Here is a 113066-nt window from a genome sequence, read left to right as displayed (position 1 = left end):
AGATCCGCCGGGTGAAAGGCTGTTTGGAGGGGGAACGACCGATGACCGAGCGCACTCTCGGGGCGCTGGCCAGCTCGCCGATCGGGTTCGGGGCGATGGTGCTCTCGCCCGGCATGTACGGCGAGATCGACGAGCAGCGCGGGCAGGACGCGCTGCGGGCCGCCATCGACGCCGGGGCCCGGCTGATCGACACCGCGGACGGCTACGGCGCCGACGGGCACAACGAGCAACTGGTCGGCCGCGCGGTCCACGGCCGGCGCGAGGACGTGGTGCTGGCCACCAAGTTCGGCTTCCGGATCCCGGACGGCGCCGAGCCGCACCGCTTCCCGGTGCACTTCGCCTTCGGCGAGCTGGCGGTGAACTGCGAGCCCAAGTACGTGCGCGGCTACGCGGAGCAGTCGCTGCGCAACCTCGGCGTCGAGGCGATCGACCTGTACTACCCGCACTTCCCGGACCCGCAGGTGCCCTTCGAGGAGACCGTCGGGGCGGTCGCCGAGCTGATCGCCGACGGCCTGGTGCGGCACCTCGGCGTCTCCAACGTGACCGCCGCGCAGCTGCGTGCCGCGCACGCGGTGCACCCGGTCGCCGCGGTGCAGACCCAGTGGTCGATGTGGCAGCCGGCCGACCCGGAGCTGCTGGCCGCCGCCCGCGAGCTGGGCGTCGGCGTGGTGGCCTGGAGCCCGCTCGGCGGCGGCTTCCTCACCGGCACCGTGCAGCAGGTCGGCGAGGGCGACTTCCGGCAGCAGCAGGCCCGGTTCAGCGCCGAGAACCTCGCCGCGAACAACGACCGGTACGCCCCGCTGCGCGCGATCGCCGCCGAACTCGACGTCAAGCCCGGCCAGTTGGCGCTGGCCTGGCTGCTGCACCAGGACCCGCACGTGGTGCCGATCCCGGGCAGCCGCACCCCCGCGCACATCGCGGAGAACCTGGCCGCCGCCGAACTGGCGCTGGACGGGGCGGTGCTGGCCCGGATCGAGGCCGCGCTGGCGGAGTTCGCGCCGCTGGGCGAGGGAGCGGTGCTCAAGGGCTGAGCGTCCGTACCCGGGCCCGGGGCGGCCGCCTATGCTCGGGGCCATGACTGAGCTCACCGAACTGGACCCCGAGGACAAGAAGATCATCACGCTGGCGCGGTCGGCCCGCGCCCGCAACGGCGTGGCCGAGGGTGCGGCGGTCCGCGACGAGACCGGCCGCACCTACGTGGCCGGCACCGTCGCGCTGGAGTCGCTCCGGCTGAGCGCGCTGCAGACCGCGGTGGCGATGGCGGTGGCCAGCGGGGCGAAGAGCCTGGAGGCGGCCGCGGTGGTCTCCGCCGCCGAGGCTCCGGCCGAGGCGGACCTGGCGGCCGTCCGGGACCTGGGCGGGGCCGGTACGCCGGTGCTGCTGGCCGGTCCGGACGGGGTGCTGAAGCTGGCCGCCGAGGCCCGCTGAACCCTCCGCGCAGGGGTGGGGTGTCCGGAAACGGCGCCCCACCCCTGCGCTGTCCGGGTGCGATAATCGCATCGGCTGGGGGGCTCCCCGGCGGGGGCAACCCGGGGAGGGGACATGGGAGTTGCGGCGTTCTTCTGCGGGCTGCTGCTCAGCGTGATGGGCTTCGGCCGCTGGCACGAGACCGGCTCGCCGTGGTGGCTGGCCGGCACGCTCGTCCTGCTGGCGTTCGTGCTGGTCGGCGGCATCACCGGGAGCGGGAAGAAGAAGACCGGCTGACCGGCGTGGGCACCACGGGCACCGCCTGAGCGGAGGCGGTCCGCCGATCGGCGACAATGGGTGCCATGAATGCCCCTTCCTCCCCGTACCGCTCCGGGTTCGCGTGCTTCGTCGGCCGTCCCAACGCGGGAAAGTCGACCCTGACCAACGCGCTGGTCGGGACGAAGGTCGCGATTACCTCCGACCGTCCGCAGACCACCCGGCACACCGTCCGCGGCATCGTGCACCGCCCCGACGCCCAGCTGGTGCTGGTCGACACCCCCGGGCTGCACAAGCCCCGCACGCTGCTCGGCGAGCGGCTCAACGACCTGGTCCGCACCACCTGGGCCGAGGTCGACGTGATCGGCTTCTGCGTGCCCGCCGACCAGAAGCTCGGCCCCGGCGACAAGTTCATCGCCAAGGAGCTCGCCGAGCTCAAGAAGACCCCCAAGGTGGCGATCGTCACCAAGACCGACCTGGTGGACTCCAAGCGCCTGGCCGAGCAGCTGATCGCGGTCCACCAGCTCGGGCTCGAGCTCGGCTTCGAATGGGCCGAGATCATCCCGGTGTCGGCCGTGGGCGACCAGCAGGTGACGCTGGTCGCCGACCTGCTCACCAAGCTGCTGCCGGAGGGCGTGCCGCTGTACCCGGACGGCGACCTGACCGACGAGCCGGAGCAGATCATGGTGGCCGAGCTGATCCGCGAGGCCGCGCTGGAGGGCGTCCGGGACGAGCTGCCGCACTCGCTGGCGGTGGTGGTCGAGGAGATGCTGCCGCGCGAGGGCCGTCCCGCGGACCGGCCGCTGCTGGACATCCACGCCAACGTGTACATCGAGCGGCAGAGCCAGAAGGCGATCGTGATCGGCGCCAAGGGCGCCCGGCTGAAGCACGTCGGCACCACCGCCCGCAAGCACATCGAGGCGCTGCTCGGCACCCCGGTCTACCTGGACCTGCACGTCAAGGTCGCCAAGGACTGGCAGCGCGACCCCAAGCAGCTGCGCAAGCTCGGCTTCTGACGGCGCGTCACCGGGCCGTCGGCGGTTCCGGTGGGGCCGGGGAGGTTCCGGTAGGGTCCGGGCGTGAAGCTGCACACCCGCGAATGGGGCACCGGCGACCGGATCGCCCTGCTGATCCACGGCATCCAGGCCGACCACCGCACCTGGCGGCTGGTCGGCCCGGCGCTGGCCGAGCGCGGCTACCGGGTGATCGCCGCCGACCTGCGCGGCCACGGCGCCTCCCCGCGCGGGGCGGGCGCCGGCCCCGCCGAGCGCTACCACCCGGCGCGGTACGCCGACGACCTGGTGGAGACGCTGCCCGCGGGCGTCGCACTCGCCCTCGGCCACTCGATGGGCGGTCTCGCCCTGCGAGACGCCGTGGAACGGCTGAAACCCGCCCGTGCGGTGTACAGCGACCCGGCTTTCGTCTACGACCGGCCGGGGGCCGGACCCGAACCCTTCGTCGGGTTCAAGCGGTTCGGCACCCGGGCCTTCATCACCGCGATGCACCCCGGCTGGGCCGCCGAGGACGTGGACGTGGAGCTCGCCACCCTGGCCGTCTGGGACCCGGACACCGCCGTCGGCCTGTGGGCCCATCCCGGGCACTCCGGGCTGCCGGCCGCCGCGGCCGTCCCCTCCCTGGTCCAGCTCGCCGATCCGAGCACCCTGGTGACCCCCGTCGAGGCCGAGCGGCTGCGGACCCGCGGTTTCGAGGTCCGGACCGTCCCCGGCACCGGCCACTGCATCCACCGGGACGATCCGGCGGCGTTCCTCGACTCCCTCGACGGCTGGATCTGATGGGACGCCAGACGGTTCCCGTGACAGGGTAAAACTTCGGCGATGCTCCGGTGTCGGGTGGTGGACTGTCCCGGCCGTCCTTGGCATGTCCCGATTCTTCGTCAACGGACCGGTGTCCGAAGGTATCTGACGGGTCATCAGAATCGAATGGCCGGTGCACGAGATGTGGAGGTCTAGCGCACCCCTCGTTCACTTCGCCCGTGTCCGGCGTTCATGCCTCTGGTTCCACGAATCCCCCCGGAACCGAGACGGTCTGTTCCGGCCACTGAACGCTCCGGAAGGCGAAGACCGGCATGGGACAGCCGAGATTCCTCATCGTCAGCAGACCCCCGCAGCCTGAACTGGCCGGCGGGGGCGTGGTCTGGCGGCTCCTCGGAGCGAACAACCGGCACCTCGGGCAGGGCGAGCGGGTCTTCGCCGAGCTCGCGGACTGCCTGGCGGCGATCGGCAGGCTGCAACTCGGACTCGACCACGCCCGCTCGGTGGTCGCCGGCGTGGAGCACGGCCAACTCTGGCGCTGGCGACTGGAGATCGAGGGGGAGCCGGTGGCAAGTTCTACGCGCGCATACCGTCGGCAGCGCGAATGCCAGTACAGCCTCGGCCTGTTCCTGGCCGGAGCCCGCACCGCCGACCCCGGACCGCGCCCGCTGGTCGCGCTGCCCCGGCAGGGCGCCGCCCCGGTCCGTCCGACGGCCGGTCCGGCCCTGCGCAGGAGCGGCGTATGAGCGACACCCAGGTCCGGCTCGCCAAGGACGACACCGAACGGCGGATCACCCCGTCCTCGCGGCCCGACCTCGCGGACGTGCTGTTCCTCACCTGTGCCCGGGCCAGCGGCGCGTTCGTGCTCTGCGTGATGCTCGGCGTCGGCGGCTACCTGGCGGTCCGGGCGACCGACGCGCTGCGCACCGCCGGCTGGTCGTTCCTCACCGTCGAGAACTGGAACCCGGACGGCGGCCACGGCCAGTTCGGCATCGCCGCGGTGCTCACCGGCACCGTGCTGATCGGCGGCATCGCGGTCGCCCTGGCGATGCCGCTGGCGCTCGGCAGCGCGCTGTACATCAGCGAGTACGCGCCGCGGAAGTTCAAGCGGACCCTGATCGGCATGGTCGACCTGATGGCCGCGGTGCCCAGCGTGGTCTACGGCGTGTGGGGCTTCGTCCTGCTGCAGTACAAGCTCACCGGCATCGCCCGCTGGCTGGCCACCTACTTCGGCTGGTTCCCGCTCTTCACGGTCAGCGGCGACGTCAAGGTCGACGACCCGGTCACTCCGCCGCTGATCTACACCGCCTCCAGCCTGATGGCCGGCACCGTGGTCGCCTTCATGATCACGCCGATCATGTGCTCCATCATGCGCGAGGTCTTCGACCAGGCCCCGGCCGGCGAACGCGAGGGCGCCTACGCGCTCGGCTCCACCCGCTGGGGCATGATCCGCACCGTCGTCCTGCCGTTCGGCCGCGGCGGCATCATCGGCGGCACCATGCTCGGCCTCGGCCGGGCGCTCGGCGAGACGATCAGCGTCTACCTGATCCTCTCCATGCACTTCGAGATCCAGCCGCACATCCTGCAGACCGGCGGCAGCGCCGTCGCGCCGCTGATCGCGCTGCGCTACGGCGACTCCAGCAACTTCTCGGTCTCCGCGCTGATGGCCGCCGGACTCACGCTCTTCCTGCTCACCCTGGTGGTCAACTTCGCGGCGGCCGCCGTGGTGGCCCGCAGCCGATCGGGGGCCAGCTCGTGACCACCCTCACCCCGCCCACCACCCGCCGCACCACGGTGGTCGACAAGCCCGCGCCGGGCGCCGTCGCCGAAGGTCCGCGCCGCCGCACCGGCGGCAAGCGCGGCACCGACCACTGGGCGCTGCTCGGCAGCCTGGCCGGCGCCGTCGCGCTCTCCGCGCTGCTGTTCCAGCGGATCGCCCCGTTCAGCGGCGCCATCGGCTTCGTGGTCTGCACCTGGCTGGGCTTCCTCGGCCTCTACGCGCTGGTGCTGCGCGACGAGGGCAAGCTCTCGGTCCGCGACCGGCTGGCCTCCGCGGTGGTGCACTCGATCGCCGCGCTGCTGCTCGGCATCCTGCTGTGGACCGTCGGCTACGTCTTCTGGCACGGCTTCACCGCACTGCGGCACCTGAACTTCTACACCCAGGACCTCTCGCTGGCCGGCCCCGCCGACCCGCTGGACCAGGGCGGCGCGCTGCACGCCATCGTCGGCACGCTCAGCCAGATCGCCATCTCCCTGGCCATCACCATCCCGCTCGGCCTGTCCTGCGCGGTCTTCCTCAGCGAGGTGCCCGGCCGGTTCGCCCGGCTGGTGCGCACCCTGGTCGAGGCGATGACCGCGCTGCCCTCGATCCTGGCCGGCCTGTTCATCTACGCCGTGCTGGTCATCACCCTGGGCTTCTCCCGCTCCGGCTTCGCCGCCAGCGTCGCGCTGTCCGTGATGATGCTGCCGATCCTGATCCGCGCCTCCGACGTGGTGCTGAGGCTGGTGCCCGGCTCGCTGAAGGAGGCCTCCTACGCGCTCGGCGCCGGCCGCTGGCGCACCGTGTGGACGGTCACCCTGCCCAGCGCCCGCTCCGGCCTGGCCACCGCGATCATCCTGGCCGCCGCCCGCGGCATCGGCGAGACCTCGCCGGTGCTGCTGTGCTCCGGCTACACGAAGAACCTCAACCTCGACCCGACCGACGGCGCGCAGGCCTCGCTGCCGCTGATGGCGTTCACCCTCATCAAGCTGCCGTCCGACCTGCACAAGGCGCGCGCCTTCGGCGCCGCCGCGGTGCTGATGGGGCTGGTCCTGCTGCTCTTCCTGGTCGCCCGCTTCCTCGGCGGCCGCGGCCCGGGCGAGCTGACCGCCCGTCAGCAGCGCCGCCGTCAGCTGCGCTCGTACCAGGACCTGCTGCGGATGGTCCCGCAGCCGGCCCAGCCGCAGCCCGCCGCCCCGCCGTGGCCCGCACCGCCCGCGGCCCCCGCCTCGAACCGAACCGCCCGAAAGGCCCCCGTGTCCAGGAGCGCGATCTCCCGCACCCTCACCTTCTTCGCCGTGCTCGCCCTGTCCGCCGCCTCGGTGATGTTCGGCGCGGTCCCGCGCGCCGCGGCCGAGGACTACCGGCGGATCTCCGGTGCCGGTTCGACCTGGAGCTCCAACGCGATGGACTCCTGGGTCAGCAACGTCCGGCAGTACGGCATGACCATCGACTTCGACGCCCAGGGCTCCAGCTACGGCCGCAACCAGTTCAAGAACGGCGCCACCGACTTCGCGGTCACCGAGATCCCGTACGGCCTCAACGACGGCGGCCAGTTCGACGCGCCGCCGCCGTGGCCCTCGGCGTACCTGCCGATCGTGGCCGGCGGCACCTCGTTCATGTACAACCTGAAGATCGGCGGCGCCCGGGTCACCAACCTGCGGCTGTCCGGCGAGTCCATCGCCAAGATCTTCACCGGTGTGATCACCCGCTGGAACGACCCGGCGATCCAGGCCGACAATCCCGGGCTGAAGATGCCGGACATCGCGGTCCGCCCGGTGGTCCGCTCCGACGGCTCCGGCACCACCGCGCAGCTCACCACCTGGATGAGCAAGAAGCAGACCGGGATCTGGGACGACTACTGCCGGCGCACCCCGCGCAAGCAGCCGTGCGGCATGACCTCCTTCTACCCGCTGCTGTCCGGCTCCACCTGGCAGGCCCTCGGCACCTCCGTGGCGGTCGCCAACGCGGTCGCCAACGACGCCAACGTCGGCGCGATCACCTACGTCGAGTACTCGTACGCGCTCAACAGCCGCTTCCCGGTGGCCAAGATGCTCAACAGCGCGGGCTACTACGCCGAGCCGAACGGCAAGAACGTCTCGGTCGCGCTGAAGCAGGTCCGGATCAACCCCGACCTGACCCAGCAGCTCGACAGCGTGTACGACGCCCCCGACAGCCGGGCCTACCCGCTCTCCTCGTACAGCTACATGGTGGTGCACACCAGCGAGGTCGGGACGTTCAGCAGGGACAAGGGCAAGACGCTCGGCGCGTTCGGCTACTACTTCCTCTGCGAGGGCCAGAAACAGGCCGACGGGCTCGGCTACTCGCCGCTGACCCCCAACCTGGTGCAGTCCGGCTTCGAACAGCTCGCCAAGATCCCGGGCAGCGAGGGCCGCGCCTTCGACGCCGGCAAGTGCTCCAACCCGACCTTCGGCCCGAACGGCAGCAACCCGTACGCCGACAGCGCGGACAAGCCGCAGGACTGCGACCGCAAGGACTCCGGCAAGCAGTGCGCCACCGGCACCGGCGGCAACAAGTCCACCACCCCGGTCACCAACAACGGCGGCGGCAGCGCCGGCGGTGCGGCCGGTGGCGCGGCGGGCGGCTCCGGCACCGGCGGCGCGGGCGGCACCGGCGGGACGGGCGGCACCGGGGGCACGGCCGGTGGCGCGGCGGGCGGCGCGGCGGGCGGCTCCGCCAGTGGCGGCGGCTCCGGCGGCGACCCGGCGCTCACCGGCGGCGGCAGCGGCACCTCCGGCGGCTCCGGCCAGCAGTACAGCGCCGACTCGGTGCCGCTGGCCGCGGGAGCCGGGTCCGGGCTCCGCTACACCCTGATGGCGATGGCCGGCGGTCTGCTGGTCGCGCTGATCGTGCTGCCGCCGCTGATCGCCGGGCGCACCGCGCGCACCGCGGACGGCTTCGTGGCCGTCGCCCCGCCTGCCCTGATGCCCGGTCAGGCCCCGTACGGGCCGGCGCCCTTCGCGCCGCAGCCGTTCCCGCAGCCGCCGTTCGGCCCGCCGTGGGGCGGCGGACAGCCGCCGGTCCCGGCGCAGGGCGCGCCCGTGATGTGGGGCGGCATGGTGCCCGCGCCGCAGCCCGGCGCCCCCGCGGCCCTGCCGCCCGCCGAGCCCGCCGCGGCCGAGTCGGCACCCGCCCAGGCCCCGTCGGCCGACGCGCCGGTGAGCGCCGACGCCCCGTCAGCGGGCGGGGCGGGCGCGCCGAAGGGTGACGCACCGTCGGCCGGCGTGCCGAGCGGCGACGCCCCGAAGGGCGACGCCCCGACCGCCGAGCTGCCCAAGGTCGACGAGGGGGAGACCCGATGAGCGGCAGACGCAGTGCGGTGCAGCGGGCGGCGCGGACCGTCGGCGTGCTGGCGCTGGTGATGGCGGCGGCCGGCGGTGCGGCGCTCTCCGCCGACCCGGGCGGCCCGCCCGCGCGGGTCGCGGACGCCCACGACGCCACCACCGAGATCCCGGTCGACCCGCTGACCGGCGCCCCGACCGGCATCGACCCGACGCACAGCGCCACCAAGCGCGCCCCGCAGGGCACCGGCAGCGCCGCCGCGGCGAAGCCGCAGGCCGCCGGGGCCACCGGCGACGCGGTCACCGTCACCGGCAGTGGCGAGTTCGCCAACCTGAAGGTGACCGTCTCGCAGACCACCCACCTGGTGAACCAGGTGGTCACGGTCGGCTGGACCGGCGGCAAGCCGACCGTCCCCAGCCCGATGGTGTTCGGCCAGGACTACCTGACGCTCATGCAGTGCTGGGGCGACGGCGCCGGTCCGGACCGCAGCCAGTGCCAGTACGGCGCCACCAAGGGCGACAGCCGCGGCGGCGCGTACGTGCCCAGCCGGCAGCTCAACTACGGCATCCTGAAGGACGGCCGGGAGAACCTGCCGGACCGCACCGACAACCAGAACACCTACGTCCCGTTCCGCTCGGTCACCGGTGACCCGGAGGAGACGCAGGGCAGCAGCCAGTTCTACGACGTGCAGTCCACCAACGAGGTGCCGTTCGCGCCGACCCGGGCGGACGGCACCGGCCAGGTGTTCTTCGAGGTGCAGACCGGCATGGAGGCGCCGGGCCTGGGCTGCGGGCAGACGCCCAAGGGCCAGCCGGGGCCGTTCACCGAGGGCCGGCAGTGCTGGCTGGTGGTCGTGCCGCGCGGCGAGCTCGAGGTCGACGACAAGCCGCCGGTCGGCTCGTCCGGGCAGCTGCAGTCCTCGCCGCTGTCCCGCACCAACTGGGACAAGCGCCTGGTGGTCCCGCTGCACTTCGAACCGGTCGGCCTGTCCTGCCCGATCGGCTCGACCGAGCGGCCCACCGCCGGCACCGAGGTCGCCGCCGAGGCCGTCTGGCGCTGGCAGCCGGTGCTGTGCCAGCAGGCCGGCGGCATCTTCAGCTACACCCAGATCACCGACGACCTGGCCCGCAGCCGGCTCACCCGCGGCGACCCCGGCCTGATCTTCGTCGGCAGCCCGCTGCCCAAGGCCGAGCAGGTCGAGGGCCGCACCCCGGTGTACGCCCCGCTCGCGGTGTCCGGCCTGGCGATCTCGTTCAACATCGAGAGCCAGTCCTACTCGCGGACACCCCCGGAGATCCGGCAGAAGGACGGCCAGCGGATCACCGACCTCAAGCTCACCCCGCGGCTGGTGGCCAAGCTGCTCAGCCAGAGCTACCGCTACTCGGTGAACCCCGGAGACCCCGACATCCCGCCGGGCAACCCGCTGGACCTCACCTCCGACCCCGAGTTCATCGAGCTCAACCCGCAGTTCTCCACGCTGTACTTCCCCTCCCGGATCGCCGACGTGCTGCTCCCGTCCGGCGAGGGAGACGCGGCCCGCCTGCTGTGGCTCTGGGTGCTCGCCGACGCCGACGCCCGCGCGTTCCTGAACGGCCAGCCCGACGCCAAGTGGCACCACCAGGTGAACCCGCACTTCACCCTCGCCCAGGTCGAGATGCCGCGCTCCAACTACCCCAAGCCGGACGGCTACTGCCAGGCGTTCCCGGACGACCCGTTCAACCGCCCCGAGTGGTGCAACCTGGACGGCCACCCCTACGCCAGCAACATGCGCGAAGGCTCCCGCGCCACCGCCCGCGGCGACACGCTCGCCAAGTCGGTGTGGGACGCCACCGCGCTGCCGCCGTCGCTGAAGAAGGCCGCGCCGCAGGCCCAGGGCCTGCGCGGGATCCTCGCCGTCACCACCACCGCCCAGGCCGCCCGCTACGGGCTGAACACCGCCCAACTGCGCAACGCCAACGGCGAGTTCGTCGCGCCGACCGACCAGGCACTGCTCACCGAGGCGGCCGCCGCGCCGGCCGGCGAGAAGGTCGGCGCACCGGTGGTCGACCCGGCGGCGAAGGTCGCCGGCGGCTACCCGCTCACCACCATCACCTACGCGGCCACCGTGCCCAGCGCGCTCGACAAGGAGAGCGGCAAGTCCTACGCCGCGCTGCTGCGCTACGCGATGGGCGGCGGCCAGGTGCCCGGCGTCGCCGCCGGACAGCTCGCCGCGGGCTACGCCCAGCTGCCGCAGACGCTGCGCACCCAGACCCTCGCCGTCGCCGACGCGATCGAGGCCCGGGCCGGCGTGCCCGAGCCCACCGCGAGCGCCACGCCCACCGCCGCCGCCTCCAGTCCCGCCACCCGCAGCACCACCGGTACGACCACGGGCAGCGGCAGCAGTGGCAGCGCCGGCGGCACCGGTTCGACCGGTGCGGGCCACGCCGACAACGGCGGCGGAGCCGGCGGCGCCCAGGACCCGGGCACACCGCCCGGCCCGTCGCCGACGCCCTCGCACGAGCCGAGCATGCTGTCGCCCGCGCCCTCGGCCGCCCCGGTCGCCAAGACCGCCGGCACCGACGTCGGCGCGCTGCGCTACCTGCTCGGCGGGGCACTGCTGGTCGGCCTGCTGGCCGCCGCCGCCGGGGTCTTCGGACCGCGGCTGCTCCGGGCGCTGCGCCGCTGACCGGCCCCGGCCGGCGCCGCTGACGCCCCCTCAGACCACCTGTCCTCCTTCCGACCCTTCGCACGCACCACGGCGCCACCAAGCCGGAGCCTCGGCTCCGTGCTGCCCGGAACCAGTCCGATAAGCACCGATTCGTACCGAACAAGGGGACTCACGCCCATGAACCTGCACACCAAGCGCAAGGTGGCCAAGGCCGTCACCGTGGCCACCGGCCTCGGTCTGATGATCGCCGGCACCGGCACCGCCCAGGCCGACCCGACCGGTGCCCCGCAGTACCGCCTGCTGGCGGGTGTCGGTTCCGACACCACCCAGGGCGTGATGAACGCGATCGCCAACGCCGTGACCCTGAACGGCCAGAAGATCATCGGTTCGTACGACGCGGTCGGCACCCCGACCATCAACACCAAGTCCACCGCCGCCTGCCAGGGCCTGAACCGCCCGAACGGCTCCGGCGCCGGCCGCACCGCCCTGGTCAACGAGCTCAACAAGGGCAACGGCTGCCTGGACTTCTCCCGCTCCTCCAGCCTGAACCTGGCCGCCGTCACCCCGGGCCTGACCTACGTCCCGTTCGCCGTCGACGGCGTCACCTACGCGGTCTCGGCCGGCTCCGCGCTGCCGCTGGACCTGTCCACCGCGGACCTGCACGCCATCTACAGCTGCGACCCCGGCTACGTCGGCACCGGCCCGAACTACGACATCCACCCGCTGCTGCCGCAGGCCGGTTCCGGCACCCGCAGCTTCTGGGAGTCCGTGGTCGGCATCACCGAGGCCGACGTGACCTCCGGCAAGTACCCCTGCGTCTCGGACACCAAGGGCGGCAAGAAGATCGAGGAGCACGACGGCCGCGTGCTCGACACCAACTCGCTGGTGCCGTTCTCGATCGCCCAGTACATCGCCCAGTCCTCGGCGACCATCGCCGACCTGCGCGGCACCGCCCAGCTCGGCAACATCAACGGCGTCCCGTCGGTGCTGCTGAACACCAACGCCGCCGCGACCCGCGACGTCTACAACGTCATCCCCACCGCCAAGGTCGGCGTCAGCCCCTGGAGCGACGCGTTCGTCGGCTCCGGCGCGCTCGTCTGCCAGCAGACCGCGGTCATCAAGCAGTACGGCTTCGGCGTCAACGCCAACTGCGGTGACACCTCTCGCACCACCGGCTGACCCTCCCTCATCTTCCGTTAGCGAAAGGCATCACAGTCGTGAGCATCCGCATCACCCGCACCGTCGCGCTCGGCGCGGCGACCCTGCTGGCGGCCGGCAGCGCCACCATCCTCGGCTCGGCCTCCGCGTTCGCCGCGGACAGCCCGACCATCGGCACCGTCGCCGTCAACCCGGCGACCGGCTCGGACACCGAGCTGATCAACCTGGTCACCTCGGGCAGCTGCCCCGGCGGCACCAACCTGCAGGCGCTGGTCTTCGGCCAGGGCTTCCCGGCCAACGGCTACGGCGTCACCCCGAACGCCGCGCAGTCCATCTACCCGCCGGACGCCCAGGGCCGCCTCTCGGTGCCGCTGTCCGACACCATGGCCTCCTTCGCGCAGAAGAACGGCTTCAGCACCCTCAGCGGCAAGTACGAGTTCCACGTCCGCTGCCAGGCGAAGATCGGCCAGACCTACTTCGGCGACTTCGTGGGCGCGATCTGGTTCACCGCCCCGAACAGCTACACCAGCACCGACCCGAACCCGCCGGTCGTCGTGGCGACCACCACCACGCTGACCGCCACCCCCAACGGCTCGGCCACCGAGGGCAGCGAGGTCACCCTGACCGCCGCCGTCTCCCCGGCCGCCGCGGGCAACGTGCAGTTCACCGACAACGGCGCCCCGCTGGGCACCCCGGTGGCCGTCTCCGGCGGCCAGGCCGTGCTGAAGACCAGCACCCTGGCCAAGGGCGCGCACACGCTCGGCGCGGTGTTCACCTCCACCGACGGCGGCTTCGGCGGCTCCACCGCGCAGACGGTGGCCTACACCGTCAGCCCGAAGGCCGCGACCGCGACCCACACCGCCCTCGCGGTCAACCCGTCCGGCTCGGCCCAGCACGGCACCGCCGTCCAGGTCACCGCCACCATCGACCAGCCGGCCGACGGCACCGTCCAGTTCCTGGACAACGGCGCCCCGCTGGGCACCCCGGTGGCCGTCTCCGCCGCCACCGCCTCCGTCACCCTGTCCGACCTGGCCGAGGGCGACCACTCGCTGACCGCCTCCTTCACCCCGGCGGACGCCAACCTGTACGCGGCGTCGGTCTCCCCGGCCGTGGCGTTCACCGTCACCCCGGCGGGTGGCGGTGGCGGCGGCACCACCCCGCCGCCGGCCCCGGTCTCCGAGACCATCACCACCACGGTCGCCCCCGGCGCCCTGGTGATCAGCGTGGCCGGGACCAACGTCTCGCTGCCCCCGCTGACCCTGAACAACGACTCCACCCGGTTCGGCACCGCCGGCCCGATCCAGACCGTCACCGTCACCGACACCCGTGCCGGCGCCCCCGGCTGGTCGGTCAGCGGCCAGGTCGCGCAGTTCACCTCCGGCGCGAACCTGATCAACCCGCAGAACCTCGGCTGGGCCCCGAACCTGGTCTCCAAGGGCGACGGCCTCAAGGTCACCCTCGGCGGCACGGTCAACCCGGCCGACGCGGTCGGGGTCAACGACAACGGCGTGCTCGGCCTGAAGTCCTCCCGGACCCTGGCCACCGCCACCGGCCTCGGCACCGCCAAGCTCGGCGCCGACCTGACCCTGCTGGCCCCGACCTCCACCCTGCCGGGCACCTACCAGGGCGTGCTCACCCTGACCGCGATCTGACGCCCAGCCTTCACCTGAGGGCTGTCAGTCCGTCACCCGGCGGCCGGGCCGCCCTGGCGAAATCGGCACACCACGAGCACAACGCCCGTACACCGTACGCGCATTCGTGGCCGAACCAGCGCCAGGGCGGCCCGGCCGCCACTCTCCCCGCACCGCCCCCGCACCCCGAGGAACCCGCCGATGCGCCGATGGCTCCTGGCACTTCTCCCCGCCCTGCTGCTCCTGCTCGGCGGCCAGCCCGCCCACGCCGCACCGCGGACCGCGCCCGCTGACGCCCCGCAGGCGCAGACCTTCGGCATCCAGCCCGCCACCGCCACCGACCCCGACGGCCGCGGCAACTTCGGCTACTCCGCCACCCCGGGCGCCGTGGTCAAGGACCACGTGGCGGTGTGGAACTACGGCGACCAGCCGCTGACCCTGCGGCTCTACCCCGCCGACGCCTTCAACACCGACAGCGGCGGCTACGACGTGCTGCCCGAGGGCAAGCCCTCCACCCAGGCCGGCGCCTGGCTGCGCACCGCCGTCAGCTCCCTCGAACTCCCCGCCCGCAGCCGGCAGATCGTCCCGTTCACGCTGGCCGTCCCGCGCGACGCCACCCCCGGCGACCACGCCGCGGGCATCGTGGTGGCGCTCCGTCAGGAGAGCAAGGACGCCAACGGCAACGCGGTCTCCGTCGACCAGCGGGTCGGCACCCGGGTCAACATCCGGGTCTCCGGCGACCTGCGCGCCGAGCTCAGCGTCCAGGACGCCCGCGCGGTCTACCACCCGAGCCTCAACCCCTTCGCGGAGGGCCGCACCACCCTCACCTACACGGTTCGCAACACCGGCAACGTCCGGCTCGGCGGCAAGCAGACCGTCCGGGTCACCAACGCCTTCGGCAGCATCGCCAACGGCGCCGCCCCCGCCGACCTGCAGGAGCTGCTGCCCGGCAGCGGCGTCACCTACCGGGTCCAGGTGAGCGGCGCCTACCCGACGCTGTGGAGCACGGCCGGCATCACCATCGACCCGATGGCCGTCAACGGCGACCGCGACCCCAAGCTCTCCAGCACCGTGTACAAGCACCGCTACGCCACCATCCCGTGGACCGTGCTGGTCCTGCTGGTGCTCGTCGTCGGCCTGGGCCTCGCGATCCGGCAGGCCCGCCGCCGCAACCGCCGGCTCGCCGCGCTGCGCCCGCCGGTCCACCCGGTCGTGGTCACCGTCGGCCTGGCCCTCCTGGTGACCCTCGGTCAGTTCACCGGCGCCCACCGCGCCGCCGCCGAACCCGTGCTGCCGGGCACGCTGTCCTTCGACTACGCCACCGGCCACGACGACGACGCCATCGACCTGCTCACCGACGGCAAGTGCCCCGACCCCGTTGCCGACTACCTGGGCGTCAAGCTCACCGGGCCCGGCTTCCCCGCCGAGGGCGTCCCGCTGATCGGCACCACCGCGGTCACCGCCTACCGGCCCGCCGCCAACGGCGGCTTCGTGATCCCGCTCTCCAACACCCTGCGGGTGATCGCCAACCGCAGCGGCGTCAGCCAGCTGACCGGCGACTACACCATCACCGCCAGCTGCCGCGCCAAGGTCAACCCCAAGTCGCTGCGCGACTTCACCGGCACCCTCACCTTCACCGGACCGACCACGTGGAAGGCCGGCGCGGTCGCCGCCGACGGCGTCATCCACGCCGCCGCGGCCGACCCCACCAACCCGCCGCCCGCGACCAAGCCCGCGGCCGGTTCCGGGTCCGGCTCGGGCTCGGGCTCCGCCTCCGGCGACAGCGCCACCTCGATCGGCTCCTGGCTGGCGGTGGTCGGCGGGCTGCTGCTGCTCGGCTGGATCGCGGTGCCGCAGATCCGCAAGGCGCGGCAGCGCCGCAAGGAGGGGGAGGGCGACGCTCCCGCGGGAGACGCCGGCCCGCGTGGTGGTGACGCCCCGTCCGGTGATGCTCCTGATGCCGTTGATGCCACTGATGTCGCCTCGGACGGCTCCGGGGCGTCGGAGGGTGTCGCGACGGCCGAGCGCATCGAGGCGTCGGAGATCTTCGGTGCCACGGACAGTCAGTCCGCGACGGGCGCCGAGGCGGGTGTGAAGTGACCGTGACCGAGCTGCCGTCGCCCGCCGACCCGTCCGCCACGCCGTCCGCTGCGCTCGCCGCGGCGTTCGCCCCGCCGCCGCCCTCGAAGCCCCAGGTGCGGCCGATCGTGGCCCCCGCCGCCGCGACGGGCACCAGGCCGCGGATCCTCCCGGACGGCCCGCAGCTGGTCGGCGCGGCGCTGACCATCGTCGCCGCGCTGCTGATCGGACTCGTGCTGGAGCTCGGCCCGCTGGGCAGCCTCAAGCACCTGCGCGACCACCAGACCGGGTACGCCGCGCTGCGGGAGAGCCTCGCCAAGGGCACGGTGCCGATCGGGCAGCTGGACCAGACCGGCGCGCCGGTCCAACTCGGGACGCCGGTGGCGCTGCTGGAGATCCCGGAGCTCGGGCTGACGGAGGTGGTCCGGGAGGGCACCACCGGGGGAGTGCTGGAACTCGGCCCCGGCCACCGGCGCGACTCGCCGATGCCCGGCCAGGCCGGCACCGCCGTGCTGCTCGGCCGGCAGGCCGGCTACGGCGGGCCGTTCGGCAACCTCGGCAGCCTGACCGTCGGCGAGACCTTCAAGGTGACCACCGGTCAGGGCGTCAGCAAGTTCCGGGTGCTGAAGGTGCGCCGGGCCGGCGACCCGCTGCCCCCGGACATCACCCCCGGGGCCGGCCGGCTGATCCTGGTCACCGGCTCCGGACCGGAGTTCGGGCCCAACGGCACCCTGGTCGTCGACGCCGACCTGACCAGCGACGTCCTCCCCAACAACCCGCGGCCGATGTCCGCCGACGCGCTGCCCAGGAGCGAGACCGCGATGGGCACCGACGACGGCGCGTGGATCCCGCTGGTGCTCTGGGGCGAACTGCTGCTGCTCGCCGCCGTCGGCCTCGCCCTGGGCTGGGCCCGCTGGGGCCGCCGGCCGACCTGGATCATCGGCGTCCCGGTGCTCGGGGCGGTCTCCCTCGCGGTGGCCGACGAGGTCGCCCGGCTGCTGCCCAACCTGATCTGACGAACCCTCGGCCGCGCCACCCCGCGCGGCCCGGCCCGACCCGCAAGGAGCGCTGGATGACCAGCACCGAACCGCTCACCGTCCCCGGCCCCGCCGCGCCCCTCCTGCCGTCCGGCGCGCCCAGCCCCGCCGGCACGCTGGACGCCCGCGCGATCTCCGCGTGGTTCGGGGAGCGCAAGGTGCTGGAGCAGGTCTCCCTGGAGATGCCGGCCGGCCGGGTCACCGCGCTGATCGGCCCCTCCGGCTGCGGCAAGTCGACCTTCCTGCGGATCCTCAACCGGATGCACGAGCTGATCCCGAGCGCCACCCTGGCCGGCGAGGTGCTGCTGGACGGCGCCGACATCTACGCCCCCGACCGGCGGCTCACCGAGGCCCGCCGCGACATCGGCATGGTGTTCCAGAAGCCCAACCCGTTCCCCGCGATGTCCATCTACGACAACGTGGTGGCCGGCCTGAAGCTCACCGGCATCCGCGCCTCGCGCGCCCAGAAGGACCAGCTGGTCGAGGAGTGCCTCACCAAGGCCGGCCTGTGGAAGGAGGTCGCCGACCGGCTGCGCCAGCCCGGCGGCGCGCTCTCCGGCGGACAGCAGCAGCGCCTGTGCATCGCCCGCTCGCTGGCGGTGCGCCCCAAGGTGCTGTTGATGGACGAACCGTGCTCGGCCCTCGACCCCACCTCCACCCGCCGGATCGAGCAGACCATCCGGGAACTGGTCGAGGAGGTCACCATCGTGATCGTCACCCACAACATGCAGCAGGCCCAGCGCGTCTCCGACCAGTGCGCGTTCTTCCTGGCCGAACAGGGCACCCCCGGCGGCATCGTCGAACACGGCCCGACCGAGGCGATGTTCACCGACCCGACCGACCCCCGCACCGCCGACTACGTCAACGGCCGCTTCGGCTGACAGCCGCCTCAGCGGGCGCCACCGAAGGCACCCGACGGGCCGTCAGGCGCCCTCGCGCAGCACCAGACTGACCAACTCGCGCTGGGAGTCGGTGAGTTTGGGGTCCGCGCAGTAGACCGTGCGGCCGTCGACGGTGATCTCGTAGTGGAAGCCGTCCGGTACGCCGTACGCGGGCCCGCGCAGCCCGCCGGCCACCGCCTCCCGGGCCAGGGCGTGCACGTGCGGGGCGTCCTGGCGATCGGCGGTGTCCAGTTCGGCATACCGGAGCAGGCCGGCGAAGCCGCCGGTACGTGTGACCTGGATACGCATGGTTGTCAGTGTGCTACGCAGTGAAGGGGTTTGCCGAGGCTTTTCACCAACTCCACGCACCGGGTCGTCGTCTCACTGGGTGGAATCGTGGCGGCGCTCACTGCGTCCGGCCGTTCGCTCGGGTTACAGTTGGCGACATCATGCGTATCCGGCTGCTTCTTCTTAGCTGCCGCGGCGAGGGCCTGTAGTCCAGTCAAGGCCGGCTCCCTCGCCGCGGGGAGTCGTGTTGCGCCCAGCGTGATCGTGAAGCGGCGCACGTCCGTCGGCCGAGTCGGGTGTCCTGTATCCCCGACCACACACCGCCTTCGACCCAGGGAAGCCGAGACTCTCACCCATGACCGAGCAGCCGTCCGTCGCCCGCGCGTTCGTCGACCGTCCCACCCCGATCACCGCCGCCTCGGTGCAGCAGAAGCCGTCGGGGATGCCGTTCCACCGCTACGTACCCTTCGGCACCGTCGACCTGCCCGACCGCACCTGGCCGAGCAAGGTGATCACCCAGGCCCCGCGGTGGCTGTCCACCGACCTGCGGGACGGCAACCAGGCGCTGATCGACCCGATGTCGCCGGCCCGCAAGCGCAAGATGTTCGACCTGCTGGTGAAGCTGGGCTACAAGGAGATCGAGGTCGGCTTCCCGTCCTCCGGCGCCACCGACTTCAACTTCGTGCGCTCCCTGATCGAGGAGAACGCGATCCCGGAGGACGTCACCATCTCGGTGCTGACCCAGGCCCGCGAGGACCTGATCGAGCGCACCGTGGAGTCGCTGAAGGGCGCGGCGCGGGCCACCGTCCACCTGTACAACGCCACCTCGCCGCTGTTCCGCCGGGTGGTCTTCAAGGGCAGCAAGGACGACATCAAGGCGATCGCCGTCGACGGCACCCGCCTGGTGATGGAGTACGCCGAGAAGATCCTGGGCGACGAGACCGTCCTGGGCTACGAGTACTCGCCGGAGATCTTCATCGACACCGAGCTGGACTTCGCACTGGAGGTCTGCGAGGCGGTGATGGACGTCTGGCAGCCGGGCGAGGGCCGCGAGATCATCCTGAACCTGCCGACCACGGTCGAGCGCTCCACCCCGAACGTCTACGCCGACAAGATCGAGTGGATGTCGCGGAACCTGTCCCGCCGCGAGTTCGTCTGCCTGTCCACCCACCCGCACAACGACCGCGGCACCGGCGTCGCCTCGGCGGAGCTGGCCGTCATGGCCGGCGCCGACCGCGTCGAGGGCTGCCTGTTCGGCCAGGGTGAGCGCACCGGCAACCTGGACCTGGTCAACGTCGGGATGAACCTGTTCTCGCAGGGCGTCGACCCGATGATCGACTTCTCCGACATCGACGAGATCCGCCGCACCGCCGAGTACTGCAACCAGATGCCGGTGCCGGAGCGCCACCCCTACGCCGGCGACCTGGTGTACACCTCCTTCTCCGGCTCGCACCAGGACGCGATCAAGAAGGGCTTCGACGCCCTGGAGGCGGACGCCGCCGCAGCGGGCGTCCCCGTCTCCGAGTACACCTGGGGCGTGCCCTACCTGCCGATCGACCCCAAGGACGTCGGCCGCAGCTACGAGGCGGTCATCCGGGTCAACAGCCAGTCCGGCAAGGGCGGCATCGCCTACGTGCTGAAGAACGACCACAAGCTGGACCTGCCGCGCCGGATGCAGATCGAGTTCTCGAAGATCATCCAGGCGAAGACCGACGCCGAGGGCGGCGAGGTCACCCCCGGCGCGATCTGGGACGTCTTCCAGGACGAGTACCTGCCGACCCCGGCCAACCCGTGGGGCCGGATCTCGCTGAGCGGCTCGCGCAGCCTGACCACCGAGGACGGCCGCGACGCGCTGACCACCGAGGCCGTCGTCAACGGCGACCCGGTCACCCTGACCGGCACCGGCAACGGCCCGGTCTCCGCCTTCGTCAACGCGCTGGGCTCGATCGGCGTGGACGTCCGGGTGCTGGACTACGCCGAGCACGCGCTGAGCGAAGGCGGCGACGCCCAGGCCGCCGCGTACGTCGAGTGCGCGGTCGACGGCAAGGTGCTGTGGGGCGTGGGCATCGACGGCAACACCGTGCTGGCCTCGCTGAAGGCCCTGGTCAGCGCGGTCAACCGGGCGCAGCGCGACTGACGCCCCGGATCCACCGCCAGGGGGCCCGCACCGCGGGCCCCCTTCGCGTTCCGCCGTGCTGCTCCGCTTCGCGTCTCGCTGCGCCGTTCTTCCTTCCTTCCTTGCTGCGACGCTTGTTTGACGGGCCGTCGGGTCGCGTGGAGCGGGCGCTCCGGATGACGCGGAGGGGGCGCTCCGGGCGGGGCCGATGGGGTGCGCGGGCGTTCGAGCAGCGTGTTGAGAACGGTGTGGCCCCCGTCACAAATTTTCGCCTTGGCACCCGTTCAGGGTGCTGACACGGGCCGGTAACCGTGGCAACATCGACGGACCGGAACCGGGGTCGGTGGGACGGCCTCCGGCGTTCGGTCGCGTGACCTGCCCATTGATGTGCAGGCCGCCTGCCATGTCTGGGGAGTGGCGCCGTGACAGGGTTGTGGGGTGTTCGCCCTCGCTGGCGGACGGATGTCCTCGGTGAATTCTTCTGCCCGGGCTGCGGCGGCGACCGCAACTACCGTCGGCAGCACGGCCGGCGGTGGCTGCGGTTGTTCGGCACCCCGGTCCTGCCGCTCGCCGGCGTGGCCCGCAGCGTGCAGTGCACCTCCTGCCGCGGCCGCTACGGCACCGACGCCCTGGAGCAACTGACCTCGGTCCGACTCGGCGCGATGCTTCGGGACGCGCAGTACACCATCGCGCTGGCCGCCCTCGCGGCCGGCGGCACCGGCAGCCGGGCCGGCCGGGAGGCCGCCTGCGCGGTGATCAAGGAAGCGGGCTTCGACGACTGCGGCGAGGCCCAGGTGCTGGCGGCGCTCGCCGCGCTCTCCGGCCACGGCGGCGGCGAACCGCTGGACGTGGACGTCGAGGGCGGTGGCCTCGCCGTCGAACTGCACGCCGCGCTCGAACCCCTCGCCCCGCACCTGGCCCTGCAGGGTCGGGAGCGGCTGCTCACCCAGGGCGCCTGGGTGGCGCTCGCCGACGGGCGCTACCTCCCGCAGGAGCGGGCCGCGCTCGGCGTGGTCGGCCGCTGCCTCAAGCTCTCCGCCGCGCAGGTCGACCAGTTGCTGGAAGCCGCGACCCGCGCCCCGCACTGACCCGCTCCACCTTCTCGTTCTCCACGTCGTCCTCCCCACCCCACGAGCCGGGCCCGAACATCCCCCCTCCCGGGCCCGCCGTGTCCCGCACCGCACGGGTTAACCCCCCACAACCCCGGTGCGGGTTCACGGCTGCGGTCGTACCGGCCGGGCGGCCGGGCGCTCGACCGGGTGCCCCCGGACTGTCGGTGGGGTGCGGGAGAATGGCTTCACCATGAGTCTCTTCCGCGACGACGGCATCGTGCTGCGCACCCAGAAGCTCGGCGAGGCCGACCGGATCATCACCTTCCTCACCCGCCAGCACGGCAAGGTGCGGGCGGTGGCGCGCGGTGTGCGCCGGACCAAGTCGAAGTTCGGCGCGCGCCTCGAACCGTTCTCGCACGTCGACATCCAGTTCTTCAGCCGCGGCAGCGACCTGGTCGGCCGCACCCTGCCGCTGTGCACCCAGGTGGAGACCATCGCCCCCTACGGCGCCCGGATCGTCGACGACTACAGCCGCTACACCGCCGGCACCGCGATGCTGGAGACCGCCGAGCGCTTCGCCGAGAACGAGGGCCAACCCGCCGTCCAGCAGTACCTGTTGCTGGTCGGCGGCCTGCGCACGCTGGCGGCCGGCACCCACCAGTCGCACCTGGTGCTGGACGCCTTCCTGCTGCGCTCGCTCGCCGTCAACGGCTACGGCGCCAGCTTCACCGACTGCGCCCGCTGCGGGCTGCCCGGCCCCAACCGCTTCTTCTCCCTCCAGGCCGGCGGCGTGCTGTGCGGCGACTGCCGGGTCCCCGGAAGTGCCGTACCCTCCCCTGAGACACTGGTACTGCTCGGTGCGCTGCTGTCGGGAGACTGGCGGACCGCCGACGACTGCGAGCCGAGGTACTGGCGCGAGGGCAGCGGGCTGGTCGCCGCCTACCTGCAGTGGCACCTGGAGCGGGGCATCCGCTCGATGAGATACGTGGAGAAGTGAGCATGGTCGCGCGACGGCTGTTCGGCAGCAAGCAGCGGGCGTACGAGCCCCCGGCCCCGCACGCGAGCGGTGCCCGGCCGCCGAAGATCCCCGGCGAGCTGGTCCCGAACCACGTGGCCGTCGTGATGGACGGCAACGGCCGCTGGGCCAAGGAGCGCGGTCTGCCCCGCACCGAGGGCCACCGGGTCGGCGAGGGCGTCGTCCTCGACGTGCTGCGCGGCTGCCTGGAGATCGGGGTCAAGAACCTCTCGCTGTACGCCTTCTCCACCGAGAACTGGAAGCGTTCCCCGGACGAGGTGAAGTTCCTGATGAACTTCAACCGGGACGTGATCCGCCGCCGCCGCGACGAGATGGACGCCATGGGCATCCGGATCCGCTGGGTCGGCCGGATGCCGAAGATGTGGAAGAGCGTCGTCCAGGAGCTCCAGATCGCCCAGGAGCAGACCAAGAACAACGACGCCATGACGCTGTACTTCTGCGTCAACTACGGCGGCCGGGCCGAGATCGCCGACGCCGCCCTGGCCATCGCCCGGGACGTCGCGGCCGGGAAGCTCAACCCGGAGAAGGTCAACGAGAAGCTGTTCGCCAAGTACCTCTACTACCCGGACATGCCGGACGTCGACCTGTTCCTGCGCCCCAGCGGCGAGCAGCGCACCTCCAACTTCCTCGCCTGGCAGTCCGCGTACGCCGAGTTCGTGTTCCAGGACGTGCTCTGGCCGGACTTCGACCGCCGCGACCTGTGGCGGGCCGTCGAGCAGTACGCGATGCGCGACCGCCGCTTCGGCGGGGCCATCCCCAACGAGGTCGCCCCCGGCGCCGACGTGCCGCCGCAGCGCTGACACCTCGTCAGCCCCTTGATCGACCGGAGGGCCCGGATCGGACATCCGATCCGGGCCCTCTGTGTGTCTCCGCGTGTCTCTCTGCGGCTGTCGTTGCCGCCGTGGCGGATGCTGCAGTCGTCGCTGTCGCTGCCGCCGCCGTTGCTGCGTTACTGGGACTGGTGCTTGGCGGCGCAGTCGCCGCAGGTGCCGAAGATCTCCAGGGTGTGCGCGATGTCGCTGAAGCCGTGCTCGGCGGCGACCGCGTTGGCCCAGCGCTCGACGGCCGGCCCCTCGACCTCGACCGTCGCCCCGCAGTGCCGGCAGACCAGGTGGTGGTGGTGCCCGCTGCTGCACCGGCGGTACACCGCCTCGCCCTCGGCGGTGCGCAGCACGTCCACCTCGCCGGCGTCGGCCAGCGACTGCAGCGTCCGGTACACGGTGGTGAGACCGACCGAGTCGCCCCGGTGCTTCAGCATGTCGTGCAGCTCCTGCGCACTGCGGAAGTCCTCGACCTCGTCCAGCACCGCCGAGACGGCGGTGCGCTGCCGAGTCGAACGAGCGCGGGGCGACGGGCCTGCGGTGGTCACCGTGGGTCCTCCTGCTGGTCGAGTGGTTTCGCACATCATTGTGCCAGCCCCCGACTTGGCAGCGGTTCCCCTGACGACGGTGCTTCCGCCACCACCTGTCCGGCGGTCACGACCCGCTGCCCGGCCGACTCACCGTCCCGTCGCCCGGCGAGTTCCCCGACCGCTGCGGTGGCCACGTCCGCATCCGTTCCCTGTGCGGGACCTGCGGGACGTGCGGGCAGCGCCACGTCGCAGACCGCCGGGCCGTGGTCGGTGGCGGCCCGGTGCCGCCGCCGGGCCAGCGGCGCGGCCACCGCGCTGAACAGGGCGAAGACCGCGATCGCCTGCAGCACGATGGTGGGGCCGGACGGCAGGTCCGCCTGGTAGGAGACCCCGACGCCGGACAGCGCCGTCACCACGCCGATGCCCACCGCGGCCGCCTGGGTCGCCGCGAAGGACCGGGTCAGCTGCTGCGCCGCTGCGACCGGGACCACCATCAGCGCGCTCACCAGCAGCAGGCCGACCACGCGCATGGCGACCGTGACGGTGACCGCCGCCATCACCGCCAGCAGCAGGTTCAGCACCCGCACCGGCAGACCGGTCACCCGGGCGAACTCCTCGTCCTGGCAGACCGCGAAGAGCTGACGCCGCAGCCCGAGGGTGACCGCGACGACCACCGCCGCCAGGCCCCCGATCACGGCCAGGTCCTCGGGAGCGACGGTGAGGATGGAGCCCCACAGGTAGCTCTCCAGGCTTCCGCTGCCGGCCTGGCTGCTCATCGAGACCAGCAGCTTGCCGCCGGCCATGCCGCCGTAGAACAGCATCGCCAACGCGATGTCGCCGCGCTGGTTGCCGCGCGAGCGGACCAGCTCCATCACGACGGAGCCGAGCACGCAGACCAGCACCGCCATCCAGATCGGGTTGGCCTGGAACAGGAAACCGAGACCGACGCCGGTCAGCGCGACGTGCCCGATGCCGTCGCCCATCAGCGCCTGGCGGCGCTGCACCAGGTAGATGCCGACCGCGGGTGCGGTGATGCCGACCAGTACCGCGGCGACGAACGCCCGCTGCATGAAGTCGGGTTGGAACATCTCGATCATGCCAGCAGTCCCTGGGTGGTGCGGTGGTGGTCATCGGCGTGCGGGTGGACGTGGTCGTGGCCGGGCAACGCGTGCTGCCCGACGCCCCGCGGCGGCGGTCCGTCGTGGGCCACACAGCCGTCGCGCAGCACCACCGCCCGGTCGATCAGCGGCTCCAGCGGCCCGAGTTCGTGCAGCACCAGAAGCACCGCGCAGCCGCGCTCGACCTCCCGGCGGAGGATGTCGGCGAGCACCTGCTGGCTGTCCACGTCCACGCCGGCCATCGGCTCGTCCATGATCAACAGGTCCGGTCGGCCGACCAGGGCGCGGGCGATCAGCACCCGCTGGTGCTGTCCGCCGGACAGGGCGGCCACCCCGTCGCGGGCCCGCTCCAGCATCCCGACCGCGGCCAGCGCCCGGTCGACAGCCTCCCGGTCCTTGCGGCGGAACGGCAGCAGCCCGTGCTGGGGCAGCCGCCCGGTGGAGACCACCTCGCGCACGGTGGCCGGGACCCCGCTGGCCGCGGTGGTCCGCTGCGGCACGTACCCGATCCGGTGCCACTCCCGGAACCGGCGCTGCGGCCGGCCGAACAGCTCCAGGCTGCCGCTCTCCAGCGGCACCGATCCGATCACGCTCTTGACCGTGGTGGACTTGCCGGACCCGTTGGCGCCCAGCAGGGCCACCACCTCGCCCGGCCGGACGGTGAGATCGACGCCGCGCAGCACCGGCCGTCCCCCGACGGTGGCCACGGCGCCCTGAAGACTGACGACCGCGGGCGCGGCCTCCTCGGTGGAGGAGTGCCACGCCTGGTCGGAGTCTGCCGTTGATGTGACAGCACTCATGGTGGTTTCGCTTTCCCGTTAGCTGGTGGGGTGTCGAAGTCGCTGGGGCCGGTGGCTGGTCGGTTCCGGCTGGTCGGTTCCGGCCGGTCGGTGGTGGCCGGTCGGTTACGGCCGGTCGTTACGGCCGGTCGGTGGTGGTGAGGTCGGTGGCTGGTCAGCTCGCGCCGAGCGCGGACCGCAGGTTGGCGAGGTTCTGCCGCATGACCGAGAAGTAGTCGTTCTTGTCCTGCTCCTTGACCCCTTCCAGGGGGTCGAGCACGGCGGTCTTCAGCCCGAGGTCGCCGGCGACGGTCTGGGCCAGCTTGGGGCTGACCAGGGCTTCGAAGAAGACGGTGGTGACGCCGTTCTGCTTGGCGGCCTGCTGGATCGCGGCCAGCCGGGACGGGGTGGGCTCGGCCTCCGGGTCGACGCCGTTGATGGCGACCTGGTTCAGCCCGTAGTGGTCGGCGAGGTAGCCGAAGGCGGCGTGGCTGGTGACGAACGTCTTGGTCTTGAGGTTCTGCAGGCCATCCCGGTACTCCTGGTCCAGGGTGGCCAGTTGGGCGACCAGCGCGTCGGTGTTGTGCTGGTAGTCGGCGGCGTGCGACGGGTCGGCCTTGGCGAGCTCGGCGCCCACCGCCTGGGCCACTGCCGCGTAGCGGGTGGGGTCCAGCCAGATGTGCGGGTCGCCGGCGGCGTCGGTGTGCTCGTGGCCCTCCGCCTCGGTGGTGCCCTCGTCCAGGTGGTGGTCGACCAGCGGGGAGGCGGCGGTGGCGTCCACCACGTGTTTGGCGTGCGACTGGGCCACGGCCTTGTCGACCGTCGGCTGCAGGCCCTTGAGGTAGACCACCGTGTCGGCCTTCTGCACTGCGGCGACCTGCTTGGCAGTCAGTTCCAGGTCGTGCGGCTCGACTCCGGCGGCGGTCAGGTCGGTGACCTTCACGTGGTCCCCGCCGATCTGTCGGGCGAGGAACTCCATCGGGTAGAACGACGCCACCACGCTCAGCCTGCCGCCGCTGTCGCTGCTGGCAGCGCTGCTGGATCCGCCGCAGGCGGAGAGCACGAGAGAGCTGACAACGGCCGTGGCGGCCAAGGCTATCGAGGTGGGCAGGCGGCGAATCTTCATGACAACCATTCTCATCTTATCTGGAAATGATTGTCAACTTGCGTTTCGAAGGGCCGCCGTCACACTGTCCGGGCACCGCCTCTTCACCGCACCATCCCCCAACACGCCGGGGAACGCACGGGTGTTCACTCCCGGTACAGCCCAGCCGCGACCCCTCCGTGCCACTATCGAGTTGAATCCCGCCCCCGCATCCCCGGTACCCTGAGTTATTCGGGCGCGTGCAACCAGCCGCGTCCTGACCGTGCCGTCGTACTGAAGAGAGCACTGTGGCCGCCGACAAGATCGACACGATCGTCAGCCTGAGCAAGCGCCGTGGCTTCGTCTACCCCTGCAGCGAGATCTACGGCGGTACTCGTGCCGCCTGGGACTACGGTCCGCTGGGAGTCGAGCTCAAGGAGAACATCAAGCGTCAGTGGTGGCGCGCGATGGTCACCGCTCGGGAGGACGTCGTCGGTCTCGACTCCTCGGTGATCCTCGCCCGCGAGGTGTGGGAGGCCTCGGGTCACGTCGCCACCTTCAACGACCCGCTGACCGAGTGCCTCTCCTGCCACAAGCGCTTCCGGGCCGACCACCTGGAAGAGGCGTACGAGGCCAAGCACGGCAAGCTGCCCGCCAACGGCCTGGCCGACATCAACTGCCCGCACTGTGGCAACAAGGGCGCCTTCACGGAGCCCAAGGAGTTCTCGGGCATGCTGAAGACGCACCTCGGTGTCACCGAGGACGCGTCCGGCCTGGCCTTCCTCCGCCCGGAGACCGCCCAGGGCATCTTCACCAACTTCCGCGCCGTCCAGACCACTTCGCGCAAGAAGCCGCCGTTCGGCATCGCCCAGGTCGGCAAGAGCTTCCGCAACGAGATCACGCCCGGCAACTTCATCTTCCGCACCCGCGAGTTCGAGCAGATGGAGATGGAGTTCTTCGTCAAGCCGGACGAGGACGAGAAGTGGCACGAGTACTGGCTCGAGCAGCGCTGGAACTGGTACGTCGACCTCGGCCTGCGGACCGAGAACATGCGCTTCTTCGAGCACCCCAAGGAGAAGTTGTCCCACTACGCCAAGCGCACGGTGGACATCGAGTACCGCTTCAACTTCGGCGGCAGCGAGTTCTCCGAGCTCGAGGGCATCGCCAACCGCACCGACTACGACCTGACGGTGCACAGCGAGCACTCCGGCCAGGACCTGAAGTACTTCGACCAGGAATCCGGCGAGCGGTACTTCCCGTACGTCATCGAGCCCGCCGCCGGCCTCAACCGGGCGATGCTCGCCTTCCTGCTCGACGCCTACTTCGAGGACGAGGCGCCGAACGCCAAGGGCGTCATGGAGAAGCGCGTCGGCATGCGGCTCGACCCGCGCCTGGCCCCGGTCAAGGTCGCGGTGCTGCCGCTGTCCCGCAACGCCGACCTCTCCCCGAAGGCCCGCGGCCTGGCCGCCGACCTGCGGACCGCCTGGAACGTCGAGTTCGACGACGCCGGCGCGATCGGCAAGCGCTACCGCCGCCAGGACGAGATCGGCACCCCGTTCTGCGTCACCGTCGACTTCGACACCCTCGAGGACAACGCGGTGACCGTACGCGAGCGTGACACGATGGCGCAGGAGCGCGTGTCCCTCGACCAGGTGAAGTCCTACCTGGGCGCCCGACTGATCGGCTGCTGACACCGTCTCGATCAGCGCCTCAATCAGCACCAGCCTCCCGGCCGGTGGGCCCGCGATCGCGTATCGCAGGCCCACCGGCCGGTGGCGTCTCGGGCCTCTGTTGTCGGCCTTCTGGTTCCCAGTCGGCTGGCTCTCCGGTTCGCTGGTTGGTCCGTGGCCGGTCCCGTGGCCCACTTCGGGGGAGGGGCTGGCAGCCCGCTGGGCCTGTCGACCAGGCCGCAGCGGGCTCGTGTTCTCAGCGGCGCAGGCGGGACCGGGAGCGCGGACGCGGTGCCGGTTCGGTGGGCAGCCCGGCCGAGCGCAGGGCGGCGAAGGCGCTGCGGGCCCGGCTCTCCTCCAGGGCGTCGGCTGCGAACAGCAGGGCGTCGTACAGCTCCACGGCGTCGTTGATCGCTGCGCCGAACTGGCCGAGGTCGGTGGCGGAGCGCAGCCGCACCACCTCGCCGATCAACTCGACCGCCAACTCCCCGCCCAGCGCGGTCGCGATCGATGCCACCTCCTTGACCGGCCGACCCGCCGCCTGCCGCAGCAGGTTCCGCACATCCTCAGACCGTCCGGCGGTGCGCAAGTGGTCGGCCAGTTCCGCGAGTTCAGCGGGCGGTGCCGAGGCGCGCTCCCACAGCAGGGTCTGCCCGTCCGCGGACTGCCCGGACTCCTCCAGAGCGGCCAGCAGCCCGGGCAGGGCCTCCGAGCCCACCGACCACAGGGTGTGGAACAGGTCGGCAGCCTCCTCGACCAGTCCCTCGCGTCGCAGCTCCGCGAGGGCGTCCGCAGCCTGCCCGGGTGTACCCAGCGCCACCGACCGTGCCAGGTAGGTCGACGAACCGGCCGGTCCCCCCTCCCGCAGCATGCCCGCAAGTCGCGCCAGGTCTACCGGGGTGACCATCACGGAGACCTGCGCGACGATCGCCGCGGACTCGTGCGCCGCGCCCTGTCGGTGCAGCTCGGTGATCCGCTGGACCAGCCCGGTCAGTTCCGCGGCTGTCCGGGAGCGCACCGCACCGGATGCCCGAGTGGTGTCCACGGCTGCCTCCGCTGTCTCGCGGTGGTCCGGCCCGGGGCGGCTCACGCCGGGTTGGACCGAACCTGTCTGGAATGCGACTGTCTGGAATGAGTCACGCGTCGCCGGGTGGCCGCCGGCCGGTGCACCCCAGCGGTCATCGGGGGCAGGGCCTGCGGCTTGTCCCGGTTGTCTGCCGGGAGTGCTGACGCCCGGTCGAGACGCGGGATTGCCGTTGTGTCCAACGAGCGTTGAAGCCTGCCCGCGCGGTGTCCGGGCCCAGCCCGGAGTCTCCCGCCTGCGGGGCTCGGCGAACGCCGCGCTGGTGTCCCGCTGCTCGGCCTGGAATCGGGCGGCATCCGGGCCCGGCCGCTGAGCGGCGACCTGCCCGCCGCTGACGGCACCCGAGGCATAGTCCTGGACGGACAGCGCGCGGTCGCTGAGGCGATCCGCGTGTAACCGTCCCTCCGCCGCCTGTAGACGGTCACTCAGTTCGACGCACCGCGCCCCGAGGCCCTCGCGGAGGGTTTGGGCCTGGGCCAGTTGCCGCAGCAGATCAGGGTCGGGCTGTCGTGGAGGCCGACCGTAGGCCGGCGCGTGATCGGGCTCGTGCCCGGTTCGGACTGCCTCGGCGAGTCGTCGTTCGCGCTGTGCGGCGAATTTTCGTGCTCTGAGTAGTTCGTCCAACTCCGCTCGGAGTGTTTGGACATCGGCCGAATCCGGCCCTTGATCGCGTACGGTCATCGCGCCCCGCCCTGACCCCTCCATCGGGGGCCACCCGACTGGTCCCCGAAACAACGATTGGTGGCCATCCTGGCGCTGCCGTACGGCGGCCACGTTACGGGAGCAAGTCTGGACCTTTTCCAGATGGGAATGCGAGTGGCTGGAGTAGTGCAGAAGTTCGGCTGATTTGGTGGACGCCGGGCCGGTGGCGACGGACTTCGTGAACCAGCAGGTCAGGCAGGTTTCCGCGATGTGACGATTAGTCAGGAGTCGATCTGGTCCCGGTCATGAATCGGCGCTCCGGTCATGAATCGGCGCTCCGGTCATGGCTCGGCGCCTCAGTCATGGCTCGGTGCCTCGGTCTTGACTCGGCACCTCAGTCGTGGTTTGGTGCCCCGGCCCGGATTCGGTCCCGGGCTTCCATCAGGGCGAAGCCCAGCAGGTTGAGCCCCCGCCATGTGGTGGGATCGGTGGCCCTGTCGTCGTCGGCGGCGAGGCCGATTCCCCAGACCCGGTCGACTGGGCTGGCCTCGACCAGCACCCGACCTGCGGTGCCGTACAGGTAGTCGAGCAGCCGCTCGTCCTGGCTGAACTTGGCCACGCTGCCCGCCACCACGAGCTCGAACCGGTGCGCGGCCCACCGCTGCTCGTCGAATCCCGTGACGAGCCGGCCCAACTTCTTGGCCTCGGCGGGGGTTCGGGCTTGGAGGATCCGCGGGACGATCTCCTCATCACCGAACAGCCGCGCCTTGCCGGCCATCATCCAGTGCTCGGCGGTGGCGTACTCGACCCCGTCGACCGTGAACGGAGACGGCCACCACTGGCTGAGTGACCCGGCGCCGATCCGACCGTCCCGCTGCGGCCGGTGGCCCCAGAAGAGCAGGTACTTGGCCCGGGCGCCGGACGCGAGCGCGGCCTCCAGTTGCTCGCGGCTTCGCGCCTCGGTGGGAAGGACGGGCTGGTCAGTGGTCATGTCGTCATCCTGTCATCGGCTCGCAGCATCGGTCTCGCCATTTCCGGGCAGGCCCGCCCGGCGCAGTCCGGCGTCACCCGGCTGCGGTGACGTCGGACTGCCGATGCCATCGGACCGGCCTCGCCGCAGGCCCCTCGGGTATCGGTCCGCGGGGCGTCATCCGACCGAGCGCGGAAGCCGGATGCTCAGCCACCCGATCAGCAGGGAACCGAGCGCCTGGATGGCCAGCACCAGAGCCAGGGCGTTCGCCATTCCCAACGCGGGGACGAGACTGATGAAGAGCGTGCCGAGCGTCGCCACTCCCAGTGCCAGGCTGGACTGCTGAGTGGTCGCCAGCACCCCGCTGCCGACCCCCGCCCGCTCGGCGGGAACCCGGGAGAGGACCACCCGGAACAGGGGCATGCCCACCAGGCCTTGCCCGATGCCTGCGAGGGCCACGCCGGGGAGCATCCGCAGCGGCGAGAAGTGCGACCAGTCGCCCAGGGCGGTGCCGATCAAGGTCACCAGCCCGAGCCCCTGGACAACTGCGCCGACCGTGATGACCCGGCTGCCGAACCGGCTGACCAGCCGCGGTCCGGCCAGTGAGGCGCTGAAGTAGCCGACTGCCATGGGCACCAGCGCCCACCCGGCCGCCACGGGGCCTTCGTGCAGTCCGTTCTGCAGCGTCAGCGCGATCACGAACATGAAGCCGCCGAACCCGGTGAAGTAGGGCACCGCCACGCCGAGGCCGCGCCGCATCTCCGGGATTTCGAGGAGCGAGAGCGGGACGAGTGGGACTCGCCCTTCACGCTCGGCCTTCCGCTCCACCCGCAGGAAGGCGGCCGCGAACACCGGGAACGACGCCAGTGAGACCCAGGTCCACACCGGCCAGTCGACTGCCCGGCCCTCCATCAGCGGGACGAAGAGGGCCAGCAGCGCAGCGGTGAGCAGGGCGGTGCCGGGTAGGTCCACCCCGGCCGCCTGCTGAGCCCGGCTCTCCGGGACGAAGCGCGCCGCCAGGACCGCGGTGAGCAGCGCGAACGGGACGTTCAGCAGGAACACGGAGCGCCATCCGCTGCCGAAGAGGTCCGCCGATACCAGGAGCCCGCCGAGGACCTGGCCGATCACCACCGAAATGCCGCCCACCGCACCGTAGATGCCGAGGGCACGGGCGCGCTGCTGACCGCTGGTGGTGGCGGTGATGGTGGCGAGGACTTGCGGGAGCAGGAGCGCGGCGGAGGCTCCCTGTGCGACCCGGGCGGCGACCAGGGTCCAGGCGGTGGGGGCGACACCGCAGGCGAGCGAGGTGAGGGCGAAGAGGACCGCTCCGGCGATGAACAGCCGACGACGTCCGTAGGTGTCGCCCAGCCGCCCGCCCAGTACGAGCAGGACGGCGAAGGCGATGCCGTAGCCCGCCGCGACGAGTTCGAGCACGGCGGGGCCGGCGACCAGATCGTGGTCGATGGTCGGCAGCGCGACGTTCACTATGAAGAAGTCAAGCATCGGGAGGAACGCGCCGAGAAGGACGGTGACCAGGCCTGCGGTACCCAGCACGGGCACCGCGGGCCGGACCGGCGACGGGATATGTGGAAGCACTGTCTGCTGAGTCACGAGTACTACGATGGGGCTCCTCTCAACCTGGTACCAGAGAGTAGTTATCCGGGTATAACGACTACCTGGCAACAGGATCAGTGATGGGTCATCCTGGTGGCATGGCTACTGCTGTGGACCTTCAGACGCCCTCCGCGGAGCGGCGGCGCGAGCTCGCCACGTTCTTGCGCAGCCGGCGGGAACGCATTTCACCGGAGCAGGTCGGCCTCCCGGTGGTGGGCCGCCGCCGCACGCCCGGGTTGCGCCGCGAGGAGGTCGCCAGCCTCGCCGCGGTGGGCGTCACCTGGTACACCTGGCTCGAGCAGGGCCGCGACATCCAGGTGTCGGTCCAGGTCCTCGATGCGGTGGCCAGGGCTCTGCTGCTCGACCGCAACGAGCGCTCGCACCTGTTCACTCTCGCGGGCAGCGAGGACCCCGTGCCGGTGAAGGAGTGCGCCACCGTCTCGCCGGCCGTGCGCTCGATGGTGGAACAGCTGGACCCGTTCCCCGCGGTGGTGATCAGCAGCCGGTTCGACATCCTGGCGTACAACCGCGCGTACACCTGGCTCACCGGGGACTTGGACGTGATCCCCGAAGAGGACCGCAACATCATGTGGATGCTCTTCACTGACACTCCGTTCGCTCGGAATCTGGCGGACTGCGCGGCGGCCCGGGCCGGCGTGGTGGCCCGGTTCCGCACCGCGATGGCCGACCACGCGGCGGAACCGTCGTGGAAGTCACTGGTCGGCCGACTGCTCAAGGTCTCCCCGGACTTCCGGGAAGCATGGGAACTGCACGAGGTCTCCGGGCTGGTCAACGGCCTCAAGCAGTTCGTACTGCCGGAGGTCGGCCCGCTGCGCTTCGAGTACACCAACCTGTGGCTCGGCCCTCGGACCGGAACCCGGTTGATCGGGTACGTGCCCCAGGACGCCGAGACCCGGGCCCGGCTCCAGCAACTCGCCGCCGGAGCCTGACTGCTGACCCACCAGTCGGCAGCCCTGCCGGCAACGGCTGTCGGACCGGACGGTTCGAAGGCCACCGACCAGCACAGCAAGGCGAGCGGGCACTCCGCTCCGACCGCCATCAGCAGGGCGGCCGCTATCCCGGATCCACCGACGGCGGTGGCGAGATCGCACCCCGCGTCAGCCGTCAGCAGCACCGCGGCCAGCGCGGCTGGCCACCGGACGTCGCGGCCCCGTCGCAACATCACGGCTGTGGACAACAGCGCGGCCGCCTCCACCAGGTCGAGCACGGCCCACGGCAGCCCACCCGGCACCGCGGCCAAGCAGGCAACCCAGGGCAGCAGCAGCAAGCCGCTGGCCAGGAACGGCACTTCCAGCCGCGGCGCAGCCTCTCGTCCAGGCGCGGATATCGCCCCACCCGGCCGTTGCGCCGTACCGGAGCCGAGACGGCGGAAAGCCGGGACGGTGGCCACGCTCATGCCCATGGTCATGCCGCCCTCCCCAACTCGACGTGCTCGGCGCAGCAGGCCGCCGGTTGGGCTCGTACCCAGCGGAACCGTCCCGTTGCCGAGGCGAACCAGAACGGTCCGGAGCTCCGCACTTCGGCGGTCGTCTCAGCCCGCCGCCGCAGGCCGCCGCCGAGGAAGCCCACCGTCGGCGCCGCCCCGCACGAGGGCAGCCTGCCCCAGGCACAGGCGGTCGGCTCGGGCCCGCCGCCCCTACTTCGCCGCGCCCCGCGCAGAAGGGCACGACTCAGTCCGGACTCGACCACCACATCGAGCAACTCGCCGTGCTCGTACACCTCCATGGCGGCTCGTCGGCCAGTACGCAGTCGCACCGACCACGGGCCCACGAGGGAGAGCTGTCCGGGCAGGTCGTCGCCGAGGACCGGGTCGGCGGGGCCGGTGACCAGACCGCGGGAGTGGAACAGGGGACCGCGGCCGCAACGCATCAGGTTCGTGTTCGTCATGCCGTCAAGAATCGCGAGACGCAAAGATCTTGTCGGTAGCGCCCACGTCCGTCTTTGGGGTGTAGCTAGGTACACCCCAAAGACGGACGTGGGCACCATGGAAGCCTTGATCAACCCGCCTCTACGCTGTGCCGCATGTTCCAGTCGCACCTGCGCCAACCCGCCCGCCGCAGCTCGGCGCTGGCCCGTTGGTCCGTGGCGGCCCGACGGGACTCGCTGTTCTTGGCAGCCGGGTTCCCGCTCGGCCTGCCCTGTCTACTCGTCGTCAGCCTGCCTGTGAGCGGGATGCTGTTCGGGCTGCTCCTGCTGGCCGCCTGCCTCGACCTGCTGACCACGCTCCAACGCAGCCGGGTCCGTACGCTGCGAGGGGTCGAGATCCCGGGTCGACTGCCGCCCGGCGCGGGCTGGCTGGCCAGGATCACTGCGGGCCTGACATGGCGTCAGGCTGTCTACCACCTGGTAGTGGCCCCGCTGCAGATGCTCTGCGCCATGGTCGTGCTCGGCCTGTGGGGAGCCGGGGCCGTTCTGGTCTCGTTCTTCGGCTGGGTGTGGCTGATGCCGGCCGACAATCCGCTCCACACGCGGTCGGGCTGGGTTGGCTACGGCATGCTGGCCACGCTGGCCGGTCTGCTGTTGCTCGCCGCCGCGCCCTGGCTCGCGGCCGGCCCGGCCCTGCTCGATCTGTGGACGGTCCGCGTCCTGCTCGGCCCCAACCGCACCGAGGTACTGGAGCAGCGGGTCGAGGAACTGGCGGAGAGCCGAGCCGGCGTGGTCGATGCGGCGGACGCCGAGCGCCGCCGAATCGAACGCGACCTGCACGACGGCGCCCAGCAACGCCTGGTGTCGCTGGCCATGAACCTGGGCCTCGCCCGCCGCACGCTGCGGGACGTCCCACCTGACGCGATGGCGGTGATCGTCGCCGCGCACGAGGAGTCCCAAGCCGCCATCGAGGAGTTGCGCGACCTGATCCGCGGACTGCACCCGGTGGTCCTGGAGGACCGAGGACTCGACGCCGCGCTCTCCGGCATCGCCGCCCGCAGCCCCGTCCCGGTCCGCCTCACCGTCGAGCTGACCGGCCGGATAGCCCCCACCGTCGAGGCGGTCGCCTACTTCACCGTTTCCGAGGCGCTGGCCAACGCGGCCAAGCACGCCAAGGCGTCCCGAGTGGACCTCACCCTGCGCAGACGCGACGACCGACTCCTCATCACGGTCACCGACGACGGCATCGGCGGCGCCGACTCCGATCGCGGCACCGGCCTGACCGGTCTGCGCAAGCGCGCCGCGTCGGTGGACGGTTCGTTCGCCATCACCAGCCCCCGCGGGGGCCCCACCACCCTCACCATGGAGCTGCCATGCGAGCTGTGATCGCCGAGGACTCGGTCCTCCTCCGGGTCGGCATCGTCAAGGTCCTCGAGTCCGAGGGCTACGAGGTCGCAGCTGCGGTCGCCGACGCCGAGGCGCTGCTCACCGCGGTGGAGGAGCACCGCCCGCAGATCGTGGTGGCGGACGTCCGGATGCCACCTGGCTTCACTGACGAGGGCGTCCGTGCCGCCCTGGTCATTCGCCGTCAGTGGCCGGAGATCGCGGTACTGCTGCTCTCGCAGTATGTGGAGGAGCGCTACGCGGCAGACCTGCTGTCCACCAACACCAGCGGCGTGGGTTACCTGCTGAAGCAGCGGGTGGCCAATGTGGACGAGTTCGTCGAGGCACTCCAACGTGTCGCCGAGGGCGGCACCGCCCTCGACCCCGAGGTGGTCGCCCAACTGTTGCTCCGCCGCGACCGCGATCCGCTGCACCGGCTGACACCCCGTGAGAAGGACGTGCTGGCGCTGATGGCAGAAGGCCGCTCCAACACCGCGATCGCCGAATCCCTCGTGGTCAGCGACAGCGCAGTGGCCAAGCACATCAACTCGATCTTCACCAAGCTCGACCTTGCCCCGGCCGACGACACCCACCGGAGAGTGCTGGCCGTGCTTCGCTTCCTGGAGGTCGGCCAGTGACCGACCAGCGGGTGTCGGCTGACAGGCGACCGGGGTCCGGCAGGCGGTCGGGCGCACCCGGTCGACTTCCCGCCTGGTGGCCGGCCACGCCACTCGCTCCGGCGAAACGGCCCAGCGAAGGAGAGCGCCGTACCTGGCGGATCGTCAGCGTGCTGGTGCTCGTCGGCCTACTGCTGTCAGGCGGTGCCACCGCTTGGGCCATGCTGGCCGAGCAGGAGACCGTCGCCGAGCAGAGTTACTTCGAGTCGATCAGTCGGCTGGACATCGACTCAGGACCGGCCCGGGTCACCATCCGCGCCGGCGGCAGCGACCGCATCGTCGTCGAGGAACGGGTCGGGTGGGCGTTGGGCAGACCGGCCGTGCGCAAGGAGGTCAAGGACGGCGCCCTTGCCGTCACCGTAGGCTGCCCACGCGGCCACCAGGTGCTCGGCTGCGCGGTCGCGCTCGACATAGAGGTGCCTGCCGCGACGGTGGTGCACGCGCGAAACGGCTCCGGCCGAACGGAGGTGCACGGCATCTCGGGCGAGACCTCGGTGGAGACCGGCTCGGGCCAAGTGGAGCTGATCGCGGTCAGCGGACCGATCTGGGCCAAGGGTGGCTCCGGCCAGATCCTCGGCTCCAAGTTGAGCGCCCCCACCACCAGGGTGTTCTCCTCCTCCGCCGAGGTGGTGCTGCGCTATGACCGCGCACCCCAGTCGGTGACCGCCCGGCTCTCCTCGGGAGGGCTGACGCTCACCGTCCCCGACGACCACAACCACTACCGGGTCGATCTCTCGACGGCCAGTGGCCATCAGGACGTCGACCCGTCCATCCAGGACTCCTCGGCACCCCGCTCGCTCGACGTCACGGCCGCCTCCGGCTCCGTCACGCTCAGCCGCGGCGGCCCGCAATAGGCGGCTCGTCGAAGTGGCGCCGTCCGGCCCGGCCGACGGGTGGATGGCCGGGCTGGGCCACTCACCCGGTGAGGGACAATGAAGAGTCCCGATTCCCGCCGTAGGGGCCCGACCCGTTGAGGATCTGCCGCGCATGACCACCACGCCCGACTCCGCCCAGGCGACCCCGACGGCCTCCGCCGCCCCGGAGTTCGCTCCGCTGAACATCGGGCCGCTGCAGGTCTGGCCGCCGGTGGTGCTGGCCCCGATGGCAGGCATCACCAACGCCCCGTTCCGCACCCTGTGCCGAGAGCAGAGCGGCGGCAAGGGCCTGTACGTCTCGGAAATGATCACCACCCGGGCGCTGGTCGAGCGGAACGCCAAGACCATGCAGCTGATCAAGTTCGACCCGAGCGAGAAGCCCCGCTCGATCCAGCTGTACGGGGTGGACCCGGAGACGGTTGGCAAGGCTGCCCGGATGATCTCCTCCGAGGGCCTCGCCGACCACATCGACCTCAACTTCGGCTGCCCGGTCCCCAAGGTGACCCGCAAGGGCGGCGGCTCCGCGCTGCCGTACAAGCGCAACCTGCTGCGCGAGATCCTCCGTGAGGCGGTCTCCAACGCCGGCGAGCTCCCGGTCACCATGAAGATGCGCAAGGGCATCGACGACGACCACCTCACCTTCCTGGACGCGGGTCGGATCGGTGCCGAGGAGGGCGTCGCGGCGATCGCCCTGCACGGCCGCACCGCCGCGCAGCACTACGGCGGTACCGCGGACTGGTCCGCCATCGCCAGGCTGCGCGAGTCCGTCCCGGCCGAGATCCCGGTGCTCGGCAACGGCGATATCTGGTCCGCCGATGACGCGCTGCGGATGATGCGCGAAACGGGATGCGACGGCGTCGTGGTCGGCCGCGGCTGCCTGGGCCGCCCCTGGCTGTTCAAGGACCTGGTCGCGATCTTCGAGGGCGACGTCGACTACGCCCGCCCCACGTTCGGCTACGTCGCGCGTGCCATGGTGCGCCACGCCCAGCTCCTGGGGGAGTGGCTCGGCGACGAGGCTCGCGGCGTCATCGACTTCCGCAAGCACGTCGCCTGGTACACCAAGGGCTTCTCGGTCGGCTCCGAGCTGCGGGTGAAGCTCGCCAGCGCCAGCTCGCTGACCGAACTCACCGAGACGCTCGCCCTGGTCGACCAGGACCAGGACTGGCCGCTCGGCGCCGACGGCCCGCGTGGCCGGACCAGCGGCAACAACCGGGTGGTCCTGCCCGACGGCTGGTTGGACGATCCGTACGAGTGTGCCCGGCTCGGCGAAGACGCCGAATCGGACACCTCTGGTGGATGATCTGTCCATAGTGGCAATTTGCTGCCTCGATCGAGGCTGGCCGAAGCGTCCCAGGGGAGTTGTCCATGATGGACAAGCGGGCTCCTTCAAGGCGAAATCCAGCGACGTAACGCAATGGATCATCAACGGAACGCGACATCTTGCGTAGGCGGCCTCGCTTCGACGGCTGAGATGCGTCCGTGACGCTGGCCACATATCGTGGCGAGTGACGGTCAGTCAGCGGAGTTCGCCAAGGTGTACAAGTCCGGATCGCTTCCCGAACGGGCCCCTCGGTGGATCGGCGCAGCTGGCTGCAGGAAATCAAGCCGGGGAAACGCGGCGAGGCGAGAGCCGTAACTCTCTGTCCGGTTCGTGTGAGCTTCAGGTTTCGATGCCTTCACTTCTTGAACGATAACTAGCGTCATCCGGACGATTTCGAGAAGACAGGCAAACGCCTACTCGGGCATTCGATCTGCTGGTCAATCGGCTGCTCGGCAGCTCGTACGAGCTATTCGCTCCCCTACACGGCCTTCGAAATGGGTATGTTCTCCGGCGTCAGGGCAACCGTGTGCGAGGAGAGCGACCCGTGGCGGCGAAGCAGAAGTTTGTTTACTCCTTCACCGAAGGAAACAAGGACCTGAAGGATCTTCTCGGCGGGAAGGGTGCGAACCTCGCCGAGATGACCAACCTGGGCCTTCCCGTCCCTCCGGGGTTCACCATCACCACCGAGGCCTGCAAGGTCTTCCTGGAGACCGGCCGTGAGCCGGCCTCGCTGAACGAGGAGATCTCCGGCCATCTGGTCGCCCTCGAGCAGGGGATGGGCAAGCAGCTCGGCCAGGCCGACAACCCGCTGCTGGTCTCGGTCCGCTCGGGCGCCAAGTTCTCCATGCCCGGCATGATGGACACCGTCCTGAACATCGGTCTCTCCGACGCCTCGGTGACCGGGCTCGCCGCCCAGTCCGGCAACGAGCGCTTCGCCTGGGACTCCTACCGTCGTCTGGTCCAGATGTTCGGCAAGACCGTCCTGGGTGTCGACGGCGAGCTGTTCGAAGAGGCGCTGGACGAGGCCAAGCACGCCAAGGGCACCGCCAACGACCTGGACCTGACCGGCGAGGACCTGAAGGCGCTGGTCGAGACCTTCAAGGCGATCGTGCTCCGGGAGACCGGCCGGGCGTTCCCGCAGGACCCGCGCGAGCAGCTGGACCTGGCGATCCACGCCGTCTTCCACTCCTGGAACGGCGACCGCGCCCGCCTGTACCGCCGTCAGGAGCGCATCCCGAACGATCTGGGCACTGCCGTCAACGTCTGCACCATGGTCTTCGGCAACCTCGGCGAGGACTCGGGCACCGGTGTCGCCTTCACCCGCGACCCCTCCACCGGCACCCAGGGCGTCTACGGCGACTACCTGCAGAACGCCCAAGGCGAGGACGTGGTGGCGGGCATCCGCAACACCCTCCAGCTGGCCGACCTGGAGCAGCTCGACAAGAAGTCGTACGACGAGCTGATGACCATCATGCAGACCCTGGAGAACCACTACCGGGACCTGTGCGACATCGAGTTCACCATCGAGCGCGGCAAGCTCTGGATGCTGCAGACCCGCGTCGGCAAGCGCACCGCCGCCGCCGCGTTCCGGATCGCGGTCCAGCTGGTCGACCAGGGCCTGATCGACCTCGACGAGGCGCTGCACCGCGTCACCGGCGGCCAGCTCGCCCAGCTGATGTTCCCGCGCTTCGCCCCCACCTCGGAGACCAAGCCGGTCGCGTACGGCATCGCTGCCTCGCCCGGCGCGGCGGTCGGCAAGGTGGTCTTCGACTCCTACACCGCGGTGAAGTGGTCGCGTTCCGGCGAGCAGGTCATCCTGGTCCGCCGCGAGACCAACCCCGACGACCTCGAGGGCATGATCGCGGCCGAGGGCATCCTCACCTCCCGCGGTGGCAAGACCTCGCACGCGGCCGTGGTCGCCCGCGGCATGGGCAAGACCTGTGTCTGTGGCGCCGAGGAACTCGAGGTCGACACCAAGAACCGCAAGTTCACCACGGCCGACGGCCATGTCGTCCACGAAGGCGACGTGGTGTCCATCGACGGCGCCAACGGCAAGGTGTACCTGGGCGAGGTCCCGGTCCTGCCGTCCCCGGTGGTCGAGTACTTCGAGGGCACCCTGCACGCCGGCGCCGACGTCCAGGGCGGACTGGTCCAGGCCGTGCACCGCCTGATGTCGCACGCCGACGGCCGTCGCCGCCTCGCGGTACGCGCCAACGCCGACAACGCCGAGGACGCGAACCGCGCCCGCCGGTACGGTGCCCAGGGCATCGGCCTGTGCCGCACCGAGCACATGTTCCTCGGCGAGGAGCGGCGCAAGGAGGTCGAGCACCTGATCCTGGCGGACAACGACAAGGACCGCGAGACCGCGCTGTCCAGCCTGCTGCCGCTGCAGAAGGGCGACTTCCTGGAGCTGTTCCAGTCGATGGACGGGCTCCCGGTGACGGTCCGTCTGCTCGACCCGCCGCTTCACGAGTTCCTTCCCGACATCACCGAGCTGTCGGTGCGCGTCGCCCTCGCCGAGGCCCGCAAGGACCCGAACGAGAACGACCTGCGCCTGCTCCAGGCCGTGCACCGCCTGCACGAGGCCAACCCGATGCTGGGTCTGCGCGGCGTTCGCCTCGGCCTGGTCATCCCCGGCCTGTTCGGCATGCAGGTCCGGGCCATCGCCGAGGCCGCGGCCGAGCGGAAGCTGGCGGGCGGCGACCCGCGCCCCGAGGTGATGATCCCGCTGGTCGGCACCGTCCAGGAGCTGGAGCTGGTCCGCGACGAGTGCGAGCGGGTGCTCGCCGAGGTCGCCGCCTCCACCCGCGTCAACCTGGACATCAAGCTCGGCACCATGATCGAGCTGCCGCGTGCCGCCGTGACGGCCGGTCAGATCGCCGAGGCCGCCGACTTCTTCTCCTTCGGCACCAACGACCTGACCCAGACCGTCTGGGGCTTTTCCCGCGACGACGTCGAGGCCTCGTTCTTCACGGCCTACCTGGAGAAGGGCATCTTCGGCGTCAGTCCGTTCGAGACCATCGACCGCGACGGCGTCGGCGCCCTGGTCAAGAACGCCGCCCAGGCCGGTCGGGCCACCCGCCCCGACCTCAAGCTCGGCGTCTGCGGCGAGCACGGCGGTGACCCCGACTCGGTCCACTTCTTCCACGAGGTGGGGCTGGACTACGTATCCTGCTCTCCCTTCCGGATTCCGGTGGCGCGCCTGGAAGCGGGCCGCGCCGCCATCGAGACGGCGGGAAGCGACTCGCGCTGACACGAAACAGCGCGATTCACTGACCGCAACCCCTCCGTCGGGGAGGGGCGTACGGCGGAGCTCGGCGCAGGAGAGCCGCCGTACGTAGCAGCCGGGGCGGGAACGGACAATGGCGTCCGCTCCCGCCCCGGTTTCGTTGTGCCCCGGCTGCGGAGCTGCCCGTCCGTGTGAACCCGATACGGCAAGCTGGGCCCATGAGCAGCCGAAACCGCCTGATCACCCTCGCATTCCTGGTCGTCCTCGGCATCGGGGCCGCGGTGGCCGCCCTCCTGGGAGGCAGTGGCTCAGGCAGTCCGACCGCCGCGAAGTCCCCGTCCGCCCGAGCCTCGTGGGTCCCCACCAGTCAGGCGCTCGCCGACGTCTGCCGCAGCCGACTGCCGGCGCAGGCCCAGGACACCCTCGGCCTGATCACCAAGGGCGGTCCCTACCCCTACCGCTCCGACGGCATCGTCTTCGAGAACCGCGAGAGCCGGCTGCCCCGCCAGAACAAGGGCTACTACCACGAGTTCACCGTGGTCACCCCGGGCTCGGACGACCGTGGCACCCGACGGATCGTCACCGGCAGTGCGGGCGAGCAGTACTGGACGGCCGACCACTACGCCACCTTTCAGGAGATCGACGCCCGCTGCTGACGCACCCTCATCCGGCACCGCGAGAGTTCCCTCGGAAAATAACTTTCCACTCCGGAAAGTATGTGACAGAGTGCCAGTACTTGATTCGGCGACGGGCCGGATCTGACGGGACGTCCACTCGGGGGAGTCGATGGCTGACGACAAGTACCTCACCCACCAGGAGACCGCGGCGCTCTCGCCCGCCGAAGCGCTCGCCCTCGCCGGCCGCGCCCGAGCGGCAGCCCGGCGGCCCGCGCCGTTGCCCTGGTGGTACGGGCCGGGCATCGGAGCGTCCTTCGCCGCCTACGGGGCGGCGCTCGGGCAGAGCTTCCGCCACCAGTGGCAGTGGCTGATACCGCTGTGCGCGCTCGGCCTGGTCGTGGTGCTCGCGGTGATAGTGCGAGTGGCGGCCCGCGCCAGCGGAGTCGCCAGGCTCGCCGAGCGCGGCCTTCCGCCGCACACGTTCCCTGCACTCGGCGCGGTCGTCCTCGTCGCAGCCGTGGCAGGGCTCGCCACCTGGCTGGTCAGCGGCGACCAACGATGGGCGATAACCGCCGCAGGCGCCGCCGGAGGGCTGGCGCTCTGGGGCGTCATCAGCCTGATCAACCGTCAAGTCAAGGAGCAGACCATGAGCAGCGAGCAGTGAACGGACTGGACCCCATACTCCACCAGCCCACCAAGCTCACCGTCCTGGCGTTCCTCAGCGGATGCCTGGAGGCCGAGTTCTCGGTGGTCCGGGACTACTGCCAGGTCTCGGACTCGGTGCTCAGCAAGACCGCGTCCAGCCTGGAGGCGTCCGGCTATCTCCGAGCCCGCAAGGGATACGTGGGCAAGCGGCCCCGCACGTGGCTCTCGGCCACCGAGCGCGGCCGAGCCGTCCTCGCGGCCCACCTCGCTGCACTCCAGCAGCTCGCCGCCGCCGCCGAGGCGGCCGGGGCCGAGGCCGGCCCGGAGGAGGGATGATCCAGCAGCCGACGTGCGCCGCGCAGCCGGCGGAGTGTCAGATCGATCACATCGAAGGAGCGGAGGTGAGGCGAACCCCCATGGTTGCCCGGCTCCTTGACAACTCGACAGAGTGTCCAAGCCGCACAGCCCCGTGCATGCCACCGGGGTGATCAGGCGGAGCGGGTTCGCCGCACCGTCCGATCACCCCGGTGGGGTCCGGCTCACCGCACCCGCGGGAGCCGGAAGGGCCGTCTCAGGCGGCCGGGATCAGGGAGCCGCCGATCATCGACTCGCCGACCAGGGAGCCGCCGTGTCTAAGGCACTCCTGGTTGAGCGGCGCCGGGTCGGGCGCGCTGGGCGAGGTCGCGGCGGCGATCCGCAGCTCGATGATGTCGCGGACGGCCGGCCACTCCTCGTCCAGGATCGAGTAGAACGCGGTGGACCGAACCACCCCGTCAAGGCCGCGCGAGTGCGCTCGGCGCACCCCTTCGGGGGTGGCTCCGAGGCGCTCGATCGCGATCCGCGAGCGGGTGTTGCGGGCATCCGCCCGCAGGGAGATCCGCCGAACGCTCCACTGCTCGAAGGCGTACCGCAGCATCAGCAGCTTGGCCTCGGTGTTGATGCCGGTGCCCTGCGCCCGCGGCGAAAGCCAGGTATTCCCGATCTCTGCCGCGTCCGGAACCGCTTCCTGCGGATCTCCGTAGGGCACCCCCGGCATCGGCGGCCACACCAGCGGACCCTGCCAGTAGTCCAGTTCCAGGAACCGGGTCGAGCCGACCACCCGGTTCTCGGCGACGCTCACCGTCGCGAAGGGCAGGGACCGGCCCGCCGCCTGATCAGCGAGGGCGCGCGCGATGTAATCCCGGGCGGCTTCGAGGCCGTGCGGGACAGGGGTGAAGGCGTAGGTCGTACGGTCCTCAGCGCCTGCCTCGGCCAGGGCCGGGGCGTGGTACTCGGCGAGGGGCTCCAGCCGCACGGTGCGGCCGTAGAGGGTGACGGGTACGGGCACGGATCCTTCGGTCCTTCGGCGGTCGTCGGGGCCCGCGTGCCGGGTTCGCGGCTCGAGGGCAGTGGTCGTTCGCCCCGGCCCCGGAGGCGGCCGACCGGGCTCGCCACGCCAGAGGCTCGGGCGTGCGGCGGGTCGGCGGCCCGGAGGCGGGCAGCGCGGTGCCGGTACGGACACGGGTCTACGGACCGATCCGGCGGGATGAGCGACGGGACAGTGTGCGTCCGCGAGATGGCCGAGAGAGAAACGAGATCACGAAGCGAAGCAGGCGGCCAGGTGAAGGCAAGGTGCGCAGAGAGTGGCTGGCCGCGCAAACGGACCGGGGCGTGGCCCACGACGTGACAGACGGCGTGGCGCGACGACGCGACGATGCGAGGCAGCGAGAGGACGATACCCGCCAGAAGGCGGTGCGTCACTTCGCGGCGCGCCAACGAGCGCGCGCGGATCCTTTCGGCACGCCGTGACGCCCTGCCATAGTACCCTCCGGCTGCCACGCCACGCCCACGACCAGCGGCTTTATCGGAAGGTGAGAGGATTTGAGAGACGGCGTGAAGACTCGGGCTGGGGCGGGAATGTCAGCGAGCCGCCGCACGCTGGACAGAGCAGATCAGAAAGCATTCCGCGACGACGATACGGAACGGGGTTGGGTGCACCGTGCGTGATCCCAAGGAGCTGTACGAGCTGGAACCACAGGGGGTGACGGCCCTCGCGGCGGCACGCGCCGCGGCCGAGGCGGGCACCGGTCTTGTGCTGCTGTACCACTTCGAGGGCTTCATGGACGCGGGCGAGGCCGGCGACCAGGTGGTGACCCACCTGCTGGAGCACGGATCGCCGCAGGTGGTGGCCCGTTTCGACCACGACCGGCTGGTGGACTACCGAGCCCGCCGCCCCGTGATGACCTTCGACCGTGAGAGCTGGACGGACTACGACCCGCCGGAGATCCTGCTCCAGTTGGTGCGTGACTCGGTGGGAGCGCCGTTCCTGGTGCTCACTGGCCCCGAGCCGGACACCGAGTGGGAGCTGTTCACCGCAGCCGTCCGGGACCTGGTCGAGCGCTTCGAGGTCCGGCTCTCCGTCGCCTTCCACGGCATCCCGATGGGCGTGCCGCACACCCGCCCGGTCGGCCTCACCCCGCACGGCAACCGGCTCGACCTGTCCACCGGCCACCCCAAGTGGTTCGACCAGGCGCAGGTGCCGGGGAGCGCCCAGGCGCTGGTGGAGTACCGGCTCTCCGAGTCCGGGCACGACGTCCTCGGCTTCTCCGCCCACGTGCCGCACTACATCGCGCGCTCGGCCTACCCGGCGGCCGCGGTGGCGATCCTGGAGGCGGTCCAGTCCGCCACCGGGCTGGTCCTGCCCGGCAGTGAACTGCGCGGCCGGGTCGACGAGGTCAACGCCGAGATCGACAGCCAACTCGCTGAGGGCGACGGCGATCTGCGCTCCGCGATCCAGGGCATGGAAGGCCAGTACGACGCGGTTTCCGGCGCGGTCGGCAGGGAGAGCCTGCTCGCCGAGGCGGCCGACCTCCCCTCCGCCGACGAGCTGGGCCGGCGGTTCGAGGAGTTCCTGGCTGAGCACGAGCGCGGCGCCGAGTAGGTGCGCCGGGGGATCCTGGTCGTCGCCGCGGCGGCCCTGATAGGCGTGGCCGGTTGCAGCGGCGGGGGTAACCCGAAGCCCGGCCCTGACAAGGCGTCCCCGACTGCATCGGCGACCCGGATCACCGGGCCGTACGTGGCGCTCGGGGACTCCTACACCTCGGGGCTGCGCATCCCGCCACAAGGCGGCACCCCGGAAGGCTGCGGGCGCTCCGGGGTCAACTACCCGTCGTTGGTGGCGCGGCAGCTCGATCTGAGTGCCTTCACGGACGTGAGCTGCAGTGGAGCGCGGACGGGGGACCTGACGGCGGCTCAACAGACCAGTGGCGGGGCCAACCCGCCGCAGCTGGACGCGCTGACCTCGGCCACCCGGCTGGTGACGCTGGGGATCGGCGGCAACGACGCCGGGTTCCTGGACGTGATCGGCCGCTGCGCGATGGAGAACGTGAAGCACGTTCTGCTCGGTGGGGGCTCCGACGCCCCGTGCCGGGCGTACTACACCACCGGCGGCGGGCGGAACGAAGTCCAGCAGAAGGTGGATGCCACCGGGGAGTGGCTCACCGCCGCCCTGGGTGAGATCAAGCGCCGGGCACCTGACGCCAAGGTGCTCCTCGTCGGCTATCCGGCTCTGCTCCCGCAGGATCCGGCGACCTGCTCCGCCACGTTGGGCGACGACATCGCGGCCGGCGATGTGAGATTCGTCGCGGCGCAGGAACAGCAGCTGAACGCGATGCTTAGGCAACGGGCCGAGGCGGCCGGGGTGGCCTTCATCGACACCTACACGGCCTCGTCAGGACACGACATGTGCGCCGCGCCCGGCACCCGTTGGATCGAGCCCCCGGAGCCCACCCAGGGCCTGGCTCCGATCCACCCGAACGCCCAGGGCCAGCAAGGGATGGCGGCTGCCGTGCTCGGCGCGCTGAGGTAGTGGCGCTGACCCCGTCGTCCGATCCCGCCGCCCGGAGCGGGCGGCGGGATCGGGGCGGAGCTGATCGGGGGCCGGTGGGGCCTTGGTCAGGCCGTGCGGACCGAGTGGACGGCGATCCGGACGGTGTCGTCGTCCAGGCACTCTCCGGTGAGCAGGTCGAATCGCTGCTTCAGCAGCGGCGACGCGACGTAGACCCGGCCGTCCGCGGTGGAGCCGAGCAGGCCGCGCGAGAGCACGTACGCCCCGGTGAACGGATCCCGGTTGTCGGTGGCGTAGAGCCGGTCGTTGCCGTCCCGGAAGACCGCGGCCTGACGGCCGTCCGGCAGCAGCACGGCCACACCCCGGCCGGGCACGAGCAGCTCCGGGTCGCAGACCGGTGCCCAGCCGGCGCCGGCGAGCAGTTCGATCCGTAGGGCGGAGGCGGTGGTGGTCATCGGGCTTCCTCCAGGAGACGGGTGGCGGAGAGCGGTGCGTTGTCGGGGTCGAGGGCGGCGAGCAGCTGCTCCTCGGTGGCCAGCAGCACCAGGTCGGGCTTGATCTGGTCCCGCTCGGGGGTGAAGCGGATGCTCGGGTCGGGAACCCCGGGGGCGTTGACGAAGGAGACGAAGCGGCGCATCCGCTCCGGGTCGGCCAGGGTGGCCGCCCACTCGTCCTGGTAGTCCTCGATGTGATGCGCCATCAGCGCCTGCAGCTCGTCGGCGATTCCGAGCGAGTCCTCGACCACCACCTCGCGGACGTGGTCCAGCCCGCCGTCGATCCGCTCCAGCCAGGTGGAGGTGCGCTCCAGCCGGTCCGCGGTGCGGATGTAGAACATCAGGAAGCGGTCGATCAGCCGGATCAACTGCTCATCGTCCAGGTCCTGGGCCAACAGGTCGGCGTGCCGGGGAGTGGCGCCGCCGTTGCCGCCGACGTAGAGGTTCCAGCCGTTGGTGGTGGCGATGACGCCGAAGTCCTTGCCGCGGGCCTCGGCGCACTCCCGGGCGCAGCCGGAGACGGCGGACTTCAGCTTGTGCGGGGACCGCAGGCCCCGGTAGCGCAGTTCGAGCTGGATCGCCATGGCGACCGAGTCCTGCACGCCGTAGCGGCACCACGTCGAGCCGACGCAGGACTTCACCGTGCGCAGCGACTTCCCGTAGGCGTGGCCGGACTCGAACCCGGCCGCCACCAGGCGGCTCCAGATCCGCGGCAACTGGTCGACGCTGGCACCGAACAGGTCGATCCGCTGACCACCGGTGATCTTGGTGTAGAGGCCGAACTCCTGGGCCACCTCGCCGATCACGATCAGCTTGTCCGGAGTGATCTCACCGCCGGGGATCCGCGGCACCACCGAGTAGGACCCGTTCTTCTGCAGGTTGGCCAGGAAGTGGTCGTTGGTGTCCTGCAGAGCGCTCTGCTCGCCGTCGAGGATGTGACCGGAGGCCTCCAGCTCGGGTGCCAGCGAGGCGATGATCGAGGCCACCGTCGGCTTGCAGATCTCGCAGCCCTCGGCGCCCTCCGGGGCGCGGCCGTGCTCGGCGAGCAGCTGACGGTGCGTCGCGATCCGCCGCACCAGGACGATCTCGTACAGCTCGGCGCGGGTGTGCGCGAAGCACGGGCACAGGCCCTTGTCGACCTCGACTCCGCTCGCCTCCAGCTCGTCGGCGATGATCGTGCCGAGCAGCTTCACGCAGGAGCCGCAGTTGGTGCCGGCCCGGGTGCACTTCTTCACCTCGGGGACGGTGGTGCAGTCGTGGTCGGTGACGGCGGCCCGGATCGTGCCCTTGGTGACGTTGTTGCAGCTGCAGATCACCGCGTCGTCTGGCAGGGCGGAACTGCCCAGCGACACCGCGGAGTCCACCCCGGCGGGGAGGACGAGCGACTCGGCGGGGACGGGCAGCGGCTTGCCGGTGCCGGCCAGCGGTCGGAGCGTCGCGTAGGCGGAGGCGTCGCCGACCAGGATGCCGCCGAGCAGTGCACCCTCGCCGGTGACCACCAGCTTCTTGTAGACGCCGCTGCGGGAGTCGGAGTACACCACGTCGAGTGCGCCGGGGGTGGTGCCGAAGGCGTCGCCGAAGCTGGCGACGTCCACCCCGAGGAGCTTCAGCTTGGTGGAGAGGTCCGCGCCGGTGAACGGCTGGGCGGCCTGTTCAGCGAGCTGCTGGGCCACCGAGACGGCCATCTCGTACCCGGGGGCGACCAGGCCGTACACCCGGCCGTCGACCGCGAGGGCGCACTCGCCGATCGCGTAGACGTGCTCGTCGGAGGTGCGGCAGTGTGCGTCCACCGCGATGCCGCCGCGCTCACCGACTGTCAGGCCGGCCTCCCGGGCCAGCTGGTCGCGGGGGCGGACACCGGCGGAGAACACCACCAGTTCGGTCGCCAGCTCCGAGTCGTCGGTGAAGGACATGCCGACCGCGCGGCCCTCGGAGACGGTGATCGACTTGGTGCCGATCCCGGTGTGGACCACCACGCCCAACGACTCGATGGTCCGTCGCAGCGCTGCGCCGCCGGCCTCGTCGACCTGCACGGGCATCAGACGCGGTGCGAACTCCACCACGTGGGTCTCCAGCCCGAGGCCCTTGAGCGCACCGGCCGCCTCCAGCCCGAGCAGGCCGCCGCCGACCACCGCGCCCACCGTGGCCCGGGCGGCGTACGACTCGATCGCCTGGAGGTCCTCGATGGTGCGGTAGACGAAGCACCCCTCGGCGTCCCGGCCGTCGACCGGGGGCACGAAGGGGTAGGAACCGGTGGCCAGCACCAGCGTGTCGTAAGCGATGGTGTGCCCGGCGGCCGTGGTGACGGTCCGGGCCGCCGGGTCGAGTGAGACGGCGGGGGAGGAGAGGTGCACCTCGTACCCGTGCCGATCGGTGAAGCCTTCTTCGGCGAGCAGCAGGTCCTCGGCGCTCTTGCCGGAGAAGTAGGAGGTCAGTCCGACCCGGTCGTAGGCCGGGCGGGGTTCCTCGGCGAGGACGACGACCCGGTAGCGGTCGGCGGCTCCGGTGTCGGCCAGGGCTTCCAGGAAGCGGTGGCCGACCATGCCGTAGCCGACCAGGAGCAGTGTGGGCTTGGCAGTGGTCATCGGGAAGTCCCTCCGAGGTCGTGCTCCGGGTGGCGAGCAGCTGGAGCTGGCGGGCTGACGGGGCGTCGACCGACCGGGTGGGCGATGATCCGGCGGTAGAGGACACCGGCGCCTCCGGTCCGTCGGAGGCTGCCGCCCGGGTGTGTCCTAGGCCGTGAGGAGCCCGGTCGCTGTCATGGCTCAGAGCATGGTCGGAGGGTGTTACCCGACCGGTGCCACCCTGTTTCGCCACCGGAACTTCGACCTCATCATCTCCCCGGGCCAGTTGTGAGAGCACCACCGACGGGGCGCTCTGGTGCCGGACTCGCGACTCCGTTCGACAGTTCGGAGCTCGCTCGTGCGTTCAGTGGAGCTGAGTGATGATCAGGCCCCTTTAGCAGGTGGGAGATGGGTGAGGAGGGGCAACCAGCGATCCTGAACGGGATTCGCGGAGAAGTCGGTACGGTCCGGGGTCCGAGTGCGTACTCTGCAGTACAGGGGAGCGGATTCGGACATCCGGTCCGAGTCAAGCCGGGGGCTGGCATGGCGGCAGACACGGGTGTGAGCGGCCGGACTGCCCACTCCGTTGTGCTGACACCACCACCACGGCGATCACGACCGGCAAGGCCCCGTCACCCGGCCCCGTCACCCCGCCTTGCGCAGCATCGCGGGTGGGAGCGGCACGGCTTTCTTACGCAGGCGGCTCGCAGGATCGGTCGAGTAGGACGGACAAGCGGCGTCCAACGGGGTGGTGGAGGCGCTGATGGAAGCAGTTGAGCGACTCGGACAGCCCGGGCAGGGCGACCTGACGATCTCCTGGTTCGAGCGGGCCGTGCAGGAGTGCCGTCCGGAGGCGATGGCCGAGTACGCCCGCAGCTGCGCGGCCGACGGTCGGACCGAACAGGCGGTCGCCTGGTGGGAACGTGCCTGGCAACACGGTTGCACCGCAGTCCCGTACGAGGCGGCCCGACTGCTCGAGTCGGTCGGGCGGATCGACGAAGCGGCGGCCTGGTACGAGCGCGCCGCCGAAGCGGGTGACGAGGACGCCTGGTACGAGGCGGCGGCGATGTTCGCCCGGCACGGCCAGTACGACAACCTGCCCTGGTATGCGCACATCGGCGACCACCAGGCCCTGCGTGAACGAGCCGAGCGGTGCGAGCGCGAAGGGGCCCTGACGGAGGCGTTGACCTGGTACGGGAAGGCGGCCGACGCCGGCAGTGAGGCCGCGCTGTTCCAGGCCGCCGACATGCTGGAGCGCCAGGGCGACACCGGGGAGGCGGTCACCTGGTACGAGCGTGCCGCCGATCGTGGTGATGCCTACGCGATGCGTGAACTCGGCCGCCTGCTCGCCGACCTGGGCCGCCTGGGGGAGTCCGCCAAGTGGTATCGGGCAGCGGTCGCGGCCGGTGATCGTCATGCCCTGCCCGGGGGCATCGACGCATCGGTCCTGTCCGGTGCCATCAACGCGTCGGTCCTGTCCGGCGCGCCCGGCGTACCGCACCTTCCCGGCCGCGCGGCGCAGTTCGGTCCGCCTCGTCGTGCGGCTGCGCGAACGGAAGAGGTCCCGGCCGCCGCTGGTTCCGCCGAGTCGGAGGTCGACGCCAGTGCGGAGGCCCGGTTGCTGCGAGAGGCGATCGGGCTGCTGCAGGAAGCGGGCCGGTACTTCGAGGCGGACCTGCTGGCACGCAGCGAGGATCGCCCGGAGGCCGACCGGTTGCGGGAGGCGGCGCGGATGCTGTCCGGCTCCGGCGTGCTTGACCAGGCCATCCACTGGCTGCAGCGGCTTGCCGAAGCCGGGGACAACCAGGCGGCCCGGGAAGCGGCCGAGATACTGGAGACGCGCGGCCGGATCGACGAGGCACTGGAGTGGTACCAGCGCGCAGCCGAAGCCGGCGACCGGGACGCCCTGCTCGCAGCCGCCCGCATGCTCGCCGAACGCCGCCAGCCGGAGCGCGCGTTGGAGTGGTACCGCCGCGCCGCGGAGGCAGGCGACCTGGTGGCCCACACCGAGGCGTTGACGCTTCGGGAGGACTTGGCCGGAACGCACGAGGCGCCGACCGACCTGCGGCGTTCCGGTGGTGCGGCCGCGTCGGGGCCTGCCGCGCGGGGCTCGGCGAAGCCACTCACCGCGCCTGTCCCGCGCATTGGCTTACAGTCAGCCGAGGCGGTGTCGACTGTCCGGACGGCCGTCGTCGCAGTCAGCCGTCCCGCGCCCACGGTTGCCGTTCCGACGTCGGAGCGCCGAATCCGCGTCCCCCGTCAGCCCGGGTCCCGGGCCGGTGCCAGCCGCTGACCCGTCCCGCATCGGTCAGCCGTCCGGTCGCAGGGCTGTCGGGCTGTCCAGAACGGCCGGATGCACGGGTCGGCTGCTCACCACAGGTCGCCCGGTGGGTGAGAGCGGAGAAATCACCCGTGACCGGCGGGCAACCGGGGTGAAACAGGGGTTCGGCAGGCTGGCATCATGACCACCACCTCACTTCCCGGCCGCGTCGCCCCGTTGCGGGTGCTGCACACGGCCCGCCGGCCGGCCCTGGTGCTGGTGGCGCACGGTTCGCACGACCCCGCCGCAGCAGCCGAGATAGCCCGGCTGCACGCCCGCCTGCAATCCGTCCGGCCCGAGTTGGACATCAGGCTCGGCCACCTCGGGCTGAACGCCCCGCTGCTGCCCGAGGTGCTGGACGAGCTGACCGGCCGGGTGGTGCTGGTGCCACTGCTGCTCGGTCGCGGCTACCACAGCAAGATTGACATCCCGCGGCTGCTCGCCGCCGCCGACCACCTGGACGGCGAGTGTGCCCCGCCGCTCGGCCCGGACCCGCTGTTGGTGGAGGCGCTGGCCGACCGGTTGGCGTCGGCCGGCTGGAGTGGTGAACCCGTGGTGCTGGCCGCCTCCGGCTCCCGCGATCCGGACGCCGCCCGTGACACCGAGGCACAGGCCGCACTGCTCGCCGCCCGACTCGGTGTCACCGTCCGCCCGGGCTACGTGACAGCCGCCGGGCCGAGCGTCGCCGCCGCGGTCGCCGAGCTCTCCGACGATGGCCGCCACCGCGTCGCGGTCGCCTCGTACTTCACCGCCCCAGGTGACTTCGCCCGCCTCGCCGCCGCGGCCGGGGCCGCCCTGACGTCCGCCCCGCTCGGTGACCACCCGCTGCTCGCCCGCCTCGTGCTGGACCGCTACCAGTCGTTCCTCTCCCGAACGGCACGGCGCGTCGGCTGACCTGCGGTACCAGGCCAGGTCTGACCAGCTGAGCCGCCGACACCCAGCACGGAACTCTCGCTGTCAACGCTGCCGCCCAGCCGGCCGCGTGGCGAGCCCCCGGGGGGTGCTGTCGATCAGTCCTGACGCCAGGTCAGTCCCGGTACTCGGCCGCTGTCGCGGACGCCGTCACGGCCGGCTGTCGTGCGGTCACCGGGCCGAGGGAGGTCGCCCGTTCGGTGGGCAGGTCCCGCACGCTTCGCATCGGCGAGCACCAGAGCACCAGGGCGGCCAGCGGAACCCCGGCAGTCATCAGCCACATCGCGGGCCGGACGCCGAGTTCGGTGCCGAGGACGCCCGCCAGCACCGCGCCGACCGGGATCGCGCCGAAGTTGAGCACCGCGCCGCTGGCGGAGAGTCGGCCGAGCAACTCCGGCGGGCAGTAGCGCTGCTGGAAGGTGGCCTTGATGACGTTGCCCGCGACCACACCGGCGGACGCCCCGAAGCCGCCGAGCAGGTACCAGACCAGTCCGGCGCCGCGGCTGGTCAGCGGGATGAGGACGGTCAGTGCGGGCAGGGCGAGTTCGAGCACCAGCATGCCGCGCGAGGAGCCGAGCCGGGCCGCGACCCGGCGGGCGATGGCCGCTCCGACGATGCCGCCCGTGGAGGCGAGCGCGACCAGCAGACCCACGGTGCCCTCGCCGAGGCCGACCTCGCGGATCAGGAAGACCACCAGCAGCGACTGATAACCCGTCAGCACCAGGTTGGACGTGGCGCCGAACAGGGTGAAGGTGCGGAACCAGACGTCGGAGCCGAGCAGCCGCAGTCCCTCGCCGATCTCCTTGCGCAGCGCCCGGCGGGGGCGGTCGGCGCGGCTGGTCTCCCGGTGGCCGATCCGCGCGGTGCACCAGAGTGACAGCAGGAAGGTGGCCGTGTTGGCGAGCAAGCCGTTGACCGGCCCGGCCAGTTGGGCGATCAGGCCGCCGCTGCCGAGCCCGGCGATACCGGCGGCGGAGGCGCTGCCGTGCAGCTTGGCGTTGCCCTCGGCCTGGTCGACGGGGTCGAGCACCTGCGGAAGGTAGGCGGTGTACGCGGTCTGGAAGAACACGCCGGCCGCACCGGCCAGAAGCGCGACGACCAGCAGTTGGGCCAGCGTCAGCACCCCGGCGAGCGCCGCCAGCGGGACGGTGGCGAACAGCAGCAGCGCCGCGGCGGAGGAGGCGAGCATGATCGGCCGGCTCGGCAACCGGTCCACCCAGACCCCGACCGGGAGCCCGATCAGCAGCCACGGCAGCCAGCCGGCGGCGCTGAGCAGCCCGACCTCGAAGGTGTCGGCGTGCAGCGTGGTGACGGCGATCAGGGGCAGCGCCAGGCCGGTGACGGCGGAGCCGTACTTGTTGGCGGTCTCGCCCGTCCACAGCAGGCGGAAGTCGCGGTGCCGGCGGAGCAGGCCCACCCGTCGGACGGTCGGGGCGGCGGGCAGGGCGGCGGGCTCGGTCACGGCTGGTCGGGATCCTTTCGGGGCATGGCCTGGATCTGGACGATGACGGGTCGGGCGTCCGGGTCGGGGGTGGCGTCCGGATCGGGCGTGTGGCGGGTGACCACGGCGAACAGCTCCTCGTTGAGCGCCTTGAGCTGAGCGGGCGTCAGCCTGAGGTTGGTCCAGTCGCTCATGGAGCCGGCGCCGCGCCACTCGCCCTCCCAGTCGGCGGCCAGCGAGTCGGCGACCCGCTGGTACTGGCGGCGGAGGTTCTCGGACAGGAAGAACGAGAGCGCGTCCTGAGCGCCGGAGTCCTGGTCGAAGTCGGTGGTGGCGAGCACGTTCTGGCTGCGGACGGCCCGCCACCAGCGCTCCCGCTTGGTACCGCGGCCGGTCTCCTCCTCGATGAAGCCGTGCTCGGCGAGGTGCCGCAGGTGCCAGCTGGTGGTGCCGGTGGACTCGCCGGTCCGCTGGGCCAGCAGGGCGGAGGTGGCGGGCCCGTGAAGCCGCAGCTCCTCCAGCAGCCGCATGCGCAGCGGGTGGGCCAGCCCGCGGAGGCTGCCGGCGTCGATCCGGCGGCGCGGCTGCTGCCGGTCCTGCGACTGCGCGTCCTGCGGCGGCTGCGGAGTGGGGCGGTCTTCGGGGCGGTGCTCGTTCATGGAGGCAACACTAGAGTGCAGAGGATTCTCTGCATAGACCTCTTTGCAGAGAATCCTCTGCAACATTCTCGGCGACATTCTCGGCGACGTGCTCGGCGGCGTTCGCTGCAGCATGGGATCGGGTGCCAGAGGGTGCACGAGCCGCACCCCCCTCTCCAACTCCCGTGCCACCGTGGGAGAGTCGGCGCGTGACCCGACTGGCCGACCCGCTGCGCTTCCTCACCGAACTGATCGCCTGGATCGCCGTCCCGTGGGCGCTCGCCCCGCACTCGGTGGCCCTGGCGGTCCTCGCCGACGCGGTGTTGATCGGCCTGCCCACACTGTTCGCCACCCCGGGCGACAAGAAGCAGGTACTGATCGCCGTCCCCGGCTGGGTCACCATCGGGCTGGTGCTGATGCAACTGGCGACCGCGGTGCTCGGCGCCTGGTACGCCTGGCCGCGCTGGGCGGCCCTGCTCACCGTCGGGCTGGCCGCCGCGTGCCTGGTGACCGAGCAGCCGCGGTGGCGCCGCCTGCTCGCCGCCTCCCGTTAGCGCGGCGCACCGCGCAATGTCCGCCACCAGGCGTACGGTGAGGGCCATATGAAGAACACGGCGCCGTATGATCCGCAGTCCGAGGCACGCTGGGTGCCCGAGCCCGACAAGCGGCCCGGCCGCACCGCGTTCGAGCGGGACCGCGCCCGGGTCCTGCACTCCGCCGCGCTGCGCCGCCTGGCCGGCACGACCCAGGTGGTCGCCCCGATGCGCAGCGACTTCCCGCGGACCCGCCTCACCCACTCCCTGGAGTGCGCACAGGTCGGCCGGGAGCTCGGCGCGGCGCTGGGCTGCGATCCGGACCTGGTGGAGACCGGCTGCCTGGCCCACGACATCGGCCACCCGCCGTTCGGCCACACCGGCGAGGAGGCGCTCGACCAGGCCGCGCAGGCATGCGGCGGTTTCGAGGGCAACGCCCAGTCGCTGCGCATCCTGACCCGGCTGGAGCCCAAGCGCTTCGCCCCGCTCGACGAGGACCCGGCCCGGCTCGCCCCGTGGCCGGGCCGCAGCGTCGGCCTCAACCTCACCCGGGCCGCGCTCGACGCCGCCACCAAGTACCCGTGGGCACGCGGCGAGCACCCCACCGACCCCGGCTCCGGCAAGTACGGGGTGTACGGCGACGACCTGCCGGTCTTCCGCTGGCTGCGCACCGGCGCGCCGGACGGCCGCAAGTGCTTCGAGGCCACGGTGATGGACTGGTCCGACGACGTCGCCTACTCCACCCACGACGTGGAGGACGGCCTGCAGGCCGGCCACATCGACCCGGCGGCGCTGCGTTCCCCGCAGGAGCGCGCCGAACTGTTCAAGGTCGCCGAGCGGTACGCCGCGGACGCCTACCCGGAGGAGTTCGCCGAGGCACTGGACCGCCTGCAGGCCGAGGACTGGTGGCCGGCCTCGTACGACGGCACCGCCCGGAGCCGGGCCGGTCTCAAGGACCTGACCAGCCAGCTGATCGGCCGCTTCTGCCTGACCGCCGAGCAGGCCACCCGCGCCCGCTACGGCCCCGGCCCGCTCACCCGGTACGCGGCCGAGCTGGTCGTCCCGCGCGGCGTGCGGCTGGAGTGCGCCGTCCTCAAGGCGGTCGCCGTCCGGTACGTGATGCAGCGCGACGAGCAGGCCCAACTCCGCTCCCGCCAGCGGATCGTGATCGCCGAACTCGCCGACGCCCTGCTGCGTGACGCCCCGCACGGCCTGGACCCGGTCTTCGCCGCCCAGTACCAGGAGGCCGAGGACGACCGCGCCGCGCTGCGCACCGTGATCGACCAGATCGCCACCCTCACCGACGCCTCGGCCCTCGCGCTGCACGCGAAGCTGGTGTCCTGATCCCGGCCGCCGAAAGCGACCCCGGTATCACCGGCCCGCTCCCGTAGACTTTCCCGGTGGCCGGTCGGATCAGGGACGAAGATGTGCAGGCGGTGCGTGCCGCTCTGCCGATCGACGCCGTGGTCGGCGACTACGTGCAGCTCGCGAACGGCGGCGGTGCGCAGCTGAAGGGCGTCTGCCCGTTCCACGATGAGAAGTCCGCCTCCTTCTACGTGCACCCCGGCAAGGGCGTCTTCCACTGCTTCGGCTGCGGTGAGAGTGGCGACACGATCACCTTCCTGATGAAGATCGAGCACTGCTCGTTCGCGGAGGCGGTCGAGCGGATGGCCGCCCAGGCGAACGTCACCCTGCGCTACGAGGAGGGCGGCTACTCCCCGCGCCACCAGCAGGGCGAGCGGACCCGGCTGGTCGAGGCGCACAAGGTCGCCGCCGCCTGGTTCCAGGAGCAACTGGCGAGCCCGGAGGCGGAGATCGGCCGCCGCTTCCTCGCCGAGCGCGGCTTCGACGAGGAGGCCGCCAAGCACTTCGGCGTCGGCTACGCCCCGGCGGGCTGGGAGCACCTGGTCCGCTTCCTGCGCGGCCGCGGCTTCAGCGACAAGGAGCTCTCGGTCGGCGGCCTGGCCTCGCAGGGCCAGCGCGGCGGCCTGATCGACCGCTTCCGCGGCCGGCTGGTCTGGCCGATCCGGGACAGCTCGGGCGACGTGGTCGGCTTCGGTGCCCGGCGGCTGCGCGAGGACGACAACGGTCCGAAGTACCTGAACACCCCCGAGACGCCGATCTACAAGAAGTCCAACGTCCTCTACGGCATCGACCTGGCCCGCAAGGAGATCGCCAAGACCGGCCGCGCGGTGGTGGTCGAGGGCTACACCGACGTGATGGCCTGTCACCTGGCCGGTGTCACCACGGCGGTGGCCACCTGCGGCACCGCCTTCGGCGAGGACCACATCAAGATCATTCGCCGGCTGCTGATGGACACCTCCACCTACCGCGGCGAGACGGTCTTCACCTTCGACGGCGACACCGCCGGGCAGAAGGCCGCGCTGCGGGCCTTCGAGGACGACCAGAAGTTCGCCGCCCGCACCTCGATCGCCATCACCCCCGGCGGCATGGACCCGTGCGACCTGCGTCTCGCCAAGGGCGACGACGCCGTCCGCGAACTGGTCGAGAACCCCGTCCCGCTGTTCGAGTTCGCCCTCCGCTCGGCGGTCGCCCGGCACCGGGTGGACACCGCCGAGGGCCGCGCCGCCGCCCTGGAGGAGGCGGCCGGGATCATCGTGAAGATCAAGGACCGCTCGATCCAGCACGAGTACGCCGTCCAGCTGGCCGGGATGGTCGGCATCCTCGACGAGCAGTTCGTGGTCCGCCGGATCTCCCAACTCGCGCGCTGGCAGCGGGAGAACCAGCAGAGCGGCCAGCGCCCCCTGCGTCGCGCCGAGCCGGCGCCCGCTCCCCGGCCCGAGCGCCCCGCGTTCCGGCTCAACCCGCGCGACCCGGCCCAGTTCGTCGAGCGCGAGCTGCTCAAGCTCGCCCTCCAGTACCCCGAGATGGTCAGCCCCGCCTTCGACCAGTACGGCGACGACGAGTTCCCCACCCCGCCGTACCAGGCCGTCCGCCGCGCCATCGGCCAGGCCGGCGGCACCGCGTACGGCGCGAGCCTGCCCGACTTCACCGCCACCGTCCGCGAGGCCAGCCCGGACGACCAGGTCCGCGGCCTGGTCACCGAACTGACCGTGGAACCGATCCGCACCCGCCGCAAGGTCGACGAGCTGTACGCGGGGGAGTTCCTGGTCAAGCTCCGTCTGCAGGCCGTGGATCGCCGGGTCGAGGAGGTCCGCGCCCACCTGCGCCGCCTCGGCGACCGCGCCACCGCCGAGGAACTGCACCCGGTGCAGAGTGAACTCTGGGCCCTGCAGCAGTACGGCCAGCAGCTCCGCTCCCGCGGCTCCGCCGCGCTCTGAAACCGCCGCGCTCTGACACCGCGCGCTCTGACACCCCCGCGCCGCACGGAGCTCCGCCGCGCGAGGGCGCTGCGCTGAAGTTCGCACCGCGGATTGCCACCGGCCCGGCTCCGAGCGCCGCCTGAGTGACCGTCACCGCCCGTCTCGCGGCACCCGTTTGCCCGCCGGGTGCCATCTGGACACCTCAATGCCTCCCGAAGGTGCTCCGGCGCGCCGCGCTGGGTATCCCACCACCGTGTGGCGCGGCAACCCCCAGGCCGCGCGCGGCCCCTGGAGGGATTGCCCATGGAGCTGTCCGTTGCCCGCCCGCCCCAGACCACCCCCGCGCGGGACGCCGCGATCCCGGCCCAGCCAGGCCCGCCCGACAACGAGGCACTCGCCTCCGACGATCTCACCGCCGAGGCCGACCTCACTGACGCAGCCGAGCCCACCACCCCCGACGGGCTCCCCACGACCGACGAGCTCCCCGCCCCGGAGGAGGGCGCCCCGCCGGAGGAGCTCGCCGACGAACCCCCGGAAGCCGCCCTGGACGAGGGCACCGGCCCGGCCGCCGACCTGCTGCGCCAGTACCTGCGTGAGATAGGCCGGGTCCGCCTGCTCACCGCCGTCGAAGAGGTGGAGCTCGCCCGCCAGATCGAGGCCGGCCTGTTCGCGGAGGAGGCGCTCGACCGGATCCCCGACGCGGACAACCGGCTCACCGACGACCTCGACCACCTGGTCGTCCTCGGCCGGATCGCCAAGCGCCGCCTGATCGAGGCCAACCTGCGCCTGGTGGTCTCGGTGGCCAAGCGCTACGTCGGCCGCGGCCTGACCCTGCTCGACCTGGTCCAGGAGGGCAACCTCGGGCTGATCCGGGCGGTGGAGAAGTTCGACTACGCCCGCGGCTACAAGTTCTCCACCTACGCCACCTGGTGGATCCGCCAGGCGATGAGCCGCGCCCTGGCCGACCAGGCCCGCACCATCCGGGTCCCGGTGCACGTGGTCGAGCTGATCAACCGGGTGCTGCGGGTGCAGCGCGCCCTGCTCCAGGAACGCGGTGCCGAGCCGACCGCCGCCGACATCGGCGCGGCGCTGGAACTCTCGCCGGAGCGGATCCGGGAGATCCTCCGCCTCGCCCAGGAGCCGGTCTCGCTGCACACCCCGATCGGCGAGGAGGAGGACGTCGCCCTCGGCGACCTGATCGAGGACGCCGACGCCGCGTCCCCGGCGGAGAGCGCAGCCTTCCTGCTGCTACGCGAGCACCTGGACGCGGTGCTGGCCACCCTCGGCGAACGTGAACGTCAGGTGGTCCAGCTCCGCTACGGCCTGGACGACGGCCGCCCCCGCACCCTGGAGGAGATCGGCCAGCTGTTCGGCGTCACCCGGGAGCGGATCCGTCAGATCGAGGCCAAGACGCTCGGCAAGCTCCGCGACCACGCCTTCGCCGAGCAACTGCGCGGCTACCTCGACTGACGGCCCGTCACCCTAGTGGTGGAACCCGCTCTTGGCCGGAACCCCTAGCTGGCTGAGCGGCGCGGGCTGGCTCTCCAGCTCGGGCAGCAGCCGCCGGAGGTCGCCCAGCAGCATGTCCGCCAGGTCCCGGGTGAACCCGTTGCGGCACACCACCCGCAGGACCGCCAGATCGGTCCGCCCCTCCGGGAAGGTGTACGCGGGCACCTGCCAGCCGCGCTCGCGCAGCCGCCGGGAGACGTCGAAGACGTCGAAGACGGTGCCCTCCGCGGTGGTGAAGGCGAACACCGGCAGCTGGTCGCCCTTGGTGATCAGCCGGAACGGTCCGAGCCCGGCGATCTGCCCGGCGAGGTACACGGCGACGTCCCGGGAGGCCTGCTGCACGGCGTTGTACCCGGCGTGCCCGAGCCGCAGGAAGCTGTAGTACTGGGCGACCACCTCCGCGCCCGGCCGGGAGAAGTTGAGCGCGAAGGTCGGCATCTCGCCGCCCAGGTAGTTGACCCGGAACACCAGCTCGTCGGGCAGCGCCTCGGCGTCCCGCCAGAGCGCCCAGCCGACGCCGGGGTAGACCAGGCCGTACTTGTGACCGCTGGTGTTGATCGACGCCACCCGGGGCAGCCGGAAGTCCCAGACCAGCTTCGGGTCCAGGAACGGAGCGACCATGCCGCCGGAGGCGCCGTCCACGTGCACCGGGATGTCCAGGCCGGTGCGCCGCTGGTAGTCGTCCAGGGCCGCGCAGATCTCCGCGATCGGCTCGTACGAGCCGTCGAAGGTGGAGCCGAGGATGCCGACCACGCCGATGGTGTTCTCGTCGCAGTGCGCCACCGCCTCCTCGGCGGTGAGGTGGAAGCGCTCGCCCTCCATCGGCACCAGCCGCGCCTCGACCTCCCAGAAGTTGCAGAACTTCTCCCAGCAGACCTGGACGTTGACGCCCATCACCAGGTTCGGCCGGGCCCCGGTCGCGTACCGGTCGGCGTTGCGCCGCATCCAGCGCCGCTTCAGCGCCATCCCGGCCAGCATGCACGCCTCGCTCGACCCGGTCGTCGAACAGCCCACCGCGGCCGCGGGGTCGGGCGCGTGCCACAGGTCGGCGAGGATCGCCACGCAGCGCCGCTCCAGCTCTGCGGTCTGCGGGTACTCGTCCTTGTCGATCATGTTCTTGTCGCGGCACTCGCCCATCAGCCGGTCCGCGTACTCGTCCATCGACGTGGTCACGAAGGTGGCCAGGTTGAGCTTGGCGTTTCCGTCCAGCATCAGCTCGTCGTGGATCAACTGGTAGGCGACGGACGGCGGGATGGGCACCCGGGGCATCCGGTGCAGGGGCGGTGCGACCTGCATCGCGCCCAGCGGATCGGTCAGTACGTGCAGCGGGCTGAACGGCAGTCGACGTTCGTCCTCGTGCCCCTGCCCCTTGTGCAACGCCATGGCGGTCCCTCCAGTCGTGGAGTTCCCACCGTGCCACCGGGCCCCAGCTGACGCATCCTCAACCGCCGTGTCGCACACCCGACAGAGCGTCGTGTCGCACGCCCAAACAGAGCGTCGTGTCGCACCGCCCGGCGGAGGACCCGTCAGCCGGCCGCGGTCTCCGGGTGGGTCTGCTCGCGGACCGTCGCGAACTGCTGGCGCACCGCGCGGCCCACCGCGAGGTCGTGCTCCTGGTCGGGGCTGAGCACGGTGACGTCCGGCAGCTCCCACTGCGGCGGCTCGGTGGTGCCGGCCAGCGCCCAGGCGGCCTGCCGGGCCGCGCCGCGCGCCGCGTGGTCGCCCGGCGGCGGGACCACCACGGGCAGCCCGAACACCTGCGGCGCGATCTGCTGCACCGCACCCAGCCGTCCGGCCGTCCCGAGCAGGAACACCCGGCGCACCGTCACGCCGTGCGAGCGCAGCACGTCCAGCGCCTCCGCCAGGTTGCACAGCATCCCCTCGACGGCGGCCCGCGCCAGGTGCTGCGGCGCCATCGACTCGGCCCGCAGCCCGGTCAGGGTGCCGGCCGCCTGCGGCAGCTTGGGGGTGCGCTCGCCGTCCAGGTAGGGCAGCAGCACCAGCCCGTACGAGCCGGGGGAGGACTGCAGGGCCAGCTCGGACAGGCCCTCCAGGTCGGTGCCGAGCAGGGCGGCGGTGGAGCGCAGCACCTGGGCGGCGTTCAGGGTGGCGACCATCGGCAGGTGGCGGCCGGTGGCGTCGGCGAAGGAGGAGACCAGCCCGGTCGGGTCGACCACGGCCCGGTCGTGCACCGCGAAGATCGTGCCGTTGCCGCCGAGCGAGACCACGGCGTCGCCGGGGATCAGTCCGAGGCCGAGCGAGGCGGCCATGTTCTCGCCCGTCCCGGCGGAGATCAGCAGGCCCTCGGGGGTGTGCCCGGCGGGCTCGGCCGGGCCGAGCACGTCCGGCACCCGCAGCTCGTGGCCGAGCGCCAGCTTGATCAGGTCCTGCCGGTACTCGCCGGTGACCGGCGACCAGTAGCCGGTGCCGGACGCGTCGCCGCGGTCGGTGGTGCGCCGCTTCGGGCTGCCCAGCAGCTGCGAGACCAGCCAGTCGTGGGGCAGCAGCACCTCGGCGATCCGCTGCGCCGACACCGGCTCGAACTCGGCCAGCCAGCGCAGCTTGGCGATGGTGTACGTGGGACCGGGCACCGCTCCGATCGCCTCGGCCCAGGGCTGGACGCCGCCGAGCGCGTCCACCAGCGCGGCGGCGGCTCCGGCCGCGCGGGGGTCGTTCCACAGCAGGGCCGGCCGTACGAGCACCCCGCCCGCGTCCAGGCCGATCAGCCCGTGCTGCTGCGCGGAGACGCCGATCGCCCGGACGCCCTCCAGCAGGCCGCCGGCCGCGGCGTCGCCCAGCGAGTGCAACCAGCTCTGCGGGTCGACCTCGGTGCTTCTGGCGTCCTCGCCCTCGGGCAGCGGATGCGGGGCCCGGCCCTGCCGCAGGACGGCGCCGGTGTCGGCGTCGCACGCGACGATCCGGGTGCGAGTGGTGGAGCTGTCGATGCCCGCGACGATGGCCATGCCGAGATCATGCCGCAGTCGGCGGCCCGGGCGGGTCCGACTGTCGCAAGTGTTGCCCAGTCGGTACCGGAACCAACCCGGCCGCCGACCCTCCGTTCCGGCCCGGCACCCCTCGGCGGCTCAGGGCCGCAGGGTGCCCCAGCCGTCGTCCTCCGCCTGGTGCCGGGCGAAGTACGGGACGCGCTCGGTCAGCGAGTTCGGCAGCTTCTCGCCGACCTTGTCCGCCACCGCCCCGGCGGCCCGACCGGCCACCGCACCCGCCTGCTGCTTGGCCTTGCCCGCCGCGTCCTGCACCTTCGGATTGTCCCGCAGCTGCTTGGCGGCCTCGGCGAGCTGCTCGTACCGCTCGCGCCCGGCCCGGGTACCGAGGACGTACCCGATTCCGAGGCCCACGATCAACGACACCTTCCACATGCTCAGGTTCCACCCTTCGTTGCGCTGCGCGATTGTGTGCCGCGTCTACCCGTCCGGCCGGGCCGTGAACCGCCCTGCCGGTGGCGGGTCCGGGCCAGCCGGAGCCGCCGTGCACCAGCATCCCCGTCCGCCCCGCCGGGCGCGCGCGGGGCGCGCCGGGCGGGCAGCCGGGGTGGGGCGGGGGAGCCCGAGGGGGAAAGCGATTGGCGGAACACCCCCCTGAGTGCGCTAATGTATGTCCCGCAGCGAGCACCGAGACCCCGGGTTGTGTCCGGAGACTGGGTGAGCGAGGCGGAGCACGATCCTCCATAGCTCAATTGGCAGAGCAGCCGACTGTTAATCGGCAGGTTATTGGTTCGAGTCCAATTGGAGGAGCTCGGTCCCCCATAGCTCAATTGGCAGAGCAGCCGACTGTTAATCGGCAGGTTATTGGTTCGAGTCCAATTGGGGGAGCTTCACCGGCAGTTGCGGTGATCAGTACAGAGCGGGAGCCCTTCGGCGAGACCGAGGGGCTTTCGCGTTTTCCGCCTCGCGCGGTCCGCCCCGCCCCGCGTGAGCTGCTCCGCCCGGTCCGCCCCCGCCCCGCGCGGTCAGCCGGTGGCCTGCCGGTACAGCTCGGCGACCCGGTCGTCGAAGGCCACGCTGTAGGAGATCTGGGGCGTGTTGCCGCCCTGCTCGTAGCCGCCGATCACGCCGACCAGCTGCCCCTTCGCGGTGACCCACGGGCTGCCGCTGGTGCCGTCGGTGAAGCCGCCGCAGTCGAAGCGTTCCTGGGTGGCGCTCTGCGAGGTGGTGCGGGACTGGCAGGTGATCGGCGCGTCCTTCTCGTTGGGGTAGCCGGTGACGGCGACCTGCAGCCCGACGCCGAGGCCGGTGGCCAACTGGTTGGCGCCGAGCACGTCCTGGATCCGGCGGCCGTCCACCTCGCCGACGGTGAGGAACGCGACGTCGTAGTCCTCGTCCTCGCCGGGCGCCCAGCGCGGGTCGACGGTGATCTTCGCGATCGGCCAACTCCCGTACGGTTGCTGGTGGTTGCGGTAGCCGGGGGCGAACACCAGGCCATCCTCGGTGATGCCCTGCGGGGCGGCGCAGTGGGCGGCGGTGACCAGCAGGTCACGGCCGGGGCTGTCCACGATGCTGGCGGTGCACATCCGGGGCCCGCCCGGGCTGCCGAGGAACAGCGGGCCGACCCGGTTCCCGGCGGCGTCGACCGGTGCGGCGTCGGCGGTCGGCAGTGCCCGGCCGCCATCGCTCGGGCCGCCCGCACCGCATCCGGTCAGCGCCGATGCCAGGGCCAGCACCGTTGCAGCGAACGGCGCCGCGAACCGCGCCCCGTCGCGCCTTGGGGAGGTGCGCCGTCGCCGGGCCATCGCCGTCTCTCGCTTCCGCTGGGCCGTGCGCCCGGGCGGCCCGGGCGGGAGTCGGACCAAGATCTACCAGGGCCCGGCGTCCCCCGGCAACCGCCTACTGGCCGCCCGTCGCCTGCTGGTACAGCGCCTGCACCCGGTCGCCGAAGTAGCTGCTGTACGAGGTGTCGGGGGTGTCGCCGCCCTGCTGGTAGCCGCCGATCACCCCGACCACGGTCCCGGTGTGGGTGGTCGGGTCGAGGTCGGTGACCCACGGGCTGCCGCTGGTGCCGCCGGTGTAGTCGGGGCAGTCGATCCGCAGCTGGGTGCCGCTCTGCTGGGTGGTCAGATTGGCGCAGGTGATCGGCTCGTCGGAGCTGCTCGGATAGCCGGTGACCTTCACCGGCAGGCTGAAGCCCCGGTTGGTGCCGAGTTTGTTCGCGCCGAGCACCTGCTGGACCTGCTGCCCGTTCTGCGGCTGCACGGTGGCGAAGGCGACGTCCAGGTCCTGGTTCCCGTGGTCGCGCCAGCTGGGGTCGACGGTGACCGTACCGATCGGCCACACCCCGTCGGGGGTGTCGCCGCTGCGGTAGCCGGGGACGAAGACCACGTCCGTGCGGTCGCGGCCGAGGCCCGGGTCGACCAGGCAGTGCGCGGCCGTCACGATCAGGTTCTCCCCGGGGCTGTCGACCACGCTGGCGGTGCAGAAGTGGTCGCCGTCTGCGCCGTGCGTGAAGACCGCGCCGACCCGGCTGTTCAGCGGTGTCGGTTTGGCGGTGTGGGTGACGCCGGCGTGCTTGTCGATCGCCGCGGTCAGCCGGTCCCGACTCCAGCCGTGCGCGGCGGCCGCCGAGCCGAGACTCCCGGTCGGCGCCGGGGCCGAGGCCGACCCGGCGGTCGCTCCGGACGCCGACGACGGGGTGGATCCCGAGGACGACGCGGCTCCGGAGCCACAGCCCGCCGCGGCCAGTACGGCCGCCGCCATCCACACCGCACCCACGGACCGCTTCATTCCGGCCACCCGCTCTCGATCGAGCCGACCCGACGATCAAGCTTCGCCCGCGGGCTGACGGTCCGCCACCGCCGGACAACCCGTTCGGCCTGCGGCGCGCGGCCCGAACGGGCAGGTCGCGACGGTGAACGGTGCGAACCCGGATGCTCCCCTGACGCGCATCACGGGTGATCGACCGGCTATGCTGCCGGGGGCGGCCCCGAGGGGCCGTCTGCTGCTGCCAGGGACGCCCGTCGACCCGGCAGGTCGAGTCGGGGGGCGGTAGCTCAGCCGGTTAGAGCAGGGGACTCATAATCCCTTGGTCGTGGGTTCGAGTCCCACCCGCCCTACCTCGGCCGCTGACCGGTCGTCAGCTCGTGGCCCCGTTCCGGTGAGCCCCCTGACCAGGCGATACCCCCGAGCCGCCACGGAAACTGTAGAGCACCGGCAGGCCGGGCAGGCCCAGGCGCGCCGAAGTTCACCCGCGTTGGGGAATGTGCGGGATCAGGATTTCCGACGTCGGACTCCTGCGGGCGGTTTGACCGGGTGTCAGGCGGGCTTCCCGCAGAGCGTGGAGGCGACCGGGACGACACCCCAACTGATCAGGTCCGCCCGGGCGGTGGCGTTGACGCAGGTCCAGCCGCCGGTGGTGCCGGGGCCGAAGACCGCGGGCAGGTTGAACGGGCCGGAGGTCCAGTCGCTGTGCCGCACCACCACGTCCACCTGCATGCCGTAGCGGGTCGCCGCGAAGCCCGGGTTCACCTGGTGCAGGGCCGCGGAGACCGGCAGGTACCCGTCGGTGTTGCGCAGCGAGAGCAGCCCGGGAGCGTCGGCGGCGGTGCCGTGGTCGTTGTAGACCTGCGCGACGTAGTGGCTCGCGTTGTACGGCACCACCGCGTTCGGGTCCTGGAAGACCGGGTCGGTGCCCTCGTCGGGCGCGGGGGTGGCGGCCTGGACGCATCCGCCCGGAGTCAGCGGGACGCCGGACGAGCCCAGCGCGAGCAGGAACTGGTCGCGGGTCTCGGCGCCGACCTGCGGCAGGTAGGCGTGGATCGGGACCCGGTACGGTCCGGTGTAGTTGGGGATGTCGGTGATCTGGTCCCAGGTCTGCTTGGTGCAGGTGTAGATGCCGATCAGGTCGGCCGTGGTGAGGTTGGCGGGCGCGTTGGCACCGGTGGTCGGTGCGGCCCAGGTGACGGCGGAGCGGCCGAGCTGGATGAAATCGTGGTCGGTGAAGGCGGTGGCGTCACGGCCGTGCGTGGCGACCACGAAATCCACGGTGTCGTGCCAGTTGTACTCCAACGCCTTCTGGAGCTGCTCGTCGTTGGGGCGGGTGATGGCCGGGCCGCCGACCTTCGGCACCACGATCAGCGGGCCGCTGACGTAGGAGTCCCATAGGTAGACCCGCGGCGAGGTGGTGTCGCCGCGGCCGGCCAGGTAGGCGTTGTAGTCGGCCGCGAGTTGGTCGAACAGGCCTTTGCTCTGCGGCGTGTTGAAGCCCACCACCGAGTTGGCGGGCGGCGTGACGGCCGGGTCGGCCGGAGCCGCGGTGGCCGCGGCGAGGGTGAGCACGGCGGCGCTGGCGAAGGCGGCCGCGATCCGGGCGAGGGTCCTGTGCATGGGGAGCTACCTCCGGTGGGGGGCTGGGGCGGGCCGGGCAGGGTGGGCGCTATCGGAACGGTAGGCAGGCCTCGGGCTCAACTTGCGTTCCTCCGTGAGGAGTTCGCCCGGACGTTCCGCCTCGTACGCCCCTTGCTCAGCGCCTCCTACCGCGCTGCCCCGGGTGCCTCCGAAGGCCGTGCGTCGTGCCGGTATCCACCGATCGGTTGATGCCTGTGTCAGCCGGAATGGGCGCAGGGACTAGCCGGTTCGCCGACGAATCAAGGCCGTGCTCGGGCCAATTATTGGGTGAGAACGGTTCGGCGGAGACGTCCGGCGGATCGGTCCCGACTGCCTGCAAACGGACGCTGAGGCTTTTCCATGCTGCATCTGCCGACCCTCAGGAGGAGGACCACCGTGACCGCACTCGACCAGCACCTGCTCACTGCCGCCCGGACCGGAGACCTGGGTGCCGCCAGGGCCGCCCTCGCGGGCGGTGCCAACCCGGAGGCCCGCGACGCCGGTGGGCGGACGGCACTGCTGCTCGCCGCGCTCGCCGACCGGGTCGCGCTCGCCGAACTCCTCGTCGCCGCCGGCGCCGACCCCGACGCCCAGGACGACCGTGCCGACAGCCCCTGGCTGGTCACGGGTGTCACCGGCAGCGTGGCCATGATGCGCGTACTCCTGGCCGCCGGACCCGACCTCCGACTCGTCAACCGGTCCGGCGGAGTCAGCCTGATACCTGCCGCCGAGCGCGGACACGTCGCCTACGTACGCGCCGTGCTGAGCGAGACCGACATCGAGGTGGACCACGTCAACCGGCTGGGCTGGACGGCCCTGCTGGAGGCCGTGATCCTCGGCGACGGCGGCCGCGCGCACGCCGAGGTGGTCCGCTTGCTGCTCGCGGCGGGCGCCGACCCTGAACTCGCCGACGCCGACGGCACCACACCGCTCCAACACGCCCAGCGGCGCGGGTTCGACGCCCTCGCCGCCCTGATCCGCGCGGCAATCGCCCGCCACCGGATCGAACCCGAGAACGGAGGGAACCGATGACCGCACGCCGTGACCGCACCCGAACCCGCACCGCGCCGCTGATCGTCGCAGTCCTGCCGGTGGCAGCCGCCCTACTGGCCGGCTGCGCCGCCACCTCCTCCTCACAGGCCGTCAGTTCTGCCTCCACCGTCGGCTCCGCATCGGGCACTACGTCTGCGTCGAGCAGTGCATCCACCCCGACTGGTACCGCCGCTCGGGCTGCGCCAACGACCGTCCCGGCGCCCGGCTCCCTGCTGGTGGCCGACTTCGGTGCGGACACCGTGACCTTCGTCGACCCGCAGCACGGCGCCACGGGGTCGATCCGGGTCGTTACCGCGCCGTACGGCGTGGTGGCCGGAGCGGACGGCCGCGCCTGGGTGAGCACCGCCGAGGGGGTCGCCGTGGTCGACACCCGGGCGCGGGAGCTGCGTCAGGTCATCGCGTACCGGACGGCGGTCGGCGCACCGAGCGACGGCGAGTACCGAGGCGGCGGCATGGGGCTGGCGCTGTCCCCGGACGGCAGCCGGCTGTACGTCGGGGTCAACGTGCCCCGGAAGTCGGGGGTGTTGGAGGTGATCGACACAGCCTCGGGCCAGGTCACCGGTACGGCGCCGGTCGGTCGGCGGCCGTTCGACGTCGACGTCTCGCCCGACGGACGGGAGGTCTACGCGACCGGCCACGACTCCTTCGACGTCACGGTGGTCGGCACTGACAGCCTCGCCACCCGGCGGATCGAGGTCGCGCCGTACGGCACCGCAGGCGGCCTCGGCTCCTGGTTGAAGCCGCACTACGCGGCGGTCAGACCCGCCGACGGCCGGCTGCTGCTGCCCTTCGAGGGCGAGCGGCTCGCGGCGGTCGACCCCCGCACCGGCCAGGTGACCGTCGAACCGATGACGGCCAACACCCACCAGCACGGCACCACCCTCACCGCGGACGGCCGACTGCTGGTGGTCGGCACCGGCGCCATCGACCCGGACGTGGACACCGGGGCGAGCCTGACGGTCCGACAACCCGACGGCCGCGAGCGGATATACCCGCTCGACGGCCCGCACGAGAACGTGGCGAGCTCGCCGGACGGGCACACCGCGTACGTCACCGGAGGCTTCACCAGGGAGGGCTACTGGAACGGACTGACCATCGTCGACCTCGACCTCGACACCGGCGCCACCCGCCGCCTGCCGGCCGGCGAGCGACCCCTGGGCATAGCCGTGCTTTGAGGCCATGCATAGCCATGCTCCAGGCCACCGGGCGCGGGAGCGGTGGATCTCGGGCGGGCTGAACTCGACCCGCCGATCCCGACCGGGCGGATCTAGGGTGGGCGGATGCTTGCTCCCGCCGCCCTGCCCACCCCGCTCACCCCGATTGTCGACCCGAGCCTCGCGGGGGTCGGAGTCGAGCTCTGGTTGAAGCGTGACGACCTGGCGCACCCGCGGGTGCCCGGCAACAAGTGGCGCAAGCTCGCACCGAACCTGGAGGAGGCGATAGCGCGGGGCAGCCGCGGACTGCTCACGTACGGCGGGGCGTACTCCACGCACATCCGGGCGGTGGCGGCGGCGGCACAGGGGCTGGGGTTGGCGAGCGTCGGGGTGATCCGCGGGGTGGAGTTGGCTCAGGCACCGCGGAACTGGTCCCTGCGGCAGGCCGAGCGGGACGGCATGGCGCTGGAGTTCGTCGAGCGTTCCGTCTATCGCGAGCTGGCGACGGGCGCGGTGCCGCGGGCCGGCTACTACGTCCTTCCGGAGGGCGGCTCCAACGCGCCGGCGGTGCGCGGGGCCTCGGTGGTGGCGCAGGAGCTGGCCGCGCAGCTCCCGGGCCTGGGCGGGCACGACGTGGTCTGCTGCGCGGTCGGCACCGGCGGCACCCTAGCCGGAATCGCCGCCGGGCTGCCCGGTGGTGCCGAGGCACTGGGCGTGGCAGTGCTGCGCGGCAAGGGGTACCTGGAACGGGAAGTGACGGCGCTTCACCGAGCGTCCTACGGAAAGGAGTTCGCCAACTGGCGGATCACGCACGGATTCCACGGCGGCGGCTACGGCAAGGTGCCGACGGAGCTGGAACAGTTCGCGGTCGACTTCGAGCGGGCGCACGGGGTGCCGGTGGAGCGGCGCTACGTGGCCAAGGCGCTGTGGGCGGTCCACCAGCTCGCCCGGGCAGGCGAGTTGGCCGACCGCCGGGTGACCCTGGTGGTGACGGGACTGCCCGACCCGGTGAACTGATCCCGCCCGCGTCCGCCCTCAGATCCCACCCACGTCCTCGGGCCGTCCCTCAACTCCCACCAACCACTCCCACCAACCACTGCCACCAGCCACCCTCACCAACCATCCCCCACCGGTCAGCCGAAGCTGAGGTCGGCGCAGATGTCGCTGTCCGCGGGGCGGGTGTTGTCGGCGATGCCGGTCGGGATGGTGGAGGGGATGGCGGTGGTGGCGGGGCCGGTGAAGTCGGGTGAGGGGGCGTCGGAGGGAGCACGGTCCTGGCCGACGGTGAGGGTGAGACCGTCGGCGGAGGGGTCGGCGCGTAGCTCGGCGCCGGGGTAGAGCTGGGCGAGCTGTTCGGCGGCGGCCTGGCGGTCGGGGGCGTACTCGATCAGGGTGGTGCGGCGGGGAGTGGTGTTGGGGCCGACGGTGATGTCGCGATAGCCGTGGGAGCGCAGCTGGGCCGCGGTCTGTCCGGCCAGGCCGGGCGACTTGGCGGCGTTGTGGACGGTGATCGGCACCGCCAGCGAGTCCGCGCTCGGGCTGGTTCCGGCCCCCGCGCTGGCTCCGGCGCCGGGGCCAGCAGCACCTCCAGCCCCGGCCCCGGCCCCAACCCCGGCGCCGGCGCCGGCTCCGTCGATGGGAACGGAGCTGGGGGAGAAGCTGGTGGTCGGGCTGGGCAGGGTGCCGGGAGTTCCGGCGGTGCCGGGGCTCGCCGTGGCGGAGGGGTCGGCGGTGGTGTGGCCGTCCAGAGTGCGGTCCTGGCGGAGCAGGTTCCACAGGGTGTCGGCGTCGGGCTGGACCAGGGCGACCCGTTCGCCCTGGTAGCGCCAGGGGACGGTGACGAACTGGATGTCGGACAGCTTGATGTTCTGCAGTGACTGGGCGAACTCGGCGAGCTTCGCCGCGGAGCCGAGCTCGGGGTCGACGGTGAGCGACTTGGTGGCGGCGTCGGCGAGGGGCAGCAGGGTGGTGGGGTTGAAGCCCTGCCCCTGCACCTTCTTGATCAGGGAAGACATGAAGGCCTGCTGACGGCGCATCCGTCCGATGTCGGAGCTGTCGCCGAGCCCGTGCCGCACCCGGACGTAGTCGACGGCCTGCTGGCCGGAGACGGTCTGGCGGCCCTTGCGGAGGTGGATGCCGTACGCGTCGACGTCGTTGGGGACGCAGACGTCGACGCCGCCGACCGCGTTGGTGATCGCGGCGAATCCCTTGAAGTCGACCACCATGGTGTGGTCGATCCGCAGACCGGTCATGGCCTCGACGGTGTTCTGGGTGCAGGCCGGGTTGCCGGCCTTGAACTCGCCCAGGGTGAAAGCCGAGTTGAACATCTGGTTGGTCTTCGGGGTGGTCCACCGGCCGTCCTGGAGGCGGCAGGCCGGGATGGTGACCAGGGTGTCCCGGGGTATCGACACGCCGACGGCGTGCTTGTGATCGGCGTAGACGTGCAGCAGGATCGCGGTGTCGGAGTGGCCCACGCCCTCGTCGCCGCCGCCCAGTGCGGCGTTGCCGTCGTCGCGGGTGTCGGAGCCGAGCAGCAGCACGTTCACGGCGCGTCCGCCGGTGGGCGCGGTGGGCCCGGCCGGCGGGCGGCTGGTGGCGATGCCCTCGGCGGCGAAGGTCGTGATGTTGTGGTCGAGCCGCTGGTAGAACCAGGCGCCCACCCCTGCGGTGGCGACCACCAGCACGGCGGCGGTCGCACCGACCCCGCGTGCGATCCGACGACGGCGGGAGTAGGCCGCGGCAGGGCTGTGGTTGGCGTCGGTCATCCGTCAGGGCTCTCTCTTCGGGCAGGTGTTTCTGGTGCCCGAGGGCAGGCACAGCCACCACCCGCCGCGCTGCGGATGAGGCACTCGTCACCACTTAGACGGTGCGGCGGCCCGAACGGTTACACACAAACCATCATCGCGGAGAGATTTTTCGAACGGATGGGCGGGGTCCGGTTCGGCATGTCGTCCGGTCAGCCGGTGGCCGAACTGTCCAGCATCCGCCGCAGCAGGTCCCGGAGTTGGACCCGCTCCTCGTCGCCGAGGGCGGCCAGCGGCTCGCGGGCGAAGTTCAGCGACTCGCGCAGTTCCTCGGAGGCGGCCCGCCCGGGCTCGGTGGCGGCGACCAGCTTGACCCGGCGGTCCTGCGGGTCGGGCTCGCGGGTGACGAAGCCCCGGCCCTCCAGCCGGTCCACGATGCCGGTGATGTTGGACGGCTCACAGGCCAGCGTCTGCGCGATGTGCCGCATCGGCATCGGCCCGCGCCGCAGCAGTGCCAGCACCTTCGCCTGGGCGCCGGTCAGCGAGCGGGCGGCGGCGGCTTCCTCGTACTCGCGGTGGAAGAGGCCCACCAGCTTCGCCATGAGGTCCACGACCTCGAGGGTCATCGGGTCGGCGGGCGGCAGCTGCTGCTTCTCCATGCCTCCGAGTCTACCTGAACATTTGACAACATGAACCTTTCATCTCCAGGATTGCTTGAGTAGCTAAACGTTTCACGTCAAGGAGCATGTGATGGCAACGCAGGATCTCCCGCAGGACCTCCCCGCCACCGGTCGCGAGTGGCACCTGGTCGCCCGCCCCCAGGGCTGGCCCACCCCCGCCGACTTCGCGCTGGTCGAGGCCCCGCTCCGGCAGCCCGCGCCGGGCGAGATCCTGGTCCGCAACGCGTACCTCTCGGTCGACCCGTACATGCGCGGCCGGATGAACGACGTGAAGTCCTACAGCCCGCCGTACGCGCTCGGGCAGCCGATGGGCGGCGGTGCGGTGGGTTACGTGGTGGCCTCCGCCGCCGAGGGCTTCGAGGTCGGCGACGCGGTGCTGCACGGCAGCGGCTGGCGTGAGTACGCCACCGTGAGCGCCGCGCACGTGGCCAAGGTGGACCCGAAGCTGGCCCCGCTCTCGTACTTCCTGGGCGTCCTCGGGATGCCCGGACTCACCGCCTATGCAGGCCTGTTGGAGGTGGCCTCGTTCAAGGAGGGCGACACCGTCTTCGTCTCGGGCGCGGCCGGCGCGGTCGGTTCGCTGGTCGGCCAGATCGCCCGGCTCAAGGGTGCCAAGCGGGTTGTCGGTTCGGCCGGCTCCGCCGAGAAGGTCTCCCGGCTGGTCGACGGCTACGGCTTCGACGCCGCCTTCAACTACAAGGACGGCCCGGTCGCCGAACTCCTCGCGCAGGCCGCGCCGGACGGCATCGACGTCTACTTCGACAACGTCGGCGGCGAGCACCTGGAGGCCGCGATCGGCGCGCTCACCGTGCACGGCCGGGTCACCCTGTGCGGCGCCATCGCCCAGTACAACGACACCCAGGCCCCCGCCGCTCCGCGCAACCTCGCCCAGGCGATCGGCAAGCGGCTGCGCCTGCAGGGCATGCTGGTCGGCGACCACTACGGCCTGCAGCCGCAGTTCCACGCCGAGGTCGGCGGCTGGCTGAAGGACGGCTCGCTGCGGTACGACGAGACCGTGGTCGAGGGCGTGGAGAACACCGTCGACGCCTTCCTCGGCATGCTGCGCGGTGCCAACACCGGAAAGATGGTCGTCAAGATCTGACCCCTCGTCGGGTTACGCACCGTCATCCCGCCCCCGCCGGAAGCGATCCGGCGGGGGCGCGGTGTTAGGGCCGTTCGGGGGAGGTGTGCGGGGCGGGGGTAGACCTCTCGGAGGAACCGACTACCATGGGGTGAAAGCTTGTCCGTTTTGCTCAATTTGATGACCTAATGTCGAATAAGTTGAGCTTCACGGGGTAGCCAGTGATCAGTAACTTCCGGACCCGCCGGTGACCGGAACGAGGCAGCTGGGGAAGGCGACCCTCGTCCACAGCCTGGAGGTCCCGGTGACGACACGTGGTGTGCTCTACGTCCACTCCGCGCCCCGCGCGTTGTGTCCGCACGTCGAGTGGGCGGTGGCGGGCGTGCTCGGCGCGCGGGTCAGTCTCGACTGGATCCGCCAGCCCGCCGCGCCCGGCCACTGGCGGTCCGAACTCTCCTGGCAGGGAGAGCCCGGCACCGCCTCGAAGCTCGCCTCCGCGCTGCGCGGTTGGCAGCTGATGCGCTATGAGGTGACCAGCGAGCCCTGCGCCACCGCGGAGGGCGAGCGGTACTCGTCCACGCCCAGCCTCGGCATCTTCCACGCGGTGACGGGCATGCACGGCGACATCCTGATCCCCGAGGACCGGTTGCGCGCGGTGCTGCTGCGGGCCCGCAGCGAGGGCAGCGACCTGGAGACGGAGATCACCCGGCTGCTGGGGAAGCCGTGGGACGACGAGCTGGAGCCGTTCCGGTACGCGGGGGAGGGCGCGCCGGTTCGCTGGCTGCACCAGGTGGTGTGACCTGACGCCCGAAGGGGCGCGAGGCACCGACCGGACCGGTCGGGACACTCAGTAGGAGTGCCCGGCCGGTCCGGTCGGTGCCTCGCGCCCCTTCCGGGTTGCGCGCGGCAGCCGTCAGACGCTGCGGAAGGCCAGCACCACGTTGTGGCCGCCGAAGCCGAAGGAGTTGTTCAGGGCGGCGATGCGGCCGTCGACCGGGAGCTTGCGGGGCTCGTCGCGGACGATGTCGGCGTCGATGTCGTCGTCCACGTCGACCACGTTGATGGTCGGCGGGGCCAGCCGGTGGTGCAGGGCGAGGACGGTGGCGACGGTCTCGATGCCGCCGGCGCCGCCGAGCAGGTGGCCGGTCATCGACTTGGTGGCGGAGATGGCCACGTGGTCGAGGTGCTCGCCGAGGGTGCGGCGCAGCGCCTTGATCTCCGCGGTGTCGCCCTGCGGGGTCGAGGTGGCGTGCGCGTTGACGTGCACCACCTCGGACCGGTCGATGTCGTTGCGGGCGAACAGGTCGTCGATGGCGCGGGCCACGCCGGCGCCGGTCGGCTCGGGCTGGGCGATGTGGTGGGCGTCCGAGGACAGGCCCTGGCCGACGGCCTCGCAGTAGACCCGGGCGCCGCGGGCGGCCGCGTGCTCGGCGGACTCCAGGACGACGACGCCCGCGCCCTCGCCGAGGACGAAGCCGTCGCGGGCCTTGTCGTACGGGCGGGAGGCGTGCTCCGGGTCCTCGTTGTTCTTGGACATCGCCATCATGTTGGAGAAGGCGACGATCGGCAGCGGGTGGACCGCGGCCTCGGTGCCGCCGGCCACGACCACGTCGGCGCGGCCGGTGCGGATCATCTCGATCGCGTAGCCGATCGCCTCGGCGCCGGAGGCGCAGGCGGAGACGGGGGTGTGCACGCCGGCGCGTGCGCCGACCTCCAGGCCGACGTTGGCGGCCGGGGAGTTGGGCATCAGCATCGGCACGGTGTGCGGGGAGACCTTGCGGACGCCCTGCTCCTTGAGCACGTCGTACTGGTCGAGCAGGGTGGTGACGCCGCCGATGCCGGAGGCGATGACCGCGCCCAGGCGCTCGGGGGCGAGCTTCGAGGACTCGTCGGTGGCCGGGGTCTCGTACCCGGCGTCCTTCCACGCCTCGCGGGCGGCGATCAGCGCGAACTGGGCCGAGCGGTCCAGCTTGCGGGCGACCGGGCGGGGCAGGATGGTGCCCGGCTCGACCGCGACGCGGGCGGCGATCCGGACCGGCAGGTCGGTGGCCCACTCCTCGGTCAGGGCGGCGACCCCGGAGCGGCCGGCCAGCAGACCCTCCCAGAACGAGGCGGCGTCGCCGCCCAGCGGCGTGAAGGCGCCGATACCCGTGACGACCACGGTGCGATTTTCAGCAGTCACTGGTTCTTCTTCTCTCACAAACGGGGGAAGGTCGGAGGCCGGTAAGGAGGGGGGGCCGGTCGGGGCGCGGTGCACACGCCCCGACCGGAAGCCTGACAGAAGGTCAGACGTTCGCGACGATGAAGTCCACCGCGTCGCCGACGGTCTTGAGGTTCTTGACCTCGTCGTCCGGGATCTTCGCGCCGAAGCGCTCCTCGGCGGCCACGACGACCTCGACCATGGACAGCGAGTCGACGTCCAGGTCGTCGGTGAAGGACTTGTCGAGCTCGACGTCCTCCACCGGAATGCCGGCGATCTCGTTGACGATCTCGGCGAGACCCTCAAGAACCTCTTCGCGGGTAGCCATATCGGCTGCTCCTCTTCACTGTTGACGGCGAACGGTCCGGCGGACCGCCGCGGGTTATCTGAGCTGGGCGGGAAAAACGCCTAGGGGAGAGTAACGACTGCGGCTGCGTAGACCAGACCGGCCCCGAAGCCGATGATGAGCGCCAGGTCTCCGCTCTTGGCCTCGCCGCGCTCCAGCATCCGCTCCATGGCGAGCGGAATGGAGGCGGCGGAGGTGTTGCCGGTCTCGGCGATGTCGCGGGCCACCGGCAGCGAGGCCGGCAGCGCGAGTGCCTTGACCATGGCGTCGATGATCCGCATGTTGGCCTGGTGCGGAATGAACGCGCCGAGCTGGTCGGCGGTGATCCCCGCGGCGTCCAGCGCCTGCTGGGCGACCTTCGCCATGTCCCACACCGCCCAGCGGAAGACCGTCTGGCCCTCCATCCGCAGGGCCGGCCACTTGGCGCCCTGCTCGGGGTCGCCCGCGCCGTTGACGGCGTCGGGCTTGGCGAAGGCGGTGTCCCAGGCCTGGGTCTGCGAGATCACGTCGGCCTGCGAACCGTCCGAACCCCAGATCACCTTGCCGATGCCGGGGGTGTCGGACGGGCCGACGATGGCCGCGCCGGCGCCGTCACCGAAGATGAAGGCGGTCGAGCGGTCGGTCACGTCGGTCAGGTCGCTGAGCCGCTCCACGCCGATCACCAGCACGTACCCGGCGCTGCCGCCGCGCACCATGCCGTCCGCCAGGCTCAGGCCGTAGCCGAAGCCGGCGCAGGCGGCGGAGATGTCGAACGCGGGGGCGGTGCCGCAGCCGAGTCGCTGGGCGATCTCGGTGGCGATCGCGGGGGTCTGCTTCAGGTGCGAGACGGTGGCGACGATCACGCCGCCGATCTGCTCGGGCGTGATCCCGGCCATCGCGATGGCCTTGCCCGCCGCCTGCACCGACATCTCGGAGACGCTCTCCTCCGGGCCCGCCCAGCGGCGCTCGGCGATGCCGGAGCGGGTGCGGATCCACTCGTCCGAGGAGTCGATCCAGTTCAGCACCTCGGAGTTGGGGATGACCCGGGTGGGGCGGTAGCCGCCGACGCCGTGGATCCGCGAGTACTGGGCGCCGGTGGCCGGCTTGATCTGAATGCTCATGCGGTGCTCTCCCGGCCGCCGTGCTCGGCCACGAGCTCGCGTGCCTTGTCGAGATCGGCGGGGGTCTTCAGGGCCAGCGTCGCGACGCCCTTGACGTTTCGCTTGACCAGGTTGGTGAGGGTGCCGGCCGGCGACAGCTCGATCACCGCGGTGGCGCCGAGCTGCTGCAGGGTCTCCATGCACAGGTCCCAGCGGACCGGGTTGGACACCTGCGACACCAGGCGGGCCAGCACCTCGGCACCGTCGCCGACCACCTCGCCGTCCTTGTTCGACAGGTAGGTGACCAGCGGGTCGGCGGCCTTCAGGGTCGGGGCGAGCTTGGCCAGCCGCTCCACGCCGGCGGCCATGTGCTCGGTGTGGAAGGCACCGGCCACCTTCAGCGGGATCAGTCGCGCGCCGGCCGGCGGGTCCGCCTTCAGCGCGGCGAGCTGCTCAAGCGTGCCCGCCGCGACGAGCTGGCCGCCGCCGTTGTTGTTGGCCGCGGTCACGCCGTGTTCGGCCAGCTTCGCGGCCACCGTCTCCGGGTCCCCGCCGAGGACGGCGGTCATTCCGGTCGCGGTGGCGGCGGCGGCCTCGGCCATGCCCAGGCTGCGCTCGCGCACGAAGGCCAGCGCGTCCTGCTCGGACAGCACCCCGGCCAGCGCGGCGGCGGTGATCTCGCCGACGCTGTGCCCGGCGACCGCCCCGGCGGTGCCCGTGACGCCCTGCGGGAGCAGTGCGCCCGCGGTCACCAGGCCCGCGGCGACCAGCAGCGGCTGGGCGACGGCGGTGTCCTTGATCTCCTCCTCGGACGCCTCGGTGCCGGCGTGCACGAGGTCGAGGCCGGCCACCTCGGACCACTGGCGCAGCCGGTCGGCCACGCCGTCCAGTTCGAGCCAGGGGTTGAGGAAACCGGGAGTCTGGGCACCCTGTCCAGGGGCGACGATTACAAGCACGGTTCAACCCTCTCTCGCCGGACGCCCGCGGGCGGGTAGGCGACGATGACGAAGAAAAGCACGTCGGCTTGTGGATTCCCTACAGTTCGTTCAGCCCTGGTCCGGTCCGGAACCGAGACGCCCCAGAGCAAGGGCGATGCGCAGGGTGAACGCCGAACGTACGTCGGACGGAGCATAGCCGGTGACGTCTGTCACACGACGCAGCCGGTAGCGGACGGTGTTCGGGTGGACGAAGAGCATCCGGGCGGCCCCTTCCAGCGAGGACGCCTGCTCCAGGTAGACACTCAGCGTCTCCAGGAGTGCCGAGCCGGCTTCCTCCAGGGGTGTGTAGATCTCCTCCACCAGCTGGCGGCGCGCCACTTCGTCGCCGGCCAGTGCCCGTTCCGGCAGCAGGTCGTCGGCGAGCACCGGGCGCGGCGCGTCCGGCCAGGCGGCGCACGCCTTCAGGCCCTGCGCCGCGGCGTGCGCGGAGCGGGTCGCCGAGAGCAGGTCGCCGACGGTCGGGCCGACCACCACCGGGCCGGGGGCGAACTGTCCGATCAGCGCCCGGGCGGCGTGCACGGGCTCCTTGTCGCCGCCGACCACCACCACCAGGCGGCGCCCCAGCACCCCGGTCAGCACGTGCAGCTTGGCGTACCGGGCGGCCCGCCGGATGGCCTCCACGACCAGTTCGCTGTCGCCGTCCGGGGCGCTGCCCATCACCACCCGCACCTGGCTGGGCTGGCCCCAGCCGAGGGCCGCGGCCCGGGACAGCACGCCCTCGTCGGCGTCGCCGGACAGCAGCGAGTTGACCACCAGCGCCTCCAGCCGGGCGTCCCACGCGCCGCGCGCCTCGGCGGCCTGCGCGTACACCTGGGCGGTGGCGAAGGCGATCTCCCGGGCGTACACCAGCACCGACTCGCGCATCCCGGCCTCGTCGCCGGGGGCGGCCACCTCCTCGATGGCCTCCTCCATCACCTCGATGGTGGTGCGGATCAGTTCCACGGTCTGCCGCAGCGTGATCGCCCGGGTCAGCTCGCGCGGCGCGGTGCCGAACACGTCGGTGGAGATCGCCTGCGGGGCCTCCGGGTGGCGGTACCACTCGGTGAACGCGGCGATGCCCGCCTGGGCGACCAGGCCGATCCACGAGCGGTGCTCGGGCGGCATCCGCCGGTACCAGGCGAGTTGGTCGTCCATCCGGGCGATCGCGGCGGTGGCCAGCTTGCCCGCGGACTTCTCCAGCCGCTTGAGCGTGGCCGCCCGCAGCTCCGCCCGGTCGGCGGCCAGTCGCCGCTCCTCGGCGGTCATCCGGCCGCGCGCGGGCACCCCGGCCGACGCCCGGGCGGGCGCCGGGCGCTTGGCCGCGGACTTCTTCTCCGGCCCCTTGTCGACGGCCCGGTCGGGGGACGGGCGCTCGCCGGTCGACCGGTCGGCTGCTTTGTCGGGTTTCGCTGAAGCGGATGGCACGGCACTACCTTGCCTCACCCGGAGCGGTGCTCGTGCACACCCGGGGTGGATGTGTCCGGTGGCCCCGGTCACACCGGCTACCGTGGTGCGGGTGAGCGTGGATTCCCCGGCGGGCGACGGCCCCCTCCCCGAAGCGGTCGAACCCTCCTTCGCGCCGGTGCGGCGCGAGCGCGGGCGCGCGGACCACCGGCGCGCCGCCGAGCGCTACCTGTCCGAACCCGCCGAAGGCGTGACCGCCCGGCACGCCTTCTCCTTCGCCGGGCACTACGACCCGAGGAACACCTCCTTCGGCGCCCTGCTGGCCTGCAACGAGGAGACGCTGGCCCCGGGCGCCGGCTACGACGCGCACCGGCACAGCGAGACCGAGATCGTCACCTGGGTGGTGCGGGGCGCGCTCGCGCACCGCGACGACGCGGGGCACGCCGGTGTGGTCCGGCCCGGGATGGTGCAGGTGCAGTCCACCGGTTCGGGAATCACCCATACGGAGCGCAACCTCGGCGGTTCGGCCGAGCCGGTGACGTTCGTTCAGATGTGGCTGCAGCCCGACGAGTTCGGGGCGGCGCCGGGGTTCGGCCTGCGGCAGGTGCCGGTCGAGGAGGACGGCCTGACGCTGCTCGCCTCCGGACGGGCCGAGGACGCCGAGGCACTGCGGCTGCGGCGCAGCGACGCCGCGCTGTGGCTGGTCCGGGCGTCGGCCTGGCGTTCGCTGCCGCCGCTGCCGCAGGCGCCGTTCCGCTACGTGCACGTGGTGTCCGGCGCGGTCGGCTACCGCACGGTGCCCGGGCCGCAGGGCGGCGGCCGCTCGGCGGTGGCCGGGGACTCGGTGCGGATCACCGGCGAGGCGTTCGCGGACCCGGTGGCCGGGGAGGACGGCGTGGAACTGCTGCTGTGGCAGATGGACAGCGAGGTGTCGTACGGCTAGGGCGTGATCCGAACGACGCGCCCTACGCCGCGGCCTCGGCCAGGACGGCGTCGCTGAGCTGCGGCCACACCTCGGCGGCCCACGGGCCGAAGTCGCGGTCGGTGAGGGCGAGGCAGGCGAGGCCGGCGTCCGGGTCGACCCACAGGAAGGTGCCGGACTGGCCGAAGTGGCCGAAGGTGGCGGGGGAGTTGGCGGTGCCGGTCCAGTGCGGGGTCTTGTGGTCGCGGATCTCGAAGCCGAGGCCCCAGTCGTTGGGGCGGCGGTGGCCGAAGCCGGGGAGGACGCCGCTGGTGCCGGGGAAGGCGACCTCGCGGGTCGCGCTCCGCAGGGTGGCGGCGTCGAGCAGCTTGGGGGCCTGGAGTTCCGCGGCGAAGCGGCACAGGTCGGCGGCGGTGGAGAGGCCGCCAGCGCCGGCGGGGGCGCGGTGGGCGGTGTTGATCAGGGTGGCGTGCATGCCCAGCGGCGCGAAGACCGCCTCCGCGGCGTACTGCGCGAACGGGATGCCGGAGGCCTGCTCCAGGGTGGCGGCGAGGACGTCGAAGCCGGCGTTGGAGTAGAGCCGGCGGTTGCCCGGGGCGGCCATCACGCGGTGCTCGTCGAAGGCGAGGCCGGAGGTGTGGGCGAGCAGGTGGCGGACGGTCGAGCCCTCGGGCCCGGCCGGGTCGTCGAGTTCGAAGACGCCCTCCTCGACGGCGACCAGCACGGCGTACGAGCTGAGCAGCTTGGTCACCGAGGCGAGCGGGAAGAGGTGGTCCTGCGGGCCGTGCGCGCCGAGCAGCGCGCCGTCCGCGCCGACCACGGCCGCCGCGGCGTTCGGTACCGGCCAGTCCTCGATCATCCGCAAGCTCTGCATGGCCCGAACTCTAGACGACGGCGGGGGCGCGACGGTGTGCCAGGCTTGCTTGGAGTGCGCTCTAACTCAGTAGCGTCGTCACCGTCGCCGAGACCGGGGGTCAGCCGTGGCAGAAACGTTCGCAGGGTTCGGGATCGGAGAGGTCTCCGAGGCCACCGGCCTGTCCGCGCACACGCTGCGCTGGTACGAGCGGATCGGCCTGCTGGACCCGGTGGACCGCTCCTACGCGGGGCAGCGCCGCTACAGCGAGGCGGACCTGGCCAGGCTGGCGTTCCTGACGAAGCTTCGGCTGACCGGGATGCCGGTGGCCGACATGGTGCGGTACGTGGAACTGGTCCGGGCCGGGGACGGCACCCGCCGGGAGCGGCAGGAACTGCTGGTGGCCCACCGCGAGGAGGTCCGGCAGCGGCTGGCGGACCTGCACGCGACGCTCGCCGTGATCGACCTGAAGATCGAGATCTACGGCGCGCCGGACGAGGTGCCGGTGGTCTGCCGGCCCGAGCAACTGTCCGCCCGCACCGGCGACGAGGAAGCACAGCTGGAACCCCTCAACGACAGGAAGAGCGCATGAGCAGCATCGAGACCACCCGGCTCGGCACCGACGGCCCGGTCGTGGGCGTGCAGGGCCTGGGCTGCATGGGGATGAGCGAGTTCTACGGCCCGACCGACACCGAGGAGGCGCTGGCCACCCTGGACGCGGCGCTGGAGCGCGGGGTGACGCTGTTCGACACCGCCGACGTCTACGGCTCGGGTGCCAACGAGGAACTGGTCGGCCCGTTCGTCCGGGCCAACCGCGACCGGGTGGTGCTGGCCACCAAGTTCGCGATCGAGCGCCGCGCCGACGACCCGTCGTACCGCGGCGTCAACAACGACCCGGCGTACATCCGCCGCGCAGTGGACGCCTCGCTGCGCCGACTGGGTATCGACGTGATCGACCTCTACTACATGCACCGGCGCGACCCGAAGGTGCCGCTGGCCGAGTCGGTGGGCGCGATGGCCGAGCTGGTCGAGGCCGGCAAGGTGCGCTACCTGGGCCTGTCCGAGGTCACCGGCGCGGAGCTGCGCGAGGCGCACGCGGTGCACCCGATCACCGCGCTGCAGTCCGAGTGGTCGCTGTTCGCCCGCGGCGTCGAGCGCAGCGCGGTGCCCGCCGCGGCCGAGCTCGGCGTGGCGCTGGTGCCCTACTCGCCGCTCGGCCGGGGCTTCCTGACCGGCGCGTTCAGCTCCGCCGAGCAGCTGTCCGAGGGCGACTACCGGCGCTACCTGCCGCAGTTCACCGGGCCGAACGCGGACGGCAACGCGGCGCTGGTCGAGCCGATCCGGAAGATCGCGGCGGACCGCGGGGTGACGGCGGCCCAGGTCGCGCTGGCCTGGGTGCAGCAGCGGGCCGAGGTGCACGGGCTGGCCGTGGTGCCGATCCCGGGCACCCGCAAGCGCACCCGGCTGGCGGAGAACACCGCGGCGACGGCGCTGAAGCTGACCGCGGCCGAGCTGGTCGAGCTCGACCGGATCGGCGGTCTGGTGGCGGGCGACCGCTACGCCGACATGAGCGCCACCGCGGACGCCCGCGAGGTCTGACCGCGGGTCACCTGGCGGCCGGTCAGTTCTCCTGCTCGGCGGGGCCGGTGACGTCCCCGTAGCGGCCGAGCGCGATGGCGGCGAAGTTGTGCCGGCTGGCGGTGCCCTGGACCAGGTAGCCGTTGTGGCCGTTGGCGCCGGTCGAGGAGATCGCCATCGCGCCGAACGCCTGGGTGGTCGGGTCGGCCCCGTGACCGAGGCCCCCGACCTCCAGGTAGGGCACGTTGCCGATCCAGTCGGAGGAGTTGCGGGCCGCCCAGACCTGGACGCCGGTGCCGAGTTCGGCGGCCGAGCCGACGCCCATGCCGGGGCTGCCGAACACCACCAGGTCGGTGGGCTGCGCCTCGTGCAGGTGCGGTGCGACGGTGCCGCAGACCACCGAGCCGTAGGAGTGGCAGAGCAGCGCCGGCGGGGTCTGCGGGTGGCCGACCTGCTTCAGTCCGGCGAGCAGCCGCTCCAGCCGGGGCGCGGCGGCCTCGGCGAGCCGGGAGGTCACCGCGTCCGGGCCGAGGCCCTGCGGGGTGACGTAGCCCGTCCAGGCGATCACCGCGGTCCGGGCGCCGGGGGACTGCGCGTGCTCCTCGGCGTACAGGGCGCGGCCCATGCCGGCGGGGGAGCGCAGCGGGTCGACGGTCTGGTCGAAGTGGGCGAGGTCGGCGTCCGAGCCGGGCACCAGCACGGAGACCCGGTCGGCGGTGGCGAGGTCGCCGTACACCTCGGAGACCAGGCCGCGGCCGCGGGGGTCGAAGGCGAGGATCTGCCGGCCGTCGGCGAGCAGGTGCTCGGAGTCGTTGGCGCGGGAGGTGGCCAGCGCGCGGGCGGTGGCGTCCAGGGTGTGGTCGGCGGCGCGCAGGCGGGCGCGGTCGCGCTCGGCGGCGATGGCCACCCGGTTGGCGCGGTAGCGGACCTGCAGCGGGGCGCCGTCCAGGTTGCCGACCACCAGCGGGTACTCGGTGATCAGCCGTTCCAGCTCGGCGGGCTTCAGCGCCGCGAAGAACGCCGCCACCGCGGCCGGGTCGGCGGTGGCCGGGTCCGGCAGCGCGTGCCCGAAGGACTGGTCGGCGACCCACGCGGTGCTGCCCGCGGGCGGGGTGGTGATCAGCAGCTGCTCGTTCGAGGCGGCGGCCTGCGCGGCGGCGGCGCCCGCGTCCACCAGGGCGGCGCAGCCCGCGAAGACGCCGATCAGGATGCGCTTGACCCGCCTGCGCTGCATGGCGTCATCTCCCTCGGGCCGGTGCGGGACAGCGGGCCGGGCCCGACGGTGCTGCGACTGCCAACTACTAGTCAGCCAGGGTAGAGGCCGCCCGGGGCGCCCGGCAGGGATCAAACCGTGTTCCGCGTCACATTCCCCCGGACGCTACGCACGCCGCCCCTGGTCGAAGTCCTTCAGCAGCCGCTTCGGCGCGGTGCTCCGCCAGGCCTCGGTGACCAGCTCCCGGAGCTCCTCGGCGTCCACCCGGGCCAGCTCCACCCGCACCCAGCCGAACCGGCCGGTGTACGGGGCGATCGAGTACACCTGGGGTGCGGCGGCGATCAGTTCGGCCTGCTCCTCGGGGCGGGCCTTCACCGAGGCGGCGCCGGACTCCGGGTGGCCCATCGCGAAGATCTTCCGGCCGAGGCGCAGGGTGACCTGCTCCCAGGTGATCTCCTGGTGGGTCTGCGGCAGCGCCAGCGCCACCGCGGTCAGCTCGTCGAAGGTCGCCATGGGCGCCAGCGTAGCGAGCCCGACTGACCGTCAGACCGCGCCCAGCGCGTACACCGCGAACAGCGCCGCCCCGGCCCCGGCCACCGCGCGCCAGGTCCGCGAGGGCCACGGCGCGTCGAACCGGCGGGCGTGGCGGGCGATCAGCGCCAGTACCGCGCCGAACACCGGCAGCCACAGCAGTCGCAGCAGCGCCCAGCCCGCCGAGTCGGGCGCGGTGGTCAGCCCGGGCAGCGCGCCGAACCGCGCACCGGCCAGCGCGGTCAGGAACATCGCGGTCTGGTGCCAGCAGAAGATCGTCATCGCGCCCAGGTTCACCGCCACCACCGGCAGCCACAGCAGCGGACGGCGCAGCAGCCGGCCCAGCCGGTCCTTCAGCAGCATCGCCGCGCCGCCCTGCACCGAGGCCAGCGCCAGCACCAGCAGGGACGGCGGGTGCGAGTTGGTCCGCGCCGCGCCCGGCACCCCGACCATGCTGGCCGGGTAGTGGAAGACCAGCAGCAGCACCGCGAACAGCGCCGCCCCGCCGAACGCCAGCAGCTTCGCCCCGGCCCGGGAGATCCGCCCGTGCGCCCAGTCCACGCCCACCTGGTAGGCGAACAGCCAGCCCGGCAGCAGGTTCAGCAGGCTCAGCCAGCCCGGCATCGACGACGCCCACGGCCCGTACCGCAGCAGGTCGACCACCGCGACCACGGCCATCAGCGCCGCCGCGCCCCAGCCGCGCAGCCGCCGCCCGAGCCGGACGCAGAGCGGGGTGAGCGCGGTCAGCACCAGGTACATCGCGATGTACCAGAGCGGCTGCACCATCAGCACCGCCCCGGTGCGCACGCTGTCCGCCGGGACGCCGAGCCCGCGCAGCACCGGGATCAGCGCCGCCCACACCGCGGCCACCCCGAGCACCGGCCGCGCCAGCCGCAGCACCCGGCCGCGCAGCCACGCGCGGGTGTCCGTGCCGCGCTCGGCGGCCCGCCGCAGCGACAGCGCCGAGGCCCGGCCGCCGACCAGGAAGAACACGCCCAGCATCTGCAGCACCCAGCTGAGCGGCGCCATGGACGGCAGTGCCGCCAGTGGGCTGGCGTTGTGCAGCGCCCCGCCGGAGAGCGTGAACCCGCCGAGCATCCAGTGCCCGACCGGCACCGAGAGCAGGGCGAGGGCGCGCAGTCCGTCCAGGGCGCGGTCGCGGCCGGCGGGGGTCTTGCCGTCCACCGCGGCGGCGGCGCGGCGCAGGGTTGCGGGCAGCATGGCGGTACTCCTGTTCCGTGGAAGCGGGGGTGACGGGCCGTCAGGCCGCGGTGGCGCCGGGCGTACCGGCGTCGGGAGTGGGACCGGAGACGTCGGTGGCGCCGGGCGTACCGGCGTCGGGGGTGGGGCCGGAGACGTCGGTGGTGCCGGTCAGGGCGAGGCGGGCGAAGGCGGTCAGTGAGGCGCTGCCCGGGGCGAAGTAGCCGCTGTGGCCGTGCGAGCCGGTGGACGGGACCGGGTGGGCGTGGAAGCCGGCGGAGGTCGGGTCGGTGCCGTGGCCGAAGCCGAACAGCGACACGTTCGGCACGTCGGAGATCCAGTCCTCGGCGTTGCGCTGCACCGCCCACACCGGCACCCGCAGCCGGTCGGCCCGGTCGGTGCCGAGGCCCGGCGAGCCGTACACCACCAGCGCGGACACCTGCGCGGGGTCGGGTCCGGCCTGGCCGCAGACCACCGACCCGTAGCTGTGGCAGAACAGCGTGACCGGCCCGGTCGCCGGGGTCAGGCCCGCCAGCATCCGGTCCAGGCGGACCGCGCCGGCCCGGGCCAGGTCCTCCCGGGCGACGTCCACGCCGAGGCCGAGCGGGGTGGTGTAGCCGGCCCACGCCACCACGGCGACCCGGTCGCCGCTCTCGGCGCGCAGGGCCTTCGCCATCCCGGCGAGGGTGGTGTAGCCGTCCGACGCGCGGTCATAGCTCGACAAGTCGACATCGGAGCCGGGCACCAGTACGGCGGCCCGCTGATCCTTCGTCAGGTCGCCGAAGACCTCGGCGACCTGGCCGCGCCCGCGCGGGTCGAAGGCGAGCAGCTGCCGGCCGGTGAGCGAGGCGTAGCGCTCGGCGCGGGCGGCCGCCGCCTGGCGGTCGCGGTCCGGCAGCGCGGGGTCGGCGGCCCGGGCGTCCTCCCGGGCCCGCTCCTCGGCGAGGGCGAGGCTGTTGGCCTGGTAGCGCAGCGGCAGCGGCGCGCCGTCCAGGTTGCCGACCACCTGCGGGTGCCGCACGGCCAGCGCCCGCTGCCGGGCGAGCGGGAGATCGGCGAAGAACGCCGCGACCTCGGCGGGCGAGGCCTTCCCCGGGTCCGGCAGCGGCACGCCGAGCACGGTGTCCGCGACCCACGCGGCGGTGCCCGGCGGGGGCCCGGTCAGCGGTGTCTGGGCGTCCGCCGACGCCCACGAACCGACCCCCAGTACGGCGGTCGCCACCAGTGCGGCGGCGACCATCGTGCGACGCAGACGCGAGACCATCGCTTCTTCCTCTCCTTCGGCAACGGAGAGGAAGGTAGGAAGACGACACCCGACGGGGCGTCACACCGCGGAGCCAACCGCGGCGTCATACCGGGGGGCTACCTGGCCCACCGGGTGGGACTACCGCGCGCCCGGCTGGACCAGGCCCGACTCGTAGGCGAGGACGACGGCCTGGGCGCGGTCGCGGAGGTCGAGCTTGCCGAGGATCCGGCCGATGTGGGTCTTGACGGTCTGCTCGGCGAGGACCAGCTGCGCGGCGATCTCCTGGTTGGACAGGCCGCGGGCGATGAGTTCGAGGACCTCGGTCTCGCGCGGGGTGAGGCCGTTGAGCCGCAGCCGCGGATCGCGGCGCGGCGCGGGCCGGTTGCGGGCGAAGTCCTCGATCAGGCGGCGGGTGACCGAGGGCGCGAGCAGGGCGTCGCCGGCGGCGACCACGCGGACGGCGGCGATCAGGTCGGCCGGCGGGGCGTCCTTCAGCAGGAAGCCGGACGCGCCGGCCCGCAGCGCCTCGTAGACGTAGTCGTCGACGTCGAAGGTGGTGAGCATCAGGACCCGCGGCCGGTGCACCACGCCCGGTGGGGGGTCGAGCAGCCGGCGGGCGGCCTCCAGGCCGTCCATCTCGGGCATCCGGACGTCCATCAGCACGACGTCGGGGTGGGTGCGCCCGCTGACCTCGATCGCCTGGCGGCCGTCGGCGGCGTCGCCGACCACGTCGATGTCGCTCTGCGCGCCGAGCAGCGCGGCGAATCCGGCGCGGACCATCGCCTGGTCGTCGACGATGAGGACACGGATGGTCATGAAGGGCTCTCTCCTGAGACGTCGTCAGCGGATGCCACCAGCATGCCCGACGCGGGGTCGCCGAGCGGCAGCACGGCGTGGACCCGGTAGCCGCCCTCCGGGGTGGGCCCGGTCTCCAGGTCGCCGGAGAGCAGCCGCACCCGCTCGCGCATGCCGACCAGGCCCTGCCCGGTGGAGCCGGCGGCCTCCACGGCGGCGCCCCGGCCGGGCGGCGGGTCGTTGACCACGCCGACGGCGAGCGCGCCGTCGGCGGCGGACAGCCGGACCCGGGCGGCGGCGCCGGGGGCGTGGCGGACCACGTTGGCCAGCGCCTCCTGGACGATCCGGTAGGCGGAGAGCGCGACCGCCTCCGGCACCGGCTCCAGCGCGGCGACCTCCTGATCGACCGTCAGCTCGCCCCGGACCCCGGCCTGGGCGACGGTGGCCAGCAGCTTGGGCAGATCCGCGAGCCCCGGCTGCGGGGCCTTGTCGGCCTCGGTCTCGGCGGCCCGCAGCACCCCGAGCAGGCGCCGCATCTCGGCGAGCGAGCCGCGGGCGGCGGCGGCGATCTGGCCGAACTCGGCGACCGCGGGCTCCGGCAGGCCCTCGATCCGGTACGGGGCGCTGTCGGCCTGCACGGCGATCACCGACATGTGGTGGGCGACCACGTCGTGCAGCTCGCGGGCGATCCGGGCCCGCTCCTCCAGCAGCGTCCGGCGGGCGCGCTCGGCCTCGGAGATCTGCTCCTGCTCGGCGAGCAGACGCCGTGCCTCGCCGCGTCCGCGCAGCAGCCAGCCGAGCAGCAGGATCACCCCGGACAGCGCGGTGACCACCACCGAGGAGCCGTCGAAGTGCTCGTTGAAGGCGGTCCAACTCAGGCTGGAGCCGAGGAAGGTGACCACCCAGACGGCCAGCAGGGTGCGGCCGCGCTCGCGCAGCCCCAGGAAGACCATCAGGAACAGGTAGGCGAGCAGCGTGGTGACCGGCCAGGGCCAGCTCTCCTCGCTCGCCGAGCCGTAGGTGGCGACCGCGCCGACCACCACCGACGGGGCGACCAGCTGCCAGGCCAGCAGCGGCCTGGTCAGCGCCAGGGCCAGCGCCCCGGCCTGCACGACGGCGAGCGCGGTGGCGAGCGATCCGCCCAGCCCGTAGACGCGCATCAGCAGCACGATGCCGGTCGGCAGCAGCGCCCCGACCATGGCCAGCACCACGCCGTACGGCGCCGCCCGCACCCAGCGCCGCCGTGCGCCGGACATCAGCGGCCGGTGGTCCGGGGCGGGCTCGGTCAGGGCGCGGAGGAAGTCGTTCCAGATGCTCACGGGCCCGAGGGTAGAGCGGGGCCGGGCCGGTGTCCTCATACCCGGGTAGCGGCCGCCGCGTCATACCGTGGTGCCACCCCGGGCTCCGCGGGGTCCCGGGTCAGCGCCAGGAGCCGGCCAGGGCCGGTCCCAGCTGGTCGAAGTGACGCTCGATCAGGGCGAGCATCCCGTCGGTGCAGGGGCCGTGGGCGTCCGGGTTGGCGGCGTACGACAGGTGTGAGATCCGCACCACGGTGCCGAAGACCGCGGCCAGCAGCCGGGGGCGCAGGTCGAGTTCCGGGTCCAGTCCCTCGCGGTCGGCCAGCACCCGGGCGATCTCCGCCTCCTGCTGGATGGAGTGCCGCAGGTGGGCGGCGAGCAGCGTCGGGGTGGACTCGATCAGCTCGAACAGCTCCAGCGCCGCGTTGACGTTGCCGCCCTGGCCCGGCCCGCCCTGGTCGAGGGTTCGCCAGACCTCGTTGAGGGCGCCGCGCATCGCCTGGAGCGGGTTCTCCCCGGCGGGCCGGGCGCGCAGCCGGCCGAGGAACTGCTCCTCGGCGTCGGCGAGCACCGCGAGGGCGACCTCCTCCTTGTTGGCGAAGTACCGGAAGAAGGTGCGCTGGGAGACCTCCACCTCGGCGGCGATCTCGTCCACCGTGGTCTGTCCGTAGCCCTGCTTCAGGAAAAGCCGGTGGGCGGCGCCGACCAGGGAGTCCCGGGTGCGCTGCTTCTTCCGCTCGCGCAGGCCGACCGGCTGCTCCTCGGCGGTGGTGGGGGTGGCCATGGCTCCACGATAGCGCTCTGACAGTTGGCACGAGGTGACACGAGTCACCGTTTGTCGATTGTCAGCGACTGACATAATGTTCGGGGCGCTGCCGTCCAGCCGCACCACCACTCCACGGGGAAGGCCCGATCCGCATGAGCCAGTCCGTACTCGACAAGACGCAGGCCGATCCGCCGGCCCGCAGCAGCCTGCGGGGGCACCCCTGGCTGACGCTCCTCACCGTCGCGGTGGGCGTGATGATGGTGGCGCTCGACGGCACCGTCGTCGCCATCGCCAACCCGGTCATCCAGGAAGATCTCCACGCCTCGCCCGCCGACATCCAGTGGGTGACCAGCGGCTACCTGCTGGCCCTCGCGGTCTTCCTGATCACCGCAGGCAAGATCGGTGACCGGTTCGGCCACCGCAACACCTTCCTGATCGGCGCGGTCGGCTTCGCCGCCACCTCCGCGGCCATCGGCTTCGCCGGCTCGATCCAGCAGGTGATCTTCTTCCGGGTGCTCCAGGGCCTCTTCGGCGCCCTGCTCCAGCCCGCCGCGCTCGGCCTGCTGCGCGGGGCCTTCCCCGCCGACAAGCTCAACATGGCGATCGGCATCTGGGGCGGCGTCATCGGCGCCTCCACCGCGGCCGGACCGATCGTCGGCGGCCTGCTGGTCGAGCACGTCAGCTGGCAGTCGGTGTTCTTCATCAACATCCCGGTCGGCCTGATCGCGCTCGTCCTCGGCCTGGTGATCCTCAAGGACGTGCGCGCCGAGAACGCCGCCAAGTCCTTCGACATCCCCGGCATCGTGCTGCTCTCCGGCGCGATGTTCATGCTGGTCTGGGGCATCATCAAGGCCCCGGCGTGGGGCTGGGGCGACCCCGCCACGCTGCTCTTCCTCGGCGGCGCGGTGCTCGCCCTGGTGGTCTTCGCGCTGTGGCAGACCCGCGCGAAGGAGCCGCTGATCCCGCTCGCCCTGTTCCGCTCGGTGCCGCTCTCGGCCGGCACCCTGCTGATGGTGCTGATGGCCTTCGCGTTCTTCGGTGGCGTCTTCTTCGTCACCTTCTACCTGCAGAACGTGCACGGCATGTCGCCGGTCGACGCCGGCGTCCACCTGCTCCCGATGACCGGCATGATGATCGTCGGCGCGCCGGTCTCCGGCTACCTGATCGGCAAGGTCGGCCCGCGCATCCCGATCGTCGGCGGCATGCTCTTCACCACCGCCGCGATGCTCGGCATGTCCACCCTGGACGTCGACTCCGGCGGCGGCGTCATGGCGCTCTGGTTCGTGCTGATGGGCCTCGGCCTCAGCCCGGTCATGGTCGGCGCCACCGAGGTCATCGTCGGCAACGCCCCGCTGGAGCTCTCCGGCGTCGCGGGCGGCCTCCAGCAGGCTGCCATGCAGGTCGGCGGCAGCCTCGGCACCGCGGTCCTCGGCGCGGTGATGGCCTCCAAGGTCACCTCGGTGCTCCCCGACAAGTGGGCCGCCGCGACCGGGGCCCCGCTCCCCGCCGGCGAGCAGGGCGAACAGCTCAAGCAGGCCGCGCAGTTGGGCATCGCCCCGCCGAACACCGGCGCGCAGGTGGCCGACGCGGTGCACTCGTCCTTCGTCAGCGGCATGGGCGTCGCCTTCACGGTCGCCGCGATCGTCGCCCTCGCGGCGGCGGGCCTCGGCCTGTTCACCAAGCGCGGTGCGAACGACGCCGGCCCGGCCGTGCACATCTGACGCCCGCTCGACGCAAAGATCCGCCCGAGGACAGGGGTTCTGTTCCTCGGGCGGATCTTTCCGTCTGTCAGGGTTGCTCGCGCAGTTCCCCGCGCCCCTGGCTGGGCTAGCGCTTAGGCGTCGCCGCCCGCGTGGCCCGGGTCGGCGGCGGCCACGTCGAGGAGCTGGTAGCGGTCGATGGCCGCCTTCAGCACGCTGCGGTCGATCTTGCCCTGCTTGGCCAGCTCGGTGAGGGTGGCCAGGACGACCGACTGGGCGTCGATGTGGAAGAAGCGCCGGGCCGCGCCGCGGGTGTCGGCGAAGCCGAAGCCGTCGGCACCGAGCGACTGGTACTGACCGGGCACCCAGCGGGAGATCTGGTCCGGCACCGCGCGCATCCAGTCGGAGACGGCGACGAACGGACCCTCCGCACCGGAGAGCTTGGTGGTCACGTACGGGACGCGCTGCGGCTCCTCGGGGTGGAGCAGGTTGAACTCCTCCGCCGCGACCGCGTCACGGCGCAGCTCGTTCCAGGAGGTCGCCGACCAGACGTCCGCCTTGACGTTCCACTCCTCGGCGAGGAGCCGCTGGGCCTCCAGCGCCCACGGCACGGCCACGCCGGAGGCGAGCAGCTGCGCCGGGATCTGGCCCGCGGTGCCGTCCTTGAGCTTGTAGAGGCCCTTGACGATGCCCTCGGCGTCGACGCCCTCCGGCTCGGCCGGCATCTTGATCGGCTCGTTGTAGACGGTGATGTAGTAGAAGACGTCCTCGCCCTGCGGGTGCTCGGCGGAGGAGCCGTACATCCGGCGCAGACCGTCCTGGACGATGTGCGCGATCTCGTAGCCGTAGGCCGGGTCGTAGGCGACCACACCGGGGTTGGTGGAGGCCAGCAGGTGCGAGTGGCCGTCGGCGTGCTGGAGGCCCTCACCGGTCAGCGTGGTGCGACCTGCGGTGGCGCCGAGCACGAAGCCGCGGGCCAGCTGGTCGGCCATCTGCCAGAACTGGTCGCCGGTGCGCTGGAACCCGAACATCGAGTAGAAGACGTACACCGGGATCAGCGGCTCGCCGTGGGTCGCGTAGGACGAACCCGCGGCGATCAGCGAGGCGGTGCAGCCGGCCTCGGAGATGCCGTCGTGCAGCATCTGACCGGTCGGGGACTCCTTGTACGCCAGCAGCAGCTCGCGGTCGACCGACTCGTAGGTCTGGCCGAGCGGGTTGTAGATCTTGGCGGACGGGAACAGCGAGTCCATGCCGAAGGTGCGGTACTCGTCCGGCGCGATCGGCACGAAGCGGTTGCCGATGCCCTTGTCGCGCATCAGGTCCTTGAGCAGCCGGACGAACGCCATGGTGGTGGCGATGGTCTGGTTGCCGGAGCCCTTCTTGACCGCCTTGTACGCGTCGTCGCCCGGCAGTTCGAGCTTGCGCGGACGCACCTTGCGGGTGGGCACGTAGCCGCCGAGCTCCCGCCGGCGGTCGTGCATGTACTGGATCTCCTCCGAGTTGCGACCCGGGTGGTAGTACGGCGGGTAGCCCTCGTCCAGCTGCTTGTCGGTGATCGGCAGGTGCAGCCGGTCGCGGAAGCGCTTCAGGTCCTCGACCGTCAGCTTCTTCATCTGGTGGGTGGCGTTGCGGCCCTCGAAGTTGGGGCCGAGCGTCCAGCCCTTGACCGTCTGGGCGAGGATCACGGTCGGCTGGCCCTTGTGCTCGCGGGCCGCCTTGAACGCCGCGTAGACCTTGCGGTGGTCGTGGCCGCCGCGACCCAGGTGCTGGATCTGCTGGTCGGACATGTTCTCGACCATGGCGCGCAGGCGCAGGTCGCCGCCGAAGAAGTTCTCGCGGATGTACGCGCCGGACTCGGTGGCGTACGTCTGGAACTGGCCGTCCACCGTGGTGTTCAGCTTGTTGACCAGGATGCCGTCGCGGTCCTGCGCCAGCAGCGGGTCCCAGGAGCGGTCCCAGACCAGCTTGATGACGTTCCAGCCGGCGCCGCGGAACTGCGACTCCAGCTCCTGGATGATCTTGCCGTTGCCGCGGACCGGGCCGTCCAGGCGCTGCAGGTTGCAGTTGACCACGAAGGTCAGGTTGTCCAGGCCCTCGCGGGCGGCCAGGGACAGCTGGCCGAGCGACTCCGGCTCGTCCATCTCGCCGTCGCCGAGGAAGGCGTACACGTGCGAGTCGGAGGTGTCCTTGATGCCGCGGTGCTCGAGGTACCGGTTCATCCGGGCCTGGTAGATCGCGCCGAGCGGGCCGAGGCCCATCGAGACGGTCGGGAACTCCCAGAAGTCCGGCATCAGCCGCGGGTGCGGGTAGCTGGACAGGCCGTACGGGGCCTTCGACTTCTCCTGGCGGAAGGCGTCGAGCTGCTGCTCGGACAGTCGGTCCAGGAGGAAGGCGCGGGCGTAGATGCCGGGGGAGGCGTGGCCCTGGAAGAAGATCTGGTCGCCGGACTCGCCCTCGGCGTCCTTGCCACGGAAGAAGTAGTTGAAGCCCACGTCGTAGAGGGACGCGGAGGAGGCGAAGGTGGCGATGTGGCCGCCGACGCCGATACCGGGACGCTGGGCGCGGGAGACCATAACGGCCGCGTTCCAGCGAGTCGCGTTCAGGATCTTGCGCTCGATCTCCTCGTTGCCGGGGAAGAACGGCTCGTCCTTGGTCGCGATGGTGTTGACGTAGTCCGTGCTGCGCATCTCGGGCACGGCGACACGCTTCTCACGGGCGCGCTCGATCAGCCGCAGCATGAGGTAACGGGCGCGCTCGCGCCCGCGCTCGTCGATGGCAGCGTCAAGCGACTCCAGCCACTCCGCGGTCTCCTCCGGATCGAAGTCCGGGACCTGGCTCGGGAGGCCGCCAATGATGATCGGGTTGCGATCGGATCCGGAAGCCACGCTGTTCCTTCACTGTCGGTCGAAACTGAGGTTGTCGCGCCGCCTCCATCGTGCTACCGCGTTCGGAGATCCGTCATCTCTACCGATCGGTAACCGTTCCGCCTGGTGGGCGGCACGGTCAGGAGGTGGTCCGACCTGGGACCCCGGGCGGACGATGGCGGCCGACCGGGATGAGGGCCAACAGGAGACTCTACGCCCGGACCCTCGAGTAGCCCGAATGCCGTTCGCATCTCGGGCATGCGTACGGCAAGCGCGAAGGCGGGCGACGAAGCATCCTGGTCCCGTACGGATATGGACAAACGGGTGTGATTACCGACACAAGGGGCGGCGTGTCGCCGTACGTCACGTCAACCTTTGGGTGGGATCGGGGGTCGGGTACTTGCGCGAACCGCCGCTCCCGTGTGGACTACGGCCACAGCCTCGGCATGGATGCCGAGCCGAATACTGGAGGTTATTCCCGTGAGCGCGACCGCGGACCCCGCGGACAAGTCCAACCCGGCGCTTCGTCTGGGCTTCGAACAGGGCCAGATCATCCAGGAGCTCGGGTACGACGAAGACAGTGACCAGGAGCTCCGCGAGGGCATCGAGGACATCACTGGTTCCGAACTCGTCGACGAGGACTACGACGACGTCGCCGACGGCGTCCTGCTGTGGCACCGCGACGAGGACGGGGATCTCACCGACGCCCTGGTCGACGCCCTGGAGTACCTTGCGGAGGGCGGCCTGATCTGGCTGCTCACGCCGAAGACCGGCCGTGACGGGCACGTCGAGGCGCACGAGATCGCCGACGCCGCCAAGACCGCCGGGCTCTCCCAGACCAGCTCGGTGGCGATCGCCAAGGAGTGGGCCGGCACCCGGCTGGCAACCCCGAAGGCCTCGAAGACCGGCAAGCGCTGACGCCCGCCCCGCCGCCTTCCGACGGGCCCCGCTGGAGCTTCCTCCAGCGGGGCCCGTTCGCGTTCCCGGGGGTGCTGTGCGCTCGTACCGCCACCGTGTTCACCCAGGGCGAAACCGCCCCCCGAACGGCCGGAACGGCTCACCCGAACGGCCGAACGGGGGGTCCCGGATGCGAGGATGCCCCTGCCCGCACAATTCGTTGAAGGTAGGAAGGTTCCCTCATGACGATCGAGATCGGCGCCCAGGCCCCGGACTTCGAGCTGAAGAACCAGCACGGCGAGTCGGTGAAGCTCTCCGACTACCGCGGCGAGAAGAACGTCGTCCTGGTCTTCTACCCGTTCGCCTTCACCGGGGTCTGCACCGGCGAGGTCTGCGAGATCCAGAAGGAGCTGCCGCGCCTGCAGAACGACGAGGTGCAGGTGCTCGCGGTCTCCAACGACTCGCCGTTCACCCTGCGGGTCTTCGCCGACCAGGAGGGCCTGGAGTACCCGCTGCTGTCGGACTTCTGGCCGCACGGCGAGGTCTCCCGCGCCTACGGCGTCTTCAACGAGGAGAAGGGCTGCGCGGTCCGCGGCACCTTCGTGATCGACAAGGAGGGCGTGGTCCGCTGGAGCGTCGTCAACGGCCTGCCGGACGCCCGCGACACCCGCGAGTACCTGACCGCCCTCGGCGCGCTCTGAGCCGCACCGGACCGCGCCACCGGCCCGGCCGCCCGGAATTCCCGGGCGCGCCGGGCCGAGTCACTCCCGGTGGCGGGAACCCGGCACTACGATCAGGCCGTTGACGGATCGGGAACCCGAATCTTGGAGGATCACGTGGGTGTCAGCCTGAGCAAGGGCGGCAATGTCTCCCTCACCAAGGAGGCGCCCGGCCTGACCGCCGTGGTCGTCGGCCTCGGGTGGGACATCCGCACCACCACCGGCACGGACTTCGACCTCGACGCCAGTGCGCTGCTCTGCACCGACCAGGGCAAGGTCCGCTCGGACGCGGACTTCATCTTCTTCAACAACCTGAAGAGCGCCGACGGCTCGGTCGAGCACACCGGCGACAACCTCACCGGCGAGGGCGAGGGCGACGACGAGCAGATCAAGGTCCACCTGGCGAACGTGCCGGCCGAGATCGCCAAGATCGTCTTCCCGGTCTCCATCTACGACGCGGAGAACCGGCAGCAGAACTTCGGCCAGGTCCGCAACGCCTTCATCCGCGTGGTGAACCAGGCCGGCGGCGCCGAGATCGCCCGCTACGACCTCTCCGAGGACGCCTCCACCGAGACCGCGATGGTCTTCGGCGAGCTGTACCGCAACGGCGCCGAGTGGAAGTTCCGCGCCATCGGCCAGGGCTACGCCTCCGGCCTGCGCGGCATCGCCCAGGACTTCGGGGTCAACGTCTGATCCGACGTCCCGCACGTCACCGGGATCGACGCCTGATCCCGCGCCAACAGCCCACCGGGCCGGGTCCGTTCGCGGACCCGGCCCGGTGGCGTTGTGCGCCCGAACCCGCCGCCCGCGGTGCGGCCTGGGCTTCTTGATAGATTCGGCCATGATCCGCGCACCGGGCCCGGAGCGGCACGAGGCCCGTCGGGGACGCCGACCGGGCCGGGGAACCGCGGAGTTCAGGAAGTTCAGTCGGGTGTGCAGCACTGCACGGCCGCTCGGGGGCGTAGATGTCTTGGGGTGCGCCCGCCGGGCGACCACCACCGGCCCGACCCTCCCGGACGGGCCGGCGGGAGCAGACCGCCACACCCCGGGAGCCCCGGAGACGGGAGCTGGGAGGAAGTCCATGTCCGTCACCCTCGCCAAGGGCGGAAACGTCTCGCTGACCAAGGCCGCGCCGAACCTGACCCAGGTTCAGATCGGCCTCGGCTGGGACGCCCGGTCCACCACCGGCGCGCCGTTCGACCTGGACGCCAGCGCGCTGCTGTGCGCGGGCGGGCGGGTCCTCGGCGACGAGTACTTCGTGTTCTACAACAACCTGCGCAGCCCCGAGGGTTCGGTCGAGCACCAGGGCGACAACCTCACCGGCGACGGTGACGGCGACGACGAGGTGGTGCAGGTCAACCTCGACCTGGTGCCGGTGCAGGTCGACAAGGTGGTGTTCGCGGTCTCCATCTACGACGCGGACGCCCGGCTGCAGAACTTCGGCCAGGTCTCCAACGCCTACATCCGCGTGGTCAACCTCACCGACGGCAGCGAGATCGCCCGCTACGACCTCTCCGAGGACGCCTCCGGCGAGACGGCGATGATCTTCGGTGAGCTCTACCGCTACCAGGGCGAGTGGAAGTTCCGCGCGGTCGGCCAGGGCTACGCCTCCGGCCTGCGCGGCATCGTGCTCGACTTCGGCGTCAACGTCCAGTAGGCGCCCGCGCCGACGCCCCTCAATCGGTCAATTCCGGTATTCCGAAAGGTAACTGACTCCGTGTTCCTCCGCACATTCGGATGGTCCTTCGCCATCACGATCGCCGGCCTGATCGCCGCCGGCCTGATCTGGGGGGCCGAAGGATTCGGCGTCGTCCTGATCCTCTCGATCCTCGAGATCTCCCTCTCCTTCGACAACGCCGTCGTCAACGCCACCGTCCTGAAGCGGATGAACGCCTTCTGGCAGAAGATCTTCCTGACGGTCGGCGTGCTGATCGCGGTCTTCGGCATGCGGCTGATCTTCCCGCTGCTGGTGGTCGGCCTCACCGCCCACCTCAACCCGGCGACCGTGATCGAGCTGGCGCTGGACTCCAGCAAGACCTACGACGGCCACACCTACGCGCAGTACCTGGAGCTGGCCAACCCGGCCATCGCGGCCTTCGGTGGCATCTTCCTGCTGATGATCTTCCTCGACTTCATCTTCGAGGAGAAGGACTTCAACTGGCTGCGCTGGCTGGAGAAGCCGCTGGAGAAGATCGGCCGGCTGGACGCCCTCTCCTCGGTGATCGCCCTGGTGCTGCTCGCCCTGGCCTCCCGGTTCTTCGCCGGTGACCGCGCCGAGACGGTGCTGCTGGCCGGCATCTGCGGCCTCGCCACCTACCTGGCCGTCAACGGCCTGTCCGAGGTGTTCGAGTCCGGGCTGGAGGAGCAGCAGGAGGCCGAGGAGGAGGCCGAGCGCACCGGCAAGTCGATCGTCCAGGTCGGCGGCAAGGCCGCGTTCTTCCTCTTCATCTACCTGGAGGTCCTCGACGCGTCGTTCTCCTTCGACGGCGTGGTCGGCGCGTTCGCCATCTCGCAGGACATCTTCCAGATCACCCTGGGCCTCGGCATCGGCGCGATGTACATCCGCTCGCTGACCGTCTTCCTGGTCCGCAAGGGCACCCTGGACGACTACGTGTACCTGGAGCACGGCGCGCACTACGCGATCGGCGCGCTGGCGCTGATCCTGCTGACCTCGATCAAGTACCACGTGCCGGAGATCGTCACCGGCCTGATCGGCGTCGCGTTCATCGGGGCGGCGCTGGCCTCCTCGATGGTGCGCAACCGCAGGAACCAGGCGTTGGAAGAGGAACCGACGCCGGTGGCCTAGCGGCCGGACGCGGAAACCGGAAGCCGCGCCCGGCGGGGGAACTCCCCTGCCGGGCGCGGCTTCTGCGTGGTGCGGGACGGTCAGCCGAGCTGCTGCTCGATGGCGCGGAGCTTGCGCTCCAGCGAGTCGAGCTTCGGCATCGAGAGGGTGTCCTCGTCGGTGGTCAGGTCGATGGAGGACGAGTAGCTGCTGCTCGAAGAGGAGTAGCTGCTGCTGGAGGTGGACTCCACGGCCGCGCGGGGGCGGCGGCCGGCGTTGAGGGCGGCGGGCTCCAGGTTGGAGGCGCTGACCCGCTCGAGGGTGGTCTCCTCGGGGGCTAGGGCAGGCTCCGTGGCGGACGAAGCGTCACCCGCCGCCGCCAGCGCCGGGACCTGACGGGCGTGCCGGGCCCGGGCGAGGACGCCGCCGCCGGCGCGGGAGAGGGCCTTGAGCTCGGCCCGCTCGCGGCGGTCCGCGCTGCGGGCGCGCACCTTGGCGTCCAGCTTGGCCTGGCGCTCCTCGCGCACCTCCTCGACCGCCTCGTCCAGGCTGCGGACGTTCTCCAGCAGCATCAGCGACCAGGCGGCGTAGGTCTCGCGGGGGGCGCGCAGCCAGCGGACCACGCGGATCTGCGGCAGCGGACGGGGGATCAGGCCCTGCTCGCGGAGCGCGGCGCGGCGGGTCTGCTTGAGCGCCCGGTCGAACAGCACGGCCGCCGAGATCGACATGCCGGCGAAGAACTGCGGGGCGCCGTCGTGGACGCCGCCGCGCGGGGCGTGCACCCAGTTGAACCAGGCCGAGGCGAGGGCGAAGGTCCACACCAGCAGGCGGGAGCCGAGCGCGGCGTCACCGTGGCTGGCCTCGCGGACGGCGAGGACGGAGCAGAACATGGCCGCGCCGTCCAGGCCGAACGGCACCAGGTACTCCCAGCCGCCGGACAGGTTCAGGTTCTGCTCGCCGAAGCCGACCAGGCCCTTGAAGGAGAGCGCCGCGGCCACGCCCGCGCAGCAGAACAGCAGCACGTACGAGGCGCCGCCGTAGATCGCCTCCTTGCGGCGGCGGCGCTCCTCGGAGCGCTCCCACGAGTCGCCGGACTCGTCGACCTTGTTGTTCTTGAAGCGCAGGAAGGCCACCAGGATGGCCGTGAACAGCAGGGCTGCACCGCCGACCACGGCCCAGACCAGCTGTATGGAGGAGAGGTTCATCGCGGGGAGGGCCTCGGCTTTCCGCAGGGCAGGGGAAGTAAGGGGTGACGCACGGGACACCTGTGCGGAGAGACGATATCGCGTCCGAGGACCGGGCATCGTACGGGAGTGATGATCCCTCTGCCAGCCGGACTCGCCGAGGGGTTGACGTTGACTCAGGCGGTTCCGGGTGGGTATTGGATGGGCGAGGAAGGTACCGGTTGGGGGAGGAAGACGCGATGGTCTCGGTGTGGGAGTTCCTGAAGGGGGACCGGAACGACTTCGACACGGGCGGGCAGTTCAAGGTCACGCTGACCAAGGCCCGTCCGCAGCACGCGATCACGGGGTCCGCGGCGACCACGGGCTACCTGTACATCAACCTGCACTGGTCGACCCGCAGCGCCGAGCGGCCGAGCGCCGGCAGCGCGCTGCGGCGGTTCTTCGACCCGCGGATCCTGCGCCCGCTGGAGCCGGAGGGCTTCAGCGGCGGGCCGGTCAGCGTCGACCTCGACCTGGCCTGCATGTACGAACTGACCGACGGCACGCGGGGCGTGGTGCAGCCGCTGGGCCGGCTGTTCGGCGACCTGAACAAGCCGCCGTACATCAAGCTCTCCGGTGACGACGTCTCAGGTGCGCCCTCCGGCGAGACGATGCACATCAACCTGGAGAAGAAGGACAAGTTCAAGCGGCTGCTGATCTTCGTCTACATCTACGACGACACGCCCGCGTTCGACCGCACCCACGCGGTGCTCACCATCGTCCCGCAGAGCGGGCCGCGGATCGAGATCAAGCTGGACGAGCGGGCCCCGGCGGCCCGTTCGTGTGCGGTGGTGCTGATCGAGAACGACGGCGACGGCACGCTGACGATCAGTCGCGAGGTGCGGTACGTGCACGGCTTCCAGTCCGACCTGGACCGGCTCTACGGCTTCGGGATGCAGTGGGAGCGGGGCTACAAGACCGGTGCCGAGTCCGCGGGTTAGCGCGGCTGGAACTGCGGGCCCTGCGGCGGCAGCGCGAACGGCTGCTGCGGCTGCTGGGCCGAGGCCGGGCCGGGCTGCGGCGGCACCGGCTGGGCGGGCGCCTGCGGCTGGACCGGCTGCTGCTGCGGGTACCCGTAGCCCTGCTGGGGCTGCTGCTGGGGATAGCCGTAGCCCGGGGCGGCCGCCGGCGGGTAGCCGTAACCGGACTGCTGAGGCTGCGGGTAGCCGTAGCCCTGCTGCTGGGGCTGCTGCTGCGGGTAGCCGTACCCGGCGGGCTGCGGGACGGGCGGCTGGGCGCCGGTCTGCGGCTGCTGCTGCGGCGCGGGCTGCTGCGGCGCGTGGTGCACGGTCGGCGGCTGCGCGGGCGGCGGCGGGGCGGTGACCGCGGAGGCGGACGGCGCGGCGGCGGCCGGGGCGAGGGTCCAGTCCGGCTCCTCCGCGGCTGCCGGGACGGCGCTCGCGGCGGGGGCCTCGGCGGCGGGCTCGGGGGTGTGGCGGCGCGGGTCGGCGCCGTCCGGGTGCGCCTCGTCCTCGACGGTGACGCCGAAGTCGGTGGCGAGGGCGACCAGGCCGTCCCGGTAGCCCTGGCCGATCGCGCGGAACTTCCAGCCGCCGGCGCGGCGGTAGAGCTCGGCGGCGACCAGCGCGGTGACCGGCTCCTGGTCGAGGATGGAGAACTCGGCCAGCGCGGGCGTGCCCTCGGGCGCGGTGGTGTCGTACAGCAGCACCCGCAGGTTGCCGACGGCCGGGAAGGCGCCGCCCTCGGCGGAACCGGCCAGCACCACCTTGTCCACGTCGGCGGGCAGCTTGGCCAGGTCGACCTCGACGGTGTCCCAGACCTCGCCGCCGCCGCTCTGCTTGGGCAGGTGGCGGACCAGCCCGGACGGGTGCCGGGGCTGGTTGTAGAAGACGAAGTCGGTGTCCTGGCGGACCCGGCCGGTGCCGCCCACCAGCAGGGCCGAGGCGTCCACGTCCGGGGACCCCGGGGTGTCCGTCCAGCGCAGGACGGCGCGGACGGCACCGGCCGTCAGGGGGATGTTGGCGCCCTTCGCCATCACGTGCGTCATAGCGCACCATCCTGCCGTCTGCCGGGGGCCCGGGACAACGCGGTGCCCGCGTCGGGGGCGGCGCCGCGCGGGCGGGAAGGTCGCGGGTCGCACTCCGATGTGACGCCGTCGGCAACCTTGCGAGAATTCGATGTTTCGAAGTCTTTCCTTGGCCTGATCTGACCGTACGATAAGCGGCCAACGGCCCGGCACCCACTCCCACCACGCCGGCGGCGTACCCGGCGAACTATCCGGCCGCGTCAGCCGTCCTTGTGTCGAGGCGTCAGCCGTTCCCGTCCCCCGGACGGGCCCCACCGGACCCCAGCTGGAGAGCACTTTGCGCCACTTCGGGCACCTCGCGGACGACGTCCGCAGCCGGCTCTTTCTCGAGCAGCCCGCCGTGTTCGACCGGGACAGCGAGCCGGCCGTGCTCGCCACCGCGCTCGGCGCCACGCTCTACAGCCCCGCCACCCGGCCCACCCTGGCCCGCGACGTGCGCCGCCAGGCCACCCGCGGCGTGGTCTCCATGGTGCTGTGCCTGGAGGACGCCATCGCCGACCACGAGGTGGCCGACGCCGAACACAACCTGGTCGCCCAGCTCACCGAACTCGCCGACGAGGGCGCCGACGCCGAACTGCCGCTGCTGTTCGTCCGGGTCCGCGCCCCCGAGCAGATCACCGACCTGGCCCGCCGGCTCGGCCCCGCGCTGCGGCTGCTCAGCGGCTTCGTGGTGCCCAAGTTCACCGAGGACAGCGGCGGCCCGTTCCTGGAGGCGCTGATCGGCGCCGAAGAGACGGGCGGGCGGCGGCTGTTCGTGATGCCGGTGCTGGAGTCCCCGGAGCTCGCCCACCTGGAGAGCCGCCGCGACCAGCTGTTCGGCATCTCCCGGCTGCTCGACAAGCACCGCGAACGGGTGCTCGCCGTCCGGCTCGGCGTCACCGACCTGTGCTCCGCCTACGGCCTGCGCCGCTCGCCCGACCTGACCGCCTACGACGTCGCCCTGGTCGCCGGGGTGATCGGCGACGTGGTCAACGTGCTCGGCCGCGCCGACGGCACCGGATACACCGTCACCGGCCCGGTCTGGGAGTACTTCCCGCTGCAGGAGCGGATGTTCAAGCCGCAGCTGCGCCGCACCCCGTTCGCGGAGGCCACCCCGCCCGCCGACCGGGTCCGCCAGCGGCTGATCGAGCACGACCTGGACGGGCTGATCCGGGAGATCGAGCTCGACCGGGCCAACGGCCTGCTCGGCAAGACCTGCATCCACCCCAGCCACGTCCCCGCCGTGCACGCCCTCTCGGTGGTCACCCACGAGGAGCTGTGCGACGCCCGCGACATCCTCCAGCAGCACCACGGCGGCGGCGGGGTGCTGCGCTCCGCGTACACCAACAAGATGAACGAGGCCAAGCCGCACCGGGCCTGGGCCGAGCGGGTGCTGCTGCGCGCCGAGGTGTTCGGCGTGGCCCGGGCCGAGGTGACCTTCGCCGAACTGCTCTCGGCCTGTCTCTGCTGACCGCCGCGCCGCCCGTCCGGCCCGTCGGCTGACGCGTTGTCAGCCGATCGGCTGGTCTTCTCCCGCCACTCGTCGCGCGGAGCCCGGCCGGTCGGCCGATCCGCGCGCACCGGCACGCCCGTAGGCTCGGGGTCGAGCCGCACCACGTGCAGGGCCTGCACGACCGCACCGCATGCAGGGCCCGCACCACTCGTACGACAGCACCACCCGCGGTGCCCGCACCACTCGCACCACCAGGAACTGGAGTCCCGCCGATGACCGTCGACACCACCGCCCGCGGGCCCGTCGGGGCCGAGGACTGGACCGGCCAGTGGGTCACCGACCGGCTGGGCATCCGGCTCACCGGCGGGCCCGAGCTGACCGACATGATCGGGCTCGCGCTGCGCCGCAACCCGCGGCGCGCCCACCTGCTGGTCTCCCGGGTGCTGGGCAAGCACGTCCCGCAGCGGCCCGCCGTGGTGCACGGCGCCGGCCTCGACCTCGGCCGCCGGGTCGCCGAACTGCTCGGCGCCGACGCCGCCCGCGCCGTGGTGCTCGGGTACGCCGAGACCGCCACCGCGCTGGGCCACAGCGTCGCCGACGGGCTGGACGCGCCATACCTGCACTCCACCCGCCGCCCGGTCCCCGGCGTCGCCCCGCTCGGCGGCTTCGAGGAGGAGCACTCGCACGCCACCAGCCACCTGCTCCTCCCCGAGGACGGCCGGCTGCTCTCCGGCGACGGCCCGCTGGTGCTGGTCGACGACGAGTTCTCCACCGGCACCACCGTGCTCAACACCATCCGCGCCCTGCACGCCGCCCACCCCCGCGAGCGGTACGTGGTGGTCGCCCTGGTCGACCTGCGCACCCCCGCCGACCGGGCCAGGCTCACCGACGCCGCCGCCGAACTCGGCGCCCGGCTCGACCTGGTGGCCACCGCCACCGGCGGCGTCCGGCTCCCCGCCGACGTGCTGGAACGCGCCCAGGCGCTGATCGACGCCGCCCCGGCCGAGCCCGAACCGCCCGCCGCCACCGGCGAGTTGGTCCACGCCCGGCTGCCCTGGCCCGAGGGCCTGCCCGACGGCGGCCGGCACGGCTTCACCCCTGCCCACCGCGACCGGCTCGAAGCCGCGCTCCCCGAACTCGGCGCCGCCCTGGCCGACGCCGTCGGCCCCCGCCCCGGCCGGGTGCTGGTGCTCGGCTGCGAGGAGCTGATGTACGCCCCGCTGCGCCTCGCCGACGCCCTGCAACGCCAACTCCCGGACGCCGAGGTGCGGTTCTCCACCACCACCCGCTCCCCGGTGCTCGCCCTCGACGACCCCGGCTACGCCATCCGCACCCGGCTCGCCTTCGCCGCCCATGACGACCCCGCCGACGGCACCACCGAGCGCTACGCCTACAACGTCGCCCCCGGCAGCGACCCGGCCCGCCGCTTCGACACCGTCGTCCTGGTGGTCGACGACCCCGCCGACACCCCCGCCCTGCACCACGGCGCCGACGCCCTGCTGCCACGGCTGCGCGGCGTCACCGACCGGGTCGTGCTCGCCGTTCTCCCGGCGTACCGCCCCGCGCCATCCGTCTGACGCCCCGCCGCCCATCCGCTGACCCAGCATCACCCCTGCGCACTCCCAGTGAAGGCCCGGCATGACCGCACACACCGCCCCGTCCCCGCCCACCGCCCGCCCGCTGTACGGGCCGGCCTTCTCCTCGTACCCGGCCGAGGACGTCAGCTGGCTGCTCAAGGACCTCTCCGGCGTCCACCTGGAGGCGCCCACCGAGGAGCGTGAGGAGGCCGTGCAGTCCGGCGGCGCCCACTACGCCGAGTCGCTGCCGGTCGAGTACCAGCCCAGCGCCGACTACCAGCAGCTGTTCCACACCGCGCTGGCCGGCTCCGCGCAGCGGCTGGCCACCGCCGTCGGCACGGTCGCCGAGACCCTGCTGCGCGAGCGCGGCCCGCACCTCGTGCTGGCCTCGCTGGCCCGGGCCGGCACGCCCGTCGGCGTCCTGATCCGCCGCTGGCTCGCCCACGCCCACGGGCTGGACGTACCGCACTACACCGTCTCCATCGTCCGCGGCCGCGGCATCGACCAGGTCGCGCTGCGCCACCTCACCGCCCGCCACCGCGCCGCCGACGTGGTCTTCGTCGACGGCTGGACGGGCAAGGGCGCGATCACCCGTGAACTCGACGAGGCCCTGGCCGGGACGGGCTTCAACTCCGAACTCGCCGTCCTCGCCGACCCCGGCGGCTGCGTGCGCACCTACGGCACCCGGGACGACTTCCTGATCCCCTCCGCCTGCCTCAACTCCACCGTCTCCGGCCTGGTCTCGCGCACCGTGCTGCGGGCCGACCTGATCGGACCGGACGAGTTCCACGGCGCCAAGTTCTACCGCGAGCTGGCCGGCGCCGACGTCTCCCGGCTCTTCGTCGACACCGTCGCCGCCGCCTTCGGCGAGGTCGCCGAGGCCGTCGCCGCCGAGACCGCGCGGCTCGCCACCGCCGACCGCACCCCGACCTGGGAGGGCTGGGCCGCCGTCGAGCGGATCAGCACCGAGTACGGCATCGACAACATCAACCTGGTCAAGCCCGGCGTCGGCGAGACCACCCGGGTGCTGCTGCGCCGCGTCCCCTGGCGGATCCTCGCCCGGCGCGGCACCGGCGCCGACCTCGACCACGTCCGGCTGCTGGCCGCCCAGCGCGGCGTCCCGGTCGAAGAGGTCGACCACCTGCCGTACAGCTGCGTCGGCCTGATCCACCCCCGCTACACCCGTGGCGCCATCGGCCCGGACGGCACCGCCGTCCACGGCTGAGGCCCGCGAACCCCGATCGAAGGAGACCCCACCCGTGCCGCAGTTCCTGGTCGCCAGCGACCTCGACCGGACGCTGATCTACTCCAACCGCGCGCTCGCGCTGGAGGTGCCCGACCGGCTCGCCCCGCGGCTGCTCTCGGTGGAGGTGCACGACGGGAAGGCGCTCTCCTTCATGACCGAGCGGTCCGCCGCCCTGCTCGCCGAACTCGCCGGGCAGGTGCCGGTGGTGCCGATCACCACCCGCACCCGCACCCAGTACGAGCGGATCAACCTGCCCGGCCCGACGCCCGGTTGGATCCCGCCCTACGCGGTCTGCGCCAACGGCGGCCACCTGCTGGTCGACGGCGTCCCCGACCTGGACTGGCAGCGCGAGATCCGCGACCGGATGGAGACGGCCAGCGCCCCGCTGCCGCAGGTGGTCGAGCACCTGGCGATCGTCGCGGACCCCGAGTGGACCCACAAGCGCAAGGTCGCCGACGAGCTCTTCGCCTACCTGGTGGTCGAGCGCGCCGAACTGCCCGCCGGCTGGGTCGAGGAGCTCACCGGCTGGTGCGAGGAGCGCGGCTGGACGGTCTCGCTGCAGGGCCGCAAGGTCTACGCGGTGCCCGCGCCGCTCTCCAAGGGCGCCGCGCTCGCCGAGGTCCGCCGCCGCACCGGCGCCGACACCGTCCTGACCGCCGGCGACTCCCTGCTCGACGCCGAACTGCTGCTCGCCGCCGACCACGCCTGGCGGCCCGGCCACGGCGAACTCGCCGAGACCGGGTGGACCCGACCCGGCGTCACCGCGTTGACCGAGATCGGCGTCGCCGCGGGCGAGGAGATCGTCCGTCAGATGCTGGAGCTGGTACGCGCGGGCGTCGCCGTCCCGGCCGTCTGACGGACCGTCGATCCGGGGCGTCAGCCGCAGCAGCCGCCACCGCAGCAACCGCCGCCGCCCCCGCTCGGGGCCGGGGCCGGGGCGGCGGCGGCACCGGCCGCGCCGGTGACCGCGACGGTGGACAGCAGCTTGACCGTGTCGGTGTGCCCGTCCGGGCACACCGCCGGGTCGTTGGCCTGCGCCATCGCGCGGCGCAGTTCGAACGTGGCACCGCAGGAGCGGCAGCGGAAGTCATAGCGAGGCATACCGAGCAGGGTACCCAGCGCGAACCGCCCGGGGCAGTAGGCGGCGGCCCTGGGCGAGGACGGGCGGCCCGGGCTCAGTGGCCCCGGATCATCGTCACGACCTCGGCGGCGGTCTCCCGGACCGCGGCCAGCTCGGTCAGGAAGTGCCAGTAGTCCGGGTGCCGGCCGGCGTCCTCCAGCGAGGCCACCGCCCGGTCCAGGCGGGCCACCGCGGCGTCCAGCGGGCCGGCGTGCCGCGGGTCGGGGGCCTGCCGTCCGGCCATCGCGAGGCGCTGGGCGTCGCGCAGTGCGAAGCGGGTCCGCTCGATCTCGCGGTGCGGGTCGTGCTGCACCTCGTTCAACTGCCGCAGCCGCTCGTTCACCGCGGTGACCGAACCCTCCGCGGTGTCCAGCAGCGCCCGCACCGTGCCGATCGCCGCGGTGGCGTCCGCCCAGCGCTGCTCGTCCCGGGCGCGCACCGCCTCGGTCAGCTTGGTCCGGGCGGTGCGCACCGCGTCCGCGGTCTGCGTCGGCACGTGCTGCAGGTCCTGCCAGCAGGCCATCGAGAACCGCCGACGCAGTTCGCTCAGCGCCGGGTCGACCGTGCCCGCGCGGTTCTCCAGCGCGTCGATCCGGGTCCGCAGGGTGCTCACCCGGCGGTCGAGCTCCTTCGCCCGCTCCGGCAGGTGCGCGGCGTCCGCGCGGATCGCCTCGGCCCGGCGCAGCACGTCGTCGGCCCGCTGCAGCGTCGCCGGGACGCCGTGCTGCGACACGCCCTGGTTCAGGCGGGTCAACTCCGGTGCCAGCTCGGCCAGTCGGGCCGCCAGGTCGTCCGCCTTCAGGCCCGCCCCGCGGGCCTGCTCCAGCGCGGTGGTGGCCGCCAGCAGCGCCTGCTTGGCCCGCTCCACCGCGGGGGTGACCCGGATCAGCTGCGCCTCGGCGTGGTCCACGATCGGCTGCAGCCGGGTGGTGAACGCCGTCAGCTCGGCGCGCTTGGCGTCCAGCTCGTGCTTGGCCTGGTCGAGCCGCTGCTTGGCCTGCCAGGCCGCGGACGGGTCCAGCTCGGTCGCGTCCAGGTCGACGGCGTCCAGCGCCCCCAGGTAGGCGACGGTCACCTGGTCGATCCGCTGGGACAGGTTCGCGAAGTCGGCGGCCACCTGCCGGGCGGTGGCCGGCTCGCCCGCCGACTTCACCGTCTCCACCGCGAGCAGCGCGTCCCGCTGCGCGGAGTCCAGCTCGTAGAACGACTCCTGTGCGGCCTCCCTGGCCGCCCTGGCGTCCGCCCGCGCGCCGTCCCGACGGCCGCCGCCCCACCAGCCGCCCCGCCCCCCGCCACCGCCGCCGGCCACCCTCACCACGCGCTCCCTGCTCCACTCCGTCAGCCCGCTTCACCCGCCATTCTTGCCGATCACCCGCCCCGCCCGGCACCCCCCGGCCATCCCGCCCCACAACGGGGCGGCGAACCACTCCCCGGACCAGGTAGTCTGTCCACTCGTCGTGTGACCGGCCACACCGGTCCCGCTCGACGGGGGCGCATAGCTCAGCGGTAGAGCGCCGCCCTTACAAGGCGGATGTCGGCGGTTCGAAACCGTCTGCGCCCACTCCGAGGATTCAGGTCAGCGGCCCCTCCACCCCGCCGGTGGAGGGGCCGCTGCCGTTGCGTCGGCCGGGCCGGTCGCGCGTCGCGGAGGACTCGTGGTGGAGCCGGGCGGCGGACGGCCGTCGGCGTTCCCGCGGTCGTGCGGAGTCGGCCGGCCGGCGGGTGGGCTCCTTACGTGGGCGCGGGGCGTCGCCTACGATCAGGGGACTCGGTGTCGGTCCGCACCGTCAGGAAGGCTCATGACGACTCACCCCACCTCCTCGGAAGAGGACCTCGCCCCGCTGTTGGAGGCGCTGAAGGCGCTGGCCAACCCGGTGCGGCTGCAGGTTCTGCAGTGGCTGCGTGAGCCCGAGCGGCACTTCCCGGTCGAGCCGGCGGTGACGGACCCGCGCACGGTCGGCGTCTGCGTCAGCCACATCCAGGCCAGGACCGGGCTGGCGCAGTCCACGGTCTCCGCCTACATGGCCGTGCTGGAGCGCGCGGGACTCGTGCGCTCCACCCGGGTCGGCAAGTGGACCCACTACCGGCGCGACGAGCAGCGCATCGCCGCGCTGGTGGGGCAGCTGGGGAACGTCCTCGGAGCCGCCGAGTTGGCGGGCAGCCTGCGCTGACCGCCCGCCCGGCGAGTGTCCGGCCCTGGGTGGAGCCGTCGAACCCCGTTCGGTGGCGCGGCGGCCCTCAGCGGGGTGTGCCGAGCCGGAAGCCGACGCCGCGGACGGTCACGATCCAGCCGCTCGCGCCGAGCTTGCTCCGCAGGCTGCTGACATGGGTGTCGATGGTGCGCCCCCGTGACCACTCGTCGTCCCAGACCTGGCGCAGCAACTGGCGGCGGGAGAAGGTCTCGCCGGGCTGCGAGGCCAGCAGATGCAGCAGGTCGAACTCCTTGGGAGTCGCCGGGATCACCCGCCCGCCCATGGCGATCTCGCGGCTGCGGGTGTCGATCCGTAACGCCCCGTGGGTGATGACCGGCGCGGTCGGCCGCGCGGACGGGTGGGCCCGGCGCATCACGGCCTCGATGCGGGCCAGCAGTTCCCGCAGGCCGTACGGCTTGACCACGTAGTCGTCCGATCCGGCCTGCAGCCCGAGGACCCGGTCGAGCTCGGTACCGCGCGCGGTCACGATGATGATCGGGGTGCTTCCCTCGGCGCGGAGCCGGCGGCACACCTCCAGGCCGTCCAGGTCCGGCAGGTCGAGGTCGAGCAGGATCAGGTCGGCGCCGTGGTGGGATCTGAGGGCGAGGCGGCCGGTCGCGACGCTGGAGGCCGTGTGTCCGTGTCGGCGCAGTTCGTGCACCAGACCCTCGGCGGCGGTCGCGTCGTTCTCGACCACCAGCACGCGCAGCGCCTGCGCGACGTGTCCCGGCTGTCCCCGGTGGCCCGCCGGTCTCGGGTGGCCCGCGTGCCCCGGTTCCCATGACTGCGCGGGCGGTTCCTGCGCCAGTCTTACAACGGTCCCGAGCCTTGCCGGCATCGCAGTGTGCTGCTTCATCGGCATCTCCCCCCGTAGCACTACGAACTGGTGATCGGCCAGCGGAGAACATTATCAGACGTTCTTGTTCGATTGCCATTGCCACCCGGTAAAGCCTCCGCCCGCGGACTCGGAAGCCTGGATTCCGCAACGTCGATAGTCGGGGAATGGGAAAGAAACGCGAGTGTTACAGGGCGGCAAGAATCGGCTGTGGCATGATTTCCGGCGCGAACGGAGGCAATAATTCGGTTGACCTGGCGGCGGGATGGCCGCATACGTTTACAGGTTTGACCGAGGGGGTCGGGTGACGGTTCATCGGATGACTACCCATCAGGCTGCACCTCTGGACGGTCGGGAGGGCTGCCCCGTGACCAGTCGCGCCGGGACTAGCCTCGGGGCGGCCGGTCCGGGTGCGGCTACGGGCGGCCCGCTCGGGGCCTGGTCCGGCCTGCCGCGGGCAGGGAGTCATTCATTGACATATCGCAATGCGTCTATATGATCTCGGCATGTCCACTCTCGCTGCCGCACCCACCGCCCTGATCGTTCACGCTCACCCCGAGCCCCTGTCGTTCACCGCCGCCCAGATGGCCACCGCCGCCCAGGCCCTCCGGGACGCCGGCTACCAGGTCGACGTCGTGGACCTGTACCGCGACGGCTGGGCGCCGATCCTCTCGCGCGACGAATTCGCCCCGGTGGAAGGGCACTTCAAGCCTCAGGCGGAGCAGATGCGGGCGGTCCGGGAGGGGACGGTCGACGCTGCCGTCCAGGACCAGCTCGAGCGGATGCTCGCCGCCGACCTCCTCGTGCTGTCCTTCCCGATGTGGTGGTTCTCGCTGCCGGCCATCCTCAAGGGGTGGGTGGACCGGGTCTTCGTGATGGGCGCGCTGTTCGGCGGGGATCACGGCTTCTTCGAGACCGCCGCGCTCGCGGGCAAGAAGGCGATGCTGCTGTTCACGACGGGCGGCTCCGGCGAGACCTTCCTGGACGGCGGCGCCTTCGGCCCGTTGGACGACTTCCTGTTCCACATCCACCGCGGGATGCTCGAGTTCGTCGGCTACCAGGTCCT

98 protein-coding genes and 4 tRNA genes (1 of these 102 cut by a window edge) are annotated in these 113066 nt (G+C 72.1%); 61 read left to right on the top strand and 41 right to left on the bottom strand.

The window, feature by feature from the left end; all coding sequences use genetic code 11:
• Positions 1–41: 41 nt before the first annotated feature.
• From ACWD4U_RS09595 to ACWD4U_RS09530, 14 genes are all read left to right on the top strand, one after another.
• Complete coding sequence (locus ACWD4U_RS09595) at positions 42–1031, top strand: aldo/keto reductase (protein ID WP_363452469.1); 990 nt, start codon at positions 42–44, stop codon at positions 1029–1031.
• Positions 1032–1074: 43 nt separating this feature from the next.
• Complete coding sequence (locus ACWD4U_RS09590; protein WP_363452467.1) at positions 1075–1428, top strand: cytidine deaminase; 354 nt, start codon at positions 1075–1077, stop codon at positions 1426–1428.
• Positions 1429–1542: 114 nt separating this feature from the next.
• Entirely contained in the window at positions 1543–1704 is a 162-nt protein-coding gene (locus tag ACWD4U_RS09585) for a hypothetical protein (protein WP_363452465.1), read from the top strand.
• 65 nt (positions 1705–1769) lie between these two features.
• A complete protein-coding gene (era, locus tag ACWD4U_RS09580) occupies positions 1770–2699 on the top strand; it encodes a GTPase Era (protein WP_449787155.1) in 930 nt (309 codons plus the stop codon).
• Positions 2700–2762: 63 nt separating this feature from the next.
• The gene (locus ACWD4U_RS09575; RefSeq protein ID WP_363452460.1) at positions 2763–3476 is read left to right on the top strand and encodes an alpha/beta fold hydrolase; all 714 of its coding nucleotides are present in this window, start codon (positions 2763–2765) and stop codon (positions 3474–3476) included.
• Between the two features lie 293 nt (positions 3477–3769).
• Complete coding sequence (locus ACWD4U_RS09570; RefSeq protein ID WP_363452458.1) at positions 3770–4201, top strand: hypothetical protein; 432 nt, start codon at positions 3770–3772, stop codon at positions 4199–4201.
• A complete protein-coding gene (gene pstC, locus ACWD4U_RS09565) occupies positions 4198–5214 on the top strand; it encodes a phosphate ABC transporter permease subunit PstC (RefSeq protein WP_363452456.1) in 1017 nt (338 codons plus the stop codon). The genes ACWD4U_RS09570 and pstC overlap by 4 nt, the downstream gene beginning before the upstream one ends.
• Positions 5211–8537, top strand: a complete 3327-nt coding sequence (gene pstA, locus ACWD4U_RS09560; protein ID WP_363452454.1) for a phosphate ABC transporter permease PstA — start codon at positions 5211–5213, stop codon at positions 8535–8537. The genes pstC and pstA overlap by 4 nt, the downstream gene beginning before the upstream one ends.
• A complete protein-coding gene (locus ACWD4U_RS09555; protein ID WP_363452452.1) occupies positions 8534–11182 on the top strand; it encodes a hypothetical protein in 2649 nt (882 codons plus the stop codon). Before pstA ends, ACWD4U_RS09555 begins: the two co-directional genes overlap by 4 nt.
• A 159-nt stretch (positions 11183–11341) precedes the next feature.
• Positions 11342–12343, top strand: a complete 1002-nt coding sequence (locus tag ACWD4U_RS09550; protein ID WP_363452450.1) for a substrate-binding domain-containing protein — start codon at positions 11342–11344, stop codon at positions 12341–12343.
• 38 nt (positions 12344–12381) lie between these two features.
• Positions 12382–13974 (top strand): Ig-like domain-containing protein, encoded by a 1593-nt coding sequence (locus ACWD4U_RS09545; RefSeq protein ID WP_363452448.1) that lies wholly within the window; start codon positions 12382–12384, stop codon positions 13972–13974.
• A gap of 180 nt (positions 13975–14154) precedes the next feature.
• Positions 14155–16053: a hypothetical protein gene (locus tag ACWD4U_RS09540; protein WP_363452446.1), complete on the top strand. Its 1899-nt coding sequence runs from the start codon at positions 14155–14157 to the stop codon at positions 16051–16053.
• Positions 16054–16055: 2 nt separating this feature from the next.
• Positions 16056–17048 (top strand): sortase, encoded by a 993-nt coding sequence (locus ACWD4U_RS09535; RefSeq protein ID WP_363452444.1) that lies wholly within the window; start codon positions 16056–16058, stop codon positions 17046–17048.
• Positions 17049–17104: 56 nt separating this feature from the next.
• Entirely contained in the window at positions 17105–17950 is an 846-nt protein-coding gene (locus ACWD4U_RS09530; protein ID WP_363452442.1) for a phosphate ABC transporter ATP-binding protein, read from the top strand.
• Positions 17951–17992: 42 nt separating this feature from the next.
• Here ACWD4U_RS09530 and ACWD4U_RS09525 read toward each other — a convergent pair whose 3' ends face one another.
• On the bottom strand, positions 17993–18259 hold the full coding sequence (locus tag ACWD4U_RS09525) for a protealysin inhibitor emfourin (RefSeq protein WP_449787154.1): 267 nt from the start codon (positions 18257–18259) through the stop codon (positions 17993–17995).
• Between the two features lie 334 nt (positions 18260–18593).
• On the opposite strand from ACWD4U_RS09525, the gene leuA reads away from it, so the two are divergent.
• The 4 genes from leuA (at position 18594) to ACWD4U_RS09505 (ending at position 23242) form a co-directional block, all read left to right on the top strand.
• Entirely contained in the window at positions 18594–20375 is a 1782-nt protein-coding gene (gene leuA, locus ACWD4U_RS09520) for a 2-isopropylmalate synthase (RefSeq protein ID WP_363461469.1), read from the top strand.
• A 401-nt stretch (positions 20376–20776) separates the two neighbouring features.
• A complete protein-coding gene (locus tag ACWD4U_RS09515) occupies positions 20777–21442 on the top strand; it encodes a TerB family tellurite resistance protein (RefSeq protein WP_449787153.1) in 666 nt (221 codons plus the stop codon).
• Between the two features lie 214 nt (positions 21443–21656).
• On the top strand, positions 21657–22403 hold the full coding sequence (gene recO, locus ACWD4U_RS09510) for a DNA repair protein RecO (RefSeq protein WP_363461465.1): 747 nt from the start codon (positions 21657–21659) through the stop codon (positions 22401–22403).
• A 2-nt stretch (positions 22404–22405) separates the two neighbouring features.
• The gene (locus ACWD4U_RS09505; RefSeq protein WP_363461464.1) at positions 22406–23242 is read left to right on the top strand and encodes an isoprenyl transferase; all 837 of its coding nucleotides are present in this window, start codon (positions 22406–22408) and stop codon (positions 23240–23242) included.
• Positions 23243–23391: 149 nt separating this feature from the next.
• Here ACWD4U_RS09505 and ACWD4U_RS09500 read toward each other — a convergent pair whose 3' ends face one another.
• The 4 genes from ACWD4U_RS09500 to ACWD4U_RS09485 all read right to left on the bottom strand — a co-directional run bounded on the left by ACWD4U_RS09500 (position 23392) and on the right by ACWD4U_RS09485 (position 26816).
• Positions 23392–23811: a Fur family transcriptional regulator gene (locus ACWD4U_RS09500; RefSeq protein ID WP_363461462.1), complete on the bottom strand. Its 420-nt coding sequence runs from the start codon at positions 23809–23811 to the stop codon at positions 23392–23394.
• A gap of 35 nt (positions 23812–23846) precedes the next feature.
• On the bottom strand, positions 23847–24890 hold the full coding sequence (locus tag ACWD4U_RS09495) for a metal ABC transporter permease (RefSeq protein ID WP_363461460.1): 1044 nt from the start codon (positions 24888–24890) through the stop codon (positions 23847–23849).
• Positions 24887–25711: a metal ABC transporter ATP-binding protein gene (locus ACWD4U_RS09490; protein WP_363461459.1), complete on the bottom strand. Its 825-nt coding sequence runs from the start codon at positions 25709–25711 to the stop codon at positions 24887–24889. The genes ACWD4U_RS09495 and ACWD4U_RS09490 overlap by 4 nt, the downstream gene beginning before the upstream one ends.
• A 154-nt stretch (positions 25712–25865) precedes the next feature.
• On the bottom strand, positions 25866–26816 hold the full coding sequence (locus tag ACWD4U_RS09485) for a metal ABC transporter substrate-binding protein (RefSeq protein ID WP_363461457.1): 951 nt from the start codon (positions 26814–26816) through the stop codon (positions 25866–25868).
• A gap of 266 nt (positions 26817–27082) precedes the next feature.
• On the opposite strand from ACWD4U_RS09485, the gene ACWD4U_RS09480 reads away from it, so the two are divergent.
• Entirely contained in the window at positions 27083–28465 is a 1383-nt protein-coding gene (locus tag ACWD4U_RS09480; RefSeq protein WP_363461455.1) for a glycine--tRNA ligase, read from the top strand.
• Positions 28466–28700: 235 nt separating this feature from the next.
• Here ACWD4U_RS09480 and ACWD4U_RS09475 read toward each other — a convergent pair whose 3' ends face one another.
• The 3 genes from ACWD4U_RS09475 to ACWD4U_RS09465 form a co-directional block, all read right to left on the bottom strand.
• On the bottom strand, positions 28701–29489 hold the full coding sequence (locus ACWD4U_RS09475) for a hypothetical protein (RefSeq protein WP_363461453.1): 789 nt from the start codon (positions 29487–29489) through the stop codon (positions 28701–28703).
• A 1075-nt stretch (positions 29490–30564) separates the two neighbouring features.
• Positions 30565–31161 (bottom strand): NADAR family protein, encoded by a 597-nt coding sequence (locus ACWD4U_RS09470; RefSeq protein ID WP_363461451.1) that lies wholly within the window; start codon positions 31159–31161, stop codon positions 30565–30567.
• Positions 31162–31317: 156 nt separating this feature from the next.
• A complete protein-coding gene (locus ACWD4U_RS09465; RefSeq protein ID WP_449787152.1) occupies positions 31318–32751 on the bottom strand; it encodes an MFS transporter in 1434 nt (477 codons plus the stop codon).
• A 101-nt stretch (positions 32752–32852) separates the two neighbouring features.
• Here ACWD4U_RS09465 and ACWD4U_RS09460 point away from each other — a divergent pair, with 101 nt between their 5' ends.
• Positions 32853–33704 (top strand): helix-turn-helix transcriptional regulator, encoded by an 852-nt coding sequence (locus ACWD4U_RS09460; RefSeq protein ID WP_363461447.1) that lies wholly within the window; start codon positions 32853–32855, stop codon positions 33702–33704.
• 475 nt (positions 33705–34179) lie between these two features.
• Here the strand turns inward: ACWD4U_RS09460 and ACWD4U_RS09455 are convergent, their stop codons facing one another.
• Complete coding sequence (locus tag ACWD4U_RS09455; protein ID WP_363461445.1) at positions 34180–34662, bottom strand: hypothetical protein; 483 nt, start codon at positions 34660–34662, stop codon at positions 34180–34182.
• A gap of 135 nt (positions 34663–34797) precedes the next feature.
• Here ACWD4U_RS09455 and ACWD4U_RS09450 point away from each other — a divergent pair, with 135 nt between their 5' ends.
• The 8 genes from ACWD4U_RS09450 to ACWD4U_RS09415 all read left to right on the top strand — a co-directional run bounded on the left by ACWD4U_RS09450 (position 34798) and on the right by ACWD4U_RS09415 (position 43724).
• Positions 34798–36027, top strand: coding sequence for a sensor histidine kinase (locus ACWD4U_RS09450; protein WP_363461443.1), 1230 nt, complete (start codon positions 34798–34800; stop codon positions 36025–36027).
• A complete protein-coding gene (locus tag ACWD4U_RS09445) occupies positions 36015–36662 on the top strand; it encodes a response regulator transcription factor (protein WP_363461441.1) in 648 nt (215 codons plus the stop codon). The genes ACWD4U_RS09450 and ACWD4U_RS09445 overlap by 13 nt, the downstream gene beginning before the upstream one ends.
• A gap of 149 nt (positions 36663–36811) precedes the next feature.
• Complete coding sequence (locus tag ACWD4U_RS09440) at positions 36812–37555, top strand: DUF4097 family beta strand repeat-containing protein (protein ID WP_363461439.1); 744 nt, start codon at positions 36812–36814, stop codon at positions 37553–37555.
• 133 nt (positions 37556–37688) lie between these two features.
• Positions 37689–38876, top strand: coding sequence for a tRNA dihydrouridine synthase DusB (gene dusB / locus ACWD4U_RS09435; RefSeq protein WP_363461437.1), 1188 nt, complete (start codon positions 37689–37691; stop codon positions 38874–38876).
• A 565-nt stretch (positions 38877–39441) separates the two neighbouring features.
• Entirely contained in the window at positions 39442–42150 is a 2709-nt protein-coding gene (gene ppdK, locus ACWD4U_RS09430) for a pyruvate, phosphate dikinase (RefSeq protein WP_449787151.1), read from the top strand.
• A gap of 194 nt (positions 42151–42344) precedes the next feature.
• Positions 42345–42782: a ribonuclease gene (locus ACWD4U_RS09425; protein WP_363460736.1), complete on the top strand. Its 438-nt coding sequence runs from the start codon at positions 42345–42347 to the stop codon at positions 42780–42782.
• A 130-nt stretch (positions 42783–42912) separates the two neighbouring features.
• Complete coding sequence (locus ACWD4U_RS09420; RefSeq protein WP_363460738.1) at positions 42913–43407, top strand: hypothetical protein; 495 nt, start codon at positions 42913–42915, stop codon at positions 43405–43407.
• Entirely contained in the window at positions 43404–43724 is a 321-nt protein-coding gene (locus ACWD4U_RS09415) for a transcriptional regulator (RefSeq protein WP_363460740.1), read from the top strand. The genes ACWD4U_RS09420 and ACWD4U_RS09415 overlap by 4 nt, the downstream gene beginning before the upstream one ends.
• A gap of 235 nt (positions 43725–43959) precedes the next feature.
• On the opposite strand, the gene ACWD4U_RS09410 is transcribed toward ACWD4U_RS09415, so the two are convergent.
• Positions 43960–44715, bottom strand: coding sequence for a GNAT family N-acetyltransferase (locus ACWD4U_RS09410; protein WP_363460742.1), 756 nt, complete (start codon positions 44713–44715; stop codon positions 43960–43962).
• Positions 44716–45366: 651 nt separating this feature from the next.
• Between ACWD4U_RS09410 and ACWD4U_RS09405 the strand changes: the two genes are divergently transcribed.
• Together ACWD4U_RS09405 and ACWD4U_RS09400 are read left to right on the top strand one after the other, a co-directional pair.
• On the top strand, positions 45367–46308 hold the full coding sequence (locus tag ACWD4U_RS09405) for a PAC2 family protein (protein WP_363460744.1): 942 nt from the start codon (positions 45367–45369) through the stop codon (positions 46306–46308).
• 135 nt (positions 46309–46443) lie between these two features.
• Positions 46444–47235, top strand: a complete 792-nt coding sequence (locus ACWD4U_RS09400; RefSeq protein WP_363460746.1) for an SGNH/GDSL hydrolase family protein — start codon at positions 46444–46446, stop codon at positions 47233–47235.
• An 86-nt stretch (positions 47236–47321) separates the two neighbouring features.
• On the opposite strand, the gene nirD is transcribed toward ACWD4U_RS09400, so the two are convergent.
• Both nirD and nirB read right to left on the bottom strand, forming a co-directional pair.
• A complete protein-coding gene (nirD, locus tag ACWD4U_RS09395; RefSeq protein WP_363460748.1) occupies positions 47322–47669 on the bottom strand; it encodes a nitrite reductase small subunit NirD in 348 nt (115 codons plus the stop codon).
• On the bottom strand, positions 47666–50293 hold the full coding sequence (gene nirB / locus ACWD4U_RS09390; protein WP_363460750.1) for a nitrite reductase large subunit NirB: 2628 nt from the start codon (positions 50291–50293) through the stop codon (positions 47666–47668). Before nirB ends, nirD begins: the two co-directional genes overlap by 4 nt.
• Before the next feature lie 742 nt (positions 50294–51035).
• Between nirB and ACWD4U_RS09385 the strand changes: the two genes are divergently transcribed.
• Both ACWD4U_RS09385 and ACWD4U_RS09380 read left to right on the top strand, forming a co-directional pair.
• Entirely contained in the window at positions 51036–52565 is a 1530-nt protein-coding gene (locus tag ACWD4U_RS09385; RefSeq protein WP_363460752.1) for a tetratricopeptide repeat protein, read from the top strand.
• A gap of 168 nt (positions 52566–52733) precedes the next feature.
• Entirely contained in the window at positions 52734–53486 is a 753-nt protein-coding gene (locus ACWD4U_RS09380; protein ID WP_363460754.1) for a sirohydrochlorin chelatase, read from the top strand.
• A 133-nt stretch (positions 53487–53619) separates the two neighbouring features.
• On the opposite strand, the gene ACWD4U_RS09375 is transcribed toward ACWD4U_RS09380, so the two are convergent.
• Both ACWD4U_RS09375 and ACWD4U_RS09370 read right to left on the bottom strand, forming a co-directional pair.
• Complete coding sequence (locus ACWD4U_RS09375; RefSeq protein WP_363460756.1) at positions 53620–54966, bottom strand: MFS transporter; 1347 nt, start codon at positions 54964–54966, stop codon at positions 53620–53622.
• A complete protein-coding gene (locus ACWD4U_RS09370) occupies positions 54963–55604 on the bottom strand; it encodes a helix-turn-helix domain-containing protein (protein ID WP_363460758.1) in 642 nt (213 codons plus the stop codon). Before ACWD4U_RS09370 ends, ACWD4U_RS09375 begins: the two co-directional genes overlap by 4 nt.
• 188 nt (positions 55605–55792) lie before the next feature.
• Here ACWD4U_RS09370 and ACWD4U_RS09365 point away from each other — a divergent pair, with 188 nt between their 5' ends.
• From ACWD4U_RS09365 to ACWD4U_RS09350, 4 genes are all read left to right on the top strand, one after another.
• Positions 55793–56137 (top strand): hypothetical protein, encoded by a 345-nt coding sequence (locus ACWD4U_RS09365; RefSeq protein WP_363460760.1) that lies wholly within the window; start codon positions 55793–55795, stop codon positions 56135–56137.
• A 48-nt stretch (positions 56138–56185) separates the two neighbouring features.
• Positions 56186–57460, top strand: coding sequence for a deoxyguanosinetriphosphate triphosphohydrolase (locus tag ACWD4U_RS09360; RefSeq protein WP_363460762.1), 1275 nt, complete (start codon positions 56186–56188; stop codon positions 57458–57460).
• 56 nt (positions 57461–57516) lie between these two features.
• A complete protein-coding gene (gene dnaG / locus ACWD4U_RS09355) occupies positions 57517–59418 on the top strand; it encodes a DNA primase (RefSeq protein ID WP_363460764.1) in 1902 nt (633 codons plus the stop codon).
• 285 nt (positions 59419–59703) lie between these two features.
• Complete coding sequence (locus tag ACWD4U_RS09350) at positions 59704–60870, top strand: RNA polymerase sigma factor (RefSeq protein ID WP_449787150.1); 1167 nt, start codon at positions 59704–59706, stop codon at positions 60868–60870.
• A 12-nt stretch (positions 60871–60882) separates the two neighbouring features.
• On the opposite strand, the gene ACWD4U_RS09345 is transcribed toward ACWD4U_RS09350, so the two are convergent.
• From ACWD4U_RS09345 to ACWD4U_RS09335, 3 genes are all read right to left on the bottom strand, one after another.
• Positions 60883–62292: a glutamate decarboxylase gene (locus ACWD4U_RS09345; RefSeq protein ID WP_363460768.1), complete on the bottom strand. Its 1410-nt coding sequence runs from the start codon at positions 62290–62292 to the stop codon at positions 60883–60885.
• Between the two features lie 143 nt (positions 62293–62435).
• Positions 62436–63872 (bottom strand): FGGY family carbohydrate kinase, encoded by a 1437-nt coding sequence (locus ACWD4U_RS09340; protein ID WP_363460770.1) that lies wholly within the window; start codon positions 63870–63872, stop codon positions 62436–62438.
• A 120-nt stretch (positions 63873–63992) separates the two neighbouring features.
• Positions 63993–64286 (bottom strand): hypothetical protein, encoded by a 294-nt coding sequence (locus ACWD4U_RS09335; RefSeq protein WP_363460772.1) that lies wholly within the window; start codon positions 64284–64286, stop codon positions 63993–63995.
• 302 nt (positions 64287–64588) lie between these two features.
• Here ACWD4U_RS09335 and ACWD4U_RS09330 point away from each other — a divergent pair.
• Positions 64589–64661 (top strand) — tRNA-Asn (locus ACWD4U_RS09330).
• A gap of 5 nt (positions 64662–64666) precedes the next feature.
• Positions 64667–64739: transfer RNA gene (locus ACWD4U_RS09325), tRNA-Asn, on the top strand.
• A 137-nt stretch (positions 64740–64876) separates the two neighbouring features.
• Here the strand turns inward: ACWD4U_RS09325 and ACWD4U_RS09320 are convergent.
• Together ACWD4U_RS09320 and ACWD4U_RS09315 are read right to left on the bottom strand one after the other, a co-directional pair.
• Positions 64877–65587: a trypsin-like serine peptidase gene (locus ACWD4U_RS09320; protein WP_363460774.1), complete on the bottom strand. Its 711-nt coding sequence runs from the start codon at positions 65585–65587 to the stop codon at positions 64877–64879.
• Positions 65588–65750: 163 nt separating this feature from the next.
• Positions 65751–66644, bottom strand: coding sequence for a trypsin-like serine peptidase (locus tag ACWD4U_RS09315; RefSeq protein ID WP_363460776.1), 894 nt, complete (start codon positions 66642–66644; stop codon positions 65751–65753).
• Between the two features lie 255 nt (positions 66645–66899).
• On the opposite strand from ACWD4U_RS09315, the gene ACWD4U_RS09310 reads away from it, so the two are divergent.
• A tRNA-Ile gene (locus ACWD4U_RS09310) sits at positions 66900–66973 on the top strand.
• A 199-nt stretch (positions 66974–67172) separates the two neighbouring features.
• On the opposite strand, the gene ACWD4U_RS09305 is transcribed toward ACWD4U_RS09310, so the two are convergent.
• Positions 67173–68243 carry a hypothetical protein gene (locus ACWD4U_RS09305; RefSeq protein WP_363460778.1) on the bottom strand — a complete coding sequence of 357 codons (1071 nt, stop codon included), beginning with the start codon at positions 68241–68243 and terminating at the stop codon, positions 67173–67175.
• 396 nt (positions 68244–68639) lie between these two features.
• Here ACWD4U_RS09305 and ACWD4U_RS09300 point away from each other — a divergent pair, with 396 nt between their 5' ends.
• The 3 genes from ACWD4U_RS09300 (at position 68640) to ACWD4U_RS09290 (ending at position 71467) form a co-directional block, all read left to right on the top strand.
• On the top strand, positions 68640–69275 hold the full coding sequence (locus ACWD4U_RS09300; RefSeq protein WP_363460780.1) for an ankyrin repeat domain-containing protein: 636 nt from the start codon (positions 68640–68642) through the stop codon (positions 69273–69275).
• Positions 69272–70471: a YncE family protein gene (locus tag ACWD4U_RS09295; protein ID WP_363460782.1), complete on the top strand. Its 1200-nt coding sequence runs from the start codon at positions 69272–69274 to the stop codon at positions 70469–70471. Before ACWD4U_RS09300 ends, ACWD4U_RS09295 begins: the two co-directional genes overlap by 4 nt.
• Before the next feature lie 105 nt (positions 70472–70576).
• On the top strand, positions 70577–71467 hold the full coding sequence (locus ACWD4U_RS09290; RefSeq protein WP_363460784.1) for a 1-aminocyclopropane-1-carboxylate deaminase/D-cysteine desulfhydrase: 891 nt from the start codon (positions 70577–70579) through the stop codon (positions 71465–71467).
• A gap of 116 nt (positions 71468–71583) precedes the next feature.
• On the opposite strand, the gene ACWD4U_RS09285 is transcribed toward ACWD4U_RS09290, so the two are convergent.
• Both ACWD4U_RS09285 and ACWD4U_RS09280 read right to left on the bottom strand, forming a co-directional pair.
• Entirely contained in the window at positions 71584–73215 is a 1632-nt protein-coding gene (locus ACWD4U_RS09285) for an LCP family protein (RefSeq protein ID WP_363460786.1), read from the bottom strand.
• Positions 73216–73406: 191 nt separating this feature from the next.
• Positions 73407–73853, bottom strand: coding sequence for a MarR family winged helix-turn-helix transcriptional regulator (locus ACWD4U_RS09280; RefSeq protein ID WP_363460788.1), 447 nt, complete (start codon positions 73851–73853; stop codon positions 73407–73409).
• A 91-nt stretch (positions 73854–73944) separates the two neighbouring features.
• Here ACWD4U_RS09280 and ACWD4U_RS09275 point away from each other — a divergent pair, with 91 nt between their 5' ends.
• Both ACWD4U_RS09275 and ACWD4U_RS09270 read left to right on the top strand, forming a co-directional pair.
• Positions 73945–74976, top strand: coding sequence for an NADP-dependent oxidoreductase (locus ACWD4U_RS09275; protein ID WP_363460790.1), 1032 nt, complete (start codon positions 73945–73947; stop codon positions 74974–74976).
• 283 nt (positions 74977–75259) lie between these two features.
• Positions 75260–75754: a DUF3145 domain-containing protein gene (locus ACWD4U_RS09270; RefSeq protein ID WP_363460792.1), complete on the top strand. Its 495-nt coding sequence runs from the start codon at positions 75260–75262 to the stop codon at positions 75752–75754.
• Positions 75755–75868: 114 nt separating this feature from the next.
• Here the strand turns inward: ACWD4U_RS09270 and fabF are convergent, their stop codons facing one another.
• The 5 genes from fabF to ACWD4U_RS09245 form a co-directional block, all read right to left on the bottom strand.
• Positions 75869–77137: a beta-ketoacyl-ACP synthase II gene (gene fabF, locus ACWD4U_RS09265; protein WP_363460460.1), complete on the bottom strand. Its 1269-nt coding sequence runs from the start codon at positions 77135–77137 to the stop codon at positions 75869–75871.
• A gap of 103 nt (positions 77138–77240) precedes the next feature.
• Entirely contained in the window at positions 77241–77483 is a 243-nt protein-coding gene (locus ACWD4U_RS09260; RefSeq protein WP_363460462.1) for an acyl carrier protein, read from the bottom strand.
• 80 nt (positions 77484–77563) lie between these two features.
• Positions 77564–78601 (bottom strand): beta-ketoacyl-ACP synthase III, encoded by a 1038-nt coding sequence (locus ACWD4U_RS09255; protein ID WP_363460464.1) that lies wholly within the window; start codon positions 78599–78601, stop codon positions 77564–77566.
• A complete protein-coding gene (locus ACWD4U_RS09250) occupies positions 78598–79536 on the bottom strand; it encodes an ACP S-malonyltransferase (protein WP_363460466.1) in 939 nt (312 codons plus the stop codon). Before ACWD4U_RS09250 ends, ACWD4U_RS09255 begins: the two co-directional genes overlap by 4 nt.
• Before the next feature lie 90 nt (positions 79537–79626).
• Positions 79627–80823 (bottom strand): PucR family transcriptional regulator, encoded by a 1197-nt coding sequence (locus ACWD4U_RS09245; protein WP_363460520.1) that lies wholly within the window; start codon positions 80821–80823, stop codon positions 79627–79629.
• 250 nt (positions 80824–81073) lie between these two features.
• Here ACWD4U_RS09245 and ACWD4U_RS09240 point away from each other — a divergent pair, with 250 nt between their 5' ends.
• Complete coding sequence (locus ACWD4U_RS09240; protein WP_363460468.1) at positions 81074–81904, top strand: pirin family protein; 831 nt, start codon at positions 81074–81076, stop codon at positions 81902–81904.
• Positions 81905–81926: 22 nt separating this feature from the next.
• Here the strand turns inward: ACWD4U_RS09240 and ACWD4U_RS09235 are convergent, their stop codons facing one another.
• Positions 81927–82757 (bottom strand): serine hydrolase domain-containing protein, encoded by an 831-nt coding sequence (locus tag ACWD4U_RS09235; RefSeq protein WP_363460470.1) that lies wholly within the window; start codon positions 82755–82757, stop codon positions 81927–81929.
• Positions 82758–82863: 106 nt separating this feature from the next.
• Between ACWD4U_RS09235 and ACWD4U_RS09230 the strand changes: the two genes are divergently transcribed.
• Together ACWD4U_RS09230 and ACWD4U_RS09225 are read left to right on the top strand one after the other, a co-directional pair.
• Positions 82864–83328 (top strand): MerR family transcriptional regulator, encoded by a 465-nt coding sequence (locus ACWD4U_RS09230; RefSeq protein WP_363460472.1) that lies wholly within the window; start codon positions 82864–82866, stop codon positions 83326–83328.
• Complete coding sequence (locus ACWD4U_RS09225) at positions 83325–84335, top strand: aldo/keto reductase (protein ID WP_363460474.1); 1011 nt, start codon at positions 83325–83327, stop codon at positions 84333–84335. Before ACWD4U_RS09230 ends, ACWD4U_RS09225 begins: the two co-directional genes overlap by 4 nt.
• Positions 84336–84357: 22 nt before the next feature.
• On the opposite strand, the gene ACWD4U_RS09220 is transcribed toward ACWD4U_RS09225, so the two are convergent.
• The 7 genes from ACWD4U_RS09220 to ACWD4U_RS09190 all read right to left on the bottom strand — a co-directional run bounded on the left by ACWD4U_RS09220 (position 84358) and on the right by ACWD4U_RS09190 (position 91381).
• Positions 84358–85548 carry an alpha/beta hydrolase gene (locus ACWD4U_RS09220; protein WP_363460476.1) on the bottom strand — a complete coding sequence of 397 codons (1191 nt, stop codon included), beginning with the start codon at positions 85546–85548 and terminating at the stop codon, positions 84358–84360.
• Positions 85549–85692: 144 nt separating this feature from the next.
• Positions 85693–86040 (bottom strand): MmcQ/YjbR family DNA-binding protein, encoded by a 348-nt coding sequence (locus ACWD4U_RS09215; RefSeq protein ID WP_363460478.1) that lies wholly within the window; start codon positions 86038–86040, stop codon positions 85693–85695.
• 30 nt (positions 86041–86070) lie between these two features.
• Positions 86071–87279: an acyltransferase family protein gene (locus tag ACWD4U_RS09210; RefSeq protein ID WP_363460480.1), complete on the bottom strand. Its 1209-nt coding sequence runs from the start codon at positions 87277–87279 to the stop codon at positions 86071–86073.
• A 40-nt stretch (positions 87280–87319) separates the two neighbouring features.
• Entirely contained in the window at positions 87320–88522 is a 1203-nt protein-coding gene (locus tag ACWD4U_RS09205; RefSeq protein ID WP_363460482.1) for an alpha/beta hydrolase, read from the bottom strand.
• A gap of 120 nt (positions 88523–88642) precedes the next feature.
• On the bottom strand, positions 88643–89320 hold the full coding sequence (locus ACWD4U_RS09200; RefSeq protein WP_363460484.1) for a response regulator transcription factor: 678 nt from the start codon (positions 89318–89320) through the stop codon (positions 88643–88645).
• Complete coding sequence (locus ACWD4U_RS09195) at positions 89317–90618, bottom strand: sensor histidine kinase (protein ID WP_363460486.1); 1302 nt, start codon at positions 90616–90618, stop codon at positions 89317–89319. Before ACWD4U_RS09195 ends, ACWD4U_RS09200 begins: the two co-directional genes overlap by 4 nt.
• A 100-nt stretch (positions 90619–90718) precedes the next feature.
• Complete coding sequence (locus tag ACWD4U_RS09190; protein WP_363460488.1) at positions 90719–91381, bottom strand: TetR/AcrR family transcriptional regulator; 663 nt, start codon at positions 91379–91381, stop codon at positions 90719–90721.
• A 134-nt stretch (positions 91382–91515) separates the two neighbouring features.
• Between ACWD4U_RS09190 and ACWD4U_RS09185 the strand changes: the two genes are divergently transcribed.
• Positions 91516–93084: an MFS transporter gene (locus tag ACWD4U_RS09185; protein ID WP_363460490.1), complete on the top strand. Its 1569-nt coding sequence runs from the start codon at positions 91516–91518 to the stop codon at positions 93082–93084.
• Between the two features lie 113 nt (positions 93085–93197).
• On the opposite strand, the gene aceE is transcribed toward ACWD4U_RS09185, so the two are convergent.
• Positions 93198–95948, bottom strand: coding sequence for a pyruvate dehydrogenase (acetyl-transferring), homodimeric type (gene aceE / locus ACWD4U_RS09180; protein WP_363460492.1), 2751 nt, complete (start codon positions 95946–95948; stop codon positions 93198–93200).
• 459 nt (positions 95949–96407) lie between these two features.
• On the opposite strand from aceE, the gene ACWD4U_RS09175 reads away from it, so the two are divergent.
• From ACWD4U_RS09175 to ACWD4U_RS09155, 5 genes are all read left to right on the top strand, one after another.
• Entirely contained in the window at positions 96408–96845 is a 438-nt protein-coding gene (locus ACWD4U_RS09175) for a DUF3052 domain-containing protein (RefSeq protein WP_363460494.1), read from the top strand.
• Between the two features lie 221 nt (positions 96846–97066).
• Positions 97067–97525: a peroxiredoxin gene (locus ACWD4U_RS09170; RefSeq protein ID WP_363460496.1), complete on the top strand. Its 459-nt coding sequence runs from the start codon at positions 97067–97069 to the stop codon at positions 97523–97525.
• Positions 97526–97660: 135 nt separating this feature from the next.
• A complete protein-coding gene (locus ACWD4U_RS09165; protein WP_363460498.1) occupies positions 97661–98236 on the top strand; it encodes a TerD family protein in 576 nt (191 codons plus the stop codon).
• 388 nt (positions 98237–98624) lie between these two features.
• The gene (locus ACWD4U_RS09160) at positions 98625–99200 is read left to right on the top strand and encodes a TerD family protein (protein WP_363460500.1); all 576 of its coding nucleotides are present in this window, start codon (positions 98625–98627) and stop codon (positions 99198–99200) included.
• 60 nt (positions 99201–99260) lie between these two features.
• Complete coding sequence (locus ACWD4U_RS09155) at positions 99261–100349, top strand: DUF475 domain-containing protein (protein WP_363460502.1); 1089 nt, start codon at positions 99261–99263, stop codon at positions 100347–100349.
• An 80-nt stretch (positions 100350–100429) separates the two neighbouring features.
• Here ACWD4U_RS09155 and ACWD4U_RS09150 read toward each other — a convergent pair whose 3' ends face one another.
• Positions 100430–101533 (bottom strand): DUF2637 domain-containing protein, encoded by a 1104-nt coding sequence (locus ACWD4U_RS09150; RefSeq protein WP_363460504.1) that lies wholly within the window; start codon positions 101531–101533, stop codon positions 100430–100432.
• Positions 101534–101751: 218 nt separating this feature from the next.
• Between ACWD4U_RS09150 and ACWD4U_RS09145 the strand changes: the two genes are divergently transcribed.
• Complete coding sequence (locus ACWD4U_RS09145; RefSeq protein ID WP_363460522.1) at positions 101752–102492, top strand: TerD family protein; 741 nt, start codon at positions 101752–101754, stop codon at positions 102490–102492.
• On the opposite strand, the gene ACWD4U_RS09140 is transcribed toward ACWD4U_RS09145, so the two are convergent.
• Positions 102489–103559, bottom strand: coding sequence for a TerD family protein (locus ACWD4U_RS09140; protein WP_363460506.1), 1071 nt, complete (start codon positions 103557–103559; stop codon positions 102489–102491). The genes ACWD4U_RS09145 and ACWD4U_RS09140 overlap by 4 nt on opposite strands.
• A 316-nt stretch (positions 103560–103875) precedes the next feature.
• Here ACWD4U_RS09140 and ACWD4U_RS09135 point away from each other — a divergent pair, with 316 nt between their 5' ends.
• The 4 genes from ACWD4U_RS09135 (at position 103876) to ACWD4U_RS09120 (ending at position 108709) form a co-directional block, all read left to right on the top strand.
• Complete coding sequence (locus tag ACWD4U_RS09135) at positions 103876–105048, top strand: HpcH/HpaI aldolase/citrate lyase family protein (RefSeq protein ID WP_363460508.1); 1173 nt, start codon at positions 103876–103878, stop codon at positions 105046–105048.
• Between the two features lie 254 nt (positions 105049–105302).
• A complete protein-coding gene (locus ACWD4U_RS09130) occupies positions 105303–106607 on the top strand; it encodes a phosphoribosyltransferase family protein (protein WP_449787149.1) in 1305 nt (434 codons plus the stop codon).
• Positions 106608–106668: 61 nt separating this feature from the next.
• On the top strand, positions 106669–107832 hold the full coding sequence (locus ACWD4U_RS09125; RefSeq protein ID WP_449787148.1) for a cysteine protease StiP family protein: 1164 nt from the start codon (positions 106669–106671) through the stop codon (positions 107830–107832).
• 34 nt (positions 107833–107866) lie between these two features.
• Positions 107867–108709 carry an HAD family hydrolase gene (locus tag ACWD4U_RS09120; RefSeq protein WP_363460510.1) on the top strand — a complete coding sequence of 281 codons (843 nt, stop codon included), beginning with the start codon at positions 107867–107869 and terminating at the stop codon, positions 108707–108709.
• Positions 108710–108729: 20 nt separating this feature from the next.
• On the opposite strand, the gene ACWD4U_RS09115 is transcribed toward ACWD4U_RS09120, so the two are convergent.
• Both ACWD4U_RS09115 and ACWD4U_RS09110 read right to left on the bottom strand, forming a co-directional pair.
• The gene (locus ACWD4U_RS09115) at positions 108730–108954 is read right to left on the bottom strand and encodes an FmdB family zinc ribbon protein (protein WP_363460512.1); all 225 of its coding nucleotides are present in this window, start codon (positions 108952–108954) and stop codon (positions 108730–108732) included.
• A 74-nt stretch (positions 108955–109028) separates the two neighbouring features.
• Positions 109029–110288 (bottom strand): hypothetical protein, encoded by a 1260-nt coding sequence (locus tag ACWD4U_RS09110; protein ID WP_449787147.1) that lies wholly within the window; start codon positions 110286–110288, stop codon positions 109029–109031.
• Positions 110289–110462: 174 nt separating this feature from the next.
• Here ACWD4U_RS09110 and ACWD4U_RS09105 point away from each other — a divergent pair.
• Both ACWD4U_RS09105 and ACWD4U_RS09100 read left to right on the top strand, forming a co-directional pair.
• Positions 110463–110534 (top strand) — tRNA-Val (locus tag ACWD4U_RS09105).
• A 238-nt stretch (positions 110535–110772) separates the two neighbouring features.
• A complete protein-coding gene (locus ACWD4U_RS09100) occupies positions 110773–111144 on the top strand; it encodes an ArsR/SmtB family transcription factor (RefSeq protein ID WP_363460514.1) in 372 nt (123 codons plus the stop codon).
• 67 nt (positions 111145–111211) lie between these two features.
• Here ACWD4U_RS09100 and ACWD4U_RS09095 read toward each other — a convergent pair whose 3' ends face one another.
• On the bottom strand, positions 111212–111868 hold the full coding sequence (locus tag ACWD4U_RS09095) for a response regulator transcription factor (protein WP_363460516.1): 657 nt from the start codon (positions 111866–111868) through the stop codon (positions 111212–111214).
• Between the two features lie 638 nt (positions 111869–112506).
• Here ACWD4U_RS09095 and ACWD4U_RS09090 point away from each other — a divergent pair.
• Positions 112507–113066: the 5' portion of an NAD(P)H-dependent oxidoreductase gene (locus ACWD4U_RS09090; protein WP_363460518.1), read on the top strand. The gene runs 139 nt beyond the window's last position; 560 of the gene's 699 nt are visible here — the first part of the coding sequence; the start codon lies at positions 112507–112509; its stop codon lies beyond the right edge, outside the window.

This window comes from Kitasatospora sp. NPDC002522, assembly GCF_053595195.1.
The sequence above is the reverse complement of the archived record's forward strand: the minus strand, read 5'-3'. Positions and strand labels throughout refer to the sequence as shown.

Excerpts from the sequence above, each read along its gene's own strand:
- ACWD4U_RS09540 (WP_363452446.1), top strand. The coding sequence starts at position 14,155 with ATGCGCCGATGGCTCCTGGCACTTCTCCCCGCCCTGCTGCTCCTGCTC.
- ACWD4U_RS09235 (WP_363460470.1), bottom strand. The coding sequence starts at position 82,757 with ATGCAGAGCTTGCGGATGATCGAGGACTGGCCGGTACCGAACGCCGCG.
- dusB (WP_363461437.1), top strand. The coding sequence starts at position 37,689 with ATGACCACCACGCCCGACTCCGCCCAGGCGACCCCGACGGCCTCCGCC.
- ACWD4U_RS09225 (WP_363460474.1), top strand. The coding sequence starts at position 83,325 with ATGAGCAGCATCGAGACCACCCGGCTCGGCACCGACGGCCCGGTCGTG.
- ACWD4U_RS09185 (WP_363460490.1), top strand. The coding sequence starts at position 91,516 with ATGAGCCAGTCCGTACTCGACAAGACGCAGGCCGATCCGCCGGCCCGC.
- ACWD4U_RS09295 (WP_363460782.1), top strand. The coding sequence starts at position 69,272 with ATGACCGCACGCCGTGACCGCACCCGAACCCGCACCGCGCCGCTGATC.
- ACWD4U_RS09125 (WP_449787148.1), top strand. The coding sequence starts at position 106,669 with ATGACCGCACACACCGCCCCGTCCCCGCCCACCGCCCGCCCGCTGTAC.
- ACWD4U_RS09585 (WP_363452465.1), top strand. The coding sequence starts at position 1,543 with ATGGGAGTTGCGGCGTTCTTCTGCGGGCTGCTGCTCAGCGTGATGGGC.
- ACWD4U_RS09280 (WP_363460788.1), bottom strand. The coding sequence starts at position 73,853 with ATGGAGAAGCAGCAGCTGCCGCCCGCCGACCCGATGACCCTCGAGGTC.
- ACWD4U_RS09525 (WP_449787154.1), bottom strand. The coding sequence starts at position 18,259 with ATGCGTATCCAGGTCACACGTACCGGCGGCTTCGCCGGCCTGCTCCGG.
- ACWD4U_RS09140 (WP_363460506.1), bottom strand. The coding sequence starts at position 103,559 with ATGACGCACGTGATGGCGAAGGGCGCCAACATCCCCCTGACGGCCGGT.
- ACWD4U_RS09150 (WP_363460504.1), bottom strand. The coding sequence starts at position 101,533 with ATGAACCTCTCCTCCATACAGCTGGTCTGGGCCGTGGTCGGCGGTGCA.
- ACWD4U_RS09555 (WP_363452452.1), top strand. The coding sequence starts at position 8,534 with ATGAGCGGCAGACGCAGTGCGGTGCAGCGGGCGGCGCGGACCGTCGGC.
- ACWD4U_RS09350 (WP_449787150.1), top strand. The coding sequence starts at position 59,704 with ATGGAGCTGTCCGTTGCCCGCCCGCCCCAGACCACCCCCGCGCGGGAC.
- ACWD4U_RS09450 (WP_363461443.1), top strand. The coding sequence starts at position 34,798 with ATGTTCCAGTCGCACCTGCGCCAACCCGCCCGCCGCAGCTCGGCGCTG.
- ACWD4U_RS09505 (WP_363461464.1), top strand. The coding sequence starts at position 22,406 with ATGGTCGCGCGACGGCTGTTCGGCAGCAAGCAGCGGGCGTACGAGCCC.
- ACWD4U_RS09340 (WP_363460770.1), bottom strand. The coding sequence starts at position 63,872 with ATGGCCATCGTCGCGGGCATCGACAGCTCCACCACTCGCACCCGGATC.
- ACWD4U_RS09275 (WP_363460790.1), top strand. The coding sequence starts at position 73,945 with ATGGCAACGCAGGATCTCCCGCAGGACCTCCCCGCCACCGGTCGCGAG.
- ACWD4U_RS09220 (WP_363460476.1), bottom strand. The coding sequence starts at position 85,548 with ATGCAGCGCAGGCGGGTCAAGCGCATCCTGATCGGCGTCTTCGCGGGC.
- ACWD4U_RS09360 (WP_363460762.1), top strand. The coding sequence starts at position 56,186 with ATGAAGAACACGGCGCCGTATGATCCGCAGTCCGAGGCACGCTGGGTG.
- ACWD4U_RS09455 (WP_363461445.1), bottom strand. The coding sequence starts at position 34,662 with ATGACGAACACGAACCTGATGCGTTGCGGCCGCGGTCCCCTGTTCCAC.
- recO (WP_363461465.1), top strand. The coding sequence starts at position 21,657 with ATGAGTCTCTTCCGCGACGACGGCATCGTGCTGCGCACCCAGAAGCTC.
- ACWD4U_RS09100 (WP_363460514.1), top strand. The coding sequence starts at position 110,773 with ATGACGACTCACCCCACCTCCTCGGAAGAGGACCTCGCCCCGCTGTTG.
- ACWD4U_RS09490 (WP_363461459.1), bottom strand. The coding sequence starts at position 25,711 with ATGAGTGCTGTCACATCAACGGCAGACTCCGACCAGGCGTGGCACTCC.
- ACWD4U_RS09145 (WP_363460522.1), top strand. The coding sequence starts at position 101,752 with ATGGTCTCGGTGTGGGAGTTCCTGAAGGGGGACCGGAACGACTTCGAC.
- ACWD4U_RS09200 (WP_363460484.1), bottom strand. The coding sequence starts at position 89,320 with ATGACCATCCGTGTCCTCATCGTCGACGACCAGGCGATGGTCCGCGCC.
- nirB (WP_363460750.1), bottom strand. The coding sequence starts at position 50,293 with ATGACCACTGCCAAGCCCACACTGCTCCTGGTCGGCTACGGCATGGTC.
- ACWD4U_RS09255 (WP_363460464.1), bottom strand. The coding sequence starts at position 78,601 with ATGAGCATTCAGATCAAGCCGGCCACCGGCGCCCAGTACTCGCGGATC.
- ACWD4U_RS09130 (WP_449787149.1), top strand. The coding sequence starts at position 105,303 with ATGACCGTCGACACCACCGCCCGCGGGCCCGTCGGGGCCGAGGACTGG.
- ACWD4U_RS09380 (WP_363460754.1), top strand. The coding sequence starts at position 52,734 with ATGACCACCACCTCACTTCCCGGCCGCGTCGCCCCGTTGCGGGTGCTG.
- ACWD4U_RS09370 (WP_363460758.1), bottom strand. The coding sequence starts at position 55,604 with ATGAACGAGCACCGCCCCGAAGACCGCCCCACTCCGCAGCCGCCGCAG.
- ACWD4U_RS09595 (WP_363452469.1), top strand. The coding sequence starts at position 42 with ATGACCGAGCGCACTCTCGGGGCGCTGGCCAGCTCGCCGATCGGGTTC.
- ACWD4U_RS09445 (WP_363461441.1), top strand. The coding sequence starts at position 36,015 with ATGCGAGCTGTGATCGCCGAGGACTCGGTCCTCCTCCGGGTCGGCATC.
- ACWD4U_RS09215 (WP_363460478.1), bottom strand. The coding sequence starts at position 86,040 with ATGGCGACCTTCGACGAGCTGACCGCGGTGGCGCTGGCGCTGCCGCAG.
- ACWD4U_RS09495 (WP_363461460.1), bottom strand. The coding sequence starts at position 24,890 with ATGATCGAGATGTTCCAACCCGACTTCATGCAGCGGGCGTTCGTCGCC.
- ACWD4U_RS09385 (WP_363460752.1), top strand. The coding sequence starts at position 51,036 with ATGGAAGCAGTTGAGCGACTCGGACAGCCCGGGCAGGGCGACCTGACG.
- ACWD4U_RS09550 (WP_363452450.1), top strand. The coding sequence starts at position 11,342 with ATGAACCTGCACACCAAGCGCAAGGTGGCCAAGGCCGTCACCGTGGCC.
- ACWD4U_RS09470 (WP_363461451.1), bottom strand. The coding sequence starts at position 31,161 with ATGACCACTGACCAGCCCGTCCTTCCCACCGAGGCGCGAAGCCGCGAG.
- ACWD4U_RS09420 (WP_363460738.1), top strand. The coding sequence starts at position 42,913 with ATGGCTGACGACAAGTACCTCACCCACCAGGAGACCGCGGCGCTCTCG.
- ACWD4U_RS09245 (WP_363460520.1), bottom strand. The coding sequence starts at position 80,823 with ATGACCGCCGAGGAGCGGCGACTGGCCGCCGACCGGGCGGAGCTGCGG.
- ACWD4U_RS09115 (WP_363460512.1), bottom strand. The coding sequence starts at position 108,954 with ATGCCTCGCTATGACTTCCGCTGCCGCTCCTGCGGTGCCACGTTCGAA.
- leuA (WP_363461469.1), top strand. The coding sequence starts at position 18,594 with ATGACCGAGCAGCCGTCCGTCGCCCGCGCGTTCGTCGACCGTCCCACC.
- ACWD4U_RS09570 (WP_363452458.1), top strand. The coding sequence starts at position 3,770 with ATGGGACAGCCGAGATTCCTCATCGTCAGCAGACCCCCGCAGCCTGAA.
- ACWD4U_RS09485 (WP_363461457.1), bottom strand. The coding sequence starts at position 26,816 with ATGAAGATTCGCCGCCTGCCCACCTCGATAGCCTTGGCCGCCACGGCC.
- ACWD4U_RS09260 (WP_363460462.1), bottom strand. The coding sequence starts at position 77,483 with ATGGCTACCCGCGAAGAGGTTCTTGAGGGTCTCGCCGAGATCGTCAAC.
- era (WP_449787155.1), top strand. The coding sequence starts at position 1,770 with ATGAATGCCCCTTCCTCCCCGTACCGCTCCGGGTTCGCGTGCTTCGTC.
- ACWD4U_RS09305 (WP_363460778.1), bottom strand. The coding sequence starts at position 68,243 with ATGCACAGGACCCTCGCCCGGATCGCGGCCGCCTTCGCCAGCGCCGCC.
- ACWD4U_RS09425 (WP_363460736.1), top strand. The coding sequence starts at position 42,345 with ATGAGCAGCCGAAACCGCCTGATCACCCTCGCATTCCTGGTCGTCCTC.
- ACWD4U_RS09285 (WP_363460786.1), bottom strand. The coding sequence starts at position 73,215 with ATGACCGACGCCAACCACAGCCCTGCCGCGGCCTACTCCCGCCGTCGT.
- pstC (WP_363452456.1), top strand. The coding sequence starts at position 4,198 with ATGAGCGACACCCAGGTCCGGCTCGCCAAGGACGACACCGAACGGCGG.
- ACWD4U_RS09530 (WP_363452442.1), top strand. The coding sequence starts at position 17,105 with ATGACCAGCACCGAACCGCTCACCGTCCCCGGCCCCGCCGCGCCCCTC.
- ACWD4U_RS09170 (WP_363460496.1), top strand. The coding sequence starts at position 97,067 with ATGACGATCGAGATCGGCGCCCAGGCCCCGGACTTCGAGCTGAAGAAC.
- ACWD4U_RS09290 (WP_363460784.1), top strand. The coding sequence starts at position 70,577 with ATGCTTGCTCCCGCCGCCCTGCCCACCCCGCTCACCCCGATTGTCGAC.
- ACWD4U_RS09210 (WP_363460480.1), bottom strand. The coding sequence starts at position 87,279 with ATGCTGCCCGCAACCCTGCGCCGCGCCGCCGCCGCGGTGGACGGCAAG.
- nirD (WP_363460748.1), bottom strand. The coding sequence starts at position 47,669 with ATGACCACCACCGCCTCCGCCCTACGGATCGAACTGCTCGCCGGCGCC.
- ACWD4U_RS09460 (WP_363461447.1), top strand. The coding sequence starts at position 32,853 with ATGGCTACTGCTGTGGACCTTCAGACGCCCTCCGCGGAGCGGCGGCGC.
- ACWD4U_RS09205 (WP_363460482.1), bottom strand. The coding sequence starts at position 88,522 with ATGGTCTCGCGTCTGCGTCGCACGATGGTCGCCGCCGCACTGGTGGCG.
- ACWD4U_RS09590 (WP_363452467.1), top strand. The coding sequence starts at position 1,075 with ATGACTGAGCTCACCGAACTGGACCCCGAGGACAAGAAGATCATCACG.
- ACWD4U_RS09160 (WP_363460500.1), top strand. The coding sequence starts at position 98,625 with ATGTCCGTCACCCTCGCCAAGGGCGGAAACGTCTCGCTGACCAAGGCC.
- ACWD4U_RS09335 (WP_363460772.1), bottom strand. The coding sequence starts at position 64,286 with ATGTGGAAGGTGTCGTTGATCGTGGGCCTCGGAATCGGGTACGTCCTC.
- ACWD4U_RS09315 (WP_363460776.1), bottom strand. The coding sequence starts at position 66,644 with ATGAAGCGGTCCGTGGGTGCGGTGTGGATGGCGGCGGCCGTACTGGCC.
- ACWD4U_RS09345 (WP_363460768.1), bottom strand. The coding sequence starts at position 62,292 with ATGGCGTTGCACAAGGGGCAGGGGCACGAGGACGAACGTCGACTGCCG.
- ACWD4U_RS09190 (WP_363460488.1), bottom strand. The coding sequence starts at position 91,381 with ATGGCCACCCCCACCACCGCCGAGGAGCAGCCGGTCGGCCTGCGCGAG.